The organism is Synechococcus sp. TAK9802 (assembly GCF_014279535.1).
GTDB lineage: Bacteria > Cyanobacteriota > Cyanobacteriia > PCC-6307 > Cyanobiaceae > Parasynechococcus.
Map to the genome: position 1 here is coordinate 1071424 of NZ_CP047937.1, position 108499 is coordinate 1179922.

Below are 108499 nucleotides of genomic sequence, written 5' to 3' on the forward strand. Positions count from 1 at the left end.
ACGCAACAGTGCGGCGTCGAGCACGTCGGCACGGTTTGTGGCCGCCAGCAGAATCACGCCGGAGTTCTCCTCAAAGCCGTCCATCTCCGTCAGGAGTTGGTTGAGGGTCTGCTCCCGTTCATCGTTGCCGCCACCGATACCAGCACCCCGCTGGCGACCCACAGCATCGATTTCGTCAATGAAAACGATGCAGGGGGACTTTTCCTTGGCTTGGCGGAACAAATCGCGAACCCTGCTCGCACCAACACCAACGAACAGCTCAACAAACTCAGAGGCCGCGATGGAGAAGAACGGCACGCCCGCCTCGCCTGCAATCGCCTTGGCAAGAAGCGTTTTCCCTGTTCCAGGGGGGCCGACCAGCAGCACTCCCCGCGGAATCTTGGCGCCCAGACGGATGAAGGCCTCGGGTTGCTTGAGAAAGGTGACCACCTCCTCAAGTTCCAGCCGCGCATCGTTGATGCCGGCAACATCCTCAAAACGAAGCTGTAGGTCTTCCTGGGGTTTCAACCGAGGCTGACTGCGCCCAAACCCAAGAGCTCTGTTCGCCATTTGAGCTGAACGCTTCAACAGAAACGACAGGCCGACCACCACCAGCAGAACCAACATCAGGGTTCCCGCCAGTTCGCGTCCTGCTTGTTCGCGGCGGATGTCAACAACCGTCAGGGGCGTGCCGGAGCTTTCAGCGGCCCGAAGGATTTGGTTGTCGTTGGCGAAAACAGGAACGGTGACCCGTCGGCCATCGTTGTATTGGACTCTTACCTCCCGACGACCGGGCACAAGATCCAACTGTTTAATCTCTTTCGCATCGATCTCTCTCAGCAGGGTGGAGTAACTCACCGTGTCCTGCTTCGTCCAAAAACCCTGAATCGAAGAAGGTTGAGCCTTCTGAGGGGCCGCGGAACCACTGGAGTCGTCCGAACCTGGTGCCACGTCTTCATTGCGCTGCACGGAGCCTAGCGATTTGACGCAAGGGGGTTCCAAACGAGACAATCTCGGTTTGGAAATTCACCAGGCGCAATGGCCGTCCCGAAGAAGAAAACATCCAAGGCCAAGCGCAACCAGCGCAGCGCCACCTGGAAGGCCAAGGCAGCCGTTGCCGCCCAGCGCGCCATGTCCATCGGCAAGTCTGTGCTGAGTGGCCGCGCCCAGGGTTTTGTTTATCCGGTGAGTGAGTCCGAAGACGGCGAATCCTGAGTCGAACTCGGGAGGTGGATCCTCCGGAGAGTTCTATCCGGATCCACCTCCACAACAACATCCGCTCGCATGGTGTGAAAACTGCTCGATGGCAGCGAGCAGAGAATCATGCGGATGAAACGATCCAAGTCGGCATTCGACAGAGACGCACCGCGTTCCGCTTCAAGGGAGGCTTCCTGTTGGCGCTTCCATCGCCAAGGCGCGTTGAAGTCGGTTGCTCGCAGTTGCCAGAGTTGATCGAAACACCTCCAGGTGGGTTCGTAGTGGGCGAGCACGGGTTGCAGCTTCAGGCGCCACTCCAACTCCTGCGCCGTTAGGGGGCTCTCGAGATGGGGCTCATCCGCAGTTGCGTCGCCATTTGGGCTGCAGCCCACAAACCAACCCTCAAAAATCAGCAGGTCGGCATCGCAACGGCGCCAACCGCTTCGATCTCCTCGGCCATGGCGTTTGGCTTTGTCGAAGCAGGGCATCAGAACGTTCTCACCCTGTCGCCATGTCTGAAGACACTCCTGCAGGAGCTCCAGGTCATGGCTGCCAGGAAGCGCACGCGGCACACCCCAGGGGTTGCCCTGCATCGCCGCATCAAGCCGTTCGGCCTCGAAATAAAAGTCATCGAGCGAAACCACCTGGATCGAGAGGTGAAGTGCCCGTGCGGCAGCTTCAATCCACTGCCCCAGGGTGGTTTTCCCGCAACCTGGCAAAGCACTGAATCCGAGCAGTCGGCGTTGTCCCTGCCATTGCTGGCCCAGGTTCAGAAGCGGCAGACCAACAGACCAGAGCCAATCCGGTGTCGCCTGAGGATGCCAGTGATCGATGGCGACCCGATGCCACCCAGAGTTGCGCTGCAGTGCAGACCAACTCGGAAGGTCGCCCAACTCGAGATGCTGCAGCAACTGCTGCTGATCCTTGCTGGGGATGACGCGTTGGCCCTCAGGATCCAACTTTGAACGCCTCCAGAACAACGGCGTAAACGAATCCAAGCCGGAGGTTGTCCAGCCAGGCAAGACGACGGCGCCCAAGAACCATCAATTCACAGGCGATGAGGGCATAGAACGCTGTGTAGGTCCTGAGTTCAACGGCATCCAGGATGTAGACGGGAAGGTTGCTGCCGATGAAAAATCCGAACAGCAGCAGCAGCAACGAAGCGCTGCGACGCCACCAGGGGCCAGACCAGGACCGCCGTATCCCAGCGCCCCACGCGTTCTGAAGCCCCGCCAGACGTGTGCGCTGGATTGAGCTCATCGATCCGGCACCGACAGCAGGGACTCCAGATACTTCAGCGTTACTGCCCCCTCCTGGCAAGAGGCACCGAAAAGCACGGATGCTGGCTGTCCAGGGTCCCCCAGGTGATTCAACACCGCAGCAGCCTCGCCTCCGGATTCACGCAGAGCATCGGCATCCCAGGGGGAAGGGGTCAGCAGACAACGCAGACCTGCGGCTCTTGCCGCCGAAAGACCTGCCGCAGAGTCTTCGATGGCAAGGCTGGCAGCACTGTTGGCCCCACTGCGTTCGAGAGCGAGTCGGTAGCCGTCCGGTGCTGGCTTTCCCGAAGCAACGTCATCCGATGTCACCACCCCATCGAAGCTGGGGATTTGCTTCTGGATCTGTTCCAGCAGAGCCATCACCGAGGCCGATCCGCTGGAGGTGACGATCCACTGCTGCACGCCGGCCCTATTCAACTCCTGCAAGAGCCTCTTCACTCCGGGACGGAGATGCACATGTCCTTGGCGGACCCGTTCCAGGTAATGGACGCGTTTGCGATCACGCACCTGGTCCAGTTGGTTCTGGCTGAGATGCACCCCACATGTTTCAGCGTGGAGTTTCACCCTGCGCAGCCCACCAGGAATCGCCAGCAGCCTGTTGTAGAGCTCTTCATCCCAAACAAAGGGGAGATCCAGTTCCTGGAAGGCCATGTTGAAGGCCGGTCGATGACCGTCCATTTCCGTGTCGGCCAAGGTGCCATCCACATCCCAGAAGACCGCTGAAAGCCTGTTCACCTTGAGGAGCAGCAACGGCACAATGCTGGGACATCACCGCCTGTTGCGTTCCCTTGCCGGCTGTTCCGCTGCATTGGTCCTGGTCCCTTCCAGCCGTGGTGGAACCATCGCCATTGCAAGGGCTTGATCTACCGCTGTCGCTGCGTTGTGTGCTGCGGCGCAGGGGATTCAGCTCCACATCCGAGGCCGAGAGCTTTCTCTCCCCTGGTGATCTACCGCCCACACGTGATCATTTCCCCGATCTCGAGCAGGCCTGTACACGCTTGGTAAAGGCCTGCCGTTCCCGTGAACGCGTCGCCATCTGTGGTGATTACGACGCCGATGGGATGACCAGCACTGCGTTGTTACTGCGGGCGTTGGCCCCGTTGGGTGCTGAGCCGGAACCCGCTATCCCCTCGCGGATGGAGGAGGGATATGGCCTCAATCCCGCCATGGTGCAGCGGCTCTACGACGATGGCGTGCGATTGCTGGTCACCGTTGATAACGGTGTTGCCGCGAGGGAAGCCCTCGAACTGGCCGCAAGTTTGTCGATGCAGGTGATCGTGACCGATCACCACACGATCCCGGCGCAACGGCCGCCCATGACTGCGCTCATTCATCCGGCCACCACCCCGGAGGGCTCGCCTTACCGCGGACTCGCCGGTGTGGGGCTGGCCTATGTGCTGGCCCATGCCGTTGCCGATGTTCTGAACAAACCAGAAGCCATCCGCGTGGCCCGGGATCTGTTTTGCATCGGCACGGTGGCCGATATGGCTCCTCTGGTGGGGGCCAACCGCAGTTGGTTGCTGGAGGGGCTGAACCATCTGCATCGCTCCGAGTGCAAGGGTGTGCAAGCGCTTCAGCGCCTGGCGGGTCTCGGGGAACGTCCGCTGACGGCAGAAGACATCGGTTTTCAGCTTGCACCGCGCATCAATGCAGTGGGCCGCCTTGGGGAACCGAGGCTTGTGGTGGATCTGCTCACGGCTGACGATCCCGATTCAGCCATGGCCCTCGCACGCCGTTGTGATGATTACAACCGCCAGCGACGGGATCTCTGCGACGCGATTGAAGCGGAGGCCGTGGCGCTGGTGGAATCGGAGTCCAGTGACGCTCTCCCCTCATTCCTGCTGTTGGCGCAAAGCCACTGGCACCACGGGGTGATTGGCATTGTTGCTGCGCGGCTGATGGAGCGTTATCACCGCCCCACCGCTCTTCTGGCCGGAGATGGAGATGGAAGTCTGCGGGCTTCGGTACGTGGACCCATCGGTTTCGCGGTGGATCGTGCCCTCTCCAATTGCAGTGATCTACTGACCCGCTTTGGAGGCCATCCCGCTGCCGGGGGGTTCACCGTTAAAGCGGAATTCGTGCATGCCCTGCATGAGCGCCTCTGCGCCGAAGCCGATGGCTGGTTGATGACCCAGGCCCAGGGGCGTCCCGTGCAACCTGACGCTCTTCTGCACCTGAAGGATGTGAACTGGGATCTGTGGCGCCACCTGCAATCCCTGGCCCCCTTCGGCATCGGTCATCCCAAACCCCTGTTCTGGTCTAGGGGGGTGAGCGTTGAGGATCGGCGCGACCTCAAAGGAGGACATCTGGCCCTAACGCTGCGCCAGGGTGACAGTGAGCGTCGCGCCATCGCCTGGCGATGGGATCCAGCGGCGCCTGTTCCCGCATGCTGTGACGTGGCTTACAGCATTGCGATCAACCGTTGGCAGGGTGAACAGCGTCTGCAGCTGGAGCTCAAGGCGATCCGTGCCCATACGGCGTTGGTGTTGATCGACCGCGGCACACGGCAGTACACCGCCCAGTTAACGGAAACCTCATGTCTGAAGCTCACCAATGGCGAGGGTGAGACGCTTCAGGCGAGCATTCGACAAGAACAATCCCTCACCAGCGACAACGATCTGGCGAGGGATCAGCGGGTGATTCAGTTGATCGAGGAAGCCTGCCTGGGATTGGGGCTACGTCCTTGAAACGAGGCGATCAGAGTGCGCCGCGGCGGTAGAAGAGGATGAAGATGACAGCGGGACCGGCAATGGTGATCATCGCCAGGGCGGCAAAGTTGGCGATCAGGTGAATGTCAAAGCCCATGGCGATGCAGCGCTGTCCAAAATCGTTACGCCTCCCAGGCTACGGGGCTCTGTCCCAAGAGCGACGGATTGGTTCTGATCTCTGTGATGGCTTGTCACAGCTTCAATCATGAGCCGAGAGACGCCGCAATGGACCTGCATCAAACACTGTGGAGCCTGTTGCCGACTCGCTCCGGAGGAACGGGCAGATGCCCTGGCGGCTTTGAACGAAGAGCAACAACGCACCTATCTGGCCATGGTTGGCCCTGATGGCTGGTGCATCCACTACGACACGGGCAGTCAGCGCTGCAGGATTTATGAGGAGCGACCTGATTTCTGTCGTGTCAGTGGTCTGGGCCGTCTTTTTGACGTTCCCGATGATCAGTTCGATGCCTTCGCCATCACCTGTTGCCAACAACAGATCCGCAGCACCTATGGCGGCCGCAGTGGCGTGATGCGTAGGTTCAAGCGCGCTCAGACCGCGGGAGGTTCTGTTGACGAGTGAGCAAACAAGCCCTGAGTCGCGCAGCTTTGCTGCCGTGCTGTTCAGCACCTTCACCACAGTGTTTGTGGCTGAACTGGGCGACAAAACCCAGTTGGCAACGCTGTTGCTCTCGGCCCAGTCCGGCTCTCCTGTTCTGGTGTTCATCGGTGCCGCGCTGGCATTGATTTCATCAAGCCTTGTGGGCGTTCTCGTCGGTCAATGGTTGGCCAAAACCCTTCCGCCTGAGCGTCTTGAACTGATGGCTGGGGTGCTGATGGTGGCGCTCGGCATCTGGCTCGGTCTTCAGGCCGCCAGCTCCCTTTGGCTCAATGCAGCGAGCTGACGATGGATTTTCCCCTTCTGATCTCCACGTTCTTGACCGTGTTCCTGGCCGAACTCGGTGACAAGACCCAACTCGCCACCGTTGCCATCAGTGGCACGTCCAATCGCCCCCTGGCCGTGTTTCTCGGCTCATCATCGGCGTTGGTTCTGGCCAGTTTGCTGGGGGCCTTCGCCGGTGGTTCCGTTGCAATCGTGATTCCCAGCGACCTGCTTCAACTGCTGGCTTCCGTTGGTTTCCTCGTGATCGGTGGCCGCTTGCTGGTTCCTCTCGTCCGTGATGGTGAAGCCAACTCGGACGGGGATCAAACTTCTGAGTCCTAAAGTGATTTTTGAAGGGCTGGCTCTGCACGGCCTGCTGAAGAGCGTCGACCACCCCTTCCCTCTCTCCCGGCCCTGATGGTCGGTTTCTGCGCACGCCACGATGAAATTTACAGTTGCCGATTTGCTGGATCAGCTCTCAACGGAGCACTCCTCTGAGCCCGACCAACTGGCCAAGATCCTCAAGCTCAGCAACAAGACGGACAAAGCGGCGCTTGAGCTTGCCGTTTCATCACTGATGAAAATCGGTGTGATCGAAAAGACCAGTGAGGGTGGTCTCACACGGCCCCAGGAGAGTGATCTGATTGATGCTCGCCTGCGTTGCAGCAGCAAAGGCTTCTGCTTCGCCATTCGCGATGACGGCGGCGAGGACATCTACATCCGTGACCATCAGCTGAACCACGCCTGGAATGGCGATCGTGTGCTGGTGCGGGTGACGCGGGAGGGCGGACGCCGCCGCTCTCCTGAAGGAGGTGTGCAATGCATCCTGGAACGGGCTACGCAATCTCTCCTGGCTCAGGTGGAGCAGCAGAGCGACCAGCTGCTCGCCTCCCCCTTGGACGACAGAGTGCTTGCCGGCATTGAGCTGCCAGCAGAGGATTCCAAGCATCTGCCCGGTGATGAGGTCTCCAGCGTTGTTGAGGTGCGCATCGATCGCTATCCCGTGGCTCAGCATCCTGCGGCCGGCCACATTGTGCGATCTCTCCCGCTCAATGGCGGACCAGCAGCCGACCGGGACCTGCTGCTGACCAAGGTTGGGCTCCAGGACCGTCCAACGGCACCCAGGAGCTCTGGCAAAACCCCTGCGTCCAAAGGACGGGTCGATCTCACCGCACAACCGTCGCTGCTGCTCAAAGGATGGAGTCAGGACGATGCACCGGGGTTACCTGCCGTGCACGTTGAAGCCAGGGACGGCGGTTGTCGCCTCTGGGTCCATGCGCCCAGCGTGGGCGAGCGGATCGGTCTTGGCAACAGCCTCGATGCCTGCCTGCGCGACCGCGGTGAAGCCCTTTGCCTCGGTGAAGTCTGGCAACCTCTTCTCACTCCGGCCCTCCACAAGGCCACCAACTTCTCGGCCGGGTCCGAGGCTGATGCCATCAGCGTTCGGCTCGACGTCTCTGCCAACGGTGAGTTGAGCGACTGGGAGTTCATGCTCAGCACGGTGCGCCCCGTCGCCGAGGTGAGCGCCGAACAGTTGGTCGCCCTGGCGGAACGCAAACCCAAGGCGCGCAGCGTCCCGACCGCCCTCAAGCCGATCAAAGACCAACTCGGTCAGCTGGAGACCCTGCGCTTCTGCAGCACGCTGTTGCTGGAGCAGGAGCGTGCCAACGGGGTTGTGCAGCTCGATCTCTGCCCTCCACAACTGGAGGCCCTTGGTGACCTCTGCAGCGCAGATCCCTCCGGGTTGCGGCATCGCTGGGTTGATGCGTTCAACCCGGTCGACCCCCATGCGTTCCTTCAGCCTCTGTTGAGGGCCGCCGACCGTGCGTGGACCGCACAACGACTCGAGCTCCAACTGCCGGGCATCACCGTTGAAGCGGATGAACCCGATGGCAGCGTGCTCACCGATGTGGCAAAGACAGCCATTGCCCTGGATCTTCCCCTTGAACTGGATGACGACGGCTGTCCATCAGCTTCGGAGCTCGTTCAGGTGTTCAAAGACAGCGGTCAGCGCCGGGTGCTGGAACAACAACTCAGTCACGCCCTGCCACCTCTCAACCTTGTGGCATCCACAGAGGTACCCCCTGCGGCAGCAGATTCCGATGGGGACGAAGCTGCTGCGTCAAGCCGGAACAGCTCACTGACCCCATGGACCTGTGCCACCCAGCACTACGTCCACCTGGTGAATCAACAGGTGATCGTTGCGCTGCTGACCGATGCCAAGGATCGTCCAACCGTCCGTCACAAGACCCGTCTGAAGCTTGGCCTCAAGGGTGCCGGTGCTGATCTCACGTGGCCCCTGTTCACCGCATCCCAGGACGAGAAGTTGAACGGATTGGTGAACGAGCGCACCGTGCAGCGGCTCAACACGCGACGGCGTCAGGTGTTGGAACTGGAAAAGGATCTGCTTTCGATGATCCAGGCCCGTTCAGCCCAACCCCTGATCGGCGAACAGGTGGAAGGGCGCATCAGTGGTGTGCAGAGCTACGGCTTTTTCGTGGAAGTTGGTGAAAGTCGCGTTGAAGGGCTGGTGCATGTGAGCTCCCTCAACGATGATTGGTACGAATACAGATCACGCCAGAATCGCTTGGTCGGGCGGAAGAACCGTCAGACCTATCAACTCGGCGATGCCGTACAGGTGCGCGTGATCAATGTGGATGTTCTGCGCAACCAGATCGACCTTGAGGTCATCAGCCAGGGTTCCAGTGGCTCCACGGAACCTGAATCCTCAGCGCTTGAATCCTCAGAGCCGCTGCCCGTTGCCCTCAGTGAGCGCTGAGTGATGCATCCCTACGTTCTGGCAGTCACCGGTGCATCCGCTCAACCCCTGGCCGAGCGTGCCCTACAGCTGCTGCTGCAACGCGGGCGCTCGGTGCATCTTGTGCTCAGCCATGGTGCCCATGAGGTGTTTCGTGCGGAACAGGGCCTGACGATCCCTGTTGATCCCCTGAAACAACGTGCGTTCTGGCGAGAGAGGCTGTCGGTGGAGAGTGGCGAGCTCACCTGTCATCGCTGGAATGATCAGGCTGCCTGCATTGCCAGTGGCAGCTACAGAACCCGGGCGATGGTCATCGTTCCCTGCAGCATGGGAACCGTCGGGCGTATCCATGCCGGTATCGCCGCAGATCTGATCGAACGTTGTGCGGATGTGCATCTCAAGGAGCGTCGGCCCCTGGTGATTGCGCCCCGGGAGATGCCTTTCAACCTGATTCACCTCCGCAACCTCACCGGCCTCGCTGAAGCTGGAGCCACCATTGCCGCTCCCATTCCGGCCTGGTATACCCGGCCCGATTCCTTGGAGGAGATGGTGGAATTTCTGGTGGTGCGCCTGTTCGACGGCCTGGAGGAGGACCTTGCACCCCTGAAGCGCTGGCAGGGCCCCCTGGAATGAGCATGTTTCAGCGGTTGCTGCTGATTCCCTGCCTGGCGCCACTGCTGGCGTTGCTGGTTCTTTCGGCCACCAATGTCGGAGACAAGACCCGGATCCGTCTGCTGGTTTGGACAACACCTCCGCTCCCCGTTGGTGCGTGGACAGCGCTGGCTGGCGTTGGTGGTGCGGCCGGAGCCGCTGTCGCAGCGGTTTTGGTCTCACCAGTAGAGCGTCCTCTGAGTCGCCAGAGGCGATCCCCTGTTCAACCGGAGTTTGAGGAGAGGGGCTACACCGACTACGAACCGACACCCAGATCCAGCACAAACCCAGGCCCCGAACGAGATGTGAGAGAACCGGCTCCAACGGTGTCTGTGGCCTACCGCGTGATTCAACGCCCTTCGTCAGTCCCCCCGCAGTCAGACGCTTCATCAGGCACTTCAGCAGTGGGCTCTCCTTCTCAGGAGTTGAGTGATTGGGGAGATGATCCGGAGGCGAACTGGTAAGCAACGCACCAAGCTGCTTACAGTTGCTCCAGCAATGCTGGATCGGTGAGCGAAACCCCAGTCGAGAAGCAGTCTTCAGGTCAAGAGGCCCCTGCCAAAGCGGCGCCGAAAGCGAAGCCGCCCAAGCCGGAGGACAAGCCCTTCCCTGAATTCATCGACACACTGTTTTTGCCGGCCGTCGCCAAGCAGTTGGCCGAACATGACATCACCGCTGATCGGCTCGAGCGCGTGGATGGGCAGCGTCCCGTTGTCGGTGGTGAATGTCCAATGGTGGTTGGTGAGCTTCCAGGGGGGCGCCGCTTCTGGGTCTGCTTCTCCAAGGCCGACATCAACAGCGCCAAAGTGATTGCCCTGGCTGATGCCGGCAGCGAGCCAACGCTGCTGGAGAGCTTTCTGATCGATGAGAAGCGGATGTCTTTGGCCCTTCTCGTTTCCCGTCTCTTGCAACGGCTCAACGGCCAAAAGTGGCTGGGAGGTAACTAACCGCCCGCATTGGCCTCGGGGGTTGGGCTGACACGCCTACATTGGCAGGATCGTGAACCGCAACTGATGGTCCCTCCCACCGCCGTGGCCGAAGCCAGCGCTGTAGCCATCAAGGATCCTGTCAAGGACACAATCCTGACCCCTCGCTTCTACACCACCGATTTCGAAGCGATGGCGGCAATGGACCTTCAGCCCAATGAGGCTGAACTTGAAGCCATCTGTGAAGAATTCAGGAAGGATTACAACCGCCACCACTTCGTTCGTAACGAGGAGTTCGAGGGTGCTGCGGACAAGCTGGATCCTGAAACCCGCAAGGTGTTTATCGAATTCCTTGAGCAGAGCTGCACATCGGAATTTTCAGGATTCCTGCTCTACAAGGAACTGAGCCGCCGCATTAAGGCGAAGAACCCTCTTCTGGCCGAGTGCTTTGCTCATATGGCTCGGGATGAAGCTCGCCACGCCGGCTTCCTCAACAAGTCGATGAGTGATTTCGGCATGCAGCTGGATCTCGGCTTCCTGACCGCGAACAAGGACTACACGTTCTTCAAGCCGAAATTCATCTTCTACGCCACCTACCTGTCTGAAAAGATCGGCTACTGGCGTTACATCGCCATTTACCGCCACCTCGAAAGGAACCCCGACAGCAAGATCTTCCCGATCTTCAACTTCTTTGAGAACTGGTGTCAGGACGAAAACCGACATGGTGATTTCTTTGATGCCCTGATGAAGGCCCAACCGGACACGGTTCGTGGCCCCATCGCCAAACTCTGGTGCCGCTTCTTCCTGCTTGCGGTGTTCGCCACCATGTACGTGCGCGACGTGGCCCGCAAAGAGTTCTACGAGGCTCTCGGATTGGATGCTCGCACCTACGACAAGATGGTGATCGAGAAGACCAACGAAACGTCTGCGCGCGTTTTCCCCGTTGTTCTTGATGTGAACAACGACAAGTTCTGGACACGCCTCGAACGGCTGGTGGCCAACAACGCCGCATTGGAAAAGGCTGATGCCAGCGAGGCCATCGCTCCTCTGAAAGTGCTTCGCAAGCTGCCCTTCTGGATCGGAAACGGTGCCGAGATGGCCAAGCTGTTCCTGATGCCAGCGATCGACAGCGATCGTTTCCAGCCAGCTGTGCGCTGAGGGGACTCCCCCGGCCCAATCGAGGAGATTTCTTGACCAACGCCTTTTCGAATCAGTGGCAAGGACTCTTGGAGTCCTTGCTGCACCGTGGCAGCTCCGCAGGAGCCGACCTGGTGGAGGTGTTTCTTGAGCGCACCGACCACATCGGTTTGCTTGCCGAACAGGATCGGATCACCAGTGTGAATCCGTCGTTCGCCCGTGGAGCTGGCCTCAGGGTGTTCCGTGACGGCCGTGATGGCTTCGTCAGCACCAACGATCTCAGCGAAGCCGGCCTCCAGCGCGCCCTCGATCAGGCCCTCGCCATGCTCGGTCTCGAAGCGCAACAGCTCACGTCCCCTTCAGCTTTTGAAGGGTTGAAGAAGCTGACCGACCACGGCTTGAACAAAGCCGACTGGCTGGAACGCTGCCCCTCCCTGGATCAGGCCAGCCAGTGCCTGCTCAAAGGCACAGACCATCTCAATCGTCTTGGTCAGCACCTGCAGGTGCGCCGCGGCAGTTACGCCCGCGACTGGCAGGAAGTGCTCGTGGCTGCTTCCGATGGAACTTTTGCCCGCGACATCCGCCTACATCAGTCGACAGGTCTATCCGTTCTTGCCGCTGACGGCGATCACCGATCCAGCATTGGCCGCCGCTATGGCAGTTCAGATCGTCCGGACGATCTTCGGGACTGGAATGCCGAAGCCAGTGCAGCTGAAGTGTGCAATAGCGCTGGAACGATGTTGCGGGCCGACTACGTGGATGCCGGACAGATGCCGGCTGTTCTCGCCAACCGGTTTGGTGGCGTGATTTTCCACGAGGCCTGCGGCCACCTGCTCGAAACAACCCAGATTGAACGGGGCACCACGCCTTTTGCTGACCGGGTTGGTGAACTGATCGCTCACCCTGCAGTCACCGCCATCGATGAAGGGCTGAGTGGTGGATCCTTCGGTTCCATCTCAATGGATGACGAAGGAATGGAACCTGAGCGCACCGTGCTGATCAAAGACGGGGTGCTCCAACGCTTCATCAGTGACCGGGCCGGTGAACTGCGCACGGGCCACAAGCGCACCGGAAGCGGCCGGCGTCAGAGCCATGCCTTTGCAGCTGCGAGCCGGATGCGAAACACCTTCATCGACGCCGGTCCGCATACCCCTGAGCAGTTGATTGAATCTGTCGATCAAGGCCTGTACTGCAAGGCCATGGGTGGAGGAAGCGTCGGCCCGACAGGTCAGTTCAATTTCTCCGTTGAAGAGGGGTATCTGATTGAGAACGGCAAACTCACCAAACCGGTGAAAGGGGCGACGTTGATCGGTGATGCCAAGGAGGTGATGCCACGCATTTCGATGTGCGCCAACGATCTAGAACTGGCTGCCGGGTTCTGCGGGTCCGTGAGTGGAAGTGTGTTCGTCACCGTGGGCCAACCCCACATCAAAGTTGATTCGATCACGGTGGGGGGCCGTTGATGATGAGCAGCAACAACAGCCTTAACGCCACGGATCTCAGGGATCGCCTTCAGACCCTCGCCTCGCGTGAAGGCATTCGTCGTTGGGATCTTGGTGCCGCCTGCAGTGACGATTGCTCCGTTCAGGTGGATCGTGGTGAAGCCAAACAACTCAAGGCTTCGCAGCGGAGCTCCATCACCGTCCGGGTTTGGAACAGCGATGGCCTGGTAGGCATCACCAGCACCACCGACCTCTCCGATAGCGGCTTGGAACAAGCCCTGGTGGGAGCCCATACGGCCAGCCGTTTTGGCAATCCCGAGGACATCCCTGAGTTCTCCCCCCTGGCCACAGCTCCACTCCCCGAGCTCGATCGCCCGCTTCAACCACGCCAAGGAATCCTCCCCCTGCTGGAGACCCTTCGGGATGCGGAAGCCGATCTGTTGGGTCGTCACCCTGCGATCCAGACCGTCCCCTACAACGGACTGGCGGAATCCCTGTCCCAGAGCCTCTATCTCAATAGTGAGGGAGCACTGCGCCAGATGGAGCGCACCCAAGCCAGCCTGTATCTCTACGCGAGGGCGGAAGAAACAGGTCGTAAGCCCCGCAGTGGAGGAGCTGTTCGTTTGGGTCTTGGCAGCAGCGAACTGGATGTTCAAGGCTGCATCAGCGAGGCCGTTGATCGCACCGTCAGCCATCTGGATTATCGACCGATCGAAACCGGGAGCTACCGGGTTTGCTTCACCCCCGAAGCCTTTCTCTCACTGCTTGGTGCCTTCAGCAGCATGTTCAATGCGCGTTCGGTGCTCGATGGGGTGAGCTTGAGCCAGCGGGATTCGATTGGATCCGATGTGGCGGTTCCCTTCTTCAACCTCCACGATGACGGCCTCCACCCCGGACACATCAGTGCAGCAGCCTTCGATGGAGAGGGAACACCAACCCGACGTCTCTCCTTGATTGAGGGCGGAACCCTGCGGAATTTCCTTCACTCGGAAGCCACGGCCCGAGCCTTTGGTGTTCAACCCACCGGCCACGCTGGACTTGGTGCCAAGGTTTCGGTGGGTCCAGACTGGTTCGTGGTTGGTTCCAACCCGAAGGTGAGCAGCGGTAACAGCCTCAACCACCGCACCGAGTCAGGCCCCTTCGTGCTGATTGAGGATCTGTCAGCGCTTCACGCCGGTGTGAAAGCCACCCAGGGATCTTTCTCCTTGCCCTTCGATGGATGGTTGGTGAACAACGGCGAACGGGTTTCCGTTGAAGCAGCAACGGTTGCCGGTGACATCCGCTCTGTTCTCAACGGCATAGCTCATCTGGAAGCTGATTCTGAAATCACCCACCGAGGCGTTTCCCCTCATGTTTGGGTGGATGGACTCTCCATCACCGGCGAAGCCTGACGTTGAAGATTCTGTTCTGGGGGACACCGGTCTATGCGGTGCCAACCCTTAATGCACTGCATGATGCGGGCCACACCATCGTTGGGGTCGTCACGCAGCCGGATCGTCGGCGGGGTCGAGGCAAACAGCTAGTTCCATCACCGGTGAAGGCGAGGGCGGAAGAACTCGGTCTTCCTGTGTTCACCCCTGAACGGATCCGACGGGATGACGATTGCAAAGCCAAGCTCGCTGCACTCGGTGCTGATGCTTCTGTGGTCGTGGCCTTCGGACAGATCCTTCCCAAGGATGTGTTGAAGCAGCCTCCCCTGGGCTGCTGGAACGGCCACGGATCATTACTTCCGCGTTGGCGTGGTGCTGGTCCCATCCAGTGGTCCCTGCTCGAAGGGGATCAGGAAACGGGTGTGGGGATCATGGCCATGGAAGAAGGGCTCGATACTGGTCCGGTTCTCCTCGAGCAACGCACCCCGATCCAACTGCTGGAACCTTCCATCGCCTTGGCCGAACGGCTCAGTGCTCTCACTGCAGAGCTGATGGTTCAGGCGATGCCACTGATTGAAGCGGCAGGACCGGGTACAGAAGACGAGAGATTGGCAAGGCTCAACGTGCGGGTTCAGGCCGAGGGGTCGACCTATGCCCGCATGCTGGAGAAGCAGGATTTCCAATTGGATTGGTCTGCCCCTGCCCTCAGCATTCATCGCAAGGTGATGGGGCTTCATCCCGGAGCGTTCACCCAGTGGCAAGGCAAACGCCTGAAGGTGTTGCGTACGGAGCCGTTGATCGAGCGCCTGCAGGATCAACTCAGTCCTGAGGGACGTAACCTCGTGGGCCAATGGCCCACCGGCGGGCAACCCCCAGGGACGATCCTTGCAGTGATCGAAGATCTGGGGCTTGTGGTGAGCAGTTCAGGCTGCCCCCTTCTGATCCGGGAGGCACAGCTGGAAGGGAAAGCACGCAGCACAGCCCCCGTTCTGTTGCAGCAACTCAACGCCACTCCCGGAGATCGATTGGGCGAAGGTTGATTCAGGATTCCGTGTACAACATCCGCGCTTGAGACCAAACCCGATCGAGATCCTGCTCGGAGAGCTGAAGAGCTTCCGGGAACATCGTCGAGAGCCATTGTTGGCGCTTCAACAGGGTGTCAGCTTCAAAAAATGTTTGCTGCGAGGCCAGAATTCTGAATTTGAGAAATTCCAGCAACCTTGCGCGCAAGCGAAACGTATCGATGAGTTTGATCCGTTGGCCTTGATCACAGAGATGAATGGTGCCGCCTGTTTCCACTCCGCATAATCGCGGTGCAAGCAATTCCAACGTTGTCGGCGGTTGCCAATGGCGCAACTTTGTCTCGGGGTGGGGGTAATAAATCCAGCCGTTCACAACCTCACTTTGGGGAGTCTTGATCTGGACACTCCAGAACGAGAACGTTTCGGGGGGGTGGAGGTCTGTCCATCGCACCTTTTCAAACAGGTGATCTGGATTTGAAAGTGAAACCTCGAGGGGGGCAAAGTCGAGATTCATCGTGCCGAAGTAACAGTCCGAAAGGTCCAGCCCTAAGGACTGGAACACGGGAAATTGCATTTGAATCGTGCCATCCGGATACGGTGAATCGTTGCTTGTTCCGGAGGCGACGCCATGGCCAGCACAGAGTCGCCCAGTGAGCCAGTCCGGTTTCATCAATCAGCGAAGTTCACGGTGGCTGCAGTTCTCGCAGGGGCCTTCCGGCCACACAGCACAGCGGAGCAAAGGACTACGGGCATTGAAACGGCAATTGGGATCACCGATCACCCAGCCATGTCTCCAGGGTGTTGCATCGGCGGGACGCGTCTGGGGTTTCACCAACAGGGCCACTGAGGCCATCACATAGCGACCGTTGCGAAGGGCGTAACGGTGACGACGTTGCATCACGAGGAAGGATTGCTGTTCCACAACAAGCCATCGCCCCGGTTGTGGCGGATCCTCAAGATCAACGCGATGGAGCAAACGGTCTCCACTGATATGGCGAAGTTCAACAAGCATGGCCTTCGTCCTGATCAAGTTCCTTGCTGCGGATCGATATTCCCCAGGCAAACAGCAACAGCACCACCACCAAGGTGAGCCAATCAGGTTGATTGAGGCTGGGCACGACAACGTGAACAATCAAGCGCAGCGCCACGAAAGCAACGGCGAGAAACCCAGCCGTTTCAAGCCGTGGATACAGATCAAGCCAGCGGATAAACAGGGCGGATGTAAAACGCAGTGCCACGATGCCGATGAAGGCACCTGTGCTGATCAACACAATCTGATCACTGATGGCCACGGCTGCGGCGACGCTATCGATGGAGAAGGCCAGATCTGTGAAAGCCAGCAGCAAAACCGTGTTCAGAAACGGGCGCGACAGACCGTTGGATTCATGTCCTTCGCTGGACTCGGCATCATCGCCTGATCGGTTGTTGAAGTGATCAACCACCAGCCAAACCAGATAGGCCGCAGCGAGGAGTTGCACCCAAGCGTTTTGCAGCACCCATTGGGCCACAACGATCAAAGCGATCCGCAAGACCAGTGCAATGCCAATGCCCAGGTTGAGAGCAAGGTCTTCCCGCTCCGGTTGGCGGCTGCTGCGGGCGATGGCCGCGAGAGCCACGGCATTGTCAGCCGACAGGATCAGCTCCAGCAATACCAGAACAGGCAGCAGGGCCAAAACCTCACCCCATTGATCGGCACCTTCGAAGAAATCCGAAAGTGAGGGAAGCGAAGTGATGTCCATGGCGGCAGCCTAGAAAGTGCAAGCGCTGTTCCATTGCGATGCAGATCCGGGCCGAGCTGTGTCACGTCGACACCCTGAGATGCATCGTGCGGGTCGAGGCCTGGCTCGACGGTTCTCAGCAGGGCAGCGCCCTCGGTGAAGCCGCCACTGCTGAAGAGGCTGAGGAGAGGGCGTTACAACGCCTGAACTCCAGGCTGGTGTCCACTGAGGGGCAACAACAGCCCCCAAATTCAGCTCGCCCTGAAGCCCCCCATGTGGATGAGCCAAATCCGAAGCAGGTGCCCGTGGAGCGGCCGAGAAAAATTGGTCAGACCCAGCCCTCGTCTGCTCCACACCCCCCTGCCATCCAGCAGGAGGTTCCAGCCACCCCTGCTGACAACGCCCCCTCTGAAACACCAACGGATCCTGACGACTGGAGTGATGAGCTGACCGCCATCGATATGGAAATCAGACGCATTGGTTGGTCTCGAGAGCAGGAGCAGGAGTATTTGACCCGGGCCTTCGGGCTCGGCAGCCGCCACAAGCTCACGCGCTATGCCGATCTGGTGGCCTATCTGCGTCAGTTGAAGTTGATCCAAGCCAACGACGACGCGTCCACCGCACCAGCACCCATCCGTCGTGGTGATCTGCTTCAACAAGGAGATGCCATGTTGAAGCAGCTGGGCTGGAGCTCCGATCAAGCCAGGACCTTTCTCCAACAACAACTGGGGGCGACCAGTCGTCAACAACTCAGTGATGAACAGCTGCTGCAGTTCAACATGCTGCTGGAGGAGCAGACGCTCAGCCAGGCCAAATAAGCACTAACACTCAGGAATGGTCAGGGCTAATGGCTTACAACGGGTTTGCGGCAGGGACTGATACGGCGTCCATGCCGATTGCAGCAGGGTGAATCGTCTACACACTCTGAGCAGCCAGGTCGTTCCCTCCGCTTCTTTCCTGAAGGGGGGAATGGCCCCTATGGGGCGGTAGTGAGATCGGAGTTCTGTCGTGAGGGGTTGCCTAGCTGATAAATCAACTGCGGAAGTTGAACTCCAGCTTCGTTTTGGGCTTTTGGTACTTGATCACATTCATCACCTGAAGACCAGTATTTTCAGACTTCCTCTCCTCGGCAAGCGCCTTGAGGATCATGGAGCCCGAGGCCTGCCAGTCTTGAGCGACTTCGATCAATTGCTTAGCTCGTGAGTAGTACTCCGCAGCTTTAGCCAAATAATCAGATCTCTGGCTTGATGTCTTTGAAGATATTGCCGTTGTGATGGACTTGGCTTCCGCTTCATTTATTGTACAGCATGCTTTTGCAATGGAAATCTCACTTATGCGTGCTCTCTAGCGGCGCGTTCTTTTGTAGAGAGCTTGATTCACCAGTGGAAAGGCATAGGGCATTTGGTTGATTTCATTCTTGATGGCTGCAAAGCAGGCAGCAGTCCCATCTGTTTAGCCATCTTCAAGAATGCTTGCTTTGGCCTGTTTCAGGGTTAATCCATCCCGCATTCCCACTTCAAGATCGAATGCCGCCTCATAGCTTTAGCAGGCACCGGATTGAACTTCCATGCTGTGAACGAACAACAGCAGCGTTAAACCAGCAAGACCCGCAAAGGGACGCCTCAAAACAGTGAATGAAGGCATAAAAGCAAATCGATTGGTTTACGGCAGCTCGATCCGGCCGGTGGTCTCATCTGTATTGCAAGCCCTCAGAAATAGTGCCTCGATGATCCTATTGGCCACAAGAGTTGCCTTCAGGTCTCAACGTTTTGAATCTTTAACCTGCCAAATTCACCAGCTGCACTTGCGATAAGGTCAGTCATGGATGACCCCACTCTTGTTGTACGGCAGCTGATCAATGACCTTCGGGATGACATGTCCGAAGCGGGCCGTGAACTCAGAAATCGCAGCACTTGGGATCTCCAATGCCCCGTCGTCATCATTGATGCCCGAAGCCAACCCAACCGGGTTGTTCGAACCTCAGTGCGCGGCATCACTGGTGCCATCGCCACCAGCAATGTGATCGATGATCCCTTGCTGCGGTCTTTTCTGGATCGCTTCCGTGAAGTTGGTGCTGATGAAGCCCTCAATGAATTTCTGCAGGGTCCAGAGGCAGAACGGTTCTCAGAGCTCTGGGACATCTACAACGACGAAGCCCAACAGCAGGGTCTAGCGGTCTGGTCCCACAGTGACGCCGCCAAATTTGTGCTCAAGTCGAAAACCTGTTTTGACGATGGTCAGCTGGCCTGTGTTGCCATTACGTCGGGAGACCATCGTGATGCCCACGACGTGCTCACCTTTTCTGTGGATGCCTGCTGGTTGTCTTGAGCGCCGGTGCGGCATTAAACGCACCAGAATTCAGGAGCGGATCAGTTGAACAACAACAAAAAGCGCTGAAGCTGCCAGGGGCCAAAGCAACCAGGTCAACTGAGGAATGGTGAGGGCGAGCACAAGCCCGATCACAAAGAAAATCAGAAAACGGCCGAGGGTCATGAAGGCACCAATACCGACGTATTGAACCGAAAACCACGCCTTAGGCCAGTTTTTCGCGCCTTGAGCTGGGGGCTGGTTCGGGGGTGAACAGGATGGGGACCGAGGAAGCAACCAGCACGCCGCCCACAGTCAGCAACACCAGCAGCGGAATGGGCCGGACCAGGAGCTGACGCTGCAACGGTGTCGCGCAGCTGGAGCAGAGCGGAACAATCCCCTTGGGTGGATGCAACACCAAGGCCGGGCCGCAACAGCAGGAGGGGCAGCGGTAGCGCGGCATCGACCGGTGAAACGCAGCTGTAGGCACCTTATTGCGAAGATCATGGATTGCCGAGGCCTGCTCCATGCCGCTCCGTTCCCTGGTGACCAAGTTGCAGGAAACTGCACTCACCGGTGAGCTTGATGAGCGCTCCAGCCGCCCCGAACGTTTGCTGATGCGCGGGGCTGGTCGTTGCAGCCGAGCTCTGGTGGCCAGCGCGCTCTCACAGCGGCGGGGCGCACCTCTGCTCGTGGTGGTGCCAACGCTTGAGGAAGCGGGACGCTGGACAGCGCTGTTGGAATTAATGGGATGGAGCCAGGCCAGCCTGTACCCCACCAGCGAAGGCTCTCCCTATGAACCCTTCGATCCCACAAGTGAAATCACCTGGGGGCAACTTCAGGTTCTGAGTGACCTGCTGGGGGAACCCAACGCGGCGTCCTGGGCCATCGTGGCCACGGAACGTTGTTTGCAGCCCCATCTCCCCCCGCCGGATGTTCTGAAAACAAAAACGCGCACCTTGCGCAAAGGGGATGAGGTTGATCTAGAGGCACTGGGCGAGACGCTGGCCCAACTTGGCTACGAGCGGGTCACCACCATTGAGCAGGAGGGGAGCTGGAGCCGTCGCGGCGACATCGTCGACATCTTCCCGGTGAGCAGTGAGCTTCCTGTTCGACTCGAATTCTTCGGAGAGGAGCTCGACAAGCTGCGGGAATTCGATCCCGCCAGCCAACGCTCACTGGACCCCGTCGATGCGCTTCGACTCACACCAACAGGGTTTGGGCCTCTGATTGCGGACCAGCTCAGGGAGACGATGCCCGATGGACTGGAGCAATTGCTTGGTAGCGAGGGCACAGAGCAGCTTTTGAACGGCGGGACCCCGGAAGGCATGCGCCGGCTGATGGGGCTCGCCTGGGAGCAACCCGCCTCGCTTCTCGACTACCTGCCGGACACCACAACAGTGGTGATCGATGAGCGACGCCAGGGCCTAGCCCACGGACAACAGTGGCTCAGCCATGTGGAGGAACATCACCACGACATGGCTGCTGAGGCGGGTCTGGACGAGGGCGATCGTGATCGGCTCTGGCCAGCGGTTCTGCACCGTGAGATTGAAGCCGCCTATGCCCTGACGGAGGTCTTCCATGGCTTTGACATGGCAGAACTGCTCGAAGTCGACCAGCACCCAAACAGCTTTGACCTCGCCAGCCGCCCTGTTGCGGCCTACCCCAACCAATTCGGAAAACTCGGGGAACTGATCAAGGGATTTCAAACCGAACGCACTGCGGTTTGGTTGGTGTCTGCACAACCCAGCCGAGCGGTTGCTCTGCTGGAGGAGCACGACTGCATCAGTCGGTTTGTGCCGAACGCGGGAGACAGCAATGCCATTTCACGTCTGATTGAGCAGAACACCCCCGTCGCCCTGAAGGTGAGGGGCACGGCCGAACTTGAAGGTTTGCAGCTGCCGGCTTGGCGGATTGCTCTAGTCACCGACCGTGAATTCTTTGGCCAGCAGAGCCTCAGTTCCAGTGGCTATGTGCGCCGTCGCCGCAAGGCCGCCAGCCGCACGGTGGATCCCAACAAGATGCGCCCGGGCGATTTCGTGGTGCATCGGAACCATGGCATCGGCCGCTTCAAAGCCATGGAAAAACTCGCGATGTCAGGCGACATCCGCGACTACCTCGTGGTGCAGTACGCCGATGGAATCCTTCGGGTTGCCGCCGATCAACTCGGCAGCCTTGGGCGTTATCGAGCCACGAGTGAAACACCCCCGCAGCTCAACCGTATGGGTGGCACGGCCTGGAACAAGGCCAAGGAACGAGCCAAGAAGGCGGTTCGCAAGGTTGCCCTTGATCTGGTGAAGCTGTACGCAGAACGCCAACAGGCCGCAGGCTTTGCCTTCCCCTCCGACGGCCCCTGGCAGGTGGAAATGGAGGAGTCGTTCCCCTATGACCCGACGCCGGATCAACTGAAGGCCACGGCCGACGTGAAGCGGGACATGGAACGGCAGGAGCCGATGGACAGACTGGTGTGCGGGGACGTTGGCTTCGGCAAGACCGAAGTTGCGATCCGCGCCATCTTCAAAGCCATCACCGCTGGAAAACAGGTGGCGATGCTGGCCCCAACCACGGTGTTGGCTCAGCAGCACTGGCGCACACTCTCGGAACGCTTCGCGCCATATCCGATCAAGGTGGCTTTGCTGAATCGTTTCCGGACGGCGTCGGAACGCAAATCCATTCTCGATGGCCTGAAGCAGGGAACCATCGACGCCGTGGTGGGAACCCACCAGCTGCTCAGCAAAGGAGCGTCGTTCCAAGAGCTTGGTCTGTTGGTGGTGGATGAAGAACAGCGCTTCGGTGTGAACCAAAAGGAAAAGATCAAAGTGCTGCGGAAGGACGTTGACGTGTTGACCCTGTCGGCAACGCCGATTCCCAGAACGCTCTACATGAGCCTTTCGGGGGTGCGGGAGATGAGCCTGATCACCACACCACCGCCACTGCGCCGTCCAATCAAGACGCATCTGGCTTCTCTGGATCCGGAGGCGGTGCGCAGCGCCATCCGCCAGGAACTGGATCGTGGGGGCCAGGTCTTTTATGTAGTTCCCCGGGTGGAAGGAATCGAGGAGGTGGCAGCAGGCCTACGGGAAATGCTGCCAGGCCTGAAGCTTTTGGTGGCTCACGGTCAGATGGCCGAGGGCGAACTGGAGAACGCCATGGTGGCGTTCAACGCCGGTGAAGCCGACGTGATGCTCTGTACCACGATTGTGGAAAGCGGCCTGGACATTCCTCGTGTCAACACGATCCTGATTGAGGACGCCCACCGCTTTGGCCTGGCTCAGCTGTACCAATTGCGGGGACGGGTCGGTCGCAGTGGGATTCAGGCCCATGCCTGGTTGTTCTATCCGGGCAATGCATCGCTGAGCGACACCGCTCGTCAGCGGCTGCGCGCCATTCAGGAGTTCGCCCAACTGGGCAGTGGATACCAGCTCGCCATGCGGGATATGGAGATCCGTGGAGTGGGCAATCTCCTCGGCGTGCAGCAGAGCGGCCAGATGGAAACCATCGGCTTTGACCTCTACATGGAGATGCTGCAGGAATCCCTGGCGGAAATTCAGGGTCAAGACATCCCCAGCGTTGAAGACACCCAGGTGGACCTCCCCGTCACGGCCTTCGTGCCTGCGGACTGGATCACTGATCCCGATGAGAAGATCGCCGCCTACCGCGCTGCCGCCGACTGCCTCACCGCCGAGGCCCTGGTGGAGCTGGCTGCGGGTTGGGCCGATCGCTACGGAGCGCTGCCCGCTGCCGTGGTGTCGCTTCTGCAGCTGATGGAACTCAAACTGCTGGCGAAGCGGTGCGGCTTCTCCAGGATCAAACCGGAAAAGCCCAACATCGTGCTCGAAACTCCCATGGAGGAACCGGCGTTCCGTTTGCTGCGCCAGGGGTTGCCCCAACATCTGCATGGTCGTTTGGTGTATCAAGCCGGCAGCGGCATCCAGCACAAGGTGATGGCCCGCGGTCTTGGTGTTCTCCCCATGGAGAAGCAACTGGAACAGCTGATGGAATGGCTGCGTCTGATGGCAGCCCAGATTCCCGATGCCGATGGCAAAACGGAGGCACAGCGGCAGGAGGAGCTGCGTGCCAAGAATGCAGAGGTGGTTCAGGTCTGAAGCCTGAACCCAATTCTGAGAAAAACGTTACCAACCACGCAATTCTTCGTTACATTGGTTCCAGCAAAATCCGTTGGACATGGGTGAATTCGTCGAGATCGGTGCTGGTGGCGTCTCTCTGGAACTGATCAGCGGCGTTTTCTGTGCCACCGCGCTTGGTGTATTTGCCCTGTTCCAGCCCGGCGCTTCAGACGATGACGACTCCAACGGTGGTGGTGGCGGCGGCGGACTGATGCAGCCGATCTCCTGAGTTACTGCAACGCGTAGCTGAGGTTGGCTCGGCCGGGTTGATAGGTCGTGCCCGCCTGAATTTTCTTCAATTGGTTCAACAGGGTCCCCTCAGCAGTCCGGTACTGACTGTCCTTCTGGGTACCCAGGACTTCAACCGAGAAGTTCTTGATCTCCTGCTTCGACATCGCCGCTTCGATGTCCGGTTGGATCCCGTTCTTATGAATATCGGTTCCCTTGGGTGTGAGGTACTTAGCAATCGTGACCGTCAGACCGGATCCATCGGCCAATCCGCGAACGGCCTGGACAAGTCCCTTGCCGAAGGTCTTCTGTCCAACGAGTTGGGCACGGGAATTGTCCTGAAGTGCCCCTGAAAGAATTTCGCTGGCACTGGCGGATCCCTGGTCAATCAACACCACCAGGGGTTTGTCGGTGATTGCACTACCCGTGGCGCGCCTTACATCGCGAATGCCCTCGCGGGTTCGGGTGCTGACGATGGTGCCTTCATTGAGCCATTGGCGGGCGATGTCCACACTGGCCTCGAGCAGGCCGCCTGGATTGCTGCGCAGATCCAGCACATAGCCCTCAGCAGCCTGAGATTCCAGATCCTTGATGGCAGCACGCATTTCACGCGTGGCGTTGGCATTGAATTGCTTGAGACGGATGTAGCCCACCTTGCGGCCGTTGGGCGCCGTATTGAGCATGGCCTTCACTGCATGGATCTCAATCCGGGCCCGTTTCAGCGGCACATTCAGCACCTGACCCTGGCGCCTGAGTCCCAGCACCACATCGGTGCCCTCCGGGCCACGAATCAACTTGACGGCGTCCTCGGTGGTCATGCCTTTAGTGGAGGCACCATCGATGGACACGATCACATCCTTTGGCTGAACGCCCGCACGGGATGCAGGGGTGCCCTCAATCGGAGAGACAACAATCAGCTCTTTCGTGTCTTTGTCGAGACTGAGCTGGATCCCCACGCCCATCAACTCCCCGGAGGTGTCGATCTGCATCTCCTTGAACTCCTTCGGATCAAGGAAACGCGTGTAGGGGTCATCAAGACTGGCCAGCATGCCCCGGATCGCCTCGTAGGACTCGGCGCTGCCCCCGTAGGACTTGCGCAGCAGATTGCTCCGCAACTGGCGCCACGTTCTTTCGTCGTAGGAGCCCGTGGAATCCAGGTAATCGCGATAAACGATCTGCCAGACCTGATCAATCACCTCCTTGGGGCTGTCGTGAATCGATCCCCCGGATGCCGATGGAAGGGAGAGGCCTGGTGAGCTGATGCCCATGGCGGTGACCACACCACCAACCCCCAGCATCAACAGCAACGGAGTCGAACGAACCAAAGAACGCAGGCGCTGACTCCGAACCATGGCCCTTCAGGACTGATTCTTCAGACTAACGAGATCAGGCGGGCTCCACCCAGCGACCGTCCTCTTTGATCAACTGGATCAGAGCTTCAACGCCCTCAGCTTCAGGCACCTTGCGGATTTCATCTCGACCGCGATACAGAGCAATGGTTCCAGGCCCTTTGCCCACGTAGCCGTAATCAGCATCGGCCATCTCTCCGGGCCCATTGACGATGCATCCCATCACAGCAACGTCAAGACCCTGGAGATGCTTGGTGGCATCCCGCACCTTATGCAGCACCTCTTCGAGATTGAACAGGGTGCGACCGCAGCTGGGGCAGGCGACGTACTCGACCATGGTCTTGCGCAGACCCAAGGATTGAAGAATCGAGTAGCAGACAGGGATTTCCTTTTCAGGAGCCTCCGTCAATGAGACCCGGATGGTGTCTCCCAATCCATCGGCCAACAGGGTGGCAATGCCTGCGGTGCTCTTGATCCGGCCGTAATCACCGTCACCGGCTTCGGTCACGCCCAGGTGTAGAGGGTAATTGAAGCCTTCCTTGTCCATGGTGTCCGCCATCAGGCGATAGGCCGCAAGCATCACCGGCGCCCGCGAGGCCTTCATCGAAATCACGATGTTGTGGAAATCAAGTTCGTGACAGATCCGCACAAATTCCATCGCTGATTCGACCATCCCCTCAGGGGTGTCGCCGTAGGTGAACAGCATCCGCTCCGCTAGGGAGCCATGGTTCACACCAATTCGTAGCGCCTTGTTCTGATCCCGCAGCAGGGTGACCAAGGGCTCGAACGTCACACGGATGCGCTGGCCGATGGCGGCAAATTCTTCTTTGCTGAACTCCTGCCGATCGGGATCGGGCTTGTCGAAAACAAATAGCCCGGGATTGATCCGAACTTTGTCGACATGCTTGGCGACTTCAAGGGCGATTTTGATGCCGTTGTGGTGGACATCCGCCACCAGGGGAACCATGCAGCCCTGCTCTCGAAGTGCAGCACGAATTTTGGCCATGGCCTTCGCATGGCCAATCGAAGGCGTCGTCACCCGAACGATTTCACAGCCAGCTTCCACAAGCCGGAGGATTCCTGCGACGGACCCATCTATATCGAGGGTGTCCTCGTTGATCATCGACTGAACAACCACAGGATGCTCACTGCCGATCGGCACATCACCCACCATCACGGTGCGGGTCACACGTCGATGGATCTTGGTGTCGTAACGCCGATCCAGGGCAGTCATGAAGCTCAGTTAGAAGCAACCCAAGGCTCGCACAGGCGCTGTTGGACTGCGGCCAGGTCCTGTTGTGTCAGATCCAGGGGCGCGCCGGCTGCTTTGGAGGGATTGCGCAGCAGATAAGAGGGGTGAAAAATCGGCATCACCGCCCGTCTATTCCAGCTCTGCCACTGCCCACGAAGCTGGGTCATGCCCCCCTTGATGCCAAGGATGGTCTCCACAGCGGTGGCTCCCGTCAGCACGATCACCTTGGGGTCAACGGCCTCCAGTTGAAGGTCAAGCCAGGCCCGACAGGCGGCCAATTCAGCTTTTTTCGGCCGTCGGTTGTTGGGCGGCCGGCATTTGATCGCGTTGCAGATGTAGAGGTCATGCTCGGGATCCAGATCCACATCCCGCAGCAGTTGATCGAGGGCACGTCCTGAACGGCCGACAAACGGGACGCCCTGAGCATCTTCCTGAGCCCCTGGTGCTTCACCGATCAGCATCAGATCCGCTTTGGGATTGCCGCGGCTGATTACGACGGTCTGGCGCGAACTGGAGAGGTCACAGGCAGTGCAAGAACTGCAGGCCTCCAGGCTGGAGATGGTCATGACTTCGGAGCAACAGAGGCAAGGGGAGCCAGGAGCAACAGTGGATTGCCCTCCGGATCTTGGATCCAGGCCTCAGCACCAAAGGGCTCAAGCCGCGCCTCCTCGAGGAGCGATCCACCACGCTTCAGGGCGTTACTGAGCAGCCGTTGAAGTTCAGGCAGGGGTTCCTGCGATGGGGAGAGCCTCAAACAGGGCGCCAGCGCTCGCCCTCGGGCTGGAAAAGAGCGCCGGCGTGAAGGCCTGTAGATCTCCAGCTGGGTGCCATCGCTGAATTGAACGATGCAGTGGTGCTCCGCCAGCCCAGGCTTCAACGTGGCTTGAAACAACTCGCTGTAGAACGTCGCCAATCTGGCGCTGTCTTCCGCAGCCAAGACCCAGCTGATCTGTATCGCATTCATGGGCGCTGAGAAATCAAGGTTGTCTGCGACACCATCTGCGGCAGGATGATGACGTTTTAAACGCACCGCGGGGAGGTGCGTTACCGATGCCGCGCCCGCCAGAACTTTCCGACCGGGCTGTCGCCCTCAAACCGTCGCTGACGCTGGAGATCAGCGCCAAGGCCAAAGCACTGCGCGACAGCGGTACGGACATCTGCAGCCTCAGTGCCGGTGAGCCGGACTTTGCGACGCCTGCATTCATCGTTGAAGCGGCTCAGCATGCTCTGGGATCCGGCTTCACCCGCTACGGCCCCGCCGCGGGGGACCCCGATCTGCGTGCTGCTCTGGCCCACAAACTGAGCGTCGAAAACGGTATTCCAACCGAGCCCGAGCAGGTGCTGGTCACCAACGGTGGTAAGCAAGCCATCTACAACCTGTTCCAGGTGCTGCTCAATCCCGGCGACGAAGTTCTGGTGCCGGCGCCCTACTGGTTGAGCTATCCCGAGATGGCGGCCTTGGCCGGGGCGAGCACCAAGATCATCCCCACCAAAGCGGAAGAAGGCTTCCGTCTCGACCTCGATCTGCTGGAGCAGCAGATCACCCCACGCAGCCGACTGCTGGTGATCAATTCCCCTGGCAACCCCAGCGGCCAGGTGATGACACGGGCCGAACTGGAGGCCCTAGCCGCGCTGGTGGCCCGTCACCCCCAGCTGATGGTGATGAGCGATGAGATCTATGAATATCTCCTGGCCGATGGTCAACAGCACTGCAGCTTTGCGGCCATTGCCGAAGAGATCCGCTCGCGCTGCTTCACCGTGAACGGCTTTGCCAAAGGCTGGGCGATGACCGGCTGGCGCCTCGGTTATCTGGCTGGAGATGCTGCCGTGATCAAGGCTGCTTCAGCCCTTCAGAGCCAGAGCACCAGCAATGTGTGCAGCTTTGCTCAACGAGGTGCCCTAGCGGCGATCAAAGCGCCTCGAAATTGCGTGCGCGAGATGGCCATCAGCTACAACCGCCGCCGAACTCTGCTCACTGAAGGGCTTCAGTCTCTGAAGGGCATCACCCTGATGCCTCCTCAAGGGGCCTTCTACGCCTTCCCCCGCCTGCCGGACGGCGTGCCCGATTCGATGGAGTTCTGCCGGCAAGCCTTGGAACAGGAAGGCCTGGCTGTGGTTCCGGGCCTGGCCTTCGGCGATGACCGCTGCATTCGACTCTCCTGTGCCGTAGCGGATGAGACGATCAACGATGGACTAATGCGACTGAAGCGGCTGCTTCGTTCCTTCTGATCCGATCTGATCACTTTCTTTTTCTGAATGTCTGTACGAGAACGCAGGGCCGTGATGGCCACCGGTTTGATTGCCGGACTCGCACTCACGGCCAGTGTTTCCAGTTGCGGCGCACCCCAGAACGACGCCAAACAATCCGTTCTGCAGATCGGTGCCATCCCCGACCAGAACCCCGAGAAACTCAATCGCCTCTACGGCACGCTCTCTGCGGAACTCAGCGAAAAGCTGGATGTTCCCGTGCGGTATGCGCCGGTGAGCAATTACGCGGCGGCGGTGAGTGCCTTCCGCACCGGCAGCCTTGATCTGGTCTGGTTCGGTGGACTCACCGGTGTGCAGGCCCGGCTGCAGACGCCTGGAGCCCGGGTGCTGGCGCAACGGGACATCGATGCAGAGTTCACCAGTGTGTTCATCGCCAATGGCGCCAGTGGTTTGCGCCCCTTCACCAGTGCCGACCAACTGGTTGAGCTGAAGGGACGCCGACTGGCCTTCGGTTCGGAGAGTTCCACCTCCGGCCGCCTGATGCCCCAGTTCTTCATGGGGGAAAACGGCGTGAAACCTGAGGATCTGGCGGGGGGCGGCCCTGGCTTCAGCGGAAGCCACGACGCCACCGTTGCTGTGGTGCAAAGCGGTGCCTACGAGGTGGGCGCCTTGAATGAGCAGGTCTGGCGCAGCAATGTGGCGGACGGCCGCGTGGATCCCGGCAAGGTGTCGGTGATCTGGAGGACACCGCCCTACGTGGATTACCACTGGGTTGTACGACCCAGTCTGGATGAGCGCTTTGGCAAAGGTTTCACCAACAAGCTGCAGAACGCGTTGCTGGACTTGTCGGCAGACACAGAGAACGGCGCCACGATTCTCGAGTTGTTCGGTGCCGAACGCTTCATCCCCGCCAAGGACGAGGACTACGTGATGATCGAAACGGTGGGTCGCCAACTCGGAAAGATCCGTTGACGGCGCTGCTGGAGCTGCACCAGGTCTGCCTGGGGCAACGGCTCCAACCGATTACCCTCACCCTTCGTGCGGACCAGCGTGTCGTTTTGCTCGGTGCCAGTGGCGCCGGCAAAACCACGTTGCTGAAGCTCTGCAACGGGGCCTTAAGCCCCGATGCAGGATCCGTGCACTGGTGTGGTCGCCCCCATCAGCAGTTGTCCCGCCGGCAACGGCGCCAAATCGGCACGCTCTGGCAGGACCTACGCCTGGTGGAGGAATTGAGTGTGATCCAGAACATCAACAGCGGTGCCCTGGGACGCCATGGGCTGCTCTGGGCGATTCGAAACCTGCTGGGCCCCCTGGACCCAAACACCTGCCTTGAGCTGATGCACCAGGTGAAACTGGAGGCCGATCTGCTTGAACAGCCCGTGCGTGAGCTCTCCGGAGGGCAGCGCCAACGGGTGGCTCTTGGCCGTCTGTTGCATCAGCGGCCTGAACTCGTGCTGGCGGACGAACCCCTCTCTGCCCTAGATCCCAGCCTCGCCGAAGACGTTCTCAACACCCTGCTTCTCTTGCCGGGCTGTCTGATCAGCCTGCATCGGCCGGATCTGATACACCGTTTCGATCGGGTTCTGGGGCTCCGTGGTGGTGCTCTGGTGATCGATGCGGCTCCAAACACCATTCATCGGGATCAGTTGGAATGGCTCTACGCATCGGCCTGAAGCCAGCCCTGCCGCTGATCCCATTGCTGCCGGGCCTCAGCCTGCTCGGCGTTCTTGGGGTGCTGTTGCGCGATGGTCACGGCGGCGGACTTTCAGTTCTTCAACAGTTCGCGGCTGGGGCCGTACAGCCCTCCATTGACCCCATCGTTCTGGGCAGCTTGCTCAACGGGCTCCAGATCACCCTGGTGATCGCCGTGATGTCCTGGGGCATCAGCAGTGTTCTCGGCGTGGGTCTCGGACTCCTGAGCTCAAGCACCTTCTGGGAAATCCAGGCGGGCGTGCATTGGCCTGCCGTGATCTTGCGCCGTTGGCTGGCGCCCCTGCGCGCTGTGCATGAACTGATCTGGGGGCTGTTGCTGCTGCAGGTGTTCGGGCTGAATAGCTGGGTTGCGATCTGCGCCATCGCGATTCCCTACACGGTTCTGATGGCGCGGGTGATCGCCGATCAGGTTGATTGCCACGTTTCACCGGCCATTCCCGTCCTCAAGGGAGCCGGCGCCACGCCATGGGCTGTGATGCTCACCGGGCTGGTCCCACCCCTGGCAGAGCCGATCAGCGACCACATCGGCCACCGCCTCGATTGCGCACTGCGTTCAGCGTTGATTCTAGGCGTTTTCGGCCTCGGAGGACTGGGGACAGACCTCAGCCTCAGCCTGCGATCACTCCAATTTCAGGAGCTGTGGAGTGGGCTTTGGATGCTGGCCATCGCGATGGTGGTGCTCGACCGACTTCTGCGAACCCTGCGCAGCTGGTCACGCATGCTGATTCTTCCCGTGGCCATGGCCAGCCCTTGGGTTGCCCTTGGCTGGGGAACACAGCTGGATCTGCAGCTGACCTGGCCAGTGGCTGAGTGGTCGATGGTTATGGGCAACCTCATCGACAGATCCCAGGGATTCAATGCTGCCCTTGAGATCTCCTGGCCCGGGGTGATTGGAGCCACGGTGTGGATCACCATGATCGCCGGTTGTGTTGCCACCGGTCTTCCACCGCTGTTGCTGCTGGTTTGGCCCAGCCAAGCCAGCCTGCGTTTGCAGGGAGTGGCGTGGGGGGCGTTGCGACTGATCCCGGCCCCTCTCACCGCACTCCTGCTGCTGATGCTGGCCAAACCAAGCTTGAGCCTGGCGGGGCTGGCCCTTGGGCTGCACCACGGCGGTGTGATGGGTCGGGTGCTGATCGACGACATCCGCAGCACGGGAGTGCGTTCCGCCCAGACCATGAAGGCCTGCGGCGCCCCCAACCGGGTGAGCTGGCTTTACGGCCCCCTGGCGGATGTGAGTCGCGCTTACCTCACCTATGCGACCTACCGATTGGATGTGATCCTGCGCGACACCGCGATCATCGGCATGGTTGGGGGAGCCGGTTTGGGCTGGCAGCTGATGGAAGCCCTCAGCTCGTTTCATTGGTGGTTGGTGCTCTGGATCGTGCTGATCTCCGCGGTGCTCACACTGCTGGGTGAGAGCCTGGGGGAACGACTTCAGGGGAGCTGGAACAGCCGGGCCATGGCCTTATGAGCGGTGCGAACGACGCCCCCCGTCAGCTGATCGTGCTCGGGGACAGTGGCGTGCATGGTTGGGGTGACCGTGAAGCGGGTGGCTGGTGCCAGCGACTGCGCCTGCGCTGGATGAACCTGCCCAACGCACCAGTGGTATACCCCCTGGGCATCCGCGGGGATGGCCTGGAACGCGTGGCCGCCCGCTGGCGCAGCGAATGGAGCTGCCGCGGCGAACTGCGTCGCCAAACGCCGGGCGGACTTCTGCTCAGTGTCGGGCTAAATGACACCGCTCGCGTTGGTCGGATCGACGGCAGACCCCAACTCGATGTGGAAGCCTTTTCGTTCGGGCTGGGACAACTTCTCAAGGAGTTGACCCAGGAGGTGCAGGTGTTTGTGCTGGGCCTCACTGCGGTGGATGAGCACGTGATGCCCTTTGCCCGCTGCCTCTGGTACAGCAACAGCCAGATCGCGGCCACGGAGGCCGTGATGGCCGAACAGTGCCGTGAGGCCGATGTGCCCTTCCTGTCCATGCATCAGGAGATGCAGCAGGAGCCCGACTGGTTGACCTGGATGGAACCTGATGGGATCCACCTCAATGCCGATGGCCACCGCTGGCTCGATCAGCGCATGGGCCAGTGGGCGCCTCTGCAGGAGTGGGCCGGACTCGCTGCACTTAACACATCAACACCTATCAGCATGTAAACGAGACCCGCGGCGGCGACTAATGTGTGGCTCTCCTGACATTGGTGATCGGACTTGGGACCTGACCGCTCTGCAGAACGCGCTGCCGGCCACCCCCCTGCCCAGCGCAAAACCACGCTCAAGTGGGACGAAAACGGTGAACTCACAGCCCTGGATATGGCACGCATCGTTGACCGCTTGACCCAGCCGGAACTGCAGCGCTGCGATCTCGACCCCTCCTGAGGATCAGCTCGGGGCCATGGCCTGCTTGGCGGATTTGTAGAAATCCAGGTCGATGTCGGAACGTCCGTCTGAATCCGCCATCGCCTCAACCCGTTTACGAACAGCAGGCCGTACGAAGAACGGAACATCTTTCTTGAGTGCTGCCAGTGCTTCTGGTTGCCAGTCCATCCATCCAAAACCGTTGCACCCATGATCCGGCACGAAAGTGCCGATCTGCGGCACCAAAGGGCCAACCGCTTTGGGGCTGAGGGTTGAACCGTTGGATCAGTTGCACTGATCCCTTGATTTCTCAACGTCACCTGCACCAGGAGTCCCGGCGTGGACTGCCGCCCTGCATTGCACGACGCAATCAGCAGACTCTCAAGCACCTGGGCCTGGCCCACTGCGCGGCCCGTCGCCAACAGCAACGCGGGCCTGAAGAGTTCGACGACCTGCTGCAGGAGTCCCGGGTTGGATCGATCCGTGGCCTTGAACGGTTTGATCAACAACGAGGCCTCCGCCCCAGCAGCTATCTGCTCTCGCGGGCCACCGGCCAAATCCTCCACTACCGCCGGGATCGATCACGCACCATTCGGATTCCCTGGCGACTGCGTGATCTTTACGCAGCCGGAATGAAGATCCAGCGGGAACGCGAACAGAACCGGCAACCGCTTCTCAGCGATCAGGACCTTGCAACCGAACTATCGGTTCGACCAGAGCGCTGGGCTGCCGCCGTTGAGAGCCATGGCGCCAGCCAGGTCGTCAACCTGGCTGCCAGCCCTGGAAAGCCAGCAAGCTCGAGGGCGGAGGATGAACACCTGGACTGGTTGAAGAGCGTGCTGCACCAGGTGGATGGCCTGGCCGGCACGGTGCTGCAAGCCCACTTGATCGAAGGCCAGACCCTCAAGGATCTAGCTCAGGCCATGAATTGCAGCCGTTCATCCCTGCGCCTTCATCTCCATGAGGGAGTTCAACTGCTGCAGCAATGGGCCCAGCGCGATGGTCTGATGCCCATCCAAACCAGCTGATCAGAGCACCATCAGCAGCATCGCCAGAACTGCGGCCAAGATGGTCTGGAGAGCATTGACCAGCTCATTGCTCAACCAAGCCACGCGATCCTGCACCAGAGCACCGAGCAGGCTTTCGCCGAGGGTCGCCACCAGGCCAACCAGCATCACCAGCACTGCCACAGGCCATGAAGGAACCAGCTGCAGGGCCAGCATCACCAGGGTCATAGCGATGCTGCCGGCGGCACTGGCCAGGGTTCCCTCAAGGCTGATAGCGCCTTCGGTTCCTGGTGGAACAACCCGCAGGCTGGTGATCAACACCGTGGTGCGCCCGAATCGTTTGCCGATCTCACTGCCGAAGGTGTCGGCCAACTTGGCGGCAAAACTCGCCGCAAAACCAACCAACAACAGCTCACGGGGCTCGACACCGGCACCGATGAGCAGTGCCAGGAAGGCTCCAACAGCCGCAGAACCCCAGACGTTTTCAGGGCCGCGCTGCCCACCGCGGGCTTCGGCAAGGCCCCGGCTCTGCTTGTTCTGAAAGCCGATCTTGGTGACCAGACTTCCCATACCGAGATAGGCGACCACGGCCAACCAGCCCGACCACCCCAAACACCCCCACAGGATCGTGCCCAAGGCAGCTGCATGGACCCAACCACTGCGGGTGAGCACAGATGTCCGCTGCGCCAGGGCAATCAAAACCGTGTTCACCAGCAGGGCCTGAATCCAGAGTGCTGACATCACACCGTGTTGCAGTGCCCTAAGCATCTCCTGCCTGCGGCCATTGCAGAGGGAGAATCGGGTGCGTTCGTTCTCTGGTCGACCGGATGGTGTTCAACAGCAACAAGGGCTTTTTCCTCACCCTGGATGACGCCGCCGCTCCGGCCACCCTCGAGCTGCCTCAACAAGAGGCTCCAGCAACCGAAGAGGCACCGGTCGAGGCTGCTGTGGTCGCTGCCTCCGAGCCCTCAGAGGTTTCCAAGCCTTCAGCCCTCGAAGCTGTTGAAGAGACCGTTGCAGAAACCAGTGCTGCATCCAGCGCTCAGCCCGCAGCCTCACTCACCACAGCAGAAGCGATCGCCGCTGAACTGGCTGCAGCAGAGGCATCCCGCCCGGCGGTGACCTACTCCACCTTTGCCCCCAGCAACCTCATGCCTGGTGGCGGATTGCGCCAGCGCAGCCGCCGGCCTGGAGCAGCTCTGAAATCCTTCCGGGGGATCGCTCAGGATCTGTTCAAGAGCTGATCAGCCGATCACGCCAACGAACCAGTTCCACGGCACCAGCCACCGCGGCCGTCGAACTGCGCAGGATGGTTGATCCCATCTGGACAGGCTGAATCTGGGCTTGGGTGAACTGCTTCAGTTCCTCTTCGGTCCAGCCCCCTTCCGGGCCGACCATGAGCCATGTGAGCTGAACAGGATCGGCCTGATGACGCAACCATTGTTCCAAGGCCGGTGGTGCCGTCTCGCGGGTCACCCCCACCAGACGCTGTCCCCGCTCATCTCCCATCCATTGAGATAGGTCTTTGAGATCGAGCAGCTGTGGCGTCCACAACCGCTCGCACTGCTCCACCGCTTCACGAATGATCGTGGCCCAGCGCTCGGGTCGGTGGTCGGCCTGGGGAACACAGCGATCGCAGCGCAGGGGCTGAATCCGATCAATCCCGAGCTCACAGGCCATCCGGACGACCTCATCCATCCCCCGCCGCATCAAGGCCACGGCCAGACCCAGCTGAGGTTGGGCCTGGGGCTCAATCAGTTGCGCTGGCCGATCGAGCTCGAGCAGCTTGGCTTCCATCAGGGTTGCGGTCGTGAGCCGGCCGCAACCATCGATCAGATCCACCTGCTCGCCACAGCGCAGACGCAACACTCTCCGCAGGTAGTGCTGCTCTTCGGAGTTGAGCAGAACCGATCCACCCTGCTCCAGGCGATCCGACGACAGAAGCAAGCGCCGGCGTTCAGCCACCGGCAGGGAAAACACTGTCGGGATGGTCTTCAACCGGCCAATTCTCATTGACCCCACCAACGACCAACTCTTCGATCTGAACCACGTCGGAGTCCAGTTGACGCAGGGCATTGATCAGAACATCGATGGCAACTCCATCCGACGTACCGAGATCAACCCAGCAACGTCCCCAGTCGTTCTGGTATTCGAGCTGCCCCATGTTGTGCATCAGGGCTGGCATCGCCGACTCAGCCCCATCGTTGTCGTAGGTCATCCAACTGAGATCGGAGCCCGCGTCATGCACCTGCAGGTTTTCTGCGTTGAAGCCGCCCAAACGCCCGATCACATACCAGCTGTCGAAGACACCATCGACGTAATTCCGTTCCCCCTGACTGGGGGGTTCCGAAAAACGGATCCACAACCAGCAATTGAAGGGATCCACTTCACGAAAACGAATGTCCATGGGGCCATCGCGACACCGTCATCATCGTTCAAGCTGAACGCATGCTCGAGCTCTCAGGAATCACCTATGCACCTGCGACTGCCGGTGCCCCCATCCTCGATGGCGTCGGTTTTCAGACGCAGAAAGGACGGCCGCTGCTGATTGCTGGCGCCAGTGGATCCGGAAAGACATCGCTGCTGGAAATCATCAGTGGCCTGGCATCAGCCACATCCGGCAGCATCCGCTGGAACGGCAGCGCAGTGAAACGACGGCAGTTGCGCTGGCTTTGCGGCATCGTTTTCCAGTTTCCTGAGCGCCATTTCCTCGGGCTGAGCGTGGCTCAGGAACTGCGGCTGGGGCATCGGCGGCTCGGTCATGAGCGCGAACAGAGCGTGCTCGAACGGGTTGGCCTCGACAGCATCGCCTCCACAACGGCGCCAGAACGGCTGAGCGGCGGACAGCAACGGCGGCTTGCCCTCGCCGTGCAAATGCTCCGCGGCGCTGAAGTGCTCCTCCTGGATGAACCCACCGCAGGTTTGGATTGGTCGGTGCGACGGGACGTGCTTGATTTGCTCGCCGGCCTCGCCCGTGAGCAGGTGTTGATCGTGGTCACCCATGAACCCGAGCTGTTTCAGGACTGGGACTGCCAAAGACTGCGCTTGCAGGGCGGGCGGCTCGAACCGATGACTACATTGCCCTGAGCTTCCGAGGGGATATGGCCGACCGGCTGGTGCGTGCAACAGCCGCTGAGGGCGGCATCCGATTGGTGGCGGTATCAACAACCAACATCGTGCGTGAGGCGAGGGAGCGCCATGGTCTGTCGTTCCTCACCAGCGTGATGCTCGGACGAGCCATGGCCGCTGGATTGATGCTGGCCAGTTCGATGAAGGTGCGCCACGGCCGGGTGAACCTGCGCCTCGGTTCCGACGGACCGATCAAGAACTTGATGGTGGATGCCGGCCGTAACGGAACCGTTCGTGGCTACGTGGGCGAGCCGGGCCTGGAACTCGACCCGATTCAGGATGAAGCAGGCCATTTCAGCTTCAACTTCAAGGAGGCCGCTGGCACCGGCTACCTCCACGTGATGCGTGATGACGGCAAGGGTGAGCCCTTCAACAGCACCGTTGAACTCGTCAGTGGAGGCATTGGTGAGGATGTGGCCTCCTATCTGCTCCACTCCGAGCAGACTCCTTCAGCCGTGTTTGTGGGTGAGCAAGTGAACAGCGCCGGCATCCATGCCAGCGGTGGCCTCCTGGTTCAAATCCTTCCCAAAGCAGCGGAAGAGCCGGCCCTGGTGGAGCTGATTGAACAGCGTTGCCGCGAGATCACTGGATTCAGTCAGCGGCTGGCGGCAAGTGGAGACCAGCTGGAGGATCTGCTTCGGGACGTCTTCCCCGACCTTGATCCCAAACCCCTCGACGATGCCGAGGCCAGTCAGGAACTTCGTTTTTTCTGTCCTTGCAGCCGTGAACGCAGCAAAGCTGCACTGCTCCTGCTGGGCAGGGACGAACTCACCGACATGCGTGACAAGGACGGTGGCGCGGAACTGACCTGCCACTTCTGCAACGACCGCTATGACGTGAGTGCTGCGGAGCTGCAGGAGCTGATTGACGGCCTACCGACGGCGGCCTGATGCTCAGGCCAGGAACAGGGCTGCAGCCCACAGCAGCAGAGCTGCAGGCAAAGCCTGGATCTGCAGGGGACTGAGAGCCAGCTGTTCAAAAGCAGTGGGGGAGAGCGCCAGGTTCAGCAAAGAGCCTGCCGCCAAGCCCAGGATGAGCACCAGCAACGTCCAGCCCAGGGATGCCAGTGGGCGGCGACCACGGCGAACCTGACTGAGAAAAACGCCGATGGTTGCCAGGGCCAGCACCAACTGAATGCTCCCGGCCGAGATCAGCAACAGAGCAACGCCGACGATCCCTGCAATCAGGCGAACGGAACGCCCCTGCCCTTCCACCAGCGCCCAGTCGGGCTTGAGGCCGGAGAGGGTCGGGGAGGGATCGGGCAGCCTGTTGCGGAGATTCGCCAACACGTTGCCCATCGGTGCCTGAGCTGGCGGAGAAGGCATGGATCCCGCCATGGCCTCCCGCTCCGATGCCGTCGCTGCAGCAGCACTCACCTGACCCTGTTGCCGGTCCCGCAGGCGAGCCATCAGGACAGCGTCGTAGGCCGCTTCGATCTTTGCTCGGGCCTGATCATCACCGGAAACCTCGGCGAGACAGCGTGCTTTGGCCGCCTGAACCTGATCAAAGCCCGCATCACGGCTCAGGCCAAGACGGGCAAATGGATCATCTGCGTTTGCATCGGGACCAGATTCACCCAGGGCTGCCATTGCGTCGATCGGGTTCCTTTTGATGAGCGTATTGGGGCCTGTTCAGAAGAGGGGCGCACCGTGACGAAAACCCTCGCTGCGTTCCAGCCTGCTCCGGCAGCTGAGGGCATCCACCCGGTTCATCCAGGAGCGGCGCTTGATCAACGGCATCTGCGGAGGAAGGTGGTAGCCCTCCAGCATTTCCACCGATTCGTCATCACCACGGAAACACACGTATTCGGTGCCGCCGTCAGCGCTGTTCCTCAGCAGCCAGAACGTACTCACGGAAGTTGAAGACGCGGCACGATTCTGGCGAGAGAGCCGTGGAGGTGTGGATGGGGTAATGAGCGCGGTTCAGAGACTGATCGGCTCCACTCCACTCACCACCGGGGCAACACTGCTGAGTTCAAGGTCGGGGTGGTCTTCCCGAAGCTGGTTGAGATTCCACTCGTTCTTGAACAACAGCACAGGCCGATTCCAGGCATCACGCACGGTCTTGCAATTGAAAATCCGGCCCACCTTTTCGAGTTCAGCCCAACCGCCGTTGATCCAACGGGCAACCTGGAAACCCATGGGCTCAAGGCGGGTTTCCACGCCATATTCGTTTTCAAGCCGGTGCTGCACCACCTCAAGCTGGAGTTGTCCAACGGCCGCCAGAATCGGATCCCGCTTGCTCTCGTCGGTGTCATAAAGGATCTGCACAGCCCCCTCTTCCCGCAGCTCGTTCACCCCTTTACGGAAGTTCTTGAAGGCTGAAGGGTTGGGGTTGCGCAGCCAACTGAAAATTTCCGGGCTGAAACAGGGAATACCTTCGTATTCCACTTTCGAACCCACATAAAGGGTGTCGCCAATGGAAAACATGCCGGGGTTGTTGAGACCGATCACATCACCCGGATAGGCGTCTTCCACCACGGCTCGGTCCTGACCGAACAGCTTTTGAGGGCGAGAGAGACGGATCGCTTTGCCCGTGCGGGCGTGCTTCACCGTCATGTCTTTTTCGAAGCGGCCGCTGCAGACACGGACGAAGGCCACCCTGTCGCGGTGCCTGGGGTCCATGTTGGCCTGAAGCTTGAACACGAAGCCGCTGAACCCTTCACGCAACGGGTCCACCAGCCCTTCGCTGCTGGATCGGGCGATGGGCCGTTGCGCCATCTCCAGGAAGGCATCGAGGAAGGGACGGACCCCGAAATTGGTCATGGCCGAGCCGAAGAACACCGGGGTGAGCTCACCGGCATGGACCATCTCGATGTCCAGCTCGGCGCCAGCCGCCTCCAGGAACTCCATTTCTTCAATGGCCAGATCCAGCAGGTCCTCTTCCACCAACTCGCGCAGGGCAGGGTCGTCCAGCGAGAGGCGTTGCTCACTGGCCTGCTTGCCGCGTTCAGCACGGCTGAACAGAACCACCTCCTTGCTGCGGCGATCGATCACGCCTCGGAATTGCTCGCCACTGCCGATCGGCCAGTTCACCGCCCAGGGGGTGAGGCCGAGTTCCGACTCGATTTCATCGAGCAGGGTGAGCGGTTCCCGCCCCGGGCGGTCCATCTTGTTGATGAAGGTGAAGATCGGGATCTGCCGCAAACGGCAGACCTCGAACAACTTCCGGGTCTGAGGCTCCAGGCCCTTGGCGGCATCCTCCAGCATCACGGCGTTGTCCGCCGCTGCCAGAGTTCGGTAGGTGTCTTCGGAAAAATCCTGGTGACCTGGCGTGTCCAGGAGGTTGATCGTGGTGGCGTCGTAATCGAACTGCAGCACCGTGGAGGTGATTGAAATGCCCCGCTGCTTTTCAAGCTCCATCCAGTCGGAGGTCACCTTGCGCTGCTCACCCCGGGCTTTCACCGCACCGGCCTGCTGAATGGCACCGCCGTAGAGCAGCAATTTCTCGGTGAGGGTTGTTTTTCCCGCGTCCGGGTGGGAAATGATCGCAAAGTTGCGACGGCGATCCACCGCCGAGGCCAAAACCTGGGCCAGATCACCATCAGTGGTCGCTTGACTGCCGCTCATCGGATTTCAGGACTTCACCAAGCCTGACACCACCAGATAACGGTCGTCCTCCGCCGACACCGTCAACTGGTTGAGATCAAGCCGGTGGAGCTCTGCGGTCACCTCCTGAGGTTCGAAGGCCGCCGCCAGCGAGGCAGCGAAATCGTGCTGCAACACCTCTGGAGCCGATGGCAGGTGTTTGAGCAGCAGCTGTTGAATCTCAGCGTCGGAAGCAGGACGCCGCAGATCCCGGTGCAAGGTGCGACAACCCGGTGCTGCCAAGTCTCTGGTGACCATCCAGAGCAGATCAGGCTGGTGCAGGTGATGCAAAAGACTGTTGCTGACGATCAGATCAGCCTGCCCAAGCAGAGCACCTCGAAGCACCTCCTGAAGGGTCTGACAAAGGAAGGAGATCTCCAGCTGCTGCTGCTGCGCCCGCTCCCGGGCGACAGCCAGCATCGATTCGGCACCGTCAATGCCGATGATCCGAGCCTTGGGGAAGAGGCCGGCCAGCCGAAGCGTGATGTTTCCAGGGCCACAACCCAGGTCCACCACCAGTGGATCAGGCGGCAAAGGCGATGTGCGTGAGAGGAGACGCTGAATCGCTTCGATAGTGGCTTGATCGCCGGAACTGAAGTCAGCAGCGGCATAGGCCTGCACCTGCGTATCGCCGTTCATCAACTCAGGCTCCAGCCGCCGCTGCATCATTTGCTGCCGATTCCGAGCTTAGTTTGAACGGGACACTGTTGATGGTGGTAAAGAGACCTTGCTACCCCCATCTGTGGCGTTAGGGTTTCGATACTTGTCCTTCGCCCCAGCACCGCACGTGACCCTCACTCCAAATCGTGTGGAGACTTCTGCGGGAGCTGTCGCCGGGTTCGGCGACTTCCCCGCAACCGCTCCTGCTGCCAATCCGGTCTTCTATCGCACCTACAGCCGCAAAACCCCCAGCGGCCGTGAGAGCTGGAGTCAGGTGGGCGCGCGAAACCTGGAAGGCCTGCGTCAATTGGGCAACCTCAACGATGCGGAAGTTGCCCTGCTGGCTCGCATGCAGGCCGAGAAAAAAGCTCTTCCCTCCGGCCGCTGGCTCTGGATCGGTGGCACCCGCTGGATCGAGCAGCCCGAAAACTTCTCGGGTTCCTACAACTGCACATCCACCAACCTGGTGGATTGGCAAGCCTTTGGTCTGATGATGGACCTGGCGATGATGGGCTGTGGCACCGGCGCCATCATCGAGCCGCACCTGATCGACCGGCTTCCGGTGGTGCGCAACAGCTTTGAAGTTCTAAGCGTCAGCGAAATCGGCATCACTCCTGCCGCTGAGCGCCAGGACGACTGCACCCACAGCATTGATGGCAACAAGGTGACCATCAAGGTGGGTGACACCCGTCGCGGCTGGGTGGACAGCTACCAGCTGATGCTCGAGCTCAGCAGCGATGAACGGTTCAACGGAGGTCCGATTCAGATCGAGGTGGACCTCAGCGATGTGCGGCCTGTTGGGGAAACGCTGAAGGGTTTCGGCGGCATGGCCAACCCCGTCAAGCTGAAGGATCTCTACGGGCGCGTTGCTCGGCTGCTGAACAAGGCCCAGGGTCGTCGGCTCACCTCAGTCGAGTGCTGCCTGTTGATCGACGAAGCCGCCGTCACGATCGTGGCTGGAAACATCCGCCGCAGCGCCGGCATGCGCCAGTTTGCTTCGGACGATCAAGCGGCTGCGTCCTCCAAGGACAACCTCTGGCAGCAAGACGAGGAGGGCAACTGGAGGATCGACCCCGAGCGTGATGCGCTGCGGATGGCCAACCACACCCGCGTGTATCACACCCGTCCCAGCAAGGACGTGGTGCATGCAGCGGTGACCAAGCAGTTCCACTCCGGCGAAGGTGCGATCCAGTTCGCTCCCGAAGCGATCGCTCGCTCCAATGCCGATCTGCTCACCACCCCTGAGCTGCGAACGGAATTCATTGAGATCTACTGCGACCAGGGTCGTGAGGAAGCGGGGCGTTGGCTGTCCGACAACCATGGCCCCATCGGCGCCGACGAGCTTGAGCACCGCCTCAGCCGTTACGGATTGAATCCCTGCGGAGAGATCCTGGGCGCCGATTTCCACTGCAATCTGGCCGAGGTGCACCTCAACCAGATCGACCCCAGCGACGAGGAAGGACAGGCCGATGCCTTCCGTGCAGGCGCTCTGTCAGTTGCTTGTCTGCTCAACCATCGTTTTGAGGTGGAGCGCTACCGCCAGAGCCGTGAATGGGACCCGATCGTTGGCGTCAGCTTCACCGGTCTGTTCGATTTCTTCGTCCATGCCTTCGGCACGGAATGGCTGAGCTGGTGGGAGGCTGGCCGGCCTGATACCGAGGAGGGTCTGCGCTTCAAGGAGCAGGAAGCCGCTTACCTGAGCCGTTGGAAGGAGATCGTCAATCAAACGGTCTGGGACTACTGCGACCGTCATGGCCTTCGTCGTCCCAACCGCTGCACAACCGTGCAGCCTGCTGGCACCAAGAGCTTGCTCACCGGTGCTGCCCCCGGCTGGCATCCGCCCAAAGCTCAGCGCTTCATCCGTCGGATCACCTTCCGCAAGAACGACCCCGTGGCCATGGCCTGCATGGACTACGGCTACACCATCGTTCCCTCCCAGTCCGACAAGGATGAGGAAGGCCGTCTGCTGAATGACCCCTTCGATCCCCGCTGCACCGAATGGCTGGTGGAGATTCCCACCGAGGTGAGCTGGGCCAACCTGCCCGGTGCTGATGCCGTTGACATCAACGGCTTCAGTGCCATGGCGCAATTCGATTTCTACATGCAGGTGCAGCGGCATTACACCGCCCACAACACCTCCGCCACCATCGAATTCCGCGAGCACGAAATCGAACCCTTGGCTGATGCTCTGCATCAAGCCATGGAGAAGGGCGAGGGCTACATCTCAGCAGCACTTCTGGCCCGCTTCGATGCGAATGCCACCTTCCCCCGCCTGCCCTTTGAGCCGATTGATGCAGCAACCTACGAGGAGCTGCAATCGGCTGTGGTGAAGCGTCGCGTCAGCAGTGATTTCTTCGAAGCACTGCAGCGTTACGACCAGGGCGAGCTGACCGAAGCGGGCCCGGCCGGATGTGATTCCGATAAGTGTCTGCTGCCTCTGGCCAAGCCGGAGAACTGAACTGGGAGCACGTCCCGATACAGTTGTCAGGTGCCCTGCGGGGCACCTGACACCCTCTGGAGAGGTGGTCGAGTGGTTTATGGCTCTGGTCTTGAAAACCAGCGTGTCTTCACGGGCACCGTGGGTTCGAATCCCACCCTCTCCGTTTTGAACGACCTGAACCAATGATCTAGACGATCGTTTGTCTTGAAATGAATCAGGAAATGTTGTGTGGCCGACGGTGATGCACCACCGGAGCGATTCGACCACGTCGATACCTTGACGGGCCAATCACTGCAGATCGATTCATCACCAGGTTTCTTAAGAAACAAATGGATTTGACCCCTGCCGAAGCAGGAGTCAAACACCAAGGCGTCGAACATCGCTCTGTCCGGCTTCCAAGCCCGATTAGCGACTTGGCGGAATTACTATGAGCCGAATCGTCCGCATCTTTGAAGGGGTTGTGCTCAGATTTCTGGACATCCACAAATTGCGCCCAAGACTCAATGTGATTCCTGCCTAGACGGCCTCGATCGAACTCTTGACGTTAAGGCTCGTGCGTCGATAGGTGAAGTGACTGAACAATTGAAATCGGATCAGCCCATCTGGGAGGGAGCCTCAATGCTGCTGCCATCAAAGTCGAAGATATAAGCCGATTCCTCAGCAACCAATTCACGGATCTCCTGGCGGGGGATATAAAGCAAATCAGTTTCACCAGCCATGCAGGACTCTGCATGGCGGCAGTAATAACAGGCGTAGCCAAAACAAGGCTTACGAGCTCTGGGGTCTTGTTCGATCCCATGCTCATCCATCAAAGAGCGCACAAGGCGGCAACAAAAGCGTTGCTTCTGGATTTGCATTAACGCGAAATCACGAAGCACGTCTTGCATGCTCCGGTTCAACGAAGCGCAATAGGCCTTCAACAGAGTGTGCTCCGTTTCAGACATTCTGACGTTGACGACCTTGTCAGCCTGAACCGAAATTGCGCCCATTCGCTCCCAAGAATCCACGCCAACATCATATCCATGGATATGCAGATTTTGGATAAAAAACTTCGCCTGGGTGATCAACAATCGACAACTGGAATCACTGGGATAAGAAAAGATGGCAGCCCAGACCGGGCTGAATGACGACATAGAGGCACAACAATTGCAGCCAGATGATTCAGGCCTGACGCCTCAAAGTGGTGGCCCATGAATCAGCTATGCGAGCAGCACCCTGGCGGTCACGCCACAGGGCCTAGCTATACCGAGGAGCAACCCCGAAGCAACCCTAAAGACACCCATCGGATACTCACAAGTTGCTAAGCAGCATCTCTTGAGCTACCCTTGGGATGCTCCGGCAGCAGACGGGTCATGATCAAAACCTCCACCCGAGAGACCCAGGTGAAGCTCACGGTCTCCGTTCCACCGAGCCTTCATGTGCTTCTTCGCGGCTGGGCCCTGTGTGAAGGACGTGAGCTGACCAGCGTTGTACTTCAGTGCGTGGAGCTGTCGGTGCGCCAACTCAAGAGCAATGGCTCCATTCCCAGCGCAGCCATCCGCGCCTATGAGGCTGCCTGTGATGAACGTTTGGCTGTGGGAGGGTTGTGATCGTGCAGCTTGATCAGATCGAACAAGCGCTTCAGGCTCCGGTGATGGACGCCGTGATTGCCCTGAGCGAAAGGGTACAAACCCTCGAGAACAATCCTGAGGGGCGGATCTACACCGCCTATCGCGCTATTGATCAAACCCTCGCCTTGGGGTACTCCGAGAACATCGATGCGATCGGTGAACAGCTTCGCGAACGCGACTTCGTGCTTCTCGCGAGCCGTCGGGGTACACGCCGAGAGCAGAGGTTACTGTTACTCACCCTCAAAGAGATCGGTATCGCCAGCAGCTACAGCGAAAACTGCTTCAGCGCATCGACGAACACAGTGAGCCATCTCAGGCACCTGGGCTGGCCCTTGGGCAATCTCAAGCAAAACGCCAACGGCACCAAGACGCGCAAACGCTTCAACCCGGGGCGCTGATCAACGATCGACAGCGTTGCACCATCGCCGCCACAACGGCAGGATCAGCGGGGGCTCAATCGCCGCGATCCATGTCCCGGTACAAGTCGGCAACCGCCCACGCTTTGGAGGCCGGTTCATTCAGATGGCGTGGGATGAGATGGAGATGAAGGTGCTGGGCTCCCTCACCAAAGGCAATGGCATACACGCGCTCGCATCCGCTGATCTGTTTCACGAGATCACTGGCATCGCGAACAGCGCACCCCCAATCAGAAGCCTCGGCCGCCGTGAATTCCACGGGGCCGGAACAGTGCCTTCGTGAATCCAAGAGAAGCCAACCTGGTAGGGGTGCTGGGTCCGGATGATGCCGCAAAATCCAGAGTTCAGAGCGCTGAATCTCGTACCGCTCTTGCGCGGTGGGATCGAGATGCAGCTGGCAGATGGCGCAGTTTTCCACGGGGATGATCTTCAACGACGAACAGCACCAAGGCCATTACCGATCAGCCCGAAGTCGATGATCAAACCGATCAACACCACCAACAGGCCACTGAACGACGACACGCCCCCGAACGAGGCCGCAGCCCAGCAATAGCCGAGGGTTGTGGTGGGGAGAAACAACAGACCCAGGATGGGAAGCAACGGGTTGGGAACACTGGTGCCACTGAAGGGCTGCAGCACGAAACTGCTGTTCATCAACCACATCAACACCAAAACCAGGCGTGGAGCCAGCAGGCCAATCGCCGCCAGAAGACACATCGCAAGGCAGGGACGCTGGGTCATCCATAGCGACACCATCTGAGGGCGACATCGTCCTCACCGGAAGATTCAGGTTTCGAGCGAGCAATTCATCGCCAACTCGAACGGAACGGCGGCGTTGGGGATCGACAACAGGCTGCTCGAGAGAGACGCAAGATCTTCGGGTTGGGTCATCGCGGCAGGTTCAACGGCCGTCACCGCACGAGCCATATCGGTGTTGACCCAACTGGGACAGATAGCGGTCACCCGAATCCCCTTGTCCCACCCTTCATTGCGCATGCTCTGACAGAGCCCCATCAAGGCGAATTTGCTCACGGGATAACCCGCCATTCGACCTTTGACGCGTTTGCCACTCATCGACACCAGCACCTGGATTCGTCCATGGCCACTGGTCGCCAGATACGGCCAGGCCGCACGGGTCAGCCACCAGGGCCCCTTCACGTTGATTGCCCACAGTTCATCAAGCTGCTGCTCTTCGCCATCCGCAAACAACAACGGGGTTCGATACAAAATCCCCGCGCAGTGGATTACGGTGTCGATGGCACCCCAGTGACGAACGGTGCTGTCAACCCAGGCTTCAACACTGGCTGGATCGTTGGCGTCGTAGGCGTGATGCAACACCGTCTCAACGTCCAAGTCTGTTCCCCTTAGAGCCTGCGGATCCCGCAGACCAAGGCTGAGGCGGTGACCATCCTTAAGCAACCGTCTGGCAATGGAACATCCGATGCCACGACTGGCTCCGGTAAGCAAAACCGTGCGTTGCATCAGGACGCGTTGAGGAGTCGATCGATCAGCAATTCTGGCGTTGTTGCATCCAGGAGGAGCTGGCGATTTCGCTGCGAGAGAAAGCCCGTCGAAACGCTTTGATCCAAAAAGCTCAGCAACGCATCGAAGTAGCCATCGATATTGAGCATGCCGATCGGCTTGGCATGAAAACGAAGCTGAGCCCAGGTCAAGGCCTCAAACAACTCGTCGAGGGTTCCCAGGCCTCCGGGCATGGCAACGGCTGCATCGGCCAGATCGAGCATTCGCGCTTTGCGCTCGTGCATCGATCCCACAACCTCGAGATGGGTCAAACCGGAGTGCACCACTTCATCTTGCGTTAACGCCTCGGGGATCACCCCAATCACCTCCCCTCCAGCCGCCAAAGCGGCATCAGCAACAGCGCCCATCAAACCAATGCGAGCGCCGCCGTAAACCAGGGCCATGTCCTGGGTGGCGATCAGTGCACCCAGCTCAGTGGCAGCAAGCTTGAAAAGGCTCGAGTCGCCGCTCGAGGAGCCGCAATACACAGCGATTCGATTCATGGCGCCTGGCCGTGATCCATTCATCCTCACCTGCGATGGCTGGCAAAAACGAGCCAAGCCTCGAGAATCACCAGGAACGGGTCCCGATGAGGATGACCTCGATGCGCCTTGAGCTGCTGAGCCGTCACAGGATTCGAGACCCAGGCCTCGGCCTGAATGAACCATCCGGACTGACGCTGAACGCGGATGGATCAGCGCTGTACACCGTCAGTGATGACACCAAGGCGATTTTTCGTCTGGATCTCAAAGGCAGGGTGTCGGTGAGCGACTCGTTCTTCATCGGCCTCGACGACTTGGAAGGCATTGCACTCCGTGGAAATGACAGCGAGCTGCTCGTGGTGCAGGAGCGGAGCAATTCTGTGGTGGTGGTGGATCTGAGCAGCCGGCGCGAACGGTATCGGCGCCCGCTGTCAGCCATGACCAACTACGACACTGTCGCGCACCACTTCCCAGACCCTCCGGACAACAACGGATTGGGGCATCACTGTGAACACCAGAAACAACCATGTGGTTGTGGTGAAAGAGCGCCAGCCCGGTTTGCTGATCGAACTGGATTCCATACTCACCACAATCCTCTCCACACGAGTGCTGCAAGCCAGCCAAGGGATCATGCATCCCGAACTGTAGGCCGAGAAGCTTGATTTCTCGGGCCTGAGCTACGACAGCAGCAGCGACACCCTCTGGATCGTCAGCGACAAGGGGCGGTGCCTGTTCCAGTACGACTGGGCAGGCGACACTGTTCTCCAACGCCTCGATCTCAACATCAGCACGGGAGACAAGCCAAAACGGATCCGCAAACCGGAGGGTGTTGCCATCGATCCCGGGCGGAAAAGGATGTACGTGGTGAGCGATCGGGACGCTGATCTCTACGTGTTCAAACTCCATGACGACTGCTGAACAGCGCCGCGTTCTGATCACCGGTGCTAGCAGCGGCATTGGCCTTGAAGCGGCAAAAATCCTGCTGGCCCGTGGAGATGCACTCACCGTTGTTTGCCGCAATGCAGAACGGGCCGAGCGAATCCGCACGGCTTTGTCGGATTCCGTGGAAACGTGTATTGCCGATCTGGCGGACCTTGCATCTGTGGCCGAGGCGATCGAACAACTCCGCCATCACGAGATGCCATTCGATGCACTGGTGCTCAATGCCGGGTTGCAATACGCCGGCCACAGCTCCCCCCGTTGGAGTGCACAGGGCATTGAACTCACCTTTGCGGTGAACCACCTGGCCCATCAACTTCTGGCGGAAGGATTGAAGGAGCAAACCCAAGCCATCGTGATCACCGCCTCTGAGGTGCACAATCCAGCCACCGGCGGAGGACGGGTTGGCCAGCCTGCAGGGCTGGGCTCGCAACAGGGACTGCGCCAGGGCCCCGGGGCGCCGATGGTTGATGGAGAAAGTCCGTTCAATGCAGACAAGGCCTACAAAGACAGCAAGCTCTGCAATCTGCTGATGGCCCTGCAGATCCACCAGCAGCGTCCGGACATACCAGTCGTGGCCTGGAGTCCAGGGCTGGTGATTCCCCGCACGTCAGAGGGGTTTTTCAGAAACAGTCGCCAAGCCAATCCACTTGGGCAGGCCTTGTTTGGGTTGGTCGCTCGGGATCTTTTGCGATTGACGGAAAGCGTTGAGCGGGCAGGGGCACTGCTGGTGCAGCTCATCGATGAACAACTTGATCAACCGGGATTCAGCTACTGGAGCAATGCCCTGTTGGGCCCTGGACGGCATCAATTCAAACCAACGGAACCCTCCGAAGAAGCGAAGAACAGCGACACAGCGACGATGCTCTGGATGTTGTCGAACAAGCTGATCAACTCTTTTTTGACGCCATCCCGCTGATCGCCAAACCGTTCACAAACCAGCATCCATTGCGTTAGTTCATTGATTGATTATCAAACTTGTACACACGGTTGGGAATCACACTGATGTTGACATCCAGATCATCCAAGCCGAAGTCCTTGGCTCGTTTCAACATCTGCTGATTGACATCGTTCATAAAGGATTGATCCAAGATGTCTTCGGGGGCATTGAGCACAATATCCAGCCTTGTCTCGTTGTTAACAACACTCACGCTGCTGTACATCAGACGAATTTTTGACCACAACCTCTGGTTGCCTCGCGCGAGGGCTACACGTTTGAGTTGTCCTGCTTTGAAGCGACCAAATTCCGCATCCATCTGCTGCCGCACACTGAAGTCATGCAATGCCGATGACAAGGGCAGGCTCAACAGCCCGAGCAATCCCAACCAGACCAGAAGATTGCGCCAACAGCTGCGGAATGAGCCGTAACGCTGCAGCAAGAACACCACAAGGCTGGTGACGGTGATGCCGATCAGGTTCGCCAGAAAAAGCAGAAACGATCCCTCCGCGATCTGGTTGGTGAGACCCGCCACCGTTCCACGGCCAAACACAGCAACCATTTCCGAGCCGAGCGTGAGGCCAATGCCGCTTACACAGAGTGGTGGCACAAGGGCGACAGCAATCGCCACCCCTGCAATCGAATTCGACAATTGCTTGCGGGTCATCGAGAACGACCCGGCAATGGCCGCCGCGATAGCGATGCCCAGATCGATCAGGTTGGTAGACGTGCGGCCGGTGATCTCCGACTGCACATGGCTGATGCCCAGTCCCAAACTGATTAACGCCGCGGTTCCAATCACCGCCAGAACGCCGAAGCCAATGGTGACGGCGGAACGTCGGATCAATCTCCCATCGCTCACGGCCAAGCCAAAAGCCAGGCTGAGGATGGGTCCATCAGCGGAGCGACGATCATGGCCCCGATCACAACCGCCGTGCTGTTGGAGATCAGCCCGAGGCTGGCGATCACCGCAGAGCTGATCAGAAGAATGAAAAAACCAAGCGATGGCTTGGATGAAGCGATCCGCGCTTCATAAAGCTCCGTGCGAGGAACACGACTTTCAAGATGAACCGCCCAATGCCCCGACAGGGTCTCCAGCAATTGCCCCAGCACCGTGCACGTCTCCAGGCCTCGCATTCCTGAATTGTGCCCAGAGTTCTCGACTGCACAGCAGACTGCACAACGATCTACACCAGACCATGACGGGTGTATTGGCGGCCCTTGGAGCAGCCATGGCCTGGACGGGAGCCAGTGCACTCTGGCGATCGCTATCAGGGCGAGTCACGGCGATCCGGCTCAACGCCATGAAGAACGGCTTGGCCAGCCTGCTGTTTCTGCCGGTTCTGCTCACACTTCCGCACAACACCGAGGTGCATGCTGTTCTGCTGCTGTTGATCAGCGGCTTGATCGGCATTGCGGCCGGAGACAGCTTCTATCTCGGGGCGTTGCGGCGACTCGGCACCCGACGAACCCTCACCGTGGAAGCCAGCGGTCCGGTGCTGGCCAGCATCGCTGGAGTTCTGGTGATGGGGGACAGCCTGGCCGTGAAGAACGGTCTCGGCGCACTTTTGGTTTCAAGCGCTGTGGTTCTCATTGCCATGCAGGCGAAAGAGACGAGCCAAGGGGGGCGGGGGGACAGCGCTGCTGACTTCGGCATCGGGCTGCTGTTGGCACTCACCGCCGTGATCTGTGGCCTGAGCGGAGCCTTTCTGGCCCGTCACGTGCTGATCAGCAGCGACCTCACCCCATTGCAGACGGCATCGATCCGGCTGCTGGGCGGATGGCTTGGTCTTCTTCCCTTCCTCAAAGGGATCTGGAGACAGACCAAGCTGAAGCAACGGGAGCAATGGAAGCTTGTGATCGCCACCATGGTCGGAACCAACGGGGGAATCCTGTTGCAACAGGTGGTGCTGCAAACGATGCCCGTTGGAGAAGGGGTGACCCTGATGGCCACAGCACCAGTGATGGCTCTTTTTGTGGGCCGAATGGAAGGAGACCCGATTCAGCTCTCCGGCGTGGCTGCCGCGGGGCTGGCCTTGGCCGGTGTGGCCTGCACCAGCCTCTGAAGGCCGGATTCCAGGGCCGGAGCTGCAGCCTCGTTCAAAGCCAGCACCACCAGATCAGCACCACAGCCCTGATCGGGACGCCAGGCATGGCTGGGAGCTGCTTCAAACCAGCTGTTCAACCGCGGACCCACCATCTGGATCTGAAGCGGAAGCGTTTTGCTGGGCAGCCAGACACGCCCCTTGAGTCGAACCACCTGGTGATTGCTCACGAGGCTGGGCAACAGCTGCTCGAGGGCCTGACGGTCCAAGGCCCCTTCAATACGAACATTGCTGCCGACCATGTCGACATGGCTGTGGTCGTGATGGTCGTGGTCGTGGTTGTCGTGGTGGTTGTCGTGGTGGGTGTGGGCTTCCTGGGGGGTGGGCTGGCGCTCAAGGCCCAACACAACGGATGTCTCCACCTGTCCCTGAGACACAGGAAGCAGAGCGGTACCTGGGCGCACTTTGTCTTTGATCCGCCCCTGCACCTCAGCCATCGCTGATGCATCCAGGCAATCAGCCCGGCTGATCAAGACCAGGTCAGCGGCCTGGAGTTGATCCTCAAACAAGTCGTCGATCGCTGTGAGGTGATCGAGGCTGGGATCCTCGGCCCGTTGCCGCTCCAGCGCTTCAGCATCAGCCACTGGGCTGCCTGCAGCCAAAGCTTCGCCATCCACCAGCGTCACCACACCATTCACATGCACACGGCTGCGAATGGCCGGCCAATCCAGGGCCTGAAGCAGAGGCCTTGGCAAAGCGAGACCGCTGGTTTCAACAACGATCCCATCCAATTGATCCGCCCGTTCCAGCAACGTCTCCATGGTCGGCAGGAAGTCGTCCTGCACCGTGCAGCAGAGGCAGCCGTTGTTCAGCTCGACCAAACGGCCATCCACCTCCTCCTCAGGACAAAAGCCGCAGCTGCGAATCAGATCACCATCAAGCCCAACGCTGCCAAATTCGTTGACCATCACGGCCAATCGTTGACCGCCACGGGTGAGCAGATGGCGGAGCACCGTGGTCTTGCCGGCCCCAAGAAATCCGGTGATCACGGTCACCGGCAGACGCTTAGCCATGACGATTAGGGGCGGCAGCCCAGGCTCTCACGGGTGGAGACACCACTGATCGGATTGGATCCATCCGCCCGAGCACAGAGGGCCCGCTGTTGGGGGAGGTCGATCACGGCGTTGGTGAAATCAGCACCGTCGATCTGCGCGTCCGTGAAACAGCTCTGCATCATCATCGCGTTGGTGAAGTTGGCCCCCCGGAGATCGGCGCGCTCGAAGTGGCTGGCAAAGCCCACAACATCGGAGAGATCGGCATCGCGGAGATCGGCCCCCTGCAGTTGCGAGGTGTTGATCACAGCGCCGCGCAGGTCTGTACCGCTGAGATTCACCTCGCGCAAATCGGCCTTGAGGAACTCTTCTTCCTTGAGGTCAAGACCGTGCATATCGGCGCTGATCTCCTGAACCGCGAACTGACCACGCAGCTCGGGAGCGGTGATGGCCTGCACTGATTCAGCCCAAACAACTGTGCTGAACGCCAGCGTGATCACCGCCAGCAGCGAGGCCATACGTCGAAGGGCGTCCATGAGACCGGTAATTTGAGCAATCACGTTATGGCAACTGTCCGCGGAGCGAGTCGATATGGCCATGAGCTTGCGGGTGGTGGTTCCACCCCATCCCCTGATCGGCCATTGGCTGACCATGCTTCGGCATCGGGAAACCCCTGCGGCCCTCTACGCCACAGCCCTGCAGGAACTGGGCCGATGGCTCACCTACGAAGCCCTGCGGGACTGGCTGCCCCATCGCCGGGAGACGGTGCCCGGACTCCATGGGGACACCGAAGGCACCCTCGTTGAAGCATCGGTACCGCTGATCGCCATTCCAGTGCTGCCAACAGGCCTCGAGCTTTGGCAGGGAGGACGATCCGTCCTTCCCGATTCCTCCCTCTGCCTGGGGTCATGCCCACAGGAGATCGAAGCCAACGCCGGGGTGATTCTGTTCGTGGATCAGATCAGTGATGGTGAGGCCACCCTGAAACTTCTGCAGGAGCTCCAGAGCAAGGGCGTGGATGGACGGCGGCTGCGGCTGATCACTGCCCTGTGCGCCAGTCCTGGACTGAAGCTGTTGGGTGAAGCGATTCCAGACCTAACGCTGCACACCGCCTGCATTGACGAAGGCGTGGGGGAGCAGGGTGAGATTCGTCCGGGAATCGGTGACCCTGTGCGACGGCTGAACCTCAGATCTTGAGGGCATGACTAACCTTCAGGCAGGTTGAACGCACCCATGGCCCAGCAGCACGACACGGGCTCAGGCACCCTGGCAACTCTGGTCACCGGAGCAGTGCTCGGTGCTGCAGGCCTGGCCTGGTGGCTCCTCAACGAAGCCGACAGGCGCAGGCGATACGGCGCGCAGAAGTCGATGTTGCACGCACCGCGGATGCAGGACGGTTCCGAAGTGCTGGACAGCGCAGGCAACGGACACCTCGAGGAGCGGGTGGAAAAACTCAACGCAGAGATCGCCCGCGTTCGCGCCCAACTCGAGGGACTCGGTAGCGAAGGATGAGCGCTCGGTAGGTTGGCTTGATTGCCACTGGTCCGCTCCGTTCCATGCTTCGCTCCGACGCCGTCACCAAGGGGATTCAGCGGTCTCCCAACCGCGCCATGTTGCGGGCCGTGGGCTTTGGAGACAGCGATTTCGGCAAGCCCATCCTGGGCATCGCCAACGGCTACAGCACCATCACCCCCTGCAATGTGGGGCTGAACGACCTGGCCAAACGAGCTGAGGTAGCGGCCCGGCAGGCCGGAGGCATGCCACAGATGTTCGGAACCATCACCGTGAGTGATGGAATCTCCATGGGCACCGAAGGGATGAAGTACTCCCTGGTGAGCCGTGAAGTGATCGCTGACGCCATCGAAACGGCCTGCAATGGCCAGAGCATGGATGGGGTGCTGGCCGTTGGTGGCTGCGACAAGAACATGCCCGGCGCCATGCTCGCGATGGCACGGATGAACATCCCTTCGGTGTTCGTCTACGGAGGCACGATCAAGCCGGGCAAGCTGGGCGGCTGTGATCTCACGGTGGTAAGCGCTTTTGAAGCGGTCGGCCAACTGACCAGCGGCAAGATCGACGAAGAGCAGCTAACCGCAGTTGAGAAAAATGCCTGCCCTGGGGCTGGCAGTTGCGGCGGCATGTTCACCGCCAACACCATGAGTGCCGCCATCGAAACGATGGGTCTCAGCCTCCCCTACAGCTCCACGATGGCTGCCGAGGACGAGGAAAAGGCCGACAGTGCGGCTCGCTCCGCCGAGGTGCTGGTGGAGGCCGTGAAAGCCAACATCCGCCCCCTGGATCTGCTCACCAAGGAAGCCTTTGAGAACGCCATCAGCGTGATCATGGCGGTGGGTGGCTCCACCAATGCGGTGCTGCACCTGCTGGCCATTGCCCGCACCGCCGGCGTTGACCTGAGCATCGATGACTTCGAACGGATTCGTCAGCGGGTGCCGGTGATCTGTGATCTCAAGCCCAGCGGCCGCTACGTGACCGTTGATCTGCACAACGCCGGCGGCATTCCCCAGGTGATGAAGCTGCTGCTGGATGCAGGCTTGCTGCACGGCGACTGCCGAACGGTGGAGGGCAAAAGCCTGAAGGAGTTGCTCGCCGATGTGCCCTCGGAGCCGCCCTCAGGGCAGGACGTGATCCGCCCCCTGAGCAATCCGCTTTACGCCAAAGGGCACCTCGCCATCCTCAAGGGCAACCTCGCCAGCGAGGGAAGCGTGGCCAAGATCAGCGGTGTAAAGACACCTGTTCTCACCGGCCCGGCGCGGGTGTTTGAAAGCGAGGAAGACTGCCTTACCGCCATCCTCGACAAAAAGATCCAGGCCGGGGATGTGGTGGTGGTTCGCAACGAGGGTCCCGTCGGTGGACCGGGCATGCGGGAGATGCTGGCTCCCACCTCAGCGATCGTTGGTCAGGGCCTTGGGGACAAGGTCGCCCTGATCACCGATGGCCGCTTCAGCGGCGGCACCTATGGCCTGGTGGTGGGACACGTGGCTCCTGAAGCCGCCGTTGGCGGAAAGATCGGGCTAGTTCAAGAAGGTGACAGCATCACGGTTGATGCTGATCAGCTGCTGCTCCAACTCAACGTGGATGACGCGGAACTGGATCGCCGCCGGGCGGGATGGAGCAAGCCGGAACCCCGTTACCGCAACGGAATTCTCGGCAAGTACGCGCGGCTCGTCTCCAGCTCAAGCCGGGGTGCGACCACCGACCATGCCGATTGAATTCGGCGCGATCAAACAGCCGGTTGCACCAGAGCCCGTAGGCGGCGACCCAATGCTTCAAGCGGGGCGGCATCCTGCGGTGCCTCACAGCGCTGCCCCGATGCGCCATCCATCCAGACCGGATGGCGCCCGTGCCAGAGCATTGGACGTTCCGGTTGGTCCCACCAGCTCAGCATCAGATTGATCTCATCGCCACTCCGATAGATCTCCAGTTCAAGATCCTGATCGGAGCAACGCTGGCCGTCGCCATCACGGCATTCGATCCGCACGTGCAGATCGTCGATCTGGTCTGGAGCCGAAGGATCGATCAGAACAACAGCATGGCTCCAGGGCTTGAGGCAAACGTCAGCCGCCTTGGCAATCAACACCAGAAGGTCCATGGACTCAGGGCAAGGCGCGGATTGAACGGATCAGCACCCGGATGGACCCAGCGCGAAACCCCGGATTGAGATCCCCAGCATCGCCGAATTTCGAGTGCAACACCTGAATGCGGGTGATGCCACTGGGATCGAAGCGCAGCGGTAAGCCAACGGGCTTGGCACGCACCGTGGGTCTGAGGTCGGCGAATGGCACCACAACAGGGGTCAAACCGGACGGTTTGGTCGCAACATCTACCACCCAGCGGAGACCACCGGGAATCAGTTCCGTGAGTCCCATGGCTCCATCCAGGCAACCAAGGGCAATCTTCAGGGTGCGTCCCTCACCCTCAACATCCAGCTGAAGTGCTGAATAAGGGGACAGATCGAGCGGGGGCTGCAGGCGAGGGGAGCGGCAGCTCACGAAACCACCGCCGGTCTCCACCAGCTCCCCGTCCAGCACGAGTCCGTCGGGGGTCACGCGGCAACCGGCACGGGATCGGCCGCCCATGATCGTGTCGTTCAGGCTGGCCCAGTCAGCAAAGTCGCTGCCCTGGAAAAGGATCTGTTCAGAGGCCGGCGGCTGCATCCTGATCAGCAAGGATCAGCACATCACTAGCAGGTTGAACCAGCCGAGCGGGAGTGCGATCGGAGGATTCGGAGGGATCGACCAGTCGCCGGAGGGCCTCCTGTTTACCGGCCCCACTGACGAGGAAGATCACCTGACGGGCGGCACTGAGCACAGGAGCCGTCATGGTGATGCGATCCAACCCCTTGCCGCGCCCGATGGTCGTCCAGCGATCCAGCACCGCTGGAGCCTCGGTGCCGGGGAACAGGGATGCGGTGTGGCCGTCATCCCCCAGGCCCAGCAGCATCACATCGAACACCGGTGGGGCTCCTGAGCACAGCTGAGAAAGCTGGTCAGCAAAAGCCTGGGCACTGGCCTCAGGGCTCTCCAGTTCCACGGTGGGCACGGGATGAAAAGCAGCTGAAGCTCCAGGCCCGGGTGCGAGAAGGGTGCGGCGCAGCATGCCGGCGTTGCTGGACGCATCGTCGGCAGCCACCCAGCGCTCGTCACCCAGAACGACGTCCACCCGGTCCCAGGGCAACCGTTCCTGACCGAGCAGGGAGTAGGCACTGGCGGGGGTGCTCCCACCGGAGAGAGCGATCTGGCAGCGGTCCCGTTGATCCAAGGTCAGATCAATTTGGGCGGCAACAGTTTCACAGGCCTGACGGGCGAGGTCCTGAGGATCCTTCGCCCGCTCGATGCGGTAGTTGGTCATCGCTCAACCACTCAGCTGAGCCATTCGGTGTGGAACGTGCCCTCCTTGTCGACCCTTTGGTAGGTGTGGGAGCCGAAGCAATCGCGCATCGCCTGAACCAGGTTCTGAGGAAGGCGGCCGGAGCGGTAGCTGTTGATGTAGTCGAGGGTGCTGCTGAAGCAGGGAACGGGAATGCCGGCCTCGGCGGCACCGGCCACCACTTGAGCCAGTCCGGGAAGCCTTCGGTTGATCTGTTCAGCGAACCAGGGATCAACCATCAGGTTGGGCAGCTGGGGATCCGCATGGAAAGCATCCTGAATGCGCTTCAGCAGACGGGCCCGAATGATGCAGCCACCCTTCCAGATCTGAGCGATCGACGGCATGTGGAGTTCATAGTCGAGGTCCTGGGAGGCGATTCGCAGAAGCTCCATGCCCTGGGCATAACTGGCGATGCAGCTCAGCACCGTGGCATCCATCAGCGGAGCCATGGCATCGTCAGGTTTTCCCAGGTCAAAGTCCTTGATGGTTGGTCCTTTGAGGATCGATTCGGCCGCCACGCGTTGGGGCTTCATCGAGCTCATCACCCTTGCATTGAGAGAGGCATAGATGGTGGGAACAGAAGCACCCATCTGCAACGCCGTCACAACGGTCCAGAGGCCCGTGCCCTTCTGGCCAGCCTGATCGGTGATTTTTTCCACCAGATCAGTGCCATCGACGGGATCCTTGGTGCGGAGACACACCTCGGTGATTTCCACCAGATACGACGACAACTCTTCTGTGGCATTCCATTGACCGAGAACGTCGGCCATCTGCACACCGGTCATTCCTTTGACACGCTTCATCAGGTCGTAGCCCTCGGCAAGGATCTGCTCAATGCCGTATTCGATCCCGTTGTGGACGGTCTTAACCAGGTGTCCTGACCCGCCGGGACCGATGTAGGTCACGCAAGGTCCGTCTTCGACCTGAGCCGCCATCTTGTTCACAAGGCCCTCGATGGCCTCGTAGGAGGTCTTGGTTCCTCCGGGCATCATGCTCGGCCCCTCCAGGGCACCTTTGGCGCCACCGGACACACCCATACCGATGAAACCGAAGCTCTTGCTCTCGAGTTGCTTCACCCGACGTTCGGTGTCGTGGTAGTCGGAGTTGCCTCCGTCAATCAGCAGATCGCCTTCTTCGAGATAGGGGGAGAGCTGATCAACAACGGCATCCACTGCAGGCCCCGCCTTCACCATCATCAAAATCCGGCGGGGGCGCTCCAACTTGCCAACGAAATCTTCGAGGTCAGTGGCGCCCTGAATGTTCTTGTCCTTGCCACGCCCCTGGAGGAAATCTTCGGTTTTGGCGTAGGTGCGGTTGTAGACAACGCTGGAGAAACCGTTGCGTTCCGCATTCAGGACGAGGTTCTCGCCCATCACGCCAAGACCGATGAGGCCGAAGTGAGACTTGGACATGGCCTGGAGGACCACTGAGGACTGATCTCAGTGTGTTGATCTCGGCTGGTCTCGACCGCAAATCAACCAACAAATGTCAGGAATGAGCCATCGGCAGAAAGACGTCGGCTCATTCCTGAAAACGGTTGCTGCCCTCAGATCACCGTTCCATCAGCGATGGTGGCGTTTTTCTGAACCACCACAATGCCGTTGCGGATGTAGAAGCCCTGATCGGAACGGTCGGCTTCTTCCACGTTGTCCTTGTTGATGATCGAGACACCCGAACCAATGCGGGTGTTCTTGTCGAGGATGGCGCGTTTCACCGTGGTGCCCTTGCCGACGCCAAGAGGAATGCCTCCGCGCTCTTTCAAGACAGCGCGTTCATCTGGAGATTCGAAGAAGTCGGCCCCCATCACCAGCGTGTCCTGAAGCACGCAGTCACTTTCAATGCGACTGCGCACCCCGAGAACGCAGTGGTGGATGCTGCAGGACTTCAGGATCGAGCCTTCGCCAACAATCGAGTTGGTGATCTGGGCATCAACCAGCTTGCTAGGGGGCAGATAGCGAGGACGGGTGTAGATGGGGAATTTCTCGTCGTAGAAGCTGAAGGGGGGCGTGGGTTGTTGGGTCAGCGCGAGGTTGGCTTCATAGAACGCACCGATGGTGCCGATGTCTTCCCAGTAGTCGTCGAACACATAACTCTGAAGCTTGTCGCCCCGCGCGAGAGCCTCGGGAATGATCTCCTTACCGAAATCCTTGTGCCCGGGATGCTTGTCAAGCAGATCAAAGAGGGTCTGACGGCTGAAGACGTAAATGCCCATCGAGGCCAGATAGGGCCTTTCCTTGGCTGAATCGGCACTGAGGCCGAAGCGAGAGGTGTCGACAGCCATCTCCAGAAGCGAATCACCCTTGGGCTTCTCGCGGAACTCCTTGATCGAGCCGTTTTCATCGGTCCGCATCAGACCGAAAGCCTCTGCCTGCTTGGGATCAACGGGAAGGGCAGCAACGGTGAGATCAGCACCTGAGCGGCGGTGGTGCTCGATGAAGAGGCTGTAATCCATCCGGTAGAGCTGGTCGCCGGAAAGGATCAGGTATTCATCAACATCCCATTCCTGGAACAACCACTGGTATTTGCGTACAGCGTCTGCAGTGCCTTCAAACCAAGTGGGACTGTCGGGGGTTTGCTGAGCTGCGAGCACCTCAACAAAACCGCCACCAAAAGAATTGCTGAGGTTGTAGGTCTGACTGAGGTGACGGTTCAGTGACGCACTGTTGAACTGCGTCATCACGTACATCTTGTTGATGTCGGAGTTGATGCAGTTGCTAATCGGAATATCAATCAGTCGATATTTGCCTGCCAGAGGGACGGCCGGCTTGGCGCGCATTTTTGTGAGCGGATACAGGCGCGTGCCTGCACCGCCGCCCAGAATGATGGCCAAGACCCGCTTCATGCCGCTGTCCCAAATCGGCGTTGCCGCAAGAACTTACCGGAGTTTTTGGCTTCGCAACCGTCTTTCGGAAGAATCAGTCGAGATTACTGGGATTCAGATCGCGACTGAATCGCTCAAGAGCTCAAGAAGCTTCCAAATCGAACAGTCGTTCGACAATTCGGAGGGCCTGTTGGCGATCCTGACGGGTCTGGGGAGCCCGCAGCTGGGTCACCGGCGTGTGGAGGATTTTGTTGATAATTCCCTTGCTCAACGCTTCGACAACCTTGCGTTCCCGGGCTGAGAAATCAGGGCCCATTCGGCTGAGGGCTTTCTGGAGTTCCTCCGAACGGATCGACTCCATCGAAGAGCGCAGCTGGTTGATGGTCGGCACAGCCTCAAGGCTGTCCCACCACTCGAGAAACTGCTGCGCTTCTTGCTGAAGCAACTGCTCAGCCTCGCGGGCCATGGCCTGACGGGCTTCCTGGTTACGGGCAACGACCTCTTGCAGGTCGTCCACATCGTGGGATTCAACGCCGTCCACATCGGCAGCATCCGCAGCGATGTTGCGCGGCACACCGATATCAATCAAGCGCAGCTTGCTGCGCCGGTTCAGAGGAGACAGACGTGCGGCATCAATGATCGGATCATCGGCGGCGGTGCTGGTGAACATCAGCGAGCAGGTACTCAGGTACTGATCCAGATCCGTAAGCGGCCTGCACTGAACAGGAAGATCAGGGAAATCAGCCGACAGCTGCTCGGCCCGTTCAACGGTGCGGTTAAGCAGAACAACACCCGAGGCACCTTTGGCCTGAAGGTGCTGGAGCAAAAGACGGCTCATGCGCCCTGCACCAACAACGGCGATCTGCTCGCTTTCCAGGGTGACCAGTTGATCCAGACCTCGGGATTGACCGAGCTTGAGCTGGGCGAGCTCAACGGCAGCTGAACTGATCGAAACAGCCCCCGTTCCGAGGTTGGTTTCACTGCGCACCCGTTTGCCGGTGGAAACAGCCTGGGTGAGCAAGCGGTTCAGGATCGGACCCAGGGATTTGTGCTCCTGGCCGAGCCGCATCATTTTTTTCACCTGGGAGAGGATTTGACCTTCCCCCAGCACAAGGCTGTCGAGACCTGCTGCCACCCGCATCAGGTGGTCGACAGCGTCTTCGTGGTGGTAGCTGAACAGGTGGGGCGTCAGCTCCCCTGTCTCAAGACCGGAGTGACTGCTGAGGAAGTCGCTAACAGCAGACACGCCGAGGTCCGGATTGCGGACCAGGGTGTAAATCTCAAGGCGGTTGCAGGTGCTGAGGATCGATGCCTCGAGCACCTGCTCATTGCCGCGCAGGGATTGAAGGGACGTCTCCATGGTCTGCTCAGGGATGCTGAGCCGTTCCCGGATCTCCACCGGTGCCGTCCGATGACTGAGGCCGACGACGGAGATATGCATGAAGACGTTCCTCTCAACCAGTTGATGACGATCAGCTCAGAGCGATGCTCTGGGCGCCGTCTTTGATGTGCACGGTGTTGGTGAAGCGGCAGGTGTTGTCCAGGTTGCTGATCACCAGGCTGCTTGTGCGGGTGCAGTCCTTTTCGAACTTAACGCCATCGAAGAGCAGACCATCCGTGATGCCGCTGCCAGCGAAACAAACATGCTCACCGCAGGCCAGCTCCTCAGCTTCATAGACCTTGTCGGGATCGGCGATGCCCATCTCAGCGAGACGCGCCAGGTTGCCCTCTTTGGTCATGTCAGCCCACTCGGAGGTCTGAGCAATCGCAGGGTCGTACACCAGTTGGCCCTGGAAGTGACCACCAAGAGCGCGCATGGCAGCGGCGGAGATCACACCTTCAGGGGCAGCACCGATGCCCATCAGGCAGTGGGTTCCGGTACCAGCGAAACCGCAGGCGATGGCGGCCTGAACGTCTCCATCGGAGATGGGCTGGATGCGAGCACCGGTGGCACGGATCTCAGCGATCAGGTCCTTGTGACGGGCGCGGTCCATCACCACGATGTTCAGCTCGTCGACGGGGAGACCCAGGCACTCGCTGAGGATCTTGATGTTTTCCGTGGCTGATTTGCGGATGTCCACCTTGCCCTTGGCTGCCGGAGGAGCAGCCAGCTTCTTCATGTAGAAGTCGGGGGCGTTGAACAGACCGCCACGGTCGGAAGCGGCGAGAACAGCCATGGAGCCGCGCTGGTTGAAGGCGCAGAGGTTGGTTCCTTCGCAAGGGTCAACAGCAAAGTCAACGCCGGGGCCGGTGCCGGTGCCGACTTCTTCTCCGATGTAAAGCATCGGGGCTTCATCACGTTCACCCTCGCCGATCACGATGCGGCCCTGCATCTGGATCTGATTCATGCGCTTGCGCATGGCATCAACGGCCAATGCATCGGCTTCATCCTTCAGGCCTTTGCCGGAGAGCGAGGCGGAAGCGATGGCGGCCTGCTCGACGATCTCGAGAATTTCCTGAATGAGGGTCTGATCCACGGGACTCCGGATGAGGTGGGACGGGTTGGCGAGATCTCCTGGACGGGCAGTTGGCCGTCGCCGCAGTGGATCTCGACGTCTGAGCGCGGCTCACTGTATCAGTGGTTGCAGGAGTCCCTAAAATCTCCCGGCACTTCGCGCTCCTCATCCATGAGCACCAAGCCCCTGGTGATCTCGCCGTCAATCCTGTCGGCTGACTTCGCACGCCTCGGCGAAGAAGTGAAAGCCGTGGACGAAGCCGGTGCGGATTGGATCCATGTGGATGTTATGGACGGCCGCTTTGTTCCGAACATCACCATTGGACCGCTGATTGTTGAGGCGCTGCGGCCGGTGACCCAGAAGCCCCTGGACGTTCACCTGATGATCGTTGAGCCGGAGAAGTACGTCCCCGACTTCGCCAAAGCCGGTGCCGACATCATTTCCGTGCAGGTTGAAGCCTGCCCACATCTGCACCGCAACCTGGCTCAGATCAAGGACCTGGGCAAAAAAGCAGGTGCAGTCCTGAACCCATCAACACCGATCGACACCCTCGAGTACTGCCTCGAGCTCTGCGATCTGGTGCTGATCATGAGCGTGAACCCCGGTTTCGGGGGCCAGAGCTTCATCGAGAACCAAGTTCAGAAAATTCGCGACCTGCGCCGCATTTGCGACGAGAAGGGTCTCGATCCCTGGATCGAAGTGGATGGCGGCATCAAAGCCGGCAATGCCTGGAAGGTGATCGAAGCAGGTGCCAACGCGATTGTGTCCGGATCCGGTGTGTTCAACCAGCCCGATTACGCCGAAGCGATCAAGGGCATCCGCAACAGCAGCAGCAAGGAAGCCGTCCTTGCCTGATCAGCAGACCGTCAACTGACCGCCACAAGCCCGGCAACCGATGCCGGGCTTTTTTATGAGCACTTCAAGCAAGAACCCAGCGCTCGAACAGTTTCAAAATCTCCAAAGATTTGATGGCCACAGTGATGCGAACAGGCCTCCGATAATAAACGCATGAATGATGACGTCAAATTGGTTGCCGCCTTCCTGGCGCTGAATGCTGGTGTGATCGCATTAGCTTTTGCCGGATATCTCAAAGGGAGCATGAATATCGGTGCGGTCCTTCAACACTTGGCTCAATAGTTCCGTTGACTTTGCGCATCGGGCAGGCCCAGGCTCTCTTCCCTGCCGCTGAGTTGAAATACGGATGATCCAAACATCTACTCTGGAGGAGACTGGGAGAGTCGAAGTCGGAGGCGTCCAATGCGTGACGACGGTCCAACTGAGCAAGATCTAGAAGCTGCCTGACTGGTCTGACAAGCCATACAGCCAGACGCTTCGTTCAGCTTCAAAGAACGCCAACAAGGTTTAGGCCATCCTTTCGCAGGGGTGGCCTTCCTTTTTGCCCGTTGGCTTGATGCATGGCCTAAGAAGCCAACAACAGCATGCAAGGGCATCACGCCAATCAGTGACGTGGATCACAAAACAAGACTGAAGATCATGGAATTATTCAGTCACGCGATGGACCACAGGTCACTGCGCGAGATTCACGCATAACCGGGGGAACAGCATGAGCAGACGAGGCATCCATCCACTGCTTCGGGGTCTTGATCGGCCTCAGCGGGTCGCACCTTCAAGACGCGCTGTCTTGCTGTCTGGCCTGGAATCGGCGCAGCGGAAGCGTTATCTGCGCTCTGAAGCAGAGGAGAGCGAAACCTCCCAACAAACGACCCGGCATCGCTCGTCTAAGTAAGACGAATGCCCCCGCAGGCGCTGATTTGTTCGTTCCTACTGCACAGAAGAGGGGTGTGATCACAACCCAGAGTTGATTGGTGTGGGGGGAGAGTCCAAGTGGACCTCAATCCCCCCTGAGTGGTGGGGAGAGTCCGAAAGGCCTCGATCCCCTGGTGGCGGCCGCTTGCGCTGCCAGACCCACATCTCCACCATGGTTTCCATCCGCAGCTGCAGGCATGCAGCTCAAGAATCTCTTCCACTAAGGGTGGGCCATCTTCACAAACTGAACCCGGGCGAAACATCCCTGGAATGGGGGATCTGGACCAAAGGATCAATCCCTCATCTGGGGGATTGATTCGAAGAGAAAAAACTCCTTACTATAAAACCAACAAAAAGCAATAAGTTCATGCCCAGATGCATCCTGTCATAGATCCAACTGAAGTTGACAGACCCTTTCTTATTCGGGGAGGCAAAATGAATCACAGAGCAACCCGTTCATTTTGAAAAAAGTTTTTTCCGGGCTTTTCATAGGAGTTGCATTAATGACGCTCTTGAGTGAACCAGCCCTAGCCAACAAGACATATTCAAGGGCGAAGACTTGCTACCAGAATCAATATGTTGAGACTTACCATCCCGGCACCAGAGAAAAGCCTGGCTACGTCAGCAGTCGAGAGGAGAGGGTCGAACGGCCCTGCCCCAAGACCCTGCATTTCCATGGGCGCAAAAGCCACAAGCACAAGGAGGGGCATCAAGCCCACAACCATTCAGCTCATCCACCGACAACGTCAGGAGGACGAAAGGTTATGGCGACTCCCGCAGCAGAGGACGAAAATTCTTGTTTGGAAGGAACCCTCGTTGGCGGCGTTCTAGGTGGAGCCTTGGGAGGCGCGCTTGCCAAAAAGGACAACTGGATTTGGTCGATTCCTGCCGGGGCTGTTGGCGGTGCCCTTGTTGGATGTCAGGTCGATGGCGGTTGAGCCTCTATCGAGTTCACACAAAGTGCTGGTTAGAAAAACCAGCCGTAGCTGTGCAAACCAATGCCCAGCAGATTCACCCCGATGTAACAAACAGCGATCACCACAAGGCCAACAACAGCTACAAGAGCTGGGCGTCGGCCCTGCCAACCGCGACTGAGGCGTGTGTGCAGATAAGCGGCATACACCAGCCAGCAGATCAAGGCCCAGGTTTCCTTGGGATCCCAGCTCCAGTAGCTGCCCCAGGCTTCATTCGCCCAAACAGCACCACTCACGATGCCCACCGTAAGCATCAAGAACCCAACGGTAATGGTGCGATAACTGAGGCTGTCGAGTTGCTCATTGGTGCTCAGCTGAACCGATTGCAGCTGAACAGAACCACCATTCGCGATCGAGGCCGCCTGACGATATCCACCACTGCCGATGGAACTGCTCCGCAGTTCCAGGGATTGGCCGCGATCGGTGACCAACACCGCCAAGGAGAGCAGGGATCCCACCAGCAGTGCGGCGTAACTCACCATGATCACGCTCACGTGCATGACCAACCAGCTTGAGCGCAGGGCAGGAACCAAAGGAGCCGCTGACTGCAATTGATCGGGCAAGGCAAAGCTGGCAAAGGCAATGCAACCAAGGCCCATGGGTGTGGCCGCAGCCGCCACGACAGGAGAAGGCCAGGCCCGTTCCACCAGCAGCTGGGTAAGGGTGCAAGCCCAGGCGAGAAAGCACAGTGATTCGTAGAGGTTGCTGATCGGGAAGTGGCCGGATTGCCACCAACGCAAAATCAGCTGAGCCGTGAACAGAAGGTTTGCGACGGCCACCAGCAGTCGCACCAAGCCAGCACGGGACTGGCTGGACACCGCCCAGAAAGCCATGGGCATGGCCAGCAGCAGCAACACAAAGCCAGCGAAACCAAGACTGGTGACCAGCTCAAAAGGCGTGTTCAGCACACCATTTCCAGAAGACACGGGGATTCTGCCTCGGCCAATCAGCGACTGGCCTGTTTCAGCAACAGACCACCCGCCCCGAGGAACAACATCACAGGCAGCCAGGCCGCCAGAACCGGTGGAAGGGTTCCCTTCACCCCGAGGGAACTGAAGCTGAAACCAATCACGTAATAGACAGCGATGATGCCGAGAGTGAGCACAAATGAGAAGCTTCGGCTGCTTCGGTAACTGGGCTGAGCGCCGAGGGTGGCTCCAAACAAGCCAAACACCAGACAGGCCATCGGTACCGTGAACTTCTCCTGGATCCGCACACGTATTTTACGGGCTTCCTTAATGCTTCCGGACTCTTCGTACAACCTCTGGGCCTGCAATGCTTCAGCAACAGTCATGTTGACCGCATCTTCTTCAATTCCTGCCAGGCGCTGAGGAGCTGAGTCAAGAGGGTACAGATAACGTTTGAAATCGGCCTTGGTAGAGCTTCCATTAGCCATCAAAGTGAGTATATGTCCATCCAGGAAATACCAACCAGCCTGATGTTCATTCCAAATAGCCCTATCAGCTCTCAACATCTGAGTAATTCCAGCTCGAGAGAAGTCAAGAACCGTTACATCTTTCATTTCACCATCCTGAAATTTCCGTGAATAAAAAAGTTGTAGTAAGCCTCTGTCTGACGACTTTCCAGCTACTCCAGTACGCCTACCAAATCGAGGGTAAATAATGTCTTCTCCATTTTTATTAGCTATAGCTTGGCCCAAACCCCGCTTTAAGCTGACTTCTGCATAACGCTCACTGCGGGGCACGACCACATCGTTCAAGACGAAGCTGAACAGAGTCATCGCCATCGAGAGGGCGAGAGCGGCACTGATCATCCGCTTCGTGGTGATGCCGAGGCTGCGCAGGGCGGTGAGTTCGTTGTTTGCGGAAAGACGGGTGAACACAAACAGCGAAGCCATCAGCGTTCCAATCGGCACAGAGAAGGCCAACCAACGCGGAATGCTGAACAGCAGCACCTGAACCGCGATCGTGATCGGCAGGTTCTTGTCGACCATCTGCCGCACCAGTTCAAACATCACGCCACCCGTGAGCAGCAACAGGGTGAACAGGGCAATGAAGAACAGAAGCGGACCAAGCAGCTCCTTGAGCAACCAACGATCCAGAAGATCCAGCCGCATCCAGGTGGCCCGTTTGAGACGATCCAAAATCACAGTTGGAATCCCTCCCCGAGGTAATAACGACGCACCTGTGGATCAGCTGCCACCTCCTCGGAACGTCCTGCGGCCAACACCGCACCATCGTTGAGGATGTAAGCCCGATCAGTGGTGGCCAGGGTTTCGCGCACGTTGTGATCGGTGATCAGAATCCCCATGCCCCGGGAGCGCAACCCCTCGATCAGCAGCTGCAGATCCGCCACCGCAAGGGGGTCGACGCCGGCAAAGGGTTCATCCAAAAGCAGATACGTCGGTCCGTTGGCACCCGATGCCAGTGCCCTGGCCACTTCGCAACGGCGACGTTCACCCCCAGAGAGTTGGAAACCAAGACGGTTGATGAACGCGCTGAGGTGAAAGTCCTCAATCAGCTGCTGGCGCCGATCCCGACGCTGCTCGGAGCTGAGATCGGTCTGTTCAAGAGCGATATCCAGATTTTCACGCACCGTGAGATTGCGAAACACACTCGCTTCCTGGGGCAGGTAACCCACACCAAGCCGGGCTCGCTCCGGCATGGGCAGATGGGTGACCCGCTCACCGTTCACCGTCACCTCCCCCTGATCAGGGGAGAGCAAACCGATCACCAGATTGAAGGTGGTGGTTTTTCCAGCTCCATTGGGACCGAGCAGGCCGACCACCTCACCGGGGGCAAGCTTCAGATCCAAGCCCTTCACCAACTGGCGGCCCCCAAGGGTGATGGAGACATTCGACAGTTCCAGGGTCATGGAGTCACCGGGTTGGTCTCGGCCTGAACGTCGAGCACGGGTTGGCTGGGAGTGAGCGACCACTGACTGAACACCTGCTGGCCGGGAACAGGGCTGGCATTCGCGCGACCTTCATCCAGGAGATAAGTAAACCGATCAGCGCGGAGCTGGTTGCCATCAGCCTGGATCACATCAACATCACCACTCAGAACAATCCGGTCTTCCTCCGTGAAGTACTGGGCTTGTCGGCTGGTGGCCACCAAACCACGACCGGCGTGCACCAAGCGAACGTTGCCACTGGCGGTGATCACACCCGTTCCGTTGTCGGCCGATTGCAGGTCGGACTCAATCGTGATGACGCCAGCGTCAGCTGTTTGCTGAGCCTGGGCCGACAACAGGGGCCAAAGGGCCGCCAGAAGGGGCAGAGCTAAAAGAAGCCCCCGAGAACGGAGCATTGCTTTCACTGCCACACCACCTGCCCAAGTTCGTTGAGATTACCGGCGCTTCAGCGCATGGGCTCAAGAACGGGGACAGTGCATGACTCGGGATCCCCATCCTGCTGAAGCGCCTCAAGCCGCTGTTGCGCAGCACGGCACAGAGACGCAAGATCCAAGCCAAGATCCGGGGTTCCAGGACGTTTGAGACGACCCAAAGCTTCACCGAAAAGAATCGTGGCACCGCGCCGGTTGTCCCTTTGCAGGTGCAACTGCGCTACTGCCACCTGCAGGATCCCCTGAAGGCTGCGCCGTTCCGGATCAGCTGTTTCATGCCAGAGCTCTTCAAACAGATCATGAGCGGCGTACCACTCACCTGCATTGAAGAGCTCCACACCCTGCTGAAAGCGAGGATCTGCCTGAGGCATCAGCGCTTGGACTTGGCCGGCTTCTTGCCGGGAAGTTTGCGCAGACGGATCGACTCGGGCGTGACTTCGAGCATCTCATCGGGACCGATGTATTCCAGCGCTCGCTCCAGCGTCATCTGCACCGGTGCTTGCAGCGTGTCCAGTTCCTCAGCGCCCGCGGAACGCATGTTGGTGAGCTGCTTGGTCTTGCAGACGTTGATCTCGAGGTCCTGAGGCCGGTTGTATTCCCCGATGATCATTCCCTTGTAGACCTTGGTGCCCGGGCTGATGAAGAACTGGCCGCGATCCTCGGCGTTCTTGAGGGCATAGAACGTTGCTGTTCCTTCTTCGAAGGCGATCAGCACACCGTTCCGACGGGTGTCGAATTCACCCATCATCGGCCGGTATTCATAGAAAGAATGGCTCATGATTCCTTCGCCGCGGGTGGCCCGGATGAATTCACCGCGGAAACCGATCAGACCGCGGGAAGGAACGATGAACTCCAGCTGGGTGCGGCCATCAGCGCTGGTTTCCATGTTCTGCATCTCGCCCTTGCGGGTGCCCAGTTTTTCGATGCAGCTGCCCACCGCTGGTTCAGGCACATCCATCACCAGGGTTTCCACCGGCTCGCAGGGGGTGCCATCGATGGTGCGGTAAATCACCTGCGGCTGGGACACCTGGAACTCATAGCCCTCACGGCGCATGGTCTCGATCAGGATGCCGAGGTGCAGCTCACCGCGACCACTCACAGCAAACCGGTCCGGTGAATCGGTGTCTTCCACACGCAGGGCAACATTGGTGAGCAACTCACGCTGCAGGCGGTCACGCACCTGACGGCTGGTGACGAACTTGCCTTCCTTGCCCGCAAAGGGTGAATCGTTGACGACGAAGGTCATCTGCAGGGTGGGCTCATCCACCTTGATCAGCGGCAGAGCGGTGGGCTCATCGGGGCAGGCGATGGTTTCGCCGATGTTGACGTCGTCAAAGCCAGCCACGGCCACCAGATCACCGGCAGACGCCTCTTCGATCTCGACGCGCTGCAGCCCCTCGAAGCCCAGCAGCTTGCTGATGCGGCCCTTCTTGATGCTGCCGTCGTCCTTGATCAGCGCAGCGTTCTGACCCTGTTTGATTTTTCCGTTGTGAACGCGGCCAATGATGATCCGGCCGAGGAAGTCGGAATAGTCAAGGGTGGTGATTTGCAGCTGGAGGGGCTTCTCCGGATCACCAACCGGGGGCGGAACGTGGCGCAGGATGGCATCGAACAGCGGACGCATGTTGTCGCTGTCGGTCTTCATGTCGGGCTTGGCGAAGCCTCCGAGACCGCTGCCGAACAGGTAGGGAAAATCGCACTGATCATCGTCAGCGCCGAGTTCGATGAATAGGTCGAGCACCTTGTCGACGGCGGTCTCGGGATCCACCCGGGCCCGGTCGATCTTGTTGACGAACACGATCGGACGCAGGCCCTGCTCGAGGGCCTTCTTCAACACAAAACGGGTCTGGGGCATCGGCCCCTCGTTGGCATCCACGATCAGCAGGCAACCGTCAACCATGCCCAGCACCCGCTCCACTTCTCCACCGAAATCGGCGTGACCAGGGGTGTCAACGATGTTGATCCGGGTGTCGTTGTAGGTGACAGCCGTGTTTTTCGACAGGATCGTGATGCCCCGCTCACGCTCCAGGTCGTTGGAGTCCATCACACAGGTGGGGACGGCCTCGTTGTCGCGGAAGATTCCTGACTGCGCCAACAGCGAATCGACCAGAGTCGTCTTGCCGTGGTCAACGTGGGCGATGATCGCGATATTCCGGATCGCCTTGTTGTTGGCGCTCATGCGGGCTGACCGTAAGTATTTGTGAAGAACGCCAAAGGCGCAGTGCGACAGGTTATCTCAACGTGAGAATCGACTGGTGCGCTCCGGACCCTTGCTGCGCAGGCTGCCGCGGGTGACGCCCAGCTGGTGGTGGATCTGCTCCTGGGACCAGACCTCCTGGGTGGCCATCCGACCCGCCAGAGCCTCGGCGTAAAGGCTGACGCGCCGTCGCGTCGCAGCGGCATCCTCATCGAGAAGTTCGAGCCGGATCCTGCGCACGCCTGCCCGCAGCAGCGACGGAAGCGCTTCGACGCCCGATTGCGCCGTGCCATTGAAAAGGGTGTTGCGACAACCCAGATCAGCCCGCAGTGGGTGTTCAACGCCACTGCGATCCCGCAGAGTGACGTGGTGCTTCTCACAGGGACGACCGCAATCGGTGTGGTCCTTGCCGTCCGAGAGGAATGCACAGAACAGGCAATGCTCCATGTGGAACAACGGCATGTGCTGGTGCAGGGTGACCTCCAGCAGCGCTGGATCAACGGCGGCGGCAAGATCCAGCAGTTGCTGAAGGTTGAGGTCGTAACTGGCCGTGAGTCGCTGCAGCGCCCAATGGTCGCGATACCAGTGGAAACTCAGGGGGTTGGCGGTGTTGAGGGAAAAGTCACCAATGCAGGGGGCCAGCGGCGTCAGCACCTCCAGCTGATCGGCATTTCGCACCAGGAAACCGTCAGGACGGGCCCGAATCAGTGGCTCAAGCGACCAGCGTTCATCAGGCCGTGTGATCCGTGCACCGGCCAGCCATACACCCTCAGGCCAGCAGCCTCGACCGATCGCCACCGCTTCCCGCAGCTCCCGAGGCTGCTCGAGATCCGCCACCACAGAGCGAATCGGCAGGTCCGTGCCGGAGAGATCCACCAAGGCCTGCAGCTGCTCCAGGCTGCGCACCAGCACCACCAAGCCTGGCTTGGTCTCGCTGAGGGGAGCGAAAGCTGGTGGGCACATCTGAGCCAGCAGCTCCGTTGGGTCTGCCATTTTGGTGGCTGCAGGGACAGGCCCTGAATCGATGCTGCAGTCCCCTGTGGCCTCCAACTGCTCCAGCAGAGCCCTGCGCATCCGGTTCAGTTCTGCCACGGGCAGAAAAAGATCGCCCTCCAGTTCGATCTCCAGATGCTGAAGCGACCAACCGGTTCCCCCCAGGCGTCCCAATTGCTGCTCAAGCCTTTCCCGATCAAGGGGGCGCTGCGAAGCACTCTGGAGCGGCATGGTGCTGCAGAGCTTCAGCTCAAATCCCTGGGGCTCCAGCACCTGCAACTCCAGCCGGGCATCCAGCCGACCGGACACCCGCAGCGCCAGATCCCTGGACCGAGCCTCCACCGTGCGACGGGCGGCACGCTGCCAACGGGACTGCCAATCGGGATCACTGGTGAGCCAGACCGAGGCGCCAGCTCTCAAGCCAGAGCCATCCACACGATCGGGCCCCAGGCGCAGCTTCCAGCGTTCGTTGCCCATCCGCTCACACACCATGATCCGGCCACCGATCTCCCGAGGCGGCTGCAGCGGGTCGGACGACACTTGTTCCAGCACAAGGCCCTGCCCGGGATGCAGCTGTTCCCGGCTGCGCAGATGCAACCAACCACCCAGCTCCACCCGCAGCAACTGCCCCAGTAGCGGGCCCCGCTTCTTGCTCCAGCGGCCATGCACCAGACGGCGATGGTTCACCCCTTCAAGCCAACCGGTGGAAAGGCCTCGGGAAAAGGCCAGCTCAAGCTGGCGTTGCACCTGCGGCGCCGAAGCGGGGGTTTGATCCAGGCGCTGGCGATAGGCGTCGGTGACGGCAGCCACGTAGGCAGCGTCCTTCAGACGCCCTTCGATCTTGAGGCTGGCCACGCCGATGCGCTGCAACTCCGGCAGCAGCTCCCAGGCCGCCAGATCCTGGGGCGAGAGGAGGTAGCGCTGGTCTTCAAGGGGATGGGGTTGCCCATCCACCACCATTTCGTAGGGCAGGCGACAGGCCTGGGCACACTCACCTCGATTGGCACTGCGCTGCCCGAGGGATTCACTGGTCAGACATTGACCGGAATAGGCGACGCAAAGGGCGCCGTGCACAAAAACCTCCAACGGCATCGCAAGGTTCCGCTGAATCAGTTGTGTCTGCAGGCGCTCGAGATCACGCACGGCCAGCTCACGAGCCAGCACCACCCGCTGGCAACCGAGCGCCGCAGCCTGGGCAATCCCCGCGGCACTGGTGATCGACATCTGGGTTGAGCCGTGCAAAGAGAGGTTCGGCACCAGCCGCTGGGCCAGGCAACACAGCCCCACGTCCTGAACGATCACCGCATCCACGCCGGCTTGATCTGCAGCGATCAGCAACTGAGCCGCTGCCTCCAATTCATCGCTGAACACCAACACGTTGAAGGTGAGGAATCCCTTCACCCCCCGCTGATGCAGCCACTGCATCACCTCAGGAAGGTCTTGCAGTCGGAAATTCTCAGCCCGCTGGCGGGCGTTGAAGGCATCAACGCCGAAATACACCGCATCGGCACCGGAGGCAGCGGCCGCCTTCATCGCAGCCCAGTCGCCGGCAGGTGACAGCAGTTCGGGAACGGTCAAGGGTCCCGCCTGGAGAACCGACTGGCCGGCTCGAACAAACGCAGTGCATCCGCATTGCCCTCGTAACGCCAATGCCAGGGTTCGTACATCACACCCTGTTTGTTGCCCTCAGGGAAGGACAAAACGAAGTGATATCTCGCCGCATGGTCCTGCAACCAGCGAAAGGCCGCGGTGTCTTGAAAGCTCTGGGAGAGGTTGGTCTCAGGAAAACGGCCATCGCCTAGATCGACGGCGTAACCCGTGCTGTGCTCGGAGTAGCCCGGTGGAGCTGACACCTGGGCTCGCTCTTCGGCGGTCTGGTTCCGTTCGGAGGCCACATCAAAGAAGATCGATTCCTGGAGTGCCAGGGAGCGGAATCCACTGAGCAGACGCAGATCGATCCCGTCAGCCAAGGCGGAACGCATCATCATGTCGAGGGCCGCGGCGGCTTTCACATTCAGCTCGATCCCCGGTTCAAAGACAATGAGTTGATCAGCGTCAGCCTCTCCATAGGGGAAGTGGCCCAGGAGTCGGCCATCGGCGTCGGGTCGTTCGCGAAAGCCTGAAATCTCAAGGCTCTGCGTGGGCTGGCGCCGAGACAGCAGCGTGGGCACCAGCATCACGGCAGCCAGGCTTCCGGCACAGACGAGAACGAGCCCAAACAGCAAGCCAGCTGCGCCATTTCCCTTGCGTTGACGCGGCTGCCGTGTTCGTCGAGCGACCGGAATGTCCTCCCGCTCGATGCGTCGCGCAGAGGAGGCCCGAACCAAGGCGCAGATGCGTGTTGTTTCGATCGTAAAGGCAGCAGCCAGCTCAACCCACAATGGTTGTTGTGACAGTGATAGCTTCACAAAACAATCCAGCGGAGACGGGCTGAGATGTTGCGAGTTGCGGTGATCGGCGGTGGCCCAAGTGGCTCCTGTGCTGCCGAAATTCTGGCCAAGGCGGGAATTGAAACCTGGCTGTTCGAGCGCAAACTCGACAATGCCAAACCCTGTGGTGGAGCCATTCCGCTTTGCATGGTCGAAGAGTTCGACCTGCCCGACGAAATCATCGACCGCAAGGTCCGCAACATGAAGATGATCTCCCCTTCCAACCGGGAGGTGGACATCAAGCTCGATCCCCTCGGTTACGACGAAAACGCTTACATCGGCATGTGCCGTCGTGAGGTGTTCGATGCCTTCCTGCGCAACCGCGCCGCCGATCTGGGCACAACCCTGATTAACGGCCTGGTCCAGAAGATCGACACCGGTGCAGACCGTCAGGGCCCTTACACCATTCATTACGCCGACTACAGCGGTGGTGGCCCCACCGGTGAGCAGAAGACTCTGGCTGTGGATCTGATCATTGGTGCCGATGGCGCCAATTCCCGGGTAGCGAAAGCCATGGATGCCGGGGATTACAACGTGGCCATCGCCTTCCAGGAACGGATCAAGCTTCCTGCTGAGGAGATGACCTACTACGAAGATCTGGCTGAGATGTACGTCGGAACAGACGTCTCTCCCGACTTCTATGCCTGGGTGTTCCCCAAATACGACCACGTGGCCGTGGGAACGGGAACCATGCAGCAGAACCAGAGCCTGATCAAGGGTCTGCAGAGGGGCATTCGTGAGCGGGCCAACAAGCGCCTGTTCCAGGGCGAAGTGATCAAGGTGGAAGCCCACCCGATTCCTGAGCACCCACGTCCGCGCAGGGTTGTGGGCCGTATGGCCTTGGTGGGCGATGCAGCGGGCTACGTCACCAAGAGCTCCGGGGAAGGCATTTATTTCGCTGCCAAGAGCGGCCGAATGTGTGCCGAAGCGATTGTGGAAATCTCCAACAACGGAGCCTCCATCCCCACCGAAAAGCAGATCAAGTCGACCTACCTCAAGCGCTGGGACCGCAAATACGGTGCCACCTATGCGGTGCTCGACATCCTGCAGCGAATCTTCTATCGCAACGACGCTGCCCGGGAAGCCTTCGTCGAGATGTGCGACGACAAGGACGTGCAGAAGCTGACGTTTGACAGCTATCTGTACAAACGGGTGGTGATGATGAACCCCTGGCAGCAGATCAAGCTCACCCTCCGCACCCTTGGCAGCCTGATCCGGGGCGAGGCTCTGGCTCCATCCGTCTACAACCCTGTTCCTTCGGCCGTTGGCCGTTCCGACGGTGATTTCTTGGCGGAGGAAGCCGCCCAGCAGATCAAGGCTCAGGCTGGGGAATCCAAGGAGGGGAACTCCAAAGGTTCCGAGTCGAAGGAAAAGGCCGGCGTCTCCTGAGGGAGGCCGGTCCTCAACATCACCCCAACATCAATGACAATGCTGCTGGTCAGTTGCGCGACTCGATTGCCTTGCCAGCGGCATCCTTGATCCGCTCAATCCCCTGCTCAATGTTCTTGGCGGGGGATGTTTTTTTTTTGGTCGTCGACCAGACGTTGATGGCATAAACGGCGGCAGCAGCCAAGATCAGCGCCGCAATCACGGTTCCCAGACCATTGCCTCCCTGGCGGATCACCACAGGCTGCTGGGTTGTGGTCGTCTGTTAATCAGACATTGCGGCTCAAGCGGCTGGCCCCTGCTTAGCCGCAGAGGCCAGGGCTGCCTTCATTTGGATTGAATCGATTCAAATTCGGCCAAGACCGAAGCCTGATTGCGCAGGACCGCCAACAGGTTGAGGCGATTGAGCCTCAGCGCGGCATCGTCGACCATCACCATCACGCTGGTGTCACCATCAAAGAAGGCCTGCAGCGCCGGGGTTGCCGCGACGAGGGCATCGGCAAGGGCCTGATAAGACCGCCGCTGAGCCAGTGGCTGCAGCTGCTCGAGAGCTGCGAACAGATCCTTCTCACTGGCGGACTCGAACCGTTCGGCCTCAACCACTTCGCCGGCCACAAGCTGATCGCGTGCCAGATCACCTTTCTCGGCAAGCTTCGCTGCCCGCTGCACCACCGCCTGGACGGCATCCAGCTGACCACTGTCCCGAAGGTCACGCAACAGTTGAATCCGCTGCTTGACATCCAGGGGATCACTGAGCAGACGCTGGCTGGAGACGGCATCACCAGCCACAGCCTGCACCAGATCAGGCGCAAAGCCGTCGTCTTCCAGTTGAGACACGATCCGCTGCCGCATCAGCTGACAGAGGTCGTTATGCAGTTGGCTGGAATCCACCGCAAAGGCCGGGAACAGAGCAGCCCACTCCTCCACGGCGTTGCTGAGGAAGGCCATGAGGTCTAGGCGCCAGGCCATGCACCAGAGAATCTGCACAACACCATTGCCGGCCCGCCGCAGGGCATAGGGGTCGGAGGATCCGGTTGGTCGCTCTCCCTTGGCAAAGATGCTGAGCAGCAGCTCGAGCCGTTCCGCCAAGGCCACAACGGCTCCCGCGGGGGTTGCGGGCAGAGCATCACCGGCTCCCCGGGGCAGATAGTGCTCCACCACAGCGAGAGCAACATTGCGGGGTTCTCCCTCCTCCAGGAGGTATTTGCCCCCCATCAGACCCTGAAGTTCAGGGAACTCACCCACCATCTGGCTGACCAGATCGTTCTTGCAGAAATGAGCGGCACGCTGGGCCGCATCCACCACACTCTGATCCAGACCGAGTTGCTTCAACAGCAGGCCCGTGAGCCGCTCGATTCGCTCGGAGCGGTCCAGAAGACTTCCCAGGCCTTCGGCGAAGGTGACACGGTCGAGGGCTTCACGCCGGGATTCGCTGGACTGACGCCGGTCAACATCGAGGAAAAATTCGGCATCCGCCAGGCGAGCTCCAAGCACGCGTTCATTGCCGCGAACAATCAAGGACGACGCCGGGGCCAGGCCATTGCCCACCAGAAGGAACTGGGGCCGAAGCACAGCCTCAGCGGTGAGTCGGAGCGGATCAGCCTCCAGACCAGGCACCTGCAGCGGCACATAACGCTGGTGGGCCTGCATCACCGTGCTGATCACCTCCGGAGGAAGCTGGAGGAACCGCTCAGCAATGGTTCCCTCGAGAATCCTGGGGTCTTCAACCAGGTCCACCAGTTCCTCAAACAGCGACTCCGGACAGTCGGGAGTTCCGTTGGCGGCCTGTGCCGACTGGTCCAGGCTGGTGCGAATTCGTTTGGCCCGCTCCGCACGATCGACAACAACTCCAGCGGCGGCAAGGGTCTCTCCAAACTGCTCCGCTGATGCGATGGAGAGGGGCTCGTCACCATGGAGACGGTGGGCACGGCTGAAACGATCGCTGCGGACCTCAGGGTCAGCGCCGCCCAACACCACCGGGATCACCTCTGAACCCTTCAGCGCCAGCAGCCAGCGAATGGGGCGGCTGAAGCGCTGGGCTCCGGTGCCCCAGCGCATGAACCGCCGCCCCTGCAACGCATCAATCCATTGGGGAATCAGCCCCTGGAGCAGTTCAACGCAGGCTTGACCGGGGGTGAGCACGGTTGCGAAGACACAAGGCCCCTTGGGAGTGTCACGCTGCTCAAGAGCTGAGGGATCAACCCCGCAGCGCTTGGCGAAACCGATCGCCGCTGGCCCTGGGATGCCGTCCTTGAAGGCCTGAGCCACGGGAGGGCCCTTACGGTCTTCCTCAAGATCGGGTTGGCGGTCCTCCAGATCAGCAACGGAGACCACCAGACGCCGGGGGGTGCCGAACACCGACACCGCTCCATGGCCAAGCCTTGCCTCACGCAGATCACGGCTCACCCGTTGCTGCAGCTGGTCAAGCGCTTGCCTGACGAAATCGGCAGGAAGCTCCTCGGTGCCGATTTCCAGAAGAAAGGTTGCCGTCACGCCAAGGTCAGAGCCGGAATCGACTGTATTGGAAGCCGTTTCGCTACGTTCAAATCAAGAAATCCTTTTCGGGGTGGGGGAAGGCTCCTTGGCAGTGGCGGAAACAGGAACTCAATCGCTGTCCAAGGCGGAGCAGCGCAAGCTGGACAGCGACCATCTACGCGACCCGTTGTTGTACGAGCTCAGCAACGACGATGTTCGCTTCACGGAAGATGCCGTTCAACTGCTGAAGTTTCACGGCAGCTACCAACAGCACCACCGCGAACTGCGCAAGACCGACAAGGTCCGCAGCTGGCAGATGATGCTGCGGCTGCGCAGTCCGGGTGGACGCATCCCTGCCCGACTGTTCCTCGCACTCGATGACCTCTCCAACCGCCTTGGGGACGGAACCCTGCGGGCCACCACCCGTCAGGCCTTCCAGATGCACGGCATCGCCAAAGCCGACCTGAAAGAGGTGATCGGCACCATCGTTCGCAACATGGGCTCTACCTTGGCGGCCTGCGGGGACATCAACCGCAATGTGATGGCACCACCAGCTCCTTTTGAGAAAGGCGGCTATCCCGTGGCACGGCGCCTGGCTGATGAAATTGCTGATCTGCTCAGCCCCGAAGCAGCCGAGGGGGCCTATCTGGACCTCTGGGTGGATGGTGACCTGAGTTATCGCTTCAAGCCCAGCCGAGCCGTTCAGAAGGCCAGAAAGCGCCAGAGCGAAGGCGGCGTTTTTTCGGGCAGCACTGAGGAACCTCTCTACGGAGACACCTATCTACCCCGGAAATTCAAGGTGGCCGTCACCGTGCCGGGGGACAACTCTGTTGACCTGCTCACCCAGGACATCGGCCTGGTGGCCTTCACCGACCCCTCCGGCGATCTGCGGGGCTGCAACGTCTACGTGGGCGGTGGCATGGGCCGCACCCACAACAAGGAGGAGACCTTCGCCCGCACGGCGGACCCCCTGGGTTACGTCGATGCTGCCGACGTTCTGGATGTGGTTCAGGCGATCCTGGCGCTGCAACGGGATCACGGTGATCGGGAGGTGCGCAAGCACGCCCGCATGAAGTATTTGCTGCACGACAAGGGAATCCAATGGTTCCGCGACACCCTGTGCGCGACGTATTTCAAAGGAAACCTCAAGGGGCTGCGCAATGAGCCCAAGGCCAAACTTTTGGACTACCTCGGCTGGCATCGCCAGAAGGCAGGGATGTGGTTCGTCGGGCTGCCCCTGCTCTGCGGTCGCCTGAATGGAGATCTCAAGGCAGGCCTCAGGCAGCTCGTGAAGACGTATCAGCTGGAGATTCGCCTCACCGCCAATCAAGACCTGCTGCTGTGCAACATCGGCACCTCCCAGCGGGCCAGCATCCGCACCCAGCTGGAAGCTCTCGGATTTGAGGTGCCTGAAGCACCAGCCCCTCTGGCCAGGCATGCAATCGCCTGCCCAGCTCTACCCACCTGCGGGCTCGCCATCACCGAGTCAGAGCGCATCCTTCCAGATGTTCTCGATCGCCTCGATGCCCAACTGCGGCGGCTTGAGATTGAGAAGTCCCTGCTGGTGAGGATGACCGGCTGCCCCAACGGCTGCGCCCGCCCATACATGGCCGAGCTGGGCTTGGTGGGCAACGGAGTCAACCAGTACCAGCTCTGGCTCGGCGGCACCCCCAATCTCCAGCGTCTGGCGCGCCCTTACATGGAAAAACTTCCCCTGGATGATCTGGAAAAAACCCTTGAACCGCTCCTGATCAGCTGGAAAGCCGCGGGTGGACGTCGCAGTTTCGGAGACCACATCGAGAAGCTGGGTGATCAGGAAGTGAGCGCGCTGTTGACGGCCTCGGCGTAGATCGCCACAGCGGCACCCCTTCGCCAGGCCCAGAGCTGATCTCCGAACGAGTAGTGCCACCACTCGTTCGGATGCTGGGCGAAGCCGGACGCTTCCATCACGTCAGCCAGCAACTGCCGGCGTTGATGCCAGCGCTGAGCATCGGAATCTTCCCGACCGGCGTAGTGCTGCGGTTCAGACACCGCACCAATGGCATCAATCTCTCCCCCCATGGCCAAAGGCGTTCCATCACTGCTGCTGAGGGTGAGATCAACAGCCGCACCGGTGCTGTGGGGAGGCGGGGTCGCAGGATCCCGACTGGGGGCTGCCCAGAACCGCCCCACATCAGCGACCACCTGATCGAAGGCGTCCCCCGAGCGCACTTCAACACCGCGTTCACGGCAGAGTTCGGCAATGCTGTGATCCACCATGAAGGCCTGCACGGCGATCGGCCGCCAGGCGTCAAAAATGCTCAGGCGCAAACCGGGATCGTGCTCAACGAGCTGCTGCTGGGCGTCAAGCAGGCGCTGAACGACCCCCAGGCGCAATTGGAAGGGATTCCCCGATGCTCCATAGGGCGCCCCAAGCGCCATGTACGGATGAGGCTCAATCCGCAACAAAGCTGGAGGCAGCGCTTGCAAAGGCTCGCCGCACTCTTCGATGGGAATCGGGCTCCAGGGACGCATCGAGGCGGCAACAGATGAAATTAGTTCAAGGGGGTGCCGCCGCTGAGGCGACGCTGCTGGGCCTCCAGGGTCTCGCGCAGCAAAGGGTTCTGCTCGAGCTCAGGATCGGTCTTCAACAGCTCCTGGGCGGCTGTTCGTGCATCCTCCAGAACAGCACCATCATCGGCGAGGCTGGCCAGAGCAAGATCTGGCAGGCCCGACTGACGGGTCCCCAGCACCTGTCCAGGTCCGCGCAGGCGCAGATCCATCTCGGCGATCTCGAAACCATCGGTGGAGCGCACCAGCACATCGAGACGCTGGCGGGCCAGGGGGTTGGAGCTGCCGTTGATCAACAGGCAATGGGAGGCAGCCGCACCACGGCCGACGCGCCCCCGCAACTGATGCAGCTGCGCCAGACCAAAGCGCTCGGCATGGTCGATCACCATCACGCTGGCTTCGGGCACATCCACCCCCACTTCCACCACCGTGGTGGACACCAGAACCTGGGTCTTGCCCGCAGCGAAATCGGTCAGCACGGCCTGCTTGTCGGCACTGGAGAGACGCCCGTGCAACAGACCGACGGCCAGATCAGGAAAAACCTCCGAGGCCAATTCAGCGTGAACCTCAACAGCTGAACGAAGCTCGAGCTTTTCCGACTCGTCCACCAGAGGCAGAACGACATAGGCCCGCTGGCCCAGCTGCACCTCCTCGCGGATCAACTCATAGGCCTTCTCCCGCTTCGCAGCCGTGAGCATGCGGGTACGAATCGGTGTTCGCCCTGGCGGCAACTCATCGATCTGGCTGACATCGAGATCCCCATGCATCGAGAGCGCCAGGGTCCGAGGGATCGGTGTTGCCGTCATGGTGAGCAGATGGGGCTGCAAGCCCTTGTTGAGCAGGCGATCCCGTTGATGCACACCGAAACGGTGCTGTTCATCCACCACCACCAGCCCCAGGCGGTTGAACACAACTGGATCCTCGAGCAAGGCATGGGTGCCCACCAGCACCTTTAGCGACCCGTTGGCCAGGTCATCCAGCAGCTCCCGACGGCGGGGCCGCGGCGTGGATCCCGTCAGCAAGGCGACGCTCACATGGAGCTGCGGCAGCCACTGACAGAGGTTGCGGTAATGCTGCTCGGCCAACACCTCCGTGGGGGCCATCAGGGCCCCCTGCCAGCCCGAGGCAATGGTGCTGAGCAACGCCGCAATGGCAACCACCGTTTTGCCAGAACCCACGTCCCCCTGCACCAGACGGGCCATGGGTTCGCTGCGAGCCAGATCGGCTTCGATCTCCTGAAACACCCGTTGTTGGGCTGCGGTGAAGCGGAAGGGCAAAAGATCCATGAACTCCCCCACAAGCCCATTGGCACTGGATTGGAGATCCAGGTCCGGGCCCGTCCGAGAGCGCAGCGCCTGGCGTCGGCGCAACAGACCGAGCTGCAGGAGCAGAAACTCATCGAACACCAGCCGGCGCCGTCCCCGATCGAGGCTCTCGCGGTCCTTAGGCGCATGCAGGGCCTGCAGGGCCTCAGACAGTGCCGGCAGCTGGAATTGCCGCTGCATCACGGCGGGGAGAGGATCAGGCCACGATGCGGCGAGGGGCAGGACCTGATCGATCAGGCTGCGGAACCGATCCGCGCCAACCCCTTCGGTGAGGGGATACACCGGGAGAAGCCGGCCGATGCTGGGGGATTTCACCGGAGACGAGGGGCTGTCCAGCACCTCGATCAACGGATCCTGAAAGGTGATGCCGTAGGGGCCGTCTTTCACCAGACCACTGACGGCCACGGTGGCACCAACTGGGTAGAGGCGCTGCTGGCCTTTGAGGTAGGCCGGCGAACTGAAGCGTTTGCCCGCCAGGAAACGGCTCACCTTCAGGCGCCCCGTCGGATCCTGCAGCTGGAGCTCGATGATGGCGAGGTTGGTGTTCCTCGGGCTGACGAATCCGTTGCACCGGCGAATCGTGGCGACGATCGTGGCTGTTTCCCCCGACACCAGCGCCTCAATGCGGCGCATCGCGGAGTAATCGACATGATCACGGGGGTAATAGCGGAGCAGGTCACGCACCAGAAGCAGGCCGATCGAAGCCAGCCGTGCCGCGAATTTCGGACCCACACCACGGATCTGGGTGATGGAACTATCGAGCTGCAGTGGTGAGCTGGCACGCTGCTGGGGCGACACCTGAACCTTGAGGCGTGGCGGTGCCATGGGAGCCGAGGGTTCCAGGCGATGGCGCAGCTCATGCAGCCACTGACGGGCATCGGTGACCAAGCGACGGCGGGCCGGATCAGCGAGCTCCGGATAGTCGGCAAAGCCAGAGCTGAGCTTGGACATGCGTTCACTGACCCCCTGGGGGAAGGGAACGGCCGGAGGCGCTGCGAGTTGCTGCTGCAGAAACGCGTGAAAGCGCTGCTGGCGACCCTGCAGATTCTGAAAACCACGGTCAGCCTCCAACCCCAGCGAGCGCTGAAGGGGAAGCATCCAGGTGAGGAGCAGCGACAGCTGCTCGCTGGTCAGTCCCCGCTCAGCTGCTGCGTTGAATCCGATGGGGTCTGCCAATGGGTCCGGGCCTCACGATCCAGGGAGCGACGCTGCCAATGACGCTGCTGCCGCACCATTGTGAGCAGAGCATGGTGGTGAGCGCGCAATCGTTTGCGGCACTGACGCAGACGTGGGCTGTCGAACTCCAGATCGTTGCTGCGTAACAGCACGCAGAGCACGTCCATGCCCTGGTCGAGCTCACCGACAGCCAGAGGGAGGCGCAGGCGAAGCACGTTCGTGGCGGTTGGCTGCGTTTCGACCTGCCCCTTCAGGACAGCATCCAGAAGGCTGATGGGAAGGAGGGTCTGGGCCAGTCCTGACCGCAGCATCTGCACATTCACCGCATGGGACAGGTTGCGAAGGCGTCGCTCAAGCGCCTGATCCATGGCCTGGATCCAGTGCAACAGCGCATCCGGTTCATTCGGAAGAAAGTGGTCGTTGCTGTCCACCGATGAATCAAGAACAGCACCGGGATCAAGGGGCTGTTGGGCCTGTTGCATCGCATCACCGGCCAGCTCGAACAGTGAGCGGAGCACATCCAAATCACCCGAAGCTTTGTTGTCTGCGGGTTCAGGGACCGGTTCTTTAACGGGATCCGGGGAAGCCGTCCTCGGAGGGGATTCAAGCGGTGAAGCCAAGCTCAACTGAATGGATCCGCTCGGTTCTTCCCGTGGGAGCTCAGACGTGGGTGGCTCGGGTTCAGGCGCACTCTCCTGGGACTGGCGACTGAGCTTCTGCAGCATGCTTCTGCTGGCATGGGCCTGCTGGCGCCGTTGCTCCTGCTGCATCTGCCGCACCAGCTGCATCAGCTGCTCAACTGTGAGCAGAACGCTGCAGCGGTCGATCAGGTCTGTGACCGCTGCATGGAAATTCTGACGGGTCGACTCCGGCAGCCGACCAAAACGGGAGGGATCAACCTCACCGAGAAGATTGAACAGGGCCTGACGGGTGGCTCCTTCGAGCAGTTCCCGCAGCACCTGGAGATATAGAGCCTGCTCCCTGTACAGGGCGATAGCCCGCAGCCGGCACAACCGTTGAAGACGTGCCAGCTGTTCTGACGGGTCGTAAGCAGGCCTGACGTCCGGGTCGGACAAGGGAATCAGCCGGCGTTCTGCATGGACGCCACTTCAGCAGCGAAATCGTTCTCTTCCACCTCGATGCCTTCGCCCAGGGTGTAACGGGTGAAGCGACGAACTTTCACGTTCTCGCCGATCTTGCCAGCGGTTTGCTTGACGAGGTCAGCAACGGTGATGGAGCTGTCCTTGATGAAGGGCTGCTCCATGAGGGCGAGTTCCTTGAGGCGCTTGCCGATGCGGCCCTCAACGATCTTTTCCTTCATCTGCTCAGGCTTGCCCTCGAGATCGTCACGACCCATCTCGATCGCCTTTTCCCGCTCACGAATCTCGTCGGGAATCTCGTCGGTGGTGACGTACTCAACGTTGGGGCATGCCGCCACCTGCATGGAGACATCACGCAGCAGCGACTGGAACATGTCGCCCCGGGCCACGAAGTCGGTTTCGCAGTTCACCTCAACCAGCACACCCACGCGGGCACCGGTGTGGATGTAGCTGCCGATGGCACCCTCGGCGGCGGTGCGGCCGGATTTCTTTTCAGCGCTGGCGATGCCTTTCTGGCGAAGCCACTCAACGGCCTTGTTGGCATCGCCTTCCGTGGCGGCCAGGGCCTTTTTGCAATCCATCATCCCCGCGCCGGTCTTGTCGCGCAGTTCTTTGACAAGCTTGGCGGATACGGCAGCAGCCATCGGTCGGAGCAGTGAGAAGGGAAATTGATTCGCCGCCGATTCCCTGATTGGAATCAGCGGCGTGAACTTAGCGGTGAGAGGAGATCAGCCTTCGCTGTCGCCACCACGCTGATCGTTGGAACCGTGGCGGCCCTCATTGATCGCATCGGCCAGACGGCCCAGGATCAGTTGCACAGAACGAACGGCGTCGTCGTTGCAGGGAATCGGCACCTCACAGAGGTCCGGATCACAGTTGGTGTCCAACATGGAAACCAGGGGGATGTCGAGCTTGCGGGCTTCAAGCACCGCATTCGACTCACGACGCTGGTCCACCAGGACCACAACATCGGGAAGGCGACGCATGTTCTTGAGGCCACCCAGATACTTCTGAAGACGCTCGAGTTCGCGACGCAGCACCGCACCTTCCTTCTTAGGGCGCATGGCGATGGCGCCGCTGGACTCCATCCGCTCCAGATCCTTGAGACGGTCGATCCGGGCCTTCATGGTGGTCCAGTTGGTGAGCATGCCGCCCAACCAGCGCTGGTTTACGTAGGAGGCTCCGCAGCGGGCGGCTTCCAGCGCCACAACTTCAGAGGCTTGCTTCTTGGTGCCAACGAAGAGGAAACGCTTGCCGCTGCGTGCCGCAGAACGGGTCCACTTGTAGGCGTTGTTCATGCAGACGGCGGTCTGCACGAGGTCGATGATGTGAACGCCGTTGCGCGCGCAATAGATGTAGCGCGACATCTTGGGGTTCCAACGACGGGTCTGGTGCCCAAAGTGGGCACCAGCCTCCATCATTTCAGCGAGGGTGACGACAGCCATGGTTTAAGGGTTTCGGGTTCGCCTCCACCTGCCAGGGACCTGAACAACCAGCAGGAGCTGGTCTCACGGTGCACCCGAAACGGGCAGGTGTGCGGAGTGAAAGGACCTATAGAAGGTATCAAAACGTTGATCAGCGAAGCCCTGCCGCTCTGGCTTCACGGAACAGGGCACGCACACCGATGCGATTGAGGGGCAAACGAAGCAACTCCATCGCCGTTCCGGGATAGCCATGCCGGATCAGCCAACGGAGCAGCGGGCGAAGGCTGGAGGGATTGATCAGCCCACCGAGGGTGAGCAGTTCCCAAAGGATGCGATGGAACCAGGTGAACTGGATGATCAACCGCACCCGCCTGGTGGGATGTTTGCGGAAAAAAACAAGCCCCATACGGGCCCGTTCACCCTCCACTTCCACAAGTCGGGGGATCTGGTCGAGACTCAGGGCGGGGTGCCAGTGATAGCCGACAGCGTCCGGGCACTTCACCAACTGAACCCCCATCCGCCGCAAACGCTCACCCAGTTCCAGGTCCTCCCAGCCGTAGAGGCGGAAACCGGTGTCAAACAGGCCTGAGCGCTCCAGCACCTGCCGATCGATGGCCACATTGCCGGTAGCGAAATAAGCCCAGGACAAGTCTCGTAATTTGTGGCGCTCCGAGCAGGGTGCTTCGAAGTTGGCGGTGTTGATGACAGCGCCATAGGTGAAACAGAGCCGATCACCGCGCCGTTGCCAGTACTGCTGCAACGCCCGTGCATGGGTGGCCAGAAAGGTTTCTGTGACCACCAGATCGCTGTCGATGAAGACGATCACATCGCCACGGGCGTGATCCACACCGCGGTTCCGGCCCTCGGCAGGACCACCGTGCTCCTGCTCGATCAGGCGCACATGGGGAAAACGCTGGGACTGCTCGATCAGCCATGACGGCGTTCCATCAGTGGAACCGTCGTCAACCACAACAACCTCGTAGTCCTGAAGAGCTCCAGCAAGCTGCTGGTCTTCCAGTGCCGAGAGGCATTTCTCGAGGATCGGGCGTCGGTTGTAGGTCGGAATAACGACGCTGACGAACATCGCGACAGCCGATGCAAATGGTCACCCACCCTACGAACAACAAAAAAGGGGCCCGCAGGCCCCCTTTTTGATGCATGGTCTGATCCGTTGATCAGTCGGCGGCACCACCGTTGTTGGCGGTTCCGGTCACACCGTTGCCAGCGCCTTCACCGCGGCCATCGTTCCGCATCTTGCGCTTCTTGAACTTGCGGGCGTAGGCGCGGTTCCGCTCCTGCTTTTCTTTCTTCAGGTTTCTGCGCTTGGCCATGCGGAACTGCGGGCTCTGATGTCAACTTTCATCGTACTAAACAGCATTCTTTAATCGCCCGTCCTCCATCTGAAGCAGGCGATCGGCCACATCAACGATGCGCGGGTCATGGGTCACCATCAGCACCGCGCAGGATTGTTCACGGGCGAGTCGGCGAAGCAGCTCCACCACCTCCCGGCCCGTACGGCTGTCCAGGGCAGCGGTGGGTTCGTCAGCCAGGAGAAGGCGGGGGTTTGCGGCAAGGGCACGGGCAATGGCGACCCGCTGCTTCTGTCCACCGGACAAGTCATGGGGGACTTTGGCCATGTGGTCCTCCAGGCCAACGGCACGGAGCCACTGACGAGCCTCATCCCGGCGCGCCCTGTAACTGAGATCAGGCAGAAGATCGGCTCCCATCTGCACGTTCTGTTCAGCCGTGAGGCAGCGCAGAAGGTTGTGCCCCTGAAAAATCATTCCAATGCGCCGGCGCACCTGCTGGCGGCGCCGACGGCCTGCACCATGCAGGGACTCACCAAGCACCGACACCTCACCCTGCTGAACCGTCCGCAAGGCGCCGATCAAGGTGAGCAGTGTCGTCTTGCCACAGCCCGAAGGACCGGTCAGCAACACCACTTCGCCCGGCTCGATGCTGAAGCTGATGTTCTGAAGAACCGCGCGGCGCATCTCCTCTTGGCCGAAAGCGTGGGAGAGGTTGTCGACAACAACAGCTGCCATCAGAAGATCTCCGCAGGGTCTGCATCGATGAGACGACGCATGGCCAGGAACGACGACAACATGCACATCACCAGGATCATCACCAGAACGGTCAACGCCCGGGACAGATCCATGCCGACGGGCAGCTTGGTGGCGTCACGAACGAACCAATACAGCCCCTGACCGGCCATGTAGGCGGGGACGTACCCCATCGCCGCCAGATAGAAGCCCTCACGAACCACCACTCCCAACAGATGGCTGAGGCGATAGCCCATGGCCATCAAAGTGGCGTACTCCGGCAGGTGATCACTCACATCGGTGTACAGCACCTGATAAACGATCACGCAGCCCACCACGAAGCCCATGGCGGCGCCGAGCGTGAAGATGAAACCGATGGAGGTGCTGCTCTTCCAATAGTTCTGCTCGAAATCGATGAAGCCCTGCTTGGTCAGCACCGAAACATCCTTGGGCAGTCGCTGTCTCAATCGGGACACCACCTGCTCAGGATCCGCGCCGGGCTTCAACCGCACCAGACCCACTTCGATCGCCCCAGGCGGCTTCTGAGGCATCAGATCGAGGAACGTCTCCGTGCTCGTGAGCAGGTTGCCGTCGGCACCGAAGCTGGTGCCCAGGCTCACCAGACCCGCCACCCGGACGCGGTTGCCAGCGATCTCGGTTTCCACCACACGGCCATCGCGATACCAATCGGCAATGGGTCCGAATTCAGGACGTGACAGCTGATCGAAGAGGATCCGCCCCTTCTGCTTGAGAGCGTCAGTTTTCTCAGCCAGGGAGGGATCGACAAAAAAGGGGTCGTCGGGATTGAAACCCAAGGCCAGGATCGACCGGTTGCGCCGCGTTTCCGGGTTCCGCCACAGCATCAGCCCCCAATGCACCGGGGTCACCCCATCGACGTCTGGATCAGCCAGGGTCTGAACCAGCCGCCGCCTTGGAAAGGCCTCCATGCTCACGGAGCTGGCGGAGCGGGGACTGATCAGAACAACATCAGCATCGAACAGCCGGTGCGCTGTGACGCTGGCATCAAAGAGGCCATCACGGAATCCAAGCTGCATGAACATCAGAATTCCCGCGAAACTGATGCCAGCAAGCGCCACCAGCAAGCGAACGGGCTGGCGCGTCAGCAACAGCCAGGAGAGGGGAATCCGACGCCCCCGCCAGAACCGGTTCATGGATCGAAGCGGGCGATCACCTTCAAACCCGCCAGACGACTGACCTTGGCGGCATCTTCAGGGTTCAGCACCACATCAACCATCACAACGCGGGCGTCGGCATCGCCGGTGGGATCGGTGGAGAGAACAGACCGTTGTTCCACCTGCGGGCTAATGCGCAGGACGCGCCCGACGAGTTCACCTCGGAAACCACCGTTCTCGCTGATGAGGCGCACGGACTGGTCGAGGCGGATCAAGGAGATGTCGGATTCGTAGACCTCGATGCTGGCCTGCATCGCCTGATTGGCCCCCACATCCATCACCCCCTCTGCACCAGGGCGCTCGCCTGCACGGGCATGCAGCTTGAGCACAACACCATCAAGGGGCGAGATCAGCTGACTGAGCACGAGGTCGGCCTGAAGCCCTTTGCGCTCCGCCAGGGCCTGATCCCGCTGTCCCTGAAGACGAACCAGCTCTTCACGCTTGTTGTCCACCAGAGTCAATTCGGCCGCACCCCAATCGGCGGCTCTGCTGAAGCGCTCTACCTCAAGGTCCTGAAGCTGTATCTCCTTATCGAGGCTGCGCAGCTGCGCATCGACGCGCTCCAGATCAGCGAGCAGTCCATCCCGGTGATCGAAGGACGCCAACACCTGGCCGGTCTTGATCAGATCACCCTCATTCACATTGAGGGCTGCCACCCGGGGTGTCCCCGCCATCCCCGCATTGGGAGCCGCCAGATTGCGGATGTCCCCGGCGGGCTCCAGCTGCCCCAGGGCCGCGACCGCTTCGGGACGGACCGTGGGTGCAGGCGTCGGTTCAACCGGCTTGGGTTCGGGCGTCGGCCGCAGCAACCAGCCGCCGATGACCGCAATGACCAAACTTCCAGCCAGAACAGACCAGCGCTTGGGGGTCATCAGAGTTCCGGAGGGTTGTCGAAAAGAAGCATGTCGATGTAGCGATCGGCCCAGGCTGAATCGAAGGCCTTCTCGAGCACGCGGCGGGTCTTGTCGTTGCGTTTCTGCTGAAGGCAATAGTTCAACTGACCCTCGTACCGGCGGACTGTAGTGAGAGCCGTGGACGGTTCGGGAGTCGCCTCGATCACGCTGGTGGCCATCACCTGCAGGTAGTGGCTCACCAGTTCCTGAAAGGCTGCTTCCTCGTCAGCACCATCGGGGCGGATGAAGCACACCTTGTTCGAGAAGATGGCTGATCCCCAGGCCGGCAGCTCCCGAACCTGACGGAACGCCGGCCATGGCCTGGCCTCAAGCCGCTGGATCAGCTGCTCCGGCAAGGCATCGGAGGTGGGGGACAAATCGACGATCGCGGCGGAGATGCCTGCCGGGCCAGCCACGATGTCGGCCCCGAAGATCGGCAAGTCGTAGTGGGGATCGGGGAACCAGACGCTATGGAGGATCTGCAGGCCGTTGCCGAGTCGCGCAACCTCCAAATGAAGTTTGCGAAGGCCGATACAGCGAAAAAGCTCGTTCCCGATCGATAGGCCCTCGCCATCGAGTTGTCCCTGGATGAAGCGCAAATCCTCATCGCAGGGGAGGATCTCCAATCCGGGCAATCCTGCCCAGGCACTACGGATCGACGCCGCCAAGGCCTGCACGAGGGGATGCTGTCCTGGCGGTGGCGCCAGCGGCATGGGCTGCATCGAAGGGGCAGGCACAGAATGGAACTTTGCCACGCAGTTCTGAACCTTCCGTTCTCCGGTCCCCCACTGGACCATTGGACCCTCCCCAACGGAGTGCGCTGCGTGACGGCGGACATGCCGGATGCACCCCTGACCTGTCTCGATCTCTGGTGCCGTGCCGGCAGTGCCAGTGAGCAGCCAGGGGAAGAGGGCATGGCCCATTTCCTGGAGCACATGGTGTTCAAGGGAAGTGAGCAACTGGCCGCAGGGGCATTCGATGAAGCCATCGAGGCTCTGGGGGGCAGCAGCAATGCCGCCACAGGCTTTGATGACGTTCACTTCCACGTGCTGACACCCCCGGATCGAGCCCGCGAAGCGTTGGATCTGTTGTTGGAACTGGTGTTGCAGCCAAGCCTCGAGCCTGAGGGGTTCAACACGGAACGGGGGGTGGTGCTGGAAGAGATTGCTCAATACGCCGATCAACCCAACGAGCAGGTGCTGCAACTGCTGTTGAGCAAAGGCTGTGACCAGCACCCCTACGGCCGCCCCATCCTGGGTACCCCCCGCAGCCTGGAGGCCATGCGGCCCGAGGCCATGCGGGCGTTTCATCAGCGGCAGTACCGCGGTTCCAACTGCTGCCTGGCGATGGCCGGGCCTTCGTCAGCGGAGCTGCGCAGTGCCCTGGGTTCCTCGGCTCTAGCGGACCTCCTGGATGCGCCTGAGCCCTCATCACCGTCATCGCCCCTGAGCGTGCGTCCTGGACGCGAGAGCGTTGTTGTGGACCGGCTCGAATCCGCCCGACTGCTGATGCTCTGGGAAGCTCCACGGGCCCAGGATCAAACAGGGGTAATGGCCGCTGATCTCGCCACAACCCTGCTGGGGGAAGGACGACGCAGCCGTCTCGTGAACCGCTTAAGGGAGGAACTGCAGATCGTTGAAAGCGTGTCGATGGACCTCTCGGTTCTGGAGCAGGGAAGCCTGATCACGCTGGAGGTGATCTGTCCGGACGAGCATCTGAAGGCCGTGGAAGATGAGGTGAACCGGCAGCTGCGCGCCATGGCGGAAGAGCTCGTCAGCGATCAGGAGCTGAAACGGGGCCAGCAGTTGGTGAGCAACGGACTGCGCTATGCCTTGGAATCGACGGGCCAGGTGTCTGGGCTCAGCGCCAGCCAGACCCTCTGGGACCGGCAGCAGGATCTGCTCCATCCCCTTGCTTTCCTGCCGCCATGGACGTCCGAGCGGCTTCGCTCAGACCTGTTCCCAAGGCTTCAACCCGAACAGGCGTTTGTGCTGACCGCCCAGGCCAAGACGAAACACGGATGAGCAACCCCGAACTGCTGATCGAACCGGTCTCAAGCCCGGGGATTCTGGCCGCGAAACTGCTGCTTCCTTTTGGCAGCGCCGACGACCCTGCAGGAACACGGGGTGCCCATGACCTGCTGGCATCTCTGCTCAGCCGCGGCTGTGGACGACACAACCACGTTGACCTGGCGGACCTGGTTGAGGGATGCGGAGCAGGTCTGCGCTGCGATGCCCAGGAAGATGCGCTCGTGCTGAGCCTGCGCTGCACGGTGGAAGACGCGCAGCAGCTCCTGCCCCTGCTGGCCCAGATGGTTCGTTCCCCCCGGCTTGAGCCTGGCCAGGTGGCCCTTGAACGTTCGCTCACGATTCAGGCCTTGCAACGGCAGCGGGAGGATCCCTTCCATTGCGCCACGACCGGATGGCGGCAGCTGACCTATGGCAACGGGGGCTACGGCCACGACCCGATGGGCATCGCTGAAGAGCTGGATGATCTGGATCGGGAGGCACTTCTCCCCCTGGCCGAGCGGCTACCGAGGGCATCGAGCATTCTCGCCCTGGCGGGCAGCGTCCCACCGCAAATCATCGACACGATTGGCACCCTGGAGGACTTTCGCGACTGGCCAGAAGGGAGCGGCAACGATCGCTCAGGCCGCCGTCCCTACGCCGAAGCGGTGGGATCCGAAACGATCCAGCTCGAAGCAATGGACACCGAACAGGTGGTTCTGATGCTTGGGCAGGCGACGCTGGGGCATGGACACCCGGATGAACTGGCGTTGCGACTGTTGCAGTGCCATCTGGGCGTGGGCATGTCGAGCCTGCTGTTCCAGCGCCTGCGGGAAGACCATGGCGTGGCCTACGACGTGGCCGCGCACTTCCCTGCCCTGGCAGGACCGGCGCCCTTTGTGCTGATGGCCTCGAGCGTGGAGGAGCGCTCAGAGCTCGCGCTGGACTTGCTGCTGAACATCTGGGACGAGCTGAGTGAGCAACCCCTCAGTGAGGCCGCACTCGAGCTCGCACGGGCCAAGTACATCGGTCAGCTCGCCCAAGGCCTGCAGACCTGCTCCCAACGGGCAGAACGACGGGTTCAGCTGAAGGCCCAAGGGCTCCCCGACGATCATGACCAACGCTGTGTGCGGGCTCTTGCGGAACTAACACCGACGAATGTGGTCCATGCCGCCCAACGTTGGCTGGCGGAACCACGACTCAGCCTGTGCGGAACCTCCGCTGCACTGAAGCAGCTCGAACGGCGCTGGGATCGGCGGGACGCTGCTTAGTCCACCTCAGCGGCATCCACCGGATCCAGCCGATCAAGGGGGATCAGAAACGTGCCCCGGCGAAAACGCACAGCAACCGTGTCCATCGGATGAAGTGCAACCACCTCGCCTACTTCACCGGCGGCCACCAGATCCGGCGGTCGCAGCATCGGCATCGGATCCGCCGACTTGAGGTACGGAAGCTGCTGCGACAGGCGTAGCTGATCGCCAATGGATACCGACATCTGAACTGGGCAGGATCTGCATTGTCGAGCAGGATGGGCCGAGTTGAATGAGTGATGTGAGGGCTCTCGCCTCCTGGTGTGGTGCCCTGGCGGGTCTGCTAGCCATCCTCATCGGTGGTCTTGTGCAGGCCGCGTTGTTCCTGCCTGCACCCGAGCCGATCCTTCTCCCCCTGCCGGTCACGTGGCAGGTGCCAGCGCTGCTTCTCTGCGCCATGGTCAGTGGCCCGCGTGCCGGCGTGATGGCCGCTGTTGGCTATCTGAGCCTGGGATTGTTCAGCTTGCCGGTGTTCCATGGCGGTGGAGGGCTGAACTACGTGCTTGAACCGGGTTTCGGCTATCTCGCGGGCTTCGTGCCCGCAGCCTGGCTCACCGGTCGACTGGCGCAGCAGGACGGCATGGATGACCTGCCCAGACAGTCGCTCTGTGCCCTGGCAGGGCTGCTCGTTCTCCAGATCTGCGGGGTGCTGAATCTCGCCCTCGGGGCACTGCTGGGGAGATGGAGCCTTGATTTTCCCGAGCTGCTGATGCAGTTTTCAATCGGTCCGCTACCGGCTCAGATGCTGCTCTGCATCGGTGCAGGATTCCTTTCAATTGTGCTGCGCCGGTTGCTGATCATCGAGCCATGACGAGACCACTTCCACGTCGCTCAACCCTGCTGATTGCCCTAGTGATCGTGGTGGTGGATCAGCTGAGCAAGGCGGCGGCCTCGAGCGCTTTGCGAGAGGGTCAATCCCTACCCCTGCTGCCACATCTGCTCTCGCTGCAATTGGTGCACAACACCGGCGCGGCCTTCAGTGTTTTGCAGGGCTCCACTGCCCTGCTTGGGTTGCTCAGCTTGGGGGTGGGCATCGGGCTGATCCTCTGGATCTGGCATGAACGGGTGCTGCCGTTCTGGCAGGCCCTCGCCGCAGCAGCGCTTCTGGGCGGAACCGTGGGCAATGGGATCGACCGTTGGCGTCTGGGCCACGTGGTGGATTTTCTGGCCCTCGAACCGATCGATTTCCCGATCTTCAACGGGGCGGATGTCGCCATCAATCTCGCCGTGCTCTGCTTTGCCATCGACCTCTGGACCCGCCGGGGGGACAGCAGCCTCCGTGACAACAGCCTCCGTGACAACAGCCGTGGCTGACCCAAACTTGCCCTGAGGCTGGTGTGACGCAGGCATGAAACGCCAAACCCGGTTGCTGATCGGTCTCTCCGTTGCCTTTGTGGCACTCGTGCTGATCGGCGCTGCCGTTCAGACCATCCGCAGCCTGCTGTGGGATCTGAGTTACTTCCTGCCTCCCTGGTTGCTCACGCCGATGCTGCTGCTGGGGTTCGCGCTGGTGGCCACCCTGGCAGTGCAGGTGGGTTGGCCGATGTGGAAACGTCTGAAATCACGCCCAAGCCAACACCCACGCCAAGCCACCCCGGCTCCACAGAACCGGCGGGATGCCGCGACCACCAGCCTCGGCCATGTGGATCGTCTGATCGAACGCATTCAGGACGACATCAGTCGCCGCAGCCTTCAGAACGAACGCGACCGGGTCGCCGAGGAACTGAAGCGAGGCGATCTGGTGGTTGTGGTGTTCGGCACTGGATCCAGTGGCAAGACATCGCTGATCCGTGCCCTGCTCAATGAAATGGTCGGCGATGTGGGAGCGCCCATGGGCGTGACCAAAACCAGCCGCGCCTACCGGCTGCGTTTGAAAGGCCTGGAGCGTGGTCTTCAGCTCGTGGACACCCCAGGAATCCTGGAAGCCGGAGACGAAGGACTCAGCCGGGAGGAAACAGCCCGTCGTCGTGCGGTTCGTGCCGATCTGTTGATCGTGGTGGTGGATGGGGACCTCAGAGCCTCGGAATACGCCGTCGTGACCTCGCTCGCCGGGCTCGGCAAGCGGCTGCTCCTGGTGCTGAACAAGCGGGATTTACGCGGAGTTGACGAGGAGAAAAGGCTCCTGCAGGTGCTTCGCTCCCGTTGCCAGGGACAGCTCAACGCTGCTGATGTGGTGGCCTGCAGCGCCTCTCCTCAATCGATTCCTCAACCCGGCCGTCGCCCGCTGCAGCCGCTGCCTGACGTCAGCTATCTGCTGCAGCGCCTCGCCGTTGTGCTGCACGCCGAGGGGGAGGAATTGATTGCCGACAACATCCTTCTGCAGTGCCGATCCCTCGACAGCCGCGGGCGTGACCTGTTGAACGACCAGCGGTCTCGGGAGGCCAAACGCTGCATTGACCGCTACAGCTGGATGGGAGCGGGGATTGTCGCTGCCAATCCGCTGCCCGGGGTGGATCTGTTGAGCACCGCAGCGGTGAATGCCCAGATGATCCTGGAGATGGCCAAGATCTATGGGGTCGAGATGTCCCGTGATCGCGCCAAGGATCTGGCCCTGTCCCTTGGACAGACCCTGGGCAAGTTGGGCATCGTCAAAGGTGCCATGAGCTTGCTGGGCACCAGCCTGAGCCTGAGCTTGCCCACTCTGGTGCTGGGGCAGGTGCTCCAGGGGGTGGTGACCGCATGGCTCACCCGAATCGCCGGAAGCAGTTTCATGCGCTACTTCGAACAGGACCAGGACTGGGGTGACGGTGGCATGCAGACCGTGGTTCAACAGGCCTTTGAGCTCAACCGGCGGGAACTCTCACTGCAGCGCTTTCTGGCCAGTGCCATGCGGCAAGTGGTTGAACCGCTTCAGCAGTCGGCGGCGGGACGTCTTCCCCCCCGGCCAGGGCCTCAGCAGGAGGGGGAAGCATCGGCCCCCGGGCATCCAGAACGGTGATCAGAAGCAGATAGAGCACACCAATCGCCACGGAGATCGCCCCGGTGACGATGGCAACCCAGCGTGAACCCTGCTGCTGTTCCGGCATCGAAGCGTCTCGAACGATGGCGATTGTGAACGATCAGGCTGGAGCCAGCGATTCATTTAGTCGTCCCGACAGGTCGCTGAGGTGCTGAGCCGTGGTGTGGGGGTTTCCAAAAACCGCCTTGAGGCAGAAACGGTCGCCGTAGAACGGTCGCGACAGCATGTAGCCGTGAGACAGCAGCATTTGCCGGGTGTCTTCACTCCAACGGCCGGCTGCAGCAGCATCTCCATGTTTGGGATGAAAGGCCAGCAGGTGCAGGTCACCCGCCAGCAACGTGAACTTCTCCGGGTCCAATTGGGCTGCGAAGGCGGTTCGCCGTTGCAAAGCTCCGCTGAGCGTTGCTTCGATGCCCGCCTCGCCCAACTGGCGTAGGCCCAGCCAAAGCTTGAGGATCTCCGCAGGTCGGGTGCCCTGCAAGCCGATCTCCCCGCCGTGATCCATCCCCCTGGGCGCCTCCATGTAGGGCAATCCTGTTGAAAAGGCTTGACGCAGATGGGTTCGATCCCGAAGCAACAGCAGGGATGACGCCTTGGTGATGCCCAGCAATTTCTGGGGATTCAGCGTGATCGAATCGGCAGATTCCATGCCATCCATCAGAGAGGCATGGCGAGCCGTGAGGGCGAACACACCGCCGATGGCCGCATCAACGTGCAACCAGACTCCGGCATCACGGCAGAGGGTTGCTAGATCCGAGAGAGGATCAATGGCTCCACGCACCGTGGTGCCGGCCGTGGCCACCACCGCCAGACAAGGTCGCCCCTCCGCTTGCAGAGCTCTCAAACGCTTGGCCAAAGCCTCGAGGCAAAGGCCACCATCCGCGGCCACGGGCAGCGTCTGAAGGGCATCATCCGCCAGCCCCATCACCTTTGCCGCCTTGTTGATCGAGACGTGAGCGTCTTGGCTGCAAAGCAGCACAGGATCCCGATGGCTGGCCTTCAACGCCGCCCGTGCGGCCACCAGGGCCATGAGATTGCTCAGGGTCCCGCCGCTGGCCAGTACCCCTCCGGAACCGGCGGGCAAGCCAATCCTGTGGCAGAACCAGCGGCAGAGGTCATGTTCCAGGCCGGTCAGACCAGGCGAAAGCTCCTCGGCCAGGAGGTTGTTGTTGAGACCTGCACAGACCAATTCCGCCGCAATCGACGCGGTCAGCGGGGGCGGATCGAGATGGGCGAGGGCACCGGGATGGGACGGCTGATACGCCCCATCCATCACCTGCTGAAGATCACTGAGCAGCGATTCAACGCTGGCCCCTTCAAGCCCTGGTGCCACGTCAGGCAAGGGCCGCATGACGGGGACCGGGCTTGATCGATCAGCGGAGCCGATCCAACGGCAGAGCAGATCCGAACTGCGATGCAGGAAGTTCTTCAGCACCGGGTCTTCGGCCGAGGGGATGGCGAACGGAGCAAGCCGATCCGGTGGGTGCTGAGACTCGGAACAGGCTTGCAACGGAGACCCGTGAACTGCACCGATCTTCGCGTCTCGTGGGATGGTGCTCAAAGGACAACGTGGAACAGCAGTGGATCAGCGGGATGAGTTCACTCGCTGGATGGATGTTCTGCTCCAGCGCGCGGAGGAGGCTGGAGCAGAAGGAGAAGTTCCTGTGGCCGCAGTGATCCTGGATGCACAGGGCCTGGCCATCGGCCATGGACGGAACAGGCGACAGAACGACAGGGATCCCCTCGGGCATGCCGAACTTGTGGCCTTGCAACAGGCAGCGATCGTTCAGAACGACTGGAGATTCAACAGCTGCACCCTGATCGTCACCCTCGAACCCTGCCCCATGTGTGCGGGGGCCTTGGTGCAGGCCCGCATGGGAACCGTGATTTTTGCGGCGTCAGATCCCAAGCGCGGTGGCCTGGGGGGAAGCCTGGACCTCTCCACCCATGCCAGTGCACATCACCACATGAACGTGATTCAGGGCGTGCGTGAACCCGAGGCGAGGGAGCAGCTGGAACGCTGGTTCAGGCGGCGGCGGCGACGGAACCGCTGAAGCGAGGCAGCTCTGTCTCGAACAGGTTGAGCAGACGGTTCACGTTTTCAGGGGTGGAGTTGTACCCCATCAGGCCGATGCGCCAGATTTTGCCGGCCAGGCTGCCGAGTCCACCACCAACTTCAATGCCGTGGTTGTTGAGCAGGTGCTGACTGAAGGCCTTGCCATCCACACCTTCAGGAATACGAACTGTGGTGAGGGTGGGCAGTCGGCGCTCGGCCGGCACATGCATCGAAAGGCCGAGACTTTCCAGCCCGTTCCAGAGCATCTCCGCATTGCTGCGATGGCGTGCCCAGGCCTGGTCGAGACCTTCTTCAGCCAGGAGACGCAGGGCCTCACGCATGCCGAAATTCATGTTGACCGGCGCGGTGTGGTGATAGACGCGGTCGCTGCCCCAGTACTGGTTCAGCAAGGAGACGTCCAGATACCAGTTGGGCACCTTGCCTTGACGGGCTGTCATCTTGGCCTCAGCACGAGGGCCCATGGTGAAGGGTCCGAGACCGGGAGGGCAGCTCAGGCCCTTCTGGCTGCAGCTGTAGGCGAGATCGACTTTCCACTCATCGATGTATAGCGGAACGCCCCCCAGAGAGGTGACGGTGTCGAGCAGCAGAAGGCAGTCATGCTTCCGGCAGAGGTCGCCGATGCCCTCCATGGGTTGGCAGACACCCGTTGAGGTTTCTGCATGGACCATCGCCAGGATGGCGGGCTTGTGCTCAATCAGTGCAGCTTCCAGCTCATCGAGGGAAAACCACTCACCCCAGGGCTTTTCAATGGTTTTCACCTCAGCGCGATAGCGGCCGGCCATGTCAGCCAGTCGCAGGCCGAAGTATCCCTTCACCGCCACCAAAACGGTGTCTCCAGGCTCGACGGTGTTGGCAATGGTTGCCTCCATGGCAGCACTGCCGGTGCCGCTCATCGGAAGCGTGAGGCGGTTGTCGGTCTGCCAGGCGTAACGCAGCAGTTCCTGCACTTCGCCCATCAGATCCACATAGAGAGGATCAAGGTGACCAATCGGGGTTCGCGACAGAGCCTTCAGAACTGTTGGATGGGCGTTGGAGGGGCCTGGTCCAAGCAGGAGGCGGTCGGGTGTGCCGATCGGTGCAAAGGCTTTGCGGTGACGATCGTCAACAGAGAGGAGTGAGTTCGTCGTCGCCAAAGCCCTGTTTATTGGTTCGAATGTTGAGCCTACGCAGTCACGCCCCTTGGAAGGGGTAAGGGAGGCTTGATTGCAATCTGTTCAGATCTTGCGTTGAGCGTGCTGGATCAGCGCTGGCGCACATTGGTTTCACCCAGGCCCTTGGCCAGGTGATCGAACGGCTGAAGAACGGTGGCGAGCTGATCGGATGCAGCACCGTTGGCCAGAAGCATCTCGGAAACAACCTCTCCCAGCAAAACGATGCTGCGGACCGTTGGGCCGGTGGGAACGCCGAGACTCTTGTAGGTGTCGTCGAGTCCGTTCAGCACACGCTCATTGAGGATCGTGGAGTCACCTGCCACGAGGGCGTAGCTGGCGTAACGCAGGAAATAATCCATATCCCGCAGGCAGGCGGCGAGCCGACGGGTGGTGTAGGCGTTGCCGCCAGGCAGCAAAAGGTCGGGTTCATCCCGGAACAGGCGCTGGCTGGCCTCACGCACAATCTCGGCCGAGGATCCGTTGATCAGCTCTACGGCCTGAATCCGCAGCGCGGATTCATCCAGATACACATTGATGCTGTCGATCGCCGGGCGGTCGAAATAGCGACCCAGCTGGTCGTAACGACCGATCAGACCGCTGATTGCATCGCGCATGTCCCTGAATCTCCAGAGGATCCCCAGCGGAAGCTAACACCGTTGAGGCGGGCAGATCCTTTGGCATGCCTGCATTTCAGCCAAGTTGACAGAAACGGTTACGCAGTCGCCTTCCAGCAGCCGAAACGTACCCCTTGATACAAAATGGTGTCTTGTGGCTGTATACGGTCACATCACTGCACAATTCAGTCGAGCAGTCCCTTCTTATGTCGAAATCCCCCCAGGACGTCCTGCGCCAGATCAAGGACGAAGGCATCGAACTGATCGACCTCAAATTCACCGATCTGCACGGCAAGTGGCAGCACCTGACGGTGTGCACCGATCTGCTGGAGGAAGAATCCTTCACTGAGGGCCTCGCTTTTGACGGCTCATCCATCCGCGGCTGGAAAGGCATCCAGGCCTCCGACATGGCCATGGTGCCGGACGCCAACACGGCTTGGGTGGACCCCTTCTACCGGCACAAAACCCTGAGCATGATCTGCTCGATTCAGGAGCCACGCACCGGCCAGCCCTACGAGCGCTGCCCCCGTGCCCTGGCCCAGCGGGCACTCAATCATCTGGCCAGCACCGGCCTGGCCGACATGGCCTTCTTCGGTCCTGAGCCGGAGTTCTTCCTCTTCGACGACGTCCGCTACAACTCGGCTGAAGGGGGATCCTTCTACAGCGTCGACACGATCGAAGCGGGCTGGAACACCGGACGGATCGAAGAAGGCGGCAACCTCGCCTACAAGATTCAGGAGAAGGAGGGCTACTTCCCTGTCGCTCCCAACGACACCGCCCAGGACATCCGCTCCGAGATGCTCCTGCTGATGGGTCAGCTGGGCATTCCCACCGAGAAGCACCACCACGAGGTGGCAGGCGCGGGTCAGCACGAACTCGGCATGAAATTTGCTGAGCTGATCCAGGCCGCCGACAACGTGATGACGTACAAGTACGTCGTGCGCAACGTGGCCAAGAAGTACGGCAAGACGGCCACCTTCATGCCCAAGCCGGTCTTCAACGACAACGGCTCCGGCATGCACGTGCACCAGAGCCTCTGGAAAGGCGGTCAGCCCCTGTTCTTCGGCGAAGGCACCTACGCCAACCTCTCGCAGACGGCCCGCTGGTACATCGGTGGCATCCTCAAGCACGCCCCCGCCTTCCTGGCCTTCACCAACCCCACCACCAACAGCTACAAGCGTCTGGTGCCCGGTTTCGAAGCCCCGGTGAACCTCGTCTACTCCGAGGGCAACCGCTCTGCCGCCGTGCGGATCCCGCTCACCGGCCCGAGCCCGAAGGCCAAGCGCCTCGAGTTCCGCTCCGGCGATGCCCTCGCCAACCCCTATCTGGCCTTCAGCGCCATGATGATGGCTGGTCTGGACGGCATCAAGAACCAGATCGATCCAGGCGATGGCGAAGATCGCGACCTGTTCGAACTTCCGGCTGAAGAGCTCTCGAAGATCGCCACGGTTCCTGCATCCCTCAACGGTGCCCTGGAAGCGTTGAATGCCGATCGTGGCTTCCTCACCGCTGGCGGTGTGTTCAGCGACGACTTCATCGACAACTGGATCGACCTGAAGTACGAGGAGGTACAACAGCTGCGCCAGCGGCCTCACCCCCACGAATTCACCATGTACTACGACGCTTGATCAGCGCCCGTGCATCCCACGACCCGCCTCCAAGGAGGCGGGTTTTTTTGTGGTCAGCTGGCCACGCGATTGCGCGCCTCATTCGTTGGAATGGTTTCGTTGTCTGAATCCGCGATGGCGTCAACGCCCCTGAGCAAGCTTGCGTACCAAACGCTTCAGCAAGGCAAAAGCATCGCGGGCCTGGCCCACAAGGAGCTGAGCACCAAGCTGATGGAGCTGTTGGCGCCGGATGCGGTGCCGAAAACGGAGCCCGTGTCCGCCGAAGTTCTTGGAGAGCTGCAGCTGGATATGAAGAAACTCCAGGAACAGGACTGGCAGGACGCCGAACAGGGGATCTACCCCGAGCAGTTGTTGTTTGATGCACCCTGGCTCGACTGGGTCAGCCGCTACCCGCAGGTTTGGATGGATCTTCCTTCCACCTGGGATCGACGCCGCGAGCGCAATGTGCGGGATCTGCCCAAGGAAACCGAAAAAGCGCTCTACCCCGAGTACTACCTCCAGAATTTTCACCATCAAACCGACGGCTACCTGAGTGACCACTCGGCTGGTCTTTACGACCTGCAGGTGGAGATCCTCTTCAATGGCACCGCCGATGCCATGCGACGCAGGGTTTTGGCTCCCCTGAAACGCGGCTTGAAGCACTTTGCAGACCGTGCTCCGGGTTCCCTCAAGATTCTCGATGTGGCCACCGGCACCGGCCGGACTCTGCAGCAGATCCGCGCCGCCGTTCCCCACGCGCAACTGATCGGGACCGATCTCTCCGAGTCGTACCTTCGTCAGGCCAACCGCTGGCTGAATGACGGCGATGCATCGCTGGTTCAGCTGATCCGTGCCAACGGAGAATCACTGCCCTTGGCTGATGAATCGGTTCAGGCCGTCACCAGTGTGTTCCTGCTGCATGAACTTCCGGCGGACGCCCGCCAAAACGTGCTCAACGAGGCCTGGCGGGTGCTGGAACCCGGTGGTGTGTTCGTGCTTGCCGACTCTGTGCAGATGGCCGATTCAGCCAAGTTCGCCTCCGTGATGGAGAACTTCAGGCGCGTCTTCCATGAGCCCTACTACCGCGACTACATCGGCGACGACATCGACGCCCGCCTCTCAGCTGCAGGGTTCGAAGGCATCACCGCGGAAACCCACTTCATGACGCGGGTCTGGTCGGCACGCAAACCCATCGTAGAGGCCAGCTAAGGGGATTCCCTAACAGCGTCCCTTGCACGAACGGCTGCGAGCCATAGGGTGTGCTGAATCCCGAAGGGAACGTCATGACCAATCCCTTCCGGCTGCGTTGGCTTCAGGGCTGGACATTCCAGGTGGTGCTGATGGAAGGCCATGTGCAGGTCGAAGCCCATGGGTTCGGCATCTGCCTGCGCACTGCAGTGATGCCTGGGGAAAGTCCTCAGGCTGCAGCCGATCGTTTGGTGTTGTCTGAAGATCGCCGCAGGCGAGCCCTGCACAATGCCTGGCTTCGCGGTCAGGACATGGCACAGCCCGCGGGGGTTACACCCACGAAGGAATCAGCACCGGCCTCGAATTCGCTGGTGGTGGTTGGCCAAGCCCATCGCCAACGAGTGGCCTGATCTTCTGGTGCGTTCAAAGCTGCGCCAGCAGCCAGGCCAAGGCAAAGCCTGCTCCACCGAAGCGTAAGGATCTCCAGAAGCGCTCTCCAGACACGGGGGAGACGGTCCAGCCCACAGGCCGTTGCGTGATCAGATTCGCACCAAGTTTGCGGCGCTGCAGCCATCGCCGCGCCGCAACACCCGACCGGGCATGGGCCTGACATTGCCCTTGCAACACCAGCCGTGAGGCATGGTGCAACCAACGCAGTTCACGAACGCGTCGTTGGCCTTTGCGCTGTTCCACGCCATTGCACCCACATCAACCGAAACTAGATCGATCTGATGATTCAGGGATGACTTCACCTGACGCTCCATGGCCCGACTCCGCTACAGCCAAAGCGGAAGAACTGCACCAGTTGCTCCGCATCGGCGATCGCGAATGGCATCAGCTGAAGAGCAACCGACAGCGGCGTGGAGCTGAGTTACTAGCAGCAGCGATGGTGCAACTGCTCCGCCAAGGGGACAGCGCCGACGTGGAGAACCTGACCCAACAGGCACTGGGGTGGTTCAAAGGAGAGTTGAAGGATCCGGGCTGTCCGCGTCACTGACGGGCCGACGGCAGGCCAGCTGCAGACGATTCCCCCGGCGGCTCCAGCGCACATCATCAAAACATTGATGGATCAGGAACAACCCACGGCCGCTGGGAGCATCGAGAGCCGGAGGCAGGGTGGCTGTGCGGGAGTGTTGTGGGAGGCCGCAACCCTCATCCTGAACCTGCCAGACCATCCAGTTGGGCGTGAGGATGCGGCGAACACGGAGCTTCTTGGCGGGGTTCTCGGCATTGCCATGGCGAACGGCATTGACCAGGGCTTCATGCAACCCCAGCTCAATCCGCTGACTGGTGAGAACACAACCGACAGGCTCGGTCAGCAGCTCCAGCAGAGGAGCCAGCTGCAGGGTCGACGGCAAGGTGAACTCAGCCCAGCGAAACCTCTTGGACGGCACAGTGGGGCCCGTTGACGTCGGTGTTTCGAACTTACCGTTGATGGGAAGCCCCGTCAGGATCTGCGGGCCACAAGTGCCGGATGATTCAGGAGGGAATCCATCAGGCGAACGCCACGGAGCTGATTGATCAACGGCATGTGCCCCTCTGGAGCCTCGATCGACCAGGTGAAGGCTCCGGGATAACGCGTCCAGACGCCATCACATTTCCAGCCAATCCGGGGCCAAAGGCGTTCGTAACGCCCATCGAGGGCTGACAGCAACTGAGACTGGGCTGTGAAGCCGAAGCGACCTTGGGAATAGACCGTCCAGAGGCGATCAAGACTGACCAGATCAACGCCTGACATCGGCGCAACTTCTGTGAAGTAGACATAGCCCCGTTTCACGGCGGCATCACCAGCCAATTCACGCAAGCACTGGCTGGTGACGCGATCCGCCTCTTCAAAGTTCTGATCGAGCAGCTCCTGCTGCAGCGGTCCATAATCAAGGCCAACCCCGGAATCAGTGGTCAACCAGCCTCGATCGGACGACGCGATGAGAGCGGTGACTGCATCGGGATAGTGGCGCTGCAACACCTGCAAGATCCAACCTGCAGCCCAGTCATCACCGGCAGGGTCAAAGCCAGAAAGAAGGTCTGGGCCCACCGCAGCCAACTCGTCGGCGCGGGTTTCGATCTGCTTGATCAGCGGACGTCGCTGGCGAGGTGTTCCCTTCGCGAAACGATCCAGCAGCTGATCAACGCTGAGTTTGGTGGCGGGTGTGGAACCGGAGAGCATGAGTCGCAACCGGCCCCAACTGGCTCGGTGTTGGCCCACTATGTCAGGCATGGGCGAGACCTGTTCAATCGAAATCCAGCAGCTGCGCGAGCTGAAGGGCCCCTTGGTGGACGTGCGCAGCCCCGGCGAATTCGAGAAAGGCCACTGGCCCGGGGCCATCAACGTGCCGCTGTTCAACGATGAGGAGCGCGCCGCAGTGGGCACCGCCTACAAGCAGCAGGGACGCACACCAGCGATTCACCTGGGACTTGAACTCACCGGCCCCAAGCTGAGCAGCCTGGCCCGTCAACTGGAAAGCCTTCGCGACCAGGGGGATCCACGGATCTACTGCTGGCGGGGCGGAATGCGGTCGGCCAGCGTGGCCTGGCTGGCCCAGCAGATCGATCTGAAGCCGAGGCTCCTTCAGGGGGGCTACAAGAGCTATCGGTGCTGGGCACAGAGCCGTTTTGAGCAAGCCTGGCCCCTTCGCGTGATGGGAGGCCGAACTGGAACAGGGAAAACCGATCTGCTGTTGGCCATGGCCGCGCGCGGTGCAGCCGTGGTTGATCTGGAAGGGCTGGCCAACCACCGCGGCAGCAGTTTCGGCGGTCTGGGTCTGCCGGATCAACCCAGCACCGAGCACTACGAAAACCAATTGGCTGAGGCCCTGGATCAACACCAACGCCGTGGGGCCACAGCCATCTGGTTGGAAGCGGAAAGCATCCAGGTGGGCCGCTGCCGCATTCCCAAGGCCCTTTTCGATCAGATGCAAGAGGCCCCTGTGCTGGAGATTCAGCGCGACCTCGGGGAACGGGTGAACCAATTGGTGCAGGTGTACGGGCACCAGGGGGGAGCCGCTCTGGCTGAGGCGACCGAACGGATCAGCCGTCGCCTGGGGCCCCAGCGCACCAAGGAAGCCCTGGAAGCGATTGCCAGGGAAGACTGGGCCACCGCCTGCCGCGCCACGCTCGATTACTACGACCGCTGTTACGACCATGAACTGGCGCGATCGCCCAAACGCGACACGATCGATCTCTCAGGGCTCAGCGCTGATCAAGCCGCCGAGACCTTGATCGACGGCGGGTTTGTTGAAATCCCCGATTAGGATCGCCCCCATCGACGGTTCGAGAACGGCATGAGCAAAGCGGCGATTCAGTTCTTTCGGGGAGTCAACGAGCCGGTGGTGCCCGACATCCGTCTGACACGCAGCCGCGACGGCCGCACCGGTCAAGCCACCTTCCGTTTCGAGCAGCCTGCTGCGATTGCTCCCGAAACCATGGGTGACATCACCGGAATGTGGATGGTGGATGAAGAAGGCGAAATGGTCACCCGCGAAGTGAATGGCAAATTCGTGAATGGCACCGCCAGTGCCCTTGAAGCCGTTTACTCATGGAAGTCCGAGCAGGACTTCGAACGGTTCATGCGCTTCGCCCAGCGCTACGCCGATGCCAATGGCTTGGGTTATTCACAAAGCCAGGATTCCAATCAGACTGAAGGGGCCGACGACCAACAAGCTTGAGACTGCCCCAGTGGCTGTTACTGACAGCCTTCATTGCAGCCATCGTTCTGCTGTGGTCACTGCGTGAGCTGCTGCTGCTGATCTTCGCAGCAGTGGTTCTTGCCATGGCTCTTTGCACTTTGGTGGGCATTCTTCGCGAGCGGCGCCCGATGCAAAGGCCCCTAGCCCTGCTGCTCTGCATCGTTGGGTTGTTGTTGTTGGTCGCTGGTGCGGCTGGTGTTGTTGTCCCCCCGTTTCTCGAGGAATTCGCACTGCTGTTGCAGAAGCTGCCCGAAGCGGGTCAGACCCTGGTGCGGCTGGGACTCGGTTGGATCGACAGCATCAGTGAGGCCATTTATGGGGCCGATGCATTCCCCGATCTGGATCAACTGGGCCTGAACGGTCCACGCCAACTTGTGCCCGACAGTTCATCCCTCGCCGCTGGTGTGGGCAGTGGCTTGCTGGGTCTGCTCGGTTTGGCAGGCAACCTCAGCAACGGCGTCCTGCGGCTGTTGTTCGTGGTGGCGGTGGCTCTGATGATCAGCATTCAGCCCCAGGCCTATCGAAATGTTGGCCTGCAGTTGATTCCCTCCTTCTACCGACGCCGGGGGCGTCGCATCCTGGATCAGTGCGGTGCTGCCTTGAGCAGCTGGATGGTGGGTGTGCTGATCAGCTCCCTGGCCGTGTTTGTGCTTTGCAGCATTGCGTTAACGCTGTTGGGCGTGAAGCTCGTTCTGGCCAATGCACTCCTGGCAGGGCTGTTGAACGTGATCCCCAATGTGGGACCAACCATGAGCACGATCTTCCCGATGGCGGTGGCTCTGTTGGATGCCCCCTGGAAGGCCGCTGCGGTGCTGGGTGCCTATGTGGTGATCCAGAACATCGAGAGTTACGTGATCACACCATCGGTGATGCACCACCAGGTGAAGCTGCTGCCCGGATTGACTCTGGCGGCTCAGTTCCTGTTCACACTCCTGTTTGGCCCCCTCGGCCTGCTGATGGCGCTGCCATTGGCGGTGGTGCTGCAGGTGATCATCCGTGAAGTGGTGATCCACGATGTGTTGGATCGCTGGAAACGCCTGGAGCCGGTTCGATGACCGCCGGCACGTTTCTCATTGCACTCACCTTGGTGGTGATGGTGCTGTTGCTCTGGCACCTGCGTTGGGTGCTGCTGGTGCTCTTTGGCGCCGTGGTGGTGGCCGTCGCCCTGGATGTGCTGATTGTTCAGGTTCAGAAGCGAACCCCACTGCAGCGGCCCCAGGCCCTGGCAGCCGTGCTGGGGATTTTGATCTTGGCCGGGGGGCTGCTGGGGCAACTGCTGGTGCCGGAACTGATCAGCCAGTTTCAGCAACTGGGACGGGATCTGCCGCAGTTGGTCAGCAAGGTGTCCGACCTGCTGAGCAGTGAGCCGCGCCTGGCGCAGCTGAATGACGCTTTGGGGGAGGGCCTCAATCTGAAAGGACTGCAGCCGTTGCTGGGGTTCGCAGGAGGTGCAGCGAACTCGCTGATTCAACTGTTCTTGATGGTGCTGCTCGCGATCCTGCTGGCCTTGGATCCAAGCGCCCACAGGCGCATGGTGGTGGCCATGACACCCCGACCCGCCCGGGAGCGGATGGAGCACCTGCTGGACGAGTGCAGGCAAGCGTTAGGGGGTTGGCTCAGTGGCATGACCCTCTCCGCCACCACCGTTTTTCTACTCACCTGGGGCGGCCTGTTGCTGCTGAAATCACCCCTGGCCCTGTTGAGCGCCCTTGTGTGTGGGCTGCTCACGTTCGTGCCAACCATCGGGCCCACGGCGGCAACGCTGCTGCCCACGGGATTGGCCCTGCTGCAGTCGCCGCAATTGATGCTGTCGGTTCTGGTGTTCCGGCTGGTGCTGCAGAACCTGGAGGCATTTCTGCTCACACCACTGCTGCTGCGCAAAACCGTGAATCTGCTGCCAACGGTGGCCTTAACGGCTCAGCTCAGCCTTGGTGCTCTACTCGGGCTTCCGGGCGTGCTGCTGGCCCTTCCTTTGGTGGTGGTGCTTCAGGTGTTGATGCAGCGGGTGGTGGTGCAGCAGATCATGGACCGCTGGGCGTGAATCCAGCCATGAGACCTGTATCCGCATGAACATCC

Annotated in this window: 123 protein-coding genes and 1 tRNA gene (1 of these 124 cut by a window edge); 57 read left to right on the forward strand and 67 right to left on the reverse strand. The window is 60.4% G+C overall.

Translation table 11 applies throughout. The annotated features are described in order from the left end of the window. On the reverse strand, positions 1-930 hold the 5' portion of the coding sequence (gene ftsH / locus SynTAK9802_RS06220) for an ATP-dependent zinc metalloprotease FtsH (protein ID WP_186497861.1). The gene continues 870 nt to the left of window position 1, outside the view; 930 of the gene's 1800 nt are visible here — the first part of the coding sequence; it begins with the start codon at positions 928-930; its stop codon lies beyond the left edge, outside the window. An 87-nt stretch (positions 931-1017) separates the two neighbouring features. On the opposite strand from ftsH, the gene rpmF reads away from it, so the two are divergent. After that, positions 1018-1194, forward strand: coding sequence for a 50S ribosomal protein L32 (gene rpmF / locus SynTAK9802_RS06225; protein ID WP_006851068.1), 177 nt, complete (start codon positions 1018-1020; stop codon positions 1192-1194). Here rpmF and SynTAK9802_RS06230 read toward each other — a convergent pair. From SynTAK9802_RS06230 to SynTAK9802_RS06240, 3 genes are read right to left on the reverse strand one after another with little or no spacing between them, the layout of a single operon-like run. Beyond that, positions 1158-2135 (reverse strand): phosphoribulokinase, encoded by a 978-nt coding sequence (locus tag SynTAK9802_RS06230; protein ID WP_186497862.1) that lies wholly within the window; start codon positions 2133-2135, stop codon positions 1158-1160. The genes rpmF and SynTAK9802_RS06230 overlap by 37 nt on opposite strands. Further along, a complete protein-coding gene (locus tag SynTAK9802_RS06235; RefSeq protein ID WP_186497864.1) occupies positions 2125-2436 on the reverse strand; it encodes a DUF565 domain-containing protein in 312 nt (103 codons plus the stop codon). Before SynTAK9802_RS06235 ends, SynTAK9802_RS06230 begins: the two co-directional genes overlap by 11 nt. After that, positions 2433-3212 (reverse strand): HAD-IA family hydrolase, encoded by a 780-nt coding sequence (locus tag SynTAK9802_RS06240; RefSeq protein ID WP_186497866.1) that lies wholly within the window; start codon positions 3210-3212, stop codon positions 2433-2435. Before SynTAK9802_RS06240 ends, SynTAK9802_RS06235 begins: the two co-directional genes overlap by 4 nt. A gap of 32 nt (positions 3213-3244) precedes the next feature. On the opposite strand from SynTAK9802_RS06240, the gene recJ reads away from it, so the two are divergent. Then, positions 3245-5143 carry a single-stranded-DNA-specific exonuclease RecJ gene (recJ, locus tag SynTAK9802_RS06245; RefSeq protein ID WP_186497868.1) on the forward strand — a complete coding sequence of 633 codons (1899 nt, stop codon included), beginning with the start codon at positions 3245-3247 and terminating at the stop codon, positions 5141-5143. 10 nt (positions 5144-5153) lie between these two features. Here recJ and psb30 read toward each other — a convergent pair whose 3' ends face one another. Next, positions 5154-5261, reverse strand: coding sequence for a photosystem II reaction center protein Ycf12/Psb30 (gene psb30, locus SynTAK9802_RS06250; RefSeq protein ID WP_025362280.1), 108 nt, complete (start codon positions 5259-5261; stop codon positions 5154-5156). Between the two features lie 108 nt (positions 5262-5369). On the opposite strand from psb30, the gene SynTAK9802_RS06255 reads away from it, so the two are divergent. The 11 genes from SynTAK9802_RS06255 (at position 5370) to fmt (ending at position 15368) form a co-directional block, all read left to right on the forward strand. Then, entirely contained in the window at positions 5370-5744 is a 375-nt protein-coding gene (locus tag SynTAK9802_RS06255) for a YkgJ family cysteine cluster protein (protein ID WP_186497870.1), read from the forward strand. Next, positions 5734-6066: a TMEM165/GDT1 family protein gene (locus SynTAK9802_RS06260; RefSeq protein WP_115009029.1), complete on the forward strand. Its 333-nt coding sequence runs from the start codon at positions 5734-5736 to the stop codon at positions 6064-6066. Before SynTAK9802_RS06255 ends, SynTAK9802_RS06260 begins: the two co-directional genes overlap by 11 nt. A 2-nt stretch (positions 6067-6068) precedes the next feature. Continuing rightward, positions 6069-6386 carry a TMEM165/GDT1 family protein gene (locus SynTAK9802_RS06265; protein ID WP_186497872.1) on the forward strand — a complete coding sequence of 106 codons (318 nt, stop codon included), beginning with the start codon at positions 6069-6071 and terminating at the stop codon, positions 6384-6386. A 100-nt stretch (positions 6387-6486) separates the two neighbouring features. Further along, positions 6487-8823, forward strand: coding sequence for an RNB domain-containing ribonuclease (locus SynTAK9802_RS06270; protein ID WP_186497874.1), 2337 nt, complete (start codon positions 6487-6489; stop codon positions 8821-8823). Positions 8824-8826: 3 nt separating this feature from the next. After that, entirely contained in the window at positions 8827-9435 is a 609-nt protein-coding gene (locus SynTAK9802_RS06275; protein ID WP_186497876.1) for a flavin prenyltransferase UbiX, read from the forward strand. Then, on the forward strand, positions 9432-9917 hold the full coding sequence (locus SynTAK9802_RS06280) for a hypothetical protein (RefSeq protein ID WP_186497878.1): 486 nt from the start codon (positions 9432-9434) through the stop codon (positions 9915-9917). The genes SynTAK9802_RS06275 and SynTAK9802_RS06280 overlap by 4 nt, the downstream gene beginning before the upstream one ends. Before the next feature lie 45 nt (positions 9918-9962). Further along, positions 9963-10400 carry a DUF2996 domain-containing protein gene (locus tag SynTAK9802_RS06285; RefSeq protein ID WP_115162053.1) on the forward strand — a complete coding sequence of 146 codons (438 nt, stop codon included), beginning with the start codon at positions 9963-9965 and terminating at the stop codon, positions 10398-10400. 66 nt (positions 10401-10466) lie between these two features. Then, a complete protein-coding gene (acsF, locus tag SynTAK9802_RS06290) occupies positions 10467-11537 on the forward strand; it encodes a magnesium-protoporphyrin IX monomethyl ester (oxidative) cyclase (protein ID WP_186497880.1) in 1071 nt (356 codons plus the stop codon). Positions 11538-11569: 32 nt separating this feature from the next. Beyond that, complete coding sequence (locus tag SynTAK9802_RS06295) at positions 11570-12979, forward strand: TldD/PmbA family protein (RefSeq protein ID WP_186497882.1); 1410 nt, start codon at positions 11570-11572, stop codon at positions 12977-12979. Next, on the forward strand, positions 12979-14349 hold the full coding sequence (locus SynTAK9802_RS06300) for a TldD/PmbA family protein (protein WP_186497884.1): 1371 nt from the start codon (positions 12979-12981) through the stop codon (positions 14347-14349). Before SynTAK9802_RS06295 ends, SynTAK9802_RS06300 begins: the two co-directional genes overlap by 1 nt. Positions 14350-14351: 2 nt before the next feature. After that, positions 14352-15368 carry a methionyl-tRNA formyltransferase gene (gene fmt, locus SynTAK9802_RS06305; protein ID WP_186497885.1) on the forward strand — a complete coding sequence of 339 codons (1017 nt, stop codon included), beginning with the start codon at positions 14352-14354 and terminating at the stop codon, positions 15366-15368. A 1-nt stretch (position 15369) separates the two neighbouring features. On the opposite strand, the gene SynTAK9802_RS06310 is transcribed toward fmt, so the two are convergent. The 3 genes from SynTAK9802_RS06310 to SynTAK9802_RS06320 are packed head-to-tail and all read right to left on the reverse strand — an operon-like array spanning position 15370 to position 17089. Continuing rightward, a complete protein-coding gene (locus SynTAK9802_RS06310) occupies positions 15370-16020 on the reverse strand; it encodes a hypothetical protein (RefSeq protein ID WP_186497886.1) in 651 nt (216 codons plus the stop codon). Between the two features lie 3 nt (positions 16021-16023). Beyond that, complete coding sequence (locus SynTAK9802_RS06315; RefSeq protein WP_115082253.1) at positions 16024-16362, reverse strand: DUF6464 family protein; 339 nt, start codon at positions 16360-16362, stop codon at positions 16024-16026. Further along, positions 16352-17089, reverse strand: a complete 738-nt coding sequence (locus SynTAK9802_RS06320; protein ID WP_186497887.1) for a DUF475 domain-containing protein — start codon at positions 17087-17089, stop codon at positions 16352-16354. The genes SynTAK9802_RS06315 and SynTAK9802_RS06320 overlap by 11 nt, the downstream gene beginning before the upstream one ends. A gap of 38 nt (positions 17090-17127) precedes the next feature. On the opposite strand from SynTAK9802_RS06320, the gene SynTAK9802_RS06325 reads away from it, so the two are divergent. Next, positions 17128-17886, forward strand: coding sequence for a hypothetical protein (locus SynTAK9802_RS06325; RefSeq protein ID WP_186497888.1), 759 nt, complete (start codon positions 17128-17130; stop codon positions 17884-17886). A gap of 214 nt (positions 17887-18100) precedes the next feature. Here the strand turns inward: SynTAK9802_RS06325 and SynTAK9802_RS06330 are convergent, their stop codons facing one another. After that, on the reverse strand, positions 18101-18295 hold the full coding sequence (locus tag SynTAK9802_RS06330) for a hypothetical protein (protein WP_186498257.1): 195 nt from the start codon (positions 18293-18295) through the stop codon (positions 18101-18103). 594 nt (positions 18296-18889) lie between these two features. On the opposite strand from SynTAK9802_RS06330, the gene SynTAK9802_RS06335 reads away from it, so the two are divergent. After that, positions 18890-19396, forward strand: a complete 507-nt coding sequence (locus tag SynTAK9802_RS06335; protein ID WP_186497889.1) for a hypothetical protein — start codon at positions 18890-18892, stop codon at positions 19394-19396. Between the two features lie 30 nt (positions 19397-19426). On the opposite strand, the gene SynTAK9802_RS12580 is transcribed toward SynTAK9802_RS06335, so the two are convergent. Then, positions 19427-19561 (reverse strand): hypothetical protein, encoded by a 135-nt coding sequence (locus tag SynTAK9802_RS12580; RefSeq protein ID WP_006851938.1) that lies wholly within the window; start codon positions 19559-19561, stop codon positions 19427-19429. Positions 19562-19601: 40 nt separating this feature from the next. After that, positions 19602-19838 carry a hypothetical protein gene (locus SynTAK9802_RS06340; RefSeq protein WP_186497890.1) on the reverse strand — a complete coding sequence of 79 codons (237 nt, stop codon included), beginning with the start codon at positions 19836-19838 and terminating at the stop codon, positions 19602-19604. A gap of 64 nt (positions 19839-19902) precedes the next feature. On the opposite strand from SynTAK9802_RS06340, the gene mfd reads away from it, so the two are divergent. Together mfd and SynTAK9802_RS06350 are read left to right on the forward strand one after the other, a co-directional pair. Then, complete coding sequence (gene mfd / locus SynTAK9802_RS06345; RefSeq protein ID WP_186497891.1) at positions 19903-23481, forward strand: transcription-repair coupling factor; 3579 nt, start codon at positions 19903-19905, stop codon at positions 23479-23481. 79 nt (positions 23482-23560) lie between these two features. Then, positions 23561-23731 (forward strand): hypothetical protein, encoded by a 171-nt coding sequence (locus SynTAK9802_RS06350; RefSeq protein ID WP_186497892.1) that lies wholly within the window; start codon positions 23561-23563, stop codon positions 23729-23731. Between the two features lies 1 nt (position 23732). On the opposite strand, the gene SynTAK9802_RS06355 is transcribed toward SynTAK9802_RS06350, so the two are convergent. Genes SynTAK9802_RS06355 through SynTAK9802_RS06370 form a run of 4 tightly spaced genes read right to left on the reverse strand, consistent with a single transcriptional unit; the run spans position 23733 to position 27295 of the window. Then, a complete protein-coding gene (locus tag SynTAK9802_RS06355; protein WP_186497894.1) occupies positions 23733-25082 on the reverse strand; it encodes a S41 family peptidase in 1350 nt (449 codons plus the stop codon). A gap of 34 nt (positions 25083-25116) precedes the next feature. After that, a complete protein-coding gene (gene ispG / locus SynTAK9802_RS06360; protein ID WP_186495462.1) occupies positions 25117-26313 on the reverse strand; it encodes a (E)-4-hydroxy-3-methylbut-2-enyl-diphosphate synthase in 1197 nt (398 codons plus the stop codon). A 5-nt stretch (positions 26314-26318) separates the two neighbouring features. Further along, entirely contained in the window at positions 26319-26897 is a 579-nt protein-coding gene (locus SynTAK9802_RS06365) for a uracil-DNA glycosylase (protein WP_186495463.1), read from the reverse strand. Continuing rightward, on the reverse strand, positions 26894-27295 hold the full coding sequence (locus tag SynTAK9802_RS06370; RefSeq protein WP_186495464.1) for a VOC family protein: 402 nt from the start codon (positions 27293-27295) through the stop codon (positions 26894-26896). Before SynTAK9802_RS06370 ends, SynTAK9802_RS06365 begins: the two co-directional genes overlap by 4 nt. Before the next feature lie 86 nt (positions 27296-27381). Here SynTAK9802_RS06370 and SynTAK9802_RS06375 point away from each other — a divergent pair, with 86 nt between their 5' ends. Genes SynTAK9802_RS06375 through SynTAK9802_RS06400 form a run of 6 tightly spaced genes read left to right on the forward strand, consistent with a single transcriptional unit; the run spans position 27382 to position 32628 of the window. Continuing rightward, positions 27382-28560: a pyridoxal phosphate-dependent aminotransferase gene (locus SynTAK9802_RS06375; RefSeq protein ID WP_186495465.1), complete on the forward strand. Its 1179-nt coding sequence runs from the start codon at positions 27382-27384 to the stop codon at positions 28558-28560. 27 nt (positions 28561-28587) lie between these two features. Further along, positions 28588-29511 carry a putative selenate ABC transporter substrate-binding protein gene (locus SynTAK9802_RS06380; protein WP_186495466.1) on the forward strand — a complete coding sequence of 308 codons (924 nt, stop codon included), beginning with the start codon at positions 28588-28590 and terminating at the stop codon, positions 29509-29511. Beyond that, the gene (locus SynTAK9802_RS06385; protein ID WP_186495467.1) at positions 29508-30212 is read left to right on the forward strand and encodes an ATP-binding cassette domain-containing protein; all 705 of its coding nucleotides are present in this window, start codon (positions 29508-29510) and stop codon (positions 30210-30212) included. The genes SynTAK9802_RS06380 and SynTAK9802_RS06385 overlap by 4 nt, the downstream gene beginning before the upstream one ends. Next, positions 30191-31723, forward strand: coding sequence for an ABC transporter permease (locus SynTAK9802_RS06390; protein WP_186495468.1), 1533 nt, complete (start codon positions 30191-30193; stop codon positions 31721-31723). The genes SynTAK9802_RS06385 and SynTAK9802_RS06390 overlap by 22 nt, the downstream gene beginning before the upstream one ends. Further along, complete coding sequence (locus tag SynTAK9802_RS06395; RefSeq protein ID WP_186495469.1) at positions 31720-32406, forward strand: GDSL-type esterase/lipase family protein; 687 nt, start codon at positions 31720-31722, stop codon at positions 32404-32406. Before SynTAK9802_RS06390 ends, SynTAK9802_RS06395 begins: the two co-directional genes overlap by 4 nt. A gap of 54 nt (positions 32407-32460) precedes the next feature. Further along, positions 32461-32628, forward strand: coding sequence for a hypothetical protein (locus SynTAK9802_RS06400; protein WP_186495470.1), 168 nt, complete (start codon positions 32461-32463; stop codon positions 32626-32628). Positions 32629-32631: 3 nt separating this feature from the next. On the opposite strand, the gene SynTAK9802_RS06405 is transcribed toward SynTAK9802_RS06400, so the two are convergent. After that, on the reverse strand, positions 32632-32796 hold the full coding sequence (locus tag SynTAK9802_RS06405) for a PCP reductase family protein (RefSeq protein ID WP_115082491.1): 165 nt from the start codon (positions 32794-32796) through the stop codon (positions 32632-32634). A gap of 113 nt (positions 32797-32909) precedes the next feature. Here SynTAK9802_RS06405 and SynTAK9802_RS06410 point away from each other — a divergent pair, with 113 nt between their 5' ends. Further along, a complete protein-coding gene (locus SynTAK9802_RS06410; RefSeq protein ID WP_186495471.1) occupies positions 32910-33635 on the forward strand; it encodes a sigma-70 family RNA polymerase sigma factor in 726 nt (241 codons plus the stop codon). Here SynTAK9802_RS06410 and SynTAK9802_RS06415 read toward each other — a convergent pair whose 3' ends face one another. Further along, positions 33636-34355 carry a TIGR00297 family protein gene (locus tag SynTAK9802_RS06415; RefSeq protein ID WP_255487698.1) on the reverse strand — a complete coding sequence of 240 codons (720 nt, stop codon included), beginning with the start codon at positions 34353-34355 and terminating at the stop codon, positions 33636-33638. An 86-nt stretch (positions 34356-34441) separates the two neighbouring features. Here SynTAK9802_RS06415 and SynTAK9802_RS06420 point away from each other — a divergent pair, with 86 nt between their 5' ends. After that, a complete protein-coding gene (locus SynTAK9802_RS06420; protein WP_186495473.1) occupies positions 34442-34858 on the forward strand; it encodes a hypothetical protein in 417 nt (138 codons plus the stop codon). On the opposite strand, the gene SynTAK9802_RS06425 is transcribed toward SynTAK9802_RS06420, so the two are convergent. Next, positions 34848-35579, reverse strand: a complete 732-nt coding sequence (locus SynTAK9802_RS06425) for a 16S rRNA (uracil(1498)-N(3))-methyltransferase (protein ID WP_186495474.1) — start codon at positions 35577-35579, stop codon at positions 34848-34850. The genes SynTAK9802_RS06420 and SynTAK9802_RS06425 overlap by 11 nt on opposite strands. Next, positions 35572-36021 carry a DUF3531 family protein gene (locus SynTAK9802_RS06430; protein WP_115082235.1) on the reverse strand — a complete coding sequence of 150 codons (450 nt, stop codon included), beginning with the start codon at positions 36019-36021 and terminating at the stop codon, positions 35572-35574. Before SynTAK9802_RS06430 ends, SynTAK9802_RS06425 begins: the two co-directional genes overlap by 8 nt. A gap of 41 nt (positions 36022-36062) precedes the next feature. On the opposite strand from SynTAK9802_RS06430, the gene SynTAK9802_RS06435 reads away from it, so the two are divergent. Both SynTAK9802_RS06435 and hslO read left to right on the forward strand, forming a co-directional pair. Further along, the gene (locus SynTAK9802_RS06435; protein WP_114989103.1) at positions 36063-36701 is read left to right on the forward strand and encodes an ABC transporter ATP-binding protein; all 639 of its coding nucleotides are present in this window, start codon (positions 36063-36065) and stop codon (positions 36699-36701) included. Positions 36702-36715: 14 nt separating this feature from the next. Continuing rightward, positions 36716-37633 carry an Hsp33 family molecular chaperone HslO gene (hslO, locus tag SynTAK9802_RS06440; RefSeq protein ID WP_114989102.1) on the forward strand — a complete coding sequence of 306 codons (918 nt, stop codon included), beginning with the start codon at positions 36716-36718 and terminating at the stop codon, positions 37631-37633. A 3-nt stretch (positions 37634-37636) separates the two neighbouring features. Here the strand turns inward: hslO and SynTAK9802_RS06445 are convergent, their stop codons facing one another. From SynTAK9802_RS06445 to SynTAK9802_RS06460, 4 genes are all read right to left on the reverse strand, one after another. Next, positions 37637-38332: a CPP1-like family protein gene (locus SynTAK9802_RS06445; protein ID WP_186495475.1), complete on the reverse strand. Its 696-nt coding sequence runs from the start codon at positions 38330-38332 to the stop codon at positions 37637-37639. A gap of 42 nt (positions 38333-38374) precedes the next feature. Further along, positions 38375-38596: a hypothetical protein gene (locus SynTAK9802_RS06450; protein WP_025362298.1), complete on the reverse strand. Its 222-nt coding sequence runs from the start codon at positions 38594-38596 to the stop codon at positions 38375-38377. Positions 38597-38665: 69 nt separating this feature from the next. After that, entirely contained in the window at positions 38666-40312 is a 1647-nt protein-coding gene (locus SynTAK9802_RS06455; RefSeq protein WP_186495476.1) for a peptide chain release factor 3, read from the reverse strand. A gap of 6 nt (positions 40313-40318) precedes the next feature. Then, positions 40319-40969, reverse strand: coding sequence for a trans-aconitate 2-methyltransferase (locus SynTAK9802_RS06460; RefSeq protein WP_370586346.1), 651 nt, complete (start codon positions 40967-40969; stop codon positions 40319-40321). Between the two features lie 148 nt (positions 40970-41117). On the opposite strand from SynTAK9802_RS06460, the gene nrdJ reads away from it, so the two are divergent. Further along, positions 41118-43448, forward strand: coding sequence for a ribonucleoside-triphosphate reductase, adenosylcobalamin-dependent (gene nrdJ / locus SynTAK9802_RS06465; protein ID WP_186495478.1), 2331 nt, complete (start codon positions 41118-41120; stop codon positions 43446-43448). A gap of 58 nt (positions 43449-43506) precedes the next feature. Beyond that, positions 43507-43593: transfer RNA gene (locus tag SynTAK9802_RS06470), tRNA-Ser, on the forward strand. A 430-nt stretch (positions 43594-44023) separates the two neighbouring features. On the opposite strand, the gene SynTAK9802_RS06475 is transcribed toward SynTAK9802_RS06470, so the two are convergent. Continuing rightward, positions 44024-44500, reverse strand: a complete 477-nt coding sequence (locus tag SynTAK9802_RS06475) for a hypothetical protein (protein ID WP_186495479.1) — start codon at positions 44498-44500, stop codon at positions 44024-44026. A gap of 282 nt (positions 44501-44782) precedes the next feature. Here SynTAK9802_RS06475 and SynTAK9802_RS06480 point away from each other — a divergent pair, with 282 nt between their 5' ends. Together SynTAK9802_RS06480 and SynTAK9802_RS06485 are read left to right on the forward strand one after the other, a co-directional pair. Continuing rightward, positions 44783-45019: a hypothetical protein gene (locus SynTAK9802_RS06480; protein ID WP_006850194.1), complete on the forward strand. Its 237-nt coding sequence runs from the start codon at positions 44783-44785 to the stop codon at positions 45017-45019. Positions 45020-45021: 2 nt separating this feature from the next. Continuing rightward, on the forward strand, positions 45022-45438 hold the full coding sequence (locus tag SynTAK9802_RS06485; RefSeq protein ID WP_370586347.1) for a hypothetical protein: 417 nt from the start codon (positions 45022-45024) through the stop codon (positions 45436-45438). A gap of 55 nt (positions 45439-45493) precedes the next feature. Here SynTAK9802_RS06485 and SynTAK9802_RS06490 read toward each other — a convergent pair whose 3' ends face one another. The 4 genes from SynTAK9802_RS06490 to SynTAK9802_RS06505 all read right to left on the reverse strand — a co-directional run bounded on the left by SynTAK9802_RS06490 (position 45494) and on the right by SynTAK9802_RS06505 (position 47480). Beyond that, on the reverse strand, positions 45494-45715 hold the full coding sequence (locus SynTAK9802_RS06490; protein ID WP_186495481.1) for a hypothetical protein: 222 nt from the start codon (positions 45713-45715) through the stop codon (positions 45494-45496). A 170-nt stretch (positions 45716-45885) separates the two neighbouring features. After that, positions 45886-46173, reverse strand: a complete 288-nt coding sequence (locus SynTAK9802_RS06495; protein WP_186498062.1) for a hypothetical protein — start codon at positions 46171-46173, stop codon at positions 45886-45888. Positions 46174-46242: 69 nt separating this feature from the next. Beyond that, positions 46243-46938, reverse strand: a complete 696-nt coding sequence (locus SynTAK9802_RS06500) for an SDR family NAD(P)-dependent oxidoreductase (protein ID WP_186495482.1) — start codon at positions 46936-46938, stop codon at positions 46243-46245. Further along, entirely contained in the window at positions 46938-47480 is a 543-nt protein-coding gene (locus SynTAK9802_RS06505; RefSeq protein ID WP_244272220.1) for a TIGR00730 family Rossman fold protein, read from the reverse strand. Before SynTAK9802_RS06505 ends, SynTAK9802_RS06500 begins: the two co-directional genes overlap by 1 nt. Before the next feature lie 86 nt (positions 47481-47566). Between SynTAK9802_RS06505 and SynTAK9802_RS06510 the strand changes: the two genes are divergently transcribed. From SynTAK9802_RS06510 to SynTAK9802_RS06515, 3 genes are read left to right on the forward strand one after another with little or no spacing between them, the layout of a single operon-like run. Further along, positions 47567-48121 (forward strand): SdiA-regulated domain-containing protein, encoded by a 555-nt coding sequence (locus SynTAK9802_RS06510; RefSeq protein WP_255487700.1) that lies wholly within the window; start codon positions 47567-47569, stop codon positions 48119-48121. A 43-nt stretch (positions 48122-48164) separates the two neighbouring features. Then, positions 48165-48377, forward strand: a complete 213-nt coding sequence (locus SynTAK9802_RS12585) for a hypothetical protein (RefSeq protein ID WP_255487901.1) — start codon at positions 48165-48167, stop codon at positions 48375-48377. Then, positions 48364-49317, forward strand: coding sequence for an SDR family NAD(P)-dependent oxidoreductase (locus SynTAK9802_RS06515; RefSeq protein WP_186495483.1), 954 nt, complete (start codon positions 48364-48366; stop codon positions 49315-49317). Before SynTAK9802_RS12585 ends, SynTAK9802_RS06515 begins: the two co-directional genes overlap by 14 nt. Before the next feature lie 34 nt (positions 49318-49351). Here SynTAK9802_RS06515 and SynTAK9802_RS06520 read toward each other — a convergent pair whose 3' ends face one another. Both SynTAK9802_RS06520 and SynTAK9802_RS12785 read right to left on the reverse strand, forming a co-directional pair. Further along, the gene (locus tag SynTAK9802_RS06520) at positions 49352-50197 is read right to left on the reverse strand and encodes a DUF389 domain-containing protein (protein ID WP_370586348.1); all 846 of its coding nucleotides are present in this window, start codon (positions 50195-50197) and stop codon (positions 49352-49354) included. Further along, a complete protein-coding gene (locus SynTAK9802_RS12785) occupies positions 50194-50472 on the reverse strand; it encodes a hypothetical protein (protein WP_370586349.1) in 279 nt (92 codons plus the stop codon). Before SynTAK9802_RS12785 ends, SynTAK9802_RS06520 begins: the two co-directional genes overlap by 4 nt. Before the next feature lie 62 nt (positions 50473-50534). Here SynTAK9802_RS12785 and SynTAK9802_RS06525 point away from each other — a divergent pair, with 62 nt between their 5' ends. Then, complete coding sequence (locus SynTAK9802_RS06525; RefSeq protein ID WP_186495484.1) at positions 50535-51401, forward strand: EamA family transporter; 867 nt, start codon at positions 50535-50537, stop codon at positions 51399-51401. Here the strand turns inward: SynTAK9802_RS06525 and cobW are convergent. Both cobW and SynTAK9802_RS06535 read right to left on the reverse strand, forming a co-directional pair. Beyond that, positions 51338-52453 carry a cobalamin biosynthesis protein CobW gene (gene cobW / locus SynTAK9802_RS06530; protein ID WP_186495485.1) on the reverse strand — a complete coding sequence of 372 codons (1116 nt, stop codon included), beginning with the start codon at positions 52451-52453 and terminating at the stop codon, positions 51338-51340. The genes SynTAK9802_RS06525 and cobW overlap by 64 nt on opposite strands. A gap of 5 nt (positions 52454-52458) precedes the next feature. Further along, the gene (locus SynTAK9802_RS06535) at positions 52459-52950 is read right to left on the reverse strand and encodes a pentapeptide repeat-containing protein (RefSeq protein ID WP_255487702.1); all 492 of its coding nucleotides are present in this window, start codon (positions 52948-52950) and stop codon (positions 52459-52461) included. 73 nt (positions 52951-53023) lie between these two features. Here SynTAK9802_RS06535 and SynTAK9802_RS06540 point away from each other — a divergent pair, with 73 nt between their 5' ends. Genes SynTAK9802_RS06540 through ilvD form a run of 3 tightly spaced genes read left to right on the forward strand, consistent with a single transcriptional unit; the run spans position 53024 to position 55662 of the window. Next, positions 53024-53629, forward strand: a complete 606-nt coding sequence (locus SynTAK9802_RS06540; protein ID WP_186495487.1) for a uracil phosphoribosyltransferase — start codon at positions 53024-53026, stop codon at positions 53627-53629. Between the two features lie 36 nt (positions 53630-53665). Further along, positions 53666-53944, forward strand: coding sequence for a hypothetical protein (locus SynTAK9802_RS06545; protein ID WP_114989086.1), 279 nt, complete (start codon positions 53666-53668; stop codon positions 53942-53944). A 44-nt stretch (positions 53945-53988) separates the two neighbouring features. Continuing rightward, positions 53989-55662 (forward strand): dihydroxy-acid dehydratase, encoded by a 1674-nt coding sequence (ilvD, locus tag SynTAK9802_RS06550; RefSeq protein ID WP_186495488.1) that lies wholly within the window; start codon positions 53989-53991, stop codon positions 55660-55662. Between the two features lie 11 nt (positions 55663-55673). Here ilvD and SynTAK9802_RS06555 read toward each other — a convergent pair whose 3' ends face one another. From SynTAK9802_RS06555 to glpX, 7 genes are all read right to left on the reverse strand, one after another. Then, positions 55674-56042: a hypothetical protein gene (locus SynTAK9802_RS06555; protein ID WP_186495489.1), complete on the reverse strand. Its 369-nt coding sequence runs from the start codon at positions 56040-56042 to the stop codon at positions 55674-55676. A gap of 4 nt (positions 56043-56046) precedes the next feature. Continuing rightward, the gene (locus SynTAK9802_RS06560; RefSeq protein ID WP_186495490.1) at positions 56047-56607 is read right to left on the reverse strand and encodes a CIA30 family protein; all 561 of its coding nucleotides are present in this window, start codon (positions 56605-56607) and stop codon (positions 56047-56049) included. After that, positions 56588-57301, reverse strand: a complete 714-nt coding sequence (gene pgl / locus SynTAK9802_RS06565) for a 6-phosphogluconolactonase (protein ID WP_186495491.1) — start codon at positions 57299-57301, stop codon at positions 56588-56590. The genes SynTAK9802_RS06560 and pgl overlap by 20 nt, the downstream gene beginning before the upstream one ends. An 11-nt stretch (positions 57302-57312) precedes the next feature. Beyond that, positions 57313-58731, reverse strand: a complete 1419-nt coding sequence (gndA, locus tag SynTAK9802_RS06570) for an NADP-dependent phosphogluconate dehydrogenase (RefSeq protein WP_186495492.1) — start codon at positions 58729-58731, stop codon at positions 57313-57315. Between the two features lie 134 nt (positions 58732-58865). Continuing rightward, on the reverse strand, positions 58866-60161 hold the full coding sequence (locus SynTAK9802_RS06575) for a glucose-1-phosphate adenylyltransferase (RefSeq protein WP_114989080.1): 1296 nt from the start codon (positions 60159-60161) through the stop codon (positions 58866-58868). A 121-nt stretch (positions 60162-60282) separates the two neighbouring features. Continuing rightward, complete coding sequence (locus tag SynTAK9802_RS06580) at positions 60283-61581, reverse strand: glutamyl-tRNA reductase (protein WP_186495493.1); 1299 nt, start codon at positions 61579-61581, stop codon at positions 60283-60285. Between the two features lie 31 nt (positions 61582-61612). Then, a complete protein-coding gene (glpX, locus tag SynTAK9802_RS06585) occupies positions 61613-62617 on the reverse strand; it encodes a class II fructose-bisphosphatase (RefSeq protein ID WP_006851350.1) in 1005 nt (334 codons plus the stop codon). Between the two features lie 150 nt (positions 62618-62767). Between glpX and rpe the strand changes: the two genes are divergently transcribed. The 3 genes from rpe (at position 62768) to SynTAK9802_RS12790 (ending at position 65301) form a co-directional block, all read left to right on the forward strand. Continuing rightward, positions 62768-63451: a ribulose-phosphate 3-epimerase gene (gene rpe, locus SynTAK9802_RS06590; RefSeq protein ID WP_186495494.1), complete on the forward strand. Its 684-nt coding sequence runs from the start codon at positions 62768-62770 to the stop codon at positions 63449-63451. 153 nt (positions 63452-63604) lie between these two features. Next, entirely contained in the window at positions 63605-63733 is a 129-nt protein-coding gene (locus SynTAK9802_RS12590) for a hypothetical protein (protein ID WP_255477759.1), read from the forward strand. Between the two features lie 1394 nt (positions 63734-65127). Further along, on the forward strand, positions 65128-65301 hold the full coding sequence (locus tag SynTAK9802_RS12790) for a glycine zipper 2TM domain-containing protein (protein WP_370586391.1): 174 nt from the start codon (positions 65128-65130) through the stop codon (positions 65299-65301). Positions 65302-65330: 29 nt separating this feature from the next. Here the strand turns inward: SynTAK9802_RS12790 and ccsB are convergent, their stop codons facing one another. From ccsB to SynTAK9802_RS06635, 8 genes are read right to left on the reverse strand one after another with little or no spacing between them, the layout of a single operon-like run. Further along, positions 65331-66245 (reverse strand): c-type cytochrome biogenesis protein CcsB, encoded by a 915-nt coding sequence (gene ccsB, locus SynTAK9802_RS06600; RefSeq protein WP_186498065.1) that lies wholly within the window; start codon positions 66243-66245, stop codon positions 65331-65333. 38 nt (positions 66246-66283) lie between these two features. Continuing rightward, complete coding sequence (locus SynTAK9802_RS06605; protein ID WP_186495495.1) at positions 66284-67414, reverse strand: LptF/LptG family permease; 1131 nt, start codon at positions 67412-67414, stop codon at positions 66284-66286. 29 nt (positions 67415-67443) lie between these two features. Then, positions 67444-68172: an LPS export ABC transporter ATP-binding protein gene (gene lptB, locus SynTAK9802_RS06610; RefSeq protein ID WP_186495496.1), complete on the reverse strand. Its 729-nt coding sequence runs from the start codon at positions 68170-68172 to the stop codon at positions 67444-67446. Further along, positions 68169-68606, reverse strand: a complete 438-nt coding sequence (locus SynTAK9802_RS06615) for an LptA/OstA family protein (RefSeq protein WP_186495497.1) — start codon at positions 68604-68606, stop codon at positions 68169-68171. Before SynTAK9802_RS06615 ends, lptB begins: the two co-directional genes overlap by 4 nt. 50 nt (positions 68607-68656) lie before the next feature. Then, entirely contained in the window at positions 68657-69013 is a 357-nt protein-coding gene (locus SynTAK9802_RS06620; protein ID WP_186495498.1) for a DUF309 domain-containing protein, read from the reverse strand. Further along, positions 69013-70821 carry a translational GTPase TypA gene (typA, locus tag SynTAK9802_RS06625; protein ID WP_114989070.1) on the reverse strand — a complete coding sequence of 603 codons (1809 nt, stop codon included), beginning with the start codon at positions 70819-70821 and terminating at the stop codon, positions 69013-69015. The genes SynTAK9802_RS06620 and typA overlap by 1 nt, the downstream gene beginning before the upstream one ends. A gap of 57 nt (positions 70822-70878) precedes the next feature. After that, the gene (locus SynTAK9802_RS06630) at positions 70879-73410 is read right to left on the reverse strand and encodes a U32 family peptidase (RefSeq protein ID WP_186495499.1); all 2532 of its coding nucleotides are present in this window, start codon (positions 73408-73410) and stop codon (positions 70879-70881) included. Beyond that, positions 73407-74159, reverse strand: coding sequence for a M15 family metallopeptidase (locus tag SynTAK9802_RS06635; protein WP_186495500.1), 753 nt, complete (start codon positions 74157-74159; stop codon positions 73407-73409). Before SynTAK9802_RS06635 ends, SynTAK9802_RS06630 begins: the two co-directional genes overlap by 4 nt. Before the next feature lie 108 nt (positions 74160-74267). On the opposite strand from SynTAK9802_RS06635, the gene chlP reads away from it, so the two are divergent. Continuing rightward, entirely contained in the window at positions 74268-75650 is a 1383-nt protein-coding gene (gene chlP / locus SynTAK9802_RS06640) for a geranylgeranyl reductase (RefSeq protein ID WP_114989068.1), read from the forward strand. A 49-nt stretch (positions 75651-75699) separates the two neighbouring features. Here the strand turns inward: chlP and SynTAK9802_RS06645 are convergent, their stop codons facing one another. Together SynTAK9802_RS06645 and glyS are read right to left on the reverse strand one after the other, a co-directional pair. Next, a complete protein-coding gene (locus SynTAK9802_RS06645; RefSeq protein ID WP_370586350.1) occupies positions 75700-75888 on the reverse strand; it encodes a hypothetical protein in 189 nt (62 codons plus the stop codon). 86 nt (positions 75889-75974) lie between these two features. Beyond that, positions 75975-78140 carry a glycine--tRNA ligase subunit beta gene (glyS, locus tag SynTAK9802_RS06650; RefSeq protein WP_186495501.1) on the reverse strand — a complete coding sequence of 722 codons (2166 nt, stop codon included), beginning with the start codon at positions 78138-78140 and terminating at the stop codon, positions 75975-75977. An 88-nt stretch (positions 78141-78228) separates the two neighbouring features. Here glyS and SynTAK9802_RS06655 point away from each other — a divergent pair, with 88 nt between their 5' ends. Continuing rightward, positions 78229-79971 carry an NADPH-dependent assimilatory sulfite reductase hemoprotein subunit gene (locus tag SynTAK9802_RS06655; protein WP_186498070.1) on the forward strand — a complete coding sequence of 581 codons (1743 nt, stop codon included), beginning with the start codon at positions 78229-78231 and terminating at the stop codon, positions 79969-79971. Here the strand turns inward: SynTAK9802_RS06655 and SynTAK9802_RS06660 are convergent. From SynTAK9802_RS06660 to SynTAK9802_RS06710, 11 genes are all read right to left on the reverse strand, one after another. After that, positions 79935-80636 (reverse strand): M15 family metallopeptidase, encoded by a 702-nt coding sequence (locus SynTAK9802_RS06660; protein ID WP_186495502.1) that lies wholly within the window; start codon positions 80634-80636, stop codon positions 79935-79937. The two genes, SynTAK9802_RS06655 and SynTAK9802_RS06660, sit on opposite strands and share 37 nt — an antisense overlap. Before the next feature lie 20 nt (positions 80637-80656). Beyond that, positions 80657-83173 carry an ATP-dependent DNA helicase RecG gene (gene recG / locus SynTAK9802_RS06665; protein WP_186495503.1) on the reverse strand — a complete coding sequence of 839 codons (2517 nt, stop codon included), beginning with the start codon at positions 83171-83173 and terminating at the stop codon, positions 80657-80659. After that, a complete protein-coding gene (locus SynTAK9802_RS06670) occupies positions 83128-84249 on the reverse strand; it encodes a hypothetical protein (protein WP_186495504.1) in 1122 nt (373 codons plus the stop codon). Before SynTAK9802_RS06670 ends, recG begins: the two co-directional genes overlap by 46 nt. Before the next feature lie 5 nt (positions 84250-84254). Then, a complete protein-coding gene (gene tsf, locus SynTAK9802_RS06675; RefSeq protein WP_038555235.1) occupies positions 84255-84917 on the reverse strand; it encodes a translation elongation factor Ts in 663 nt (220 codons plus the stop codon). 84 nt (positions 84918-85001) lie between these two features. Beyond that, positions 85002-85718, reverse strand: a complete 717-nt coding sequence (gene rpsB, locus SynTAK9802_RS06680; RefSeq protein WP_006850376.1) for a 30S ribosomal protein S2 — start codon at positions 85716-85718, stop codon at positions 85002-85004. A 130-nt stretch (positions 85719-85848) separates the two neighbouring features. Beyond that, the gene (locus tag SynTAK9802_RS06685) at positions 85849-86781 is read right to left on the reverse strand and encodes a glycosyltransferase family 2 protein (RefSeq protein ID WP_186495505.1); all 933 of its coding nucleotides are present in this window, start codon (positions 86779-86781) and stop codon (positions 85849-85851) included. 91 nt (positions 86782-86872) lie between these two features. Then, entirely contained in the window at positions 86873-87028 is a 156-nt protein-coding gene (locus SynTAK9802_RS06690) for a hypothetical protein (protein ID WP_006850288.1), read from the reverse strand. Between the two features lie 36 nt (positions 87029-87064). Then, positions 87065-87742 carry a DevA family ABC transporter ATP-binding protein gene (locus tag SynTAK9802_RS06695; protein ID WP_186495506.1) on the reverse strand — a complete coding sequence of 226 codons (678 nt, stop codon included), beginning with the start codon at positions 87740-87742 and terminating at the stop codon, positions 87065-87067. Next, positions 87742-88911 (reverse strand): ABC transporter permease DevC, encoded by a 1170-nt coding sequence (gene devC / locus SynTAK9802_RS06700; RefSeq protein WP_114989062.1) that lies wholly within the window; start codon positions 88909-88911, stop codon positions 87742-87744. Before devC ends, SynTAK9802_RS06695 begins: the two co-directional genes overlap by 1 nt. Continuing rightward, positions 88908-89804, reverse strand: coding sequence for an HlyD family efflux transporter periplasmic adaptor subunit (locus SynTAK9802_RS06705; protein ID WP_186495507.1), 897 nt, complete (start codon positions 89802-89804; stop codon positions 88908-88910). The genes devC and SynTAK9802_RS06705 overlap by 4 nt, the downstream gene beginning before the upstream one ends. After that, a complete protein-coding gene (locus tag SynTAK9802_RS06710; protein ID WP_186495508.1) occupies positions 89804-90547 on the reverse strand; it encodes a phycocyanobilin:ferredoxin oxidoreductase in 744 nt (247 codons plus the stop codon). Before SynTAK9802_RS06710 ends, SynTAK9802_RS06705 begins: the two co-directional genes overlap by 1 nt. Before the next feature lie 18 nt (positions 90548-90565). Between SynTAK9802_RS06710 and SynTAK9802_RS06715 the strand changes: the two genes are divergently transcribed. After that, on the forward strand, positions 90566-91849 hold the full coding sequence (locus SynTAK9802_RS06715; RefSeq protein ID WP_186495509.1) for a pitrilysin family protein: 1284 nt from the start codon (positions 90566-90568) through the stop codon (positions 91847-91849). Further along, positions 91846-93102, forward strand: a complete 1257-nt coding sequence (locus SynTAK9802_RS06720; RefSeq protein ID WP_186495510.1) for a pitrilysin family protein — start codon at positions 91846-91848, stop codon at positions 93100-93102. Before SynTAK9802_RS06715 ends, SynTAK9802_RS06720 begins: the two co-directional genes overlap by 4 nt. Here SynTAK9802_RS06720 and SynTAK9802_RS06725 read toward each other — a convergent pair. Next, positions 93099-93326, reverse strand: a complete 228-nt coding sequence (locus SynTAK9802_RS06725) for a DUF3148 domain-containing protein (RefSeq protein WP_006849608.1) — start codon at positions 93324-93326, stop codon at positions 93099-93101. The two genes, SynTAK9802_RS06720 and SynTAK9802_RS06725, sit on opposite strands and share 4 nt — an antisense overlap. Positions 93327-93382: 56 nt before the next feature. Between SynTAK9802_RS06725 and SynTAK9802_RS06730 the strand changes: the two genes are divergently transcribed. The 3 genes from SynTAK9802_RS06730 to SynTAK9802_RS06740 are packed head-to-tail and all read left to right on the forward strand — an operon-like array spanning position 93383 to position 96079. Beyond that, positions 93383-93952 carry a biotin transporter BioY gene (locus tag SynTAK9802_RS06730; protein ID WP_186498072.1) on the forward strand — a complete coding sequence of 190 codons (570 nt, stop codon included), beginning with the start codon at positions 93383-93385 and terminating at the stop codon, positions 93950-93952. Then, positions 93949-94455 carry a signal peptidase II gene (lspA, locus tag SynTAK9802_RS06735; protein WP_186495511.1) on the forward strand — a complete coding sequence of 169 codons (507 nt, stop codon included), beginning with the start codon at positions 93949-93951 and terminating at the stop codon, positions 94453-94455. The genes SynTAK9802_RS06730 and lspA overlap by 4 nt, the downstream gene beginning before the upstream one ends. Positions 94456-94489: 34 nt before the next feature. Continuing rightward, on the forward strand, positions 94490-96079 hold the full coding sequence (locus tag SynTAK9802_RS06740; RefSeq protein WP_186495512.1) for a YcjF family protein: 1590 nt from the start codon (positions 94490-94492) through the stop codon (positions 96077-96079). Positions 96080-96200: 121 nt separating this feature from the next. Here SynTAK9802_RS06740 and SynTAK9802_RS06745 read toward each other — a convergent pair whose 3' ends face one another. Next, a complete protein-coding gene (locus tag SynTAK9802_RS06745; protein WP_186495513.1) occupies positions 96201-97610 on the reverse strand; it encodes an aminotransferase class V-fold PLP-dependent enzyme in 1410 nt (469 codons plus the stop codon). A 40-nt stretch (positions 97611-97650) separates the two neighbouring features. Here SynTAK9802_RS06745 and SynTAK9802_RS06750 point away from each other — a divergent pair, with 40 nt between their 5' ends. Continuing rightward, positions 97651-98154 (forward strand): nucleoside deaminase, encoded by a 504-nt coding sequence (locus SynTAK9802_RS06750; protein ID WP_186495514.1) that lies wholly within the window; start codon positions 97651-97653, stop codon positions 98152-98154. On the opposite strand, the gene SynTAK9802_RS06755 is transcribed toward SynTAK9802_RS06750, so the two are convergent. Both SynTAK9802_RS06755 and SynTAK9802_RS06760 read right to left on the reverse strand, forming a co-directional pair. Then, on the reverse strand, positions 98126-99310 hold the full coding sequence (locus SynTAK9802_RS06755) for an alanine--glyoxylate aminotransferase family protein (protein ID WP_186495515.1): 1185 nt from the start codon (positions 99308-99310) through the stop codon (positions 98126-98128). The genes SynTAK9802_RS06750 and SynTAK9802_RS06755 overlap by 29 nt on opposite strands. A gap of 107 nt (positions 99311-99417) precedes the next feature. After that, positions 99418-99942, reverse strand: a complete 525-nt coding sequence (locus tag SynTAK9802_RS06760; RefSeq protein WP_115008950.1) for an allophycocyanin subunit beta — start codon at positions 99940-99942, stop codon at positions 99418-99420. Between the two features lie 206 nt (positions 99943-100148). Here SynTAK9802_RS06760 and glnA point away from each other — a divergent pair, with 206 nt between their 5' ends. From glnA to SynTAK9802_RS06775, 3 genes are all read left to right on the forward strand, one after another. Beyond that, on the forward strand, positions 100149-101570 hold the full coding sequence (glnA, locus tag SynTAK9802_RS06765) for a type I glutamate--ammonia ligase (protein ID WP_114989052.1): 1422 nt from the start codon (positions 100149-100151) through the stop codon (positions 101568-101570). Between the two features lie 114 nt (positions 101571-101684). Further along, positions 101685-102758, forward strand: coding sequence for a class I SAM-dependent methyltransferase (locus tag SynTAK9802_RS06770; protein ID WP_186498074.1), 1074 nt, complete (start codon positions 101685-101687; stop codon positions 102756-102758). 74 nt (positions 102759-102832) lie between these two features. Further along, positions 102833-103147 (forward strand): copper-binding protein, encoded by a 315-nt coding sequence (locus SynTAK9802_RS06775; RefSeq protein WP_114989051.1) that lies wholly within the window; start codon positions 102833-102835, stop codon positions 103145-103147. 13 nt (positions 103148-103160) lie between these two features. Here SynTAK9802_RS06775 and SynTAK9802_RS06780 read toward each other — a convergent pair whose 3' ends face one another. Next, positions 103161-103430, reverse strand: a complete 270-nt coding sequence (locus tag SynTAK9802_RS06780; RefSeq protein ID WP_186495516.1) for a hypothetical protein — start codon at positions 103428-103430, stop codon at positions 103161-103163. Between the two features lie 49 nt (positions 103431-103479). Here SynTAK9802_RS06780 and SynTAK9802_RS06785 point away from each other — a divergent pair, with 49 nt between their 5' ends. Continuing rightward, the gene (locus SynTAK9802_RS06785) at positions 103480-103734 is read left to right on the forward strand and encodes a DUF6439 family protein (protein ID WP_186495517.1); all 255 of its coding nucleotides are present in this window, start codon (positions 103480-103482) and stop codon (positions 103732-103734) included. On the opposite strand, the gene SynTAK9802_RS06790 is transcribed toward SynTAK9802_RS06785, so the two are convergent. Next, complete coding sequence (locus SynTAK9802_RS06790) at positions 103694-104131, reverse strand: ATP-binding protein (protein ID WP_186495518.1); 438 nt, start codon at positions 104129-104131, stop codon at positions 103694-103696. The genes SynTAK9802_RS06785 and SynTAK9802_RS06790 overlap by 41 nt on opposite strands. 53 nt (positions 104132-104184) lie before the next feature. Beyond that, positions 104185-104904, reverse strand: a complete 720-nt coding sequence (locus SynTAK9802_RS06795; RefSeq protein ID WP_186495519.1) for a GUN4 domain-containing protein — start codon at positions 104902-104904, stop codon at positions 104185-104187. A gap of 40 nt (positions 104905-104944) precedes the next feature. Here SynTAK9802_RS06795 and mnmH point away from each other — a divergent pair, with 40 nt between their 5' ends. Genes mnmH through SynTAK9802_RS06815 form a run of 4 tightly spaced genes read left to right on the forward strand, consistent with a single transcriptional unit; the run spans position 104945 to position 108464 of the window. Then, a complete protein-coding gene (mnmH, locus tag SynTAK9802_RS06800) occupies positions 104945-105988 on the forward strand; it encodes a tRNA 2-selenouridine(34) synthase MnmH (RefSeq protein WP_186498075.1) in 1044 nt (347 codons plus the stop codon). A 30-nt stretch (positions 105989-106018) separates the two neighbouring features. Continuing rightward, positions 106019-106402 carry a photosystem II reaction center protein Psb28 gene (psb28, locus tag SynTAK9802_RS06805; protein WP_025362320.1) on the forward strand — a complete coding sequence of 128 codons (384 nt, stop codon included), beginning with the start codon at positions 106019-106021 and terminating at the stop codon, positions 106400-106402. After that, complete coding sequence (locus SynTAK9802_RS06810; RefSeq protein ID WP_186495520.1) at positions 106399-107478, forward strand: AI-2E family transporter; 1080 nt, start codon at positions 106399-106401, stop codon at positions 107476-107478. Before psb28 ends, SynTAK9802_RS06810 begins: the two co-directional genes overlap by 4 nt. Next, complete coding sequence (locus tag SynTAK9802_RS06815; RefSeq protein ID WP_186495521.1) at positions 107475-108464, forward strand: AI-2E family transporter; 990 nt, start codon at positions 107475-107477, stop codon at positions 108462-108464. Before SynTAK9802_RS06810 ends, SynTAK9802_RS06815 begins: the two co-directional genes overlap by 4 nt. The last annotated feature ends 35 nt before the right edge of the window (positions 108465-108499 follow it).

Excerpts from the sequence above, each read along its gene's own strand:
- rpe (WP_186495494.1), top strand. The coding sequence starts at position 62,768 with ATGAGCACCAAGCCCCTGGTGATCTCGCCGTCAATCCTGTCGGCTGAC.
- SynTAK9802_RS06515 (WP_186495483.1), top strand. The coding sequence starts at position 48,364 with ATGACGACTGCTGAACAGCGCCGCGTTCTGATCACCGGTGCTAGCAGC.
- SynTAK9802_RS06715 (WP_186495509.1), top strand. The coding sequence starts at position 90,566 with ATGGAACTTTGCCACGCAGTTCTGAACCTTCCGTTCTCCGGTCCCCCA.
- SynTAK9802_RS06620 (WP_186495498.1), bottom strand. The coding sequence starts at position 69,013 with ATGCCTCAGGCAGATCCTCGCTTTCAGCAGGGTGTGGAGCTCTTCAAT.
- SynTAK9802_RS06775 (WP_114989051.1), top strand. The coding sequence starts at position 102,833 with ATGACCAATCCCTTCCGGCTGCGTTGGCTTCAGGGCTGGACATTCCAG.
- SynTAK9802_RS06480 (WP_006850194.1), top strand. The coding sequence starts at position 44,783 with ATGATCAAAACCTCCACCCGAGAGACCCAGGTGAAGCTCACGGTCTCC.
- rpmF (WP_006851068.1), top strand. The coding sequence starts at position 1,018 with ATGGCCGTCCCGAAGAAGAAAACATCCAAGGCCAAGCGCAACCAGCGC.
- SynTAK9802_RS06265 (WP_186497872.1), top strand. The coding sequence starts at position 6,069 with ATGGATTTTCCCCTTCTGATCTCCACGTTCTTGACCGTGTTCCTGGCC.
- SynTAK9802_RS06300 (WP_186497884.1), top strand. The coding sequence starts at position 12,979 with ATGATGAGCAGCAACAACAGCCTTAACGCCACGGATCTCAGGGATCGC.
- SynTAK9802_RS06315 (WP_115082253.1), bottom strand. The coding sequence starts at position 16,362 with ATGCTTGTTGAACTTCGCCATATCAGTGGAGACCGTTTGCTCCATCGC.
- SynTAK9802_RS06505 (WP_244272220.1), bottom strand. The coding sequence starts at position 47,480 with ATGAATCGAATCGCTGTGTATTGCGGCTCCTCGAGCGGCGACTCGAGC.
- SynTAK9802_RS06795 (WP_186495519.1), bottom strand. The coding sequence starts at position 104,904 with ATGCTCTCCGGTTCCACACCCGCCACCAAACTCAGCGTTGATCAGCTG.
- SynTAK9802_RS06815 (WP_186495521.1), top strand. The coding sequence starts at position 107,475 with ATGACCGCCGGCACGTTTCTCATTGCACTCACCTTGGTGGTGATGGTG.
- SynTAK9802_RS06615 (WP_186495497.1), bottom strand. The coding sequence starts at position 68,606 with ATGCTCCGTTCTCGGGGGCTTCTTTTAGCTCTGCCCCTTCTGGCGGCC.
- mnmH (WP_186498075.1), top strand. The coding sequence starts at position 104,945 with ATGTCAGGCATGGGCGAGACCTGTTCAATCGAAATCCAGCAGCTGCGC.
- ilvD (WP_186495488.1), top strand. The coding sequence starts at position 53,989 with ATGCTTCGCTCCGACGCCGTCACCAAGGGGATTCAGCGGTCTCCCAAC.
- lspA (WP_186495511.1), top strand. The coding sequence starts at position 93,949 with ATGACGAGACCACTTCCACGTCGCTCAACCCTGCTGATTGCCCTAGTG.
- SynTAK9802_RS06390 (WP_186495468.1), top strand. The coding sequence starts at position 30,191 with ATGGCTCTACGCATCGGCCTGAAGCCAGCCCTGCCGCTGATCCCATTG.
- psb28 (WP_025362320.1), top strand. The coding sequence starts at position 106,019 with ATGAGCAAAGCGGCGATTCAGTTCTTTCGGGGAGTCAACGAGCCGGTG.
- tsf (WP_038555235.1), bottom strand. The coding sequence starts at position 84,917 with ATGGCTGCTGCCGTATCCGCCAAGCTTGTCAAAGAACTGCGCGACAAG.
- devC (WP_114989062.1), bottom strand. The coding sequence starts at position 88,911 with ATGAACCGGTTCTGGCGGGGGCGTCGGATTCCCCTCTCCTGGCTGTTG.
- SynTAK9802_RS06500 (WP_186495482.1), bottom strand. The coding sequence starts at position 46,938 with ATGCAACGCACGGTTTTGCTTACCGGAGCCAGTCGTGGCATCGGATGT.
- SynTAK9802_RS06415 (WP_255487698.1), bottom strand. The coding sequence starts at position 34,355 with ATGTCAGCACTCTGGATTCAGGCCCTGCTGGTGAACACGGTTTTGATT.
- SynTAK9802_RS06340 (WP_186497890.1), bottom strand. The coding sequence starts at position 19,838 with ATGCCGCGCTACCGCTGCCCCTCCTGCTGTTGCGGCCCGGCCTTGGTG.
- gndA (WP_186495492.1), bottom strand. The coding sequence starts at position 58,731 with ATGTCCAAGTCTCACTTCGGCCTCATCGGTCTTGGCGTGATGGGCGAG.
- SynTAK9802_RS06350 (WP_186497892.1), top strand. The coding sequence starts at position 23,561 with ATGGGTGAATTCGTCGAGATCGGTGCTGGTGGCGTCTCTCTGGAACTG.
- rpsB (WP_006850376.1), bottom strand. The coding sequence starts at position 85,718 with ATGGCTGTCGTCACCCTCGCTGAAATGATGGAGGCTGGTGCCCACTTT.
- SynTAK9802_RS06710 (WP_186495508.1), bottom strand. The coding sequence starts at position 90,547 with ATGCAGCCCATGCCGCTGGCGCCACCGCCAGGACAGCATCCCCTCGTG.
- SynTAK9802_RS06685 (WP_186495505.1), bottom strand. The coding sequence starts at position 86,781 with ATGTTCGTCAGCGTCGTTATTCCGACCTACAACCGACGCCCGATCCTC.
- SynTAK9802_RS06270 (WP_186497874.1), top strand. The coding sequence starts at position 6,487 with ATGAAATTTACAGTTGCCGATTTGCTGGATCAGCTCTCAACGGAGCAC.
- SynTAK9802_RS06540 (WP_186495487.1), top strand. The coding sequence starts at position 53,024 with ATGGCCATGAGCTTGCGGGTGGTGGTTCCACCCCATCCCCTGATCGGC.
- SynTAK9802_RS06435 (WP_114989103.1), top strand. The coding sequence starts at position 36,063 with ATGCTCGAGCTCTCAGGAATCACCTATGCACCTGCGACTGCCGGTGCC.
- SynTAK9802_RS06380 (WP_186495466.1), top strand. The coding sequence starts at position 28,588 with ATGTCTGTACGAGAACGCAGGGCCGTGATGGCCACCGGTTTGATTGCC.
- SynTAK9802_RS06785 (WP_186495517.1), top strand. The coding sequence starts at position 103,480 with ATGACTTCACCTGACGCTCCATGGCCCGACTCCGCTACAGCCAAAGCG.
- acsF (WP_186497880.1), top strand. The coding sequence starts at position 10,467 with ATGGTCCCTCCCACCGCCGTGGCCGAAGCCAGCGCTGTAGCCATCAAG.
- chlP (WP_114989068.1), top strand. The coding sequence starts at position 74,268 with ATGTTGCGAGTTGCGGTGATCGGCGGTGGCCCAAGTGGCTCCTGTGCT.
- hslO (WP_114989102.1), top strand. The coding sequence starts at position 36,716 with ATGGCCGACCGGCTGGTGCGTGCAACAGCCGCTGAGGGCGGCATCCGA.
- SynTAK9802_RS06255 (WP_186497870.1), top strand. The coding sequence starts at position 5,370 with ATGAGCCGAGAGACGCCGCAATGGACCTGCATCAAACACTGTGGAGCC.
- SynTAK9802_RS06325 (WP_186497888.1), top strand. The coding sequence starts at position 17,128 with ATGCAGATCCGGGCCGAGCTGTGTCACGTCGACACCCTGAGATGCATC.
- SynTAK9802_RS06275 (WP_186497876.1), top strand. The coding sequence starts at position 8,827 with ATGCATCCCTACGTTCTGGCAGTCACCGGTGCATCCGCTCAACCCCTG.
- SynTAK9802_RS06560 (WP_186495490.1), bottom strand. The coding sequence starts at position 56,607 with ATGCAGCCGCCGGCCTCTGAACAGATCCTTTTCCAGGGCAGCGACTTT.
- SynTAK9802_RS06690 (WP_006850288.1), bottom strand. The coding sequence starts at position 87,028 with ATGGCCAAGCGCAGAAACCTGAAGAAAGAAAAGCAGGAGCGGAACCGC.
- SynTAK9802_RS06310 (WP_186497886.1), bottom strand. The coding sequence starts at position 16,020 with ATGAAACCGGACTGGCTCACTGGGCGACTCTGTGCTGGCCATGGCGTC.
- SynTAK9802_RS06605 (WP_186495495.1), bottom strand. The coding sequence starts at position 67,414 with ATGCGGCTGGATCTTCTGGATCGTTGGTTGCTCAAGGAGCTGCTTGGT.
- SynTAK9802_RS06510 (WP_255487700.1), top strand. The coding sequence starts at position 47,567 with ATGAGGATGACCTCGATGCGCCTTGAGCTGCTGAGCCGTCACAGGATT.
- SynTAK9802_RS06370 (WP_186495464.1), bottom strand. The coding sequence starts at position 27,295 with ATGAATGCGATACAGATCAGCTGGGTCTTGGCTGCGGAAGACAGCGCC.
- SynTAK9802_RS06335 (WP_186497889.1), top strand. The coding sequence starts at position 18,890 with ATGGATGACCCCACTCTTGTTGTACGGCAGCTGATCAATGACCTTCGG.
- SynTAK9802_RS06320 (WP_186497887.1), bottom strand. The coding sequence starts at position 17,089 with ATGGACATCACTTCGCTTCCCTCACTTTCGGATTTCTTCGAAGGTGCC.
- SynTAK9802_RS06495 (WP_186498062.1), bottom strand. The coding sequence starts at position 46,173 with ATGTGTCTTCTGGCGGCGATTGGCCTGCTGGCTCCACGCCTGGTTTTG.
- SynTAK9802_RS06750 (WP_186495514.1), top strand. The coding sequence starts at position 97,651 with ATGGTGCTCAAAGGACAACGTGGAACAGCAGTGGATCAGCGGGATGAG.
- mfd (WP_186497891.1), top strand. The coding sequence starts at position 19,903 with ATGCCGCTCCGTTCCCTGGTGACCAAGTTGCAGGAAACTGCACTCACC.
- SynTAK9802_RS06235 (WP_186497864.1), bottom strand. The coding sequence starts at position 2,436 with ATGAGCTCAATCCAGCGCACACGTCTGGCGGGGCTTCAGAACGCGTGG.
- SynTAK9802_RS06365 (WP_186495463.1), bottom strand. The coding sequence starts at position 26,897 with ATGACCATCTCCAGCCTGGAGGCCTGCAGTTCTTGCACTGCCTGTGAC.
- SynTAK9802_RS06705 (WP_186495507.1), bottom strand. The coding sequence starts at position 89,804 with ATGACCCCCAAGCGCTGGTCTGTTCTGGCTGGAAGTTTGGTCATTGCG.
- SynTAK9802_RS06555 (WP_186495489.1), bottom strand. The coding sequence starts at position 56,042 with ATGGACCTTCTGGTGTTGATTGCCAAGGCGGCTGACGTTTGCCTCAAG.
- SynTAK9802_RS06355 (WP_186497894.1), bottom strand. The coding sequence starts at position 25,082 with ATGGTTCGGAGTCAGCGCCTGCGTTCTTTGGTTCGTTCGACTCCGTTG.
- SynTAK9802_RS06430 (WP_115082235.1), bottom strand. The coding sequence starts at position 36,021 with ATGGACATTCGTTTTCGTGAAGTGGATCCCTTCAATTGCTGGTTGTGG.
- SynTAK9802_RS06695 (WP_186495506.1), bottom strand. The coding sequence starts at position 87,742 with ATGGCAGCTGTTGTTGTCGACAACCTCTCCCACGCTTTCGGCCAAGAG.
- SynTAK9802_RS06740 (WP_186495512.1), top strand. The coding sequence starts at position 94,490 with ATGAAACGCCAAACCCGGTTGCTGATCGGTCTCTCCGTTGCCTTTGTG.
- SynTAK9802_RS06445 (WP_186495475.1), bottom strand. The coding sequence starts at position 38,332 with ATGGCAGCCCTGGGTGAATCTGGTCCCGATGCAAACGCAGATGATCCA.
- SynTAK9802_RS06525 (WP_186495484.1), top strand. The coding sequence starts at position 50,535 with ATGACGGGTGTATTGGCGGCCCTTGGAGCAGCCATGGCCTGGACGGGA.
- psb30 (WP_025362280.1), bottom strand. The coding sequence starts at position 5,261 with ATGGGCTTTGACATTCACCTGATCGCCAACTTTGCCGCCCTGGCGATG.
- SynTAK9802_RS06395 (WP_186495469.1), top strand. The coding sequence starts at position 31,720 with ATGAGCGGTGCGAACGACGCCCCCCGTCAGCTGATCGTGCTCGGGGAC.
- SynTAK9802_RS06460 (WP_370586346.1), bottom strand. The coding sequence starts at position 40,969 with ATGAACGGCGATACGCAGGTGCAGGCCTATGCCGCTGCTGACTTCAGT.
- typA (WP_114989070.1), bottom strand. The coding sequence starts at position 70,821 with ATGAGCGCCAACAACAAGGCGATCCGGAATATCGCGATCATCGCCCAC.
- SynTAK9802_RS06455 (WP_186495476.1), bottom strand. The coding sequence starts at position 40,312 with ATGAGCGGCAGTCAAGCGACCACTGATGGTGATCTGGCCCAGGTTTTG.
- SynTAK9802_RS06575 (WP_114989080.1), bottom strand. The coding sequence starts at position 60,161 with ATGAAGCGGGTCTTGGCCATCATTCTGGGCGGCGGTGCAGGCACGCGC.
- SynTAK9802_RS06725 (WP_006849608.1), bottom strand. The coding sequence starts at position 93,326 with ATGTCGGTATCCATTGGCGATCAGCTACGCCTGTCGCAGCAGCTTCCG.
- SynTAK9802_RS06660 (WP_186495502.1), bottom strand. The coding sequence starts at position 80,636 with ATGCGTCCCTGGAGCCCGATTCCCATCGAAGAGTGCGGCGAGCCTTTG.
- ispG (WP_186495462.1), bottom strand. The coding sequence starts at position 26,313 with ATGACTGCCCTGGATCGGCGTTACGACACCAAGATCCATCGACGTGTG.
- SynTAK9802_RS06535 (WP_255487702.1), bottom strand. The coding sequence starts at position 52,950 with ATGGCCTCGCTGCTGGCGGTGATCACGCTGGCGTTCAGCACAGTTGTT.
- SynTAK9802_RS06580 (WP_186495493.1), bottom strand. The coding sequence starts at position 61,581 with ATGCATATCTCCGTCGTCGGCCTCAGTCATCGGACGGCACCGGTGGAG.
- SynTAK9802_RS06405 (WP_115082491.1), bottom strand. The coding sequence starts at position 32,796 with ATGGACTGGCAACCAGAAGCACTGGCAGCACTCAAGAAAGATGTTCCG.
- SynTAK9802_RS06770 (WP_186498074.1), top strand. The coding sequence starts at position 101,685 with ATGGCGTCAACGCCCCTGAGCAAGCTTGCGTACCAAACGCTTCAGCAA.
- SynTAK9802_RS12580 (WP_006851938.1), bottom strand. The coding sequence starts at position 19,561 with ATGACCCTCGGCCGTTTTCTGATTTTCTTTGTGATCGGGCTTGTGCTC.
- SynTAK9802_RS06375 (WP_186495465.1), top strand. The coding sequence starts at position 27,382 with ATGCCGCGCCCGCCAGAACTTTCCGACCGGGCTGTCGCCCTCAAACCG.
- SynTAK9802_RS06720 (WP_186495510.1), top strand. The coding sequence starts at position 91,846 with ATGAGCAACCCCGAACTGCTGATCGAACCGGTCTCAAGCCCGGGGATT.
- cobW (WP_186495485.1), bottom strand. The coding sequence starts at position 52,453 with ATGGCTAAGCGTCTGCCGGTGACCGTGATCACCGGATTTCTTGGGGCC.
- glnA (WP_114989052.1), top strand. The coding sequence starts at position 100,149 with ATGTCGAAATCCCCCCAGGACGTCCTGCGCCAGATCAAGGACGAAGGC.
- SynTAK9802_RS06760 (WP_115008950.1), bottom strand. The coding sequence starts at position 99,942 with ATGCGCGATGCAATCAGCGGTCTGATCGGTCGTTACGACCAGCTGGGT.
- SynTAK9802_RS12590 (WP_255477759.1), top strand. The coding sequence starts at position 63,605 with ATGAATGATGACGTCAAATTGGTTGCCGCCTTCCTGGCGCTGAATGCT.
- SynTAK9802_RS12785 (WP_370586349.1), bottom strand. The coding sequence starts at position 50,472 with ATGCGAGGCCTGGAGACGTGCACGGTGCTGGGGCAATTGCTGGAGACC.
- SynTAK9802_RS06545 (WP_114989086.1), top strand. The coding sequence starts at position 53,666 with ATGGCCCAGCAGCACGACACGGGCTCAGGCACCCTGGCAACTCTGGTC.
- SynTAK9802_RS06420 (WP_186495473.1), top strand. The coding sequence starts at position 34,442 with ATGGTGTTCAACAGCAACAAGGGCTTTTTCCTCACCCTGGATGACGCC.
- SynTAK9802_RS12790 (WP_370586391.1), top strand. The coding sequence starts at position 65,128 with ATGGCGACTCCCGCAGCAGAGGACGAAAATTCTTGTTTGGAAGGAACC.
- pgl (WP_186495491.1), bottom strand. The coding sequence starts at position 57,301 with ATGACCAACTACCGCATCGAGCGGGCGAAGGATCCTCAGGACCTCGCC.
- lptB (WP_186495496.1), bottom strand. The coding sequence starts at position 68,172 with ATGACCCTGGAACTGTCGAATGTCTCCATCACCCTTGGGGGCCGCCAG.
- SynTAK9802_RS06280 (WP_186497878.1), top strand. The coding sequence starts at position 9,432 with ATGAGCATGTTTCAGCGGTTGCTGCTGATTCCCTGCCTGGCGCCACTG.